Origin of the sequence: Chromobacterium subtsugae (genome assembly GCF_001676875.1) — a bacterium.
In the GTDB taxonomy this organism is placed as follows: Bacteria; Pseudomonadota; Gammaproteobacteria; order Burkholderiales; family Chromobacteriaceae; genus Chromobacterium; species Chromobacterium subtsugae.
The window spans coordinates 1-113500 of the sequence record NZ_JYKA01000011.1 but is presented as its reverse complement, the minus strand read 5'-3'; the positions used below and the strand labels follow the sequence as shown (position 1 = coordinate 113500).

The following is a 113500-nucleotide window of genomic DNA, read 5'->3' as shown; positions in this document are numbered from 1 at the left end:
CAATATTTCGCTGGTGGTGTGCCTGACCGGCTTGATCATTTTCATGGGCTTCATCATCTGGGACCTGGGCAAGAAGTCCAAGGCGGGCAAAACCGGCATGTTTGTGTTGTTCCTGGTGCTGGGCTTCGGCGTGTCAGGCTTCGTGTTCAAAAATATCCTGGCCGAATTCCTGCTGCGCAAGTAGGCCTGCAGGCAGTCAAGACAAAGCCCCGGCGCTGGCGTCCGGGGCTTTTTGCCGTTTGCCGCGCTTATTCGGCGAGGCTGGCGGGCGCGCCGCCCAGATAGTCGGGCTTGCCCAGCTCCAGGCCGTTGTGCCGCAAGATGGCGTAGGCGGTGGTCAGGTGGAAATAGAAATTGGGCAGCGCGAAATTGCGCAGATAGCCCAGGCCGCTGAATGTTATCTCTTCTCCCCGCACTTTCAGCGTCACCGCGCGGTCTTCGCTGCCTTCCAGCTGCGCCGGCGTCACGCCGGCCACCAGCGCCAGCGTCTTGGCGATGCGCGCCTGCAAATCGTCGAAGCCGATTTCGTCGTCGGCGTAGCTGGGCACCTCCTGGCCGGCCAGGCGGGCGGCGCAGCCCTTGGCCAGGTCGCAGGCGATCTGCGCCTGGCGCAGCAACGGGAACATGTCCGGCGCCAGCCGGGCTTGCAAAAACACCTGGGGGTCGATATTCCTGGCTTCGGCGTGGGCGGCGGCCTTGGCCAGAATGGCCGACAGGCTGTTGAGGCCGCGCGTCAGCGCGGGAATGGCGGCTTGATGCATGGTGAGGGACATGGCTGATTCCTTGTGGTGGGGAGACGCTGCGTTCGGGCAATGCTGATGGGATGATGTTGCGGCGGCAAGCCGCCGTCAACTGCGCGCGGCGCCGTGAAACACGCCCAGATTGTCGGCAGGCATGCGCGGCTGCTCCGCCAGCCGCGGGCTGATCACGATGAAAGGCACTTGTTTGCGGTTGGCCGGCAGCCCGAGGCTGCAGTCCGCGGCGTGGTATTCGCGCTCGGGCCGGCACCAGCCCTCGGTGCGCAAAGGGTGGTCGGATGTCACGATGACGGAGAAGTCGTCGCCGAAACGGCCGCGCATCTTGTCCAGCAGTTGGCCCAGCACCTGGCTGGCATCGGCCAGATTGGCCAGGTAGTGGCTGCGCAGGTTCTCGCGGGTTTCCATGCTGGGATGGGGCAGGGGCAGGTGCAGGTAGAGCATGCCGCCCTCGCGCCAGAACGGCGCGGCGTAAGCGGCCGCCAGCAGCCTGTCGACGGCGGCGTCGCGCGAGCCGGCGGCGGGCCGGCAGTTCAGCAGCGCCGGGAGGTAGGGCGGGCTGCACAGAAAGGATCGCGCCGGCGGCGGATAAAATACGCCGGCTATCCTGCGGCAATAGCGCAGGCCGCGGATGGCGCAGTACGGGTGCCAGAAACCCACGATGTCGAGGTCGGGCCGGCCGGCGTACAGTTGGCCGAAATCCAGCGAACGGGTGGGCGAGCACAGCCAGCTTGGGCCGCAGGGCGCCACGTTGTCGAAGCGCTTACCGGTGAGCATGGCGGGGATGGCGTTGACAGTATTGGCGCCGGCGGCGGGAACCACGACGCTGGCCCAGCGCAATTGGCGCTCCTGCGCGGCCTTGAGCAGCGGCGCGGTGAACTCGGGTCCGGTTTCGTCCAGCAGAATCGCCAGGGTGTTGCGGCTGGGCGAGGCCAGGGCGTACGGGCTGGCCAGCGAAAACACCGGGTAAGCGCCGGCCTGGTCGCTCATCAGCAGCGCATACGGAGTGAGCGCGAACAGGAGGGCGGCGGCGATGACGACGTGGCCCAGCTGCCGCCAGAACGCGTCGGCCAGCCGCGCCGCCGCCAGCCAACTGGCGGCGCAAAGCAGGAAAATGACCGTCCGGGCGGCAAGGCCGGGGCGGCGGGCAGCAGGCCGCGGACAAACTTGTGAAGCAGGTAGAGAGCGGTGAGCAGCAGCAGCGCGCACAGCAACTGGCGGCCGCGCGCGCCCAGCGCGGCTGCCATGCCGGCGAGCAGGACAGCCGCCAGCGCCGGCAGCAGCAGGTAAGCGGCGGTTTCGGCGACGCTGTAGCCGCCATGGTAGCGCGCTGCGGCCTGCCAGGCCGGCAGCCAGCAGACGGTGGCGCCCAGCGCGATGGCGAGCGCTAGGACCCAGCTGTCGGCGCGGCGGCTCATGCTTGCCGTTTTTCCAGCGCCAGCAGGTGGCGGCCGATGCCGGGCAATTGCTGCTCTCCCAGCAGGCGGAAGCGTTCCAGAAAGGCGGCGCGCTGCAGCGACAGCGGAAATTCGGCGGGATGGCGCTTGCGTTCGCGGCATAGCCGTTCCACCAGCGGATCGTTTTCTTCGATCAGTTCGACGATCAGCCATTTCCGGGTGGAGGCGGCGGCGAATTCGGCGATCTTGCGGTAGGGGATGGAAAGCGAAATCGCCAGGTGGTGAGTCAGCGCCAGCATCAGCGCCAATTCTGTCACCGCGGCCAGGCGCGCGGGCAGGCCGTTGAATTCGGCGCCGCCCCAGCCGCGGCCGCCGTCCAGATCGTCCAGATTGGCCACCAGCGGGTGCAGGCGGGCCTGTCCCGGATGCGTGTCGTAAAGCTGGCCGATGCAGCGGTGGTCGGCGTCCAGCGCGATGACTTCCGCGCCAGCGTCCGGCGCCAGTTGCGAATACTCGCCGGTATTGCAGCCGAAATCCGCCGCCCAGGCCGGTTTGAGCCGGTTCAGCCACTGGCTGACGAAGGCGCGCTTGGCCTCCTGGGCCGTCGGCGGGTAATGGGTATTGTTGGCGGCGTAGTCTATCCAGGCGCTACGGCCGCTCTGGCGCGCGGTAGCCGCCAGAAACCAGTCCAGCAGGCTGTACAGATTGCCGTGGTAGCCGGGCCGCTGCCGCGGCCCAGGGCCAGCGGCCAGAAGCGGGTGGCGAAGATGCGCGTGCCCATCAGCGCGCGGAAGCGCGCGGCGTCCAGCCCGTCGCGGCTGAGCAGGAAGCTGTCGCTGACCGGAAAGTCGCGATAACGGGCGACGCATAGCGGAAACACGAAATGCTGCAGATACTGGCCGAAGGCCCACCAGTGGCGGCTGGCGATGGGCTGGAACGACAGGTGGTCGCAGAAGATCGGCGCGCAGCCTTTGAACAGCACGTTCCAGGCCGAGGTGTCCTTCAGCTCCCAGCCCGATTCCAGCAAGTTGCGGGAGATGTCCAGCGTCAGCCGCGCCGCGTCGCGCAATTGCGGCGCCGACCATTCGTGCGGGTAGCTGACGAAGGGCAGCCGTTCGGAGACGATGCCGGAGCTGCCCAGAAAGTCGAAGTCCAGCAGCATGCCCTGGCCGACCAGCTGCTGCGACAGGGGGCTGTGCAAGTAGTGGCTTGGCTCCAGCGGGGCGTACAGCGAGCGGACGGCGGTGCGTTCCTTCAGTTCCAGGTGGCCTAGCGGGTCACGCATGATCGTCGTCTTTCCTCTTGAAGACTCGGCGCAACAAGCGCTTGAGCGAGGAGACGGGGGCTTTGACGAAAACCAGCAGTCCGCCCAGCAGGGCTAAAGCGCCTTGCCAGGCAAACAGGGTGGAGCTGGGGTCGATGTAGGCGTAGGCGGCAGGGCTGAGGGCAATAAGCATAAAGAAAGTCGCCAATATTCTCATTTTAATAATCCTATTGGGTATTTGAAACTTAATGCTGCTCATTCAGCTTAGCATCTGCCCCCGCCAATGTGTTTGCCAATCTGGAATAGTAATTAATTTCTATTGAGTTTTCAGCGCGCCAGGATCAGACGCAGCCCCAGCGCGATGAAGATGGCGCCGGCCGTCCGGTCCAGCCACTGTCCGGTCTTGCGGCTTCTGGCCAGCCATTGGCCGACATGGCCGGAGAAATAGCCCAGCGCGCCGAAGATCAGCGCGCCCTGGGCGGAGAACAGCGTGCCCAGGATGGCGGTTTGCAGCCCGGCCGGGCCTTGCGCCGGATTGACGAACTGCGGCAAAAAGGCCAGGAAAAACAGCACCACTTTGGGGTTGATGGCGTTGGCGATCAGGCCGCGGCGGAAGGTGGCGGCCAGCGAACCCTGCGGACCCGCGCCATCGCCGCCGGCATCGAAGCCGACGCCCGGGCTGCGGATGGCGCCCCAGCCCAGGTAAACCAGGTAGCCGCCGCCGGCGATCTTCAGCGCGGCGAAGGCGGCGGGCGAGGCGGCGATCAGCGCGCTGATGCCCAATGCGGCCAGCGCGGTGTGGTTGAGGCAGCCCAGCGCGCAACCCAGGCCGAAGGCCATGCCGTGGCGGCGGCCGCGCGAGATGCCCTGGCTGAGCACCATCAGGTTGTCGGGGCCGGGCGACAGCGTGATCAGCACGGCGGCGGCGAGAAAAGCGGCCAGTTGGGGCAGGGTGACGAGCATGGTTGGATGTCCTGATGCGGATGGTTGGTTTGGCTCCGATCACAGCATGCCGCGCCGGCTTTGGCAATGGGCGGGTGACAAGCCGCGGGGGCGCAACTAGAATTCGGCTGATTATTAGCGAGGATACGTTTTATGCCGTCTTTTGATGTCGTTTCCGAAGTAAACAAGGTGGAAGTGCGCAACGCGCTGGATCAGGCCAACAAAGAAGTGGGCAACCGATATGACTTCAAGGGCAGCGACGCCCGCATCGAGTTCAACGACAAGGAAGTCACCCTGTTCGGCGACACCGAGTTCCAGCTGGACCAGGTCAACGAGGTGATGGTGGGCAAGCTGGCCAAGCGCGGCGTCGATGTGCGCAGCCTGGACTACGGCAAGCTGGAGAAAGTGTCCGGCAACAAGGTGAAGAAGGTATTGAAGATCAAGGAAGGCCTGGATTCCGACCTGGCGAAGAAAATCGTCAAGCTGCTGAAGGATTCCAAGATGAAGGTGCAGGCCAGCATCCAGGGCGAGGCGGTTAGGGTGTCCGGCGCCAAGCGCGACGTGCTGCAGGAAGCCATCGCGCTGCTGCGCAAGGATATCGGCGACGACCTGGAAAACGGCTCGCCGCTGCAGTTCAACAACTTCCGCGACTGATCCCCGCCGCGCGGCGCGTCAACCGTGAAAAAGGAGACCCTCGGGTCTCCTTTTTTATTGCCGATGGCCGCTCAGCGTTGGCCGGCGCGCCAGGCTTCCAGCCGGCGCCAGACTTCGGCGGCCTGCCGTCCCACGTTTTCCGGCGCGGCCGGCAGCGGCAGCCGGCACTCGCCGACGGCCAGGCCCTGGCCGCGCAGCATCGCCTTCACCGACATCGAGTACACAGAGTCGTCGGTATTGGAGAAGGCGAACGACGGCTGCAGCGCCGCGTTGATGGCGCGCGCGCGGCGCACGTCGCCCTGCTCGAAGGCGGCGATCATCGCGGCGAACTCCGGGCCGGTCCAGTGGGTGGAGGTGCCCACCACGCCGACCGCGCCGATGGCCAGCAGGGGCAGGGTCAGCGCGTCGTCGCCGGAGTACAGCTCGAAACGGTCGCCGGCCTCGGCCACCAGGCTGGCGGCGGCGGCCGGATCGCCGGTGGCGTCCTTGAAGGCGACGATGTTGTCCACCTCGCCCAGCAGGCGCAGCAGCACGTCGCGGGCGATGCGGCGGCCGGTGCGGCCGGGCACGTCGTACAGCATCACCGGCAAGCGCGTGGCGGCGGCCAGCGCGCGAAAATGCGCCTCGATGCCGGCTTGCGGCGGGCGGTTGTAGTACGGCGACACCAGGAAGGCGCCGGCGGCGCCCAGCTCCTCGGCGCGGGCGGTGAGCGCCAGCGCGTGGCGGGTGTCGTTGCTGCCGGTGCCGGCCAGCACCGGGATGGTCACCGCCTCGCTGACCGCGCGGATCAGGTCGAAGCGTTCGGCGTCGGACAGGGTCGGCGCTTCGCCGGTGGTGGCCGCCACCACCAGGCCATCGCTGCCGTTGTCGGCCAGGCGCCGCGCCAGCGCGCGGGCCGCGTCAAGATTGAGCCGGCCGTCGGCGTCGAACGGCGTCACCATCGCCGTCAGCACCTTGCCCCAGTGTTTTGCCATGTCAGCCCCTTTTTATTTTTGCGTGAAGACAGGGCGGGATGATACTCCTCCGGCGCCGTTCGACCAATCATCCGAGCCGCCCGGCCGGATGGCGGCGGCGCGATTGGCTGCCTTGCCCCTGGCCGCCGGCTTCATTTGTAGTGGGAAATGATTTTTCCCAGGGTGACGATGGCGGATTCGATTTCTTTAGACCATGAATAACTGTAATTCAGGCGAATGCAGTTTCTGAATTTTCCGGTATTGGAAAAAATGGTGCCCGGGCCTATGGTGATTTTTCTCTCCAGCGCCTCGTTGTACAGCCGCATCGCGTCAATATGCGGCGGCAGCTGCACCCAGAGCAAATAGCCGCCGGCGGGCTCGGAAATGATGCACGCCTCGGGGAAAAACCGTCTCACCACATGGGTGATGATTTTTGCCTGCTGCTGATAGAATTTTCTTATTTTCCGCAGATGCTGATCATAGCCGCCTTGCGACAGATACTCGGCGATGGCCATTTGCGGAATGGCCGAGGTGCTGAGCGTATTGACGAATTTCAGGTTCTCGACCTTTTCCCGGTATCTGCCCGGCATGGCCCAGCCGATGCGGAATGCGGACGACAAGGTTTTGGAGAACGACGAGCAATGCAGCACATAGCCTTCGGTGTCGTATTGCTTGAGCGAGCTTGGCGGCGTGTCGGAGTAGTAAAGCTCGTTGTAGACCGCGTTTTCGATGATGGGCTTCTTGGCCCGGGTCATGATCTCCACCAGCTTTTTCTTGTTCGCTTCCGGCATGACGATGCCCAATGGATTGTGAAAATTCGGCATCACCATGCAGGCAGCGATATTGTCCGATTCCAGGATGCTTTCCAGGTAGTCCACATCCATGCCGCTTGTGCCGCTGGTGGGAATTTCTATCGCCCGCATTCCCATGCGCTCTATCGCATGCAGGATGGCGTAGTAGGTCGGCGATTCCACGGCGATGGTGTCGCCAGGCCGGGCGGCGGCCTGCAGGCAAAGATTCAGCGCCTCGGTGGCGCCGACGGTGATGATGACTTCGGCGGGATCCACCAGCAGGCCATTGAGGAAATAGCGTCCGGCGATCTGGCGGATGAGGTCTATGTTGCCCGGCGGCAAGTCATTTAGCACGCCCCAGCCGCTGCTCTTTTTGGCGATATTGTTGGCCAGATGGCTGAGCCTGACCAAGGGGAAGGGCGTGGGGTCGGGATAGGGCGATCCCAGCGGCACGGCGTCGTGCCGGCTGATGGTTTTCAAGGTGCGCAATACCAGCTGGCTGATCTCGACATTGCTGGCGACCGGATGGGGCCTGAGCGTGGGCGGCATTGGCGCCGGCATGGCGGCGGCATGGCCGGCGAGCGTGGCTTTGCGCACGAAATAGCCGGATTGCGGCCGGCTTTCGATGACGCCCCGGCTTTCCAGCAGCGAGTAGGCCTTCAATACGGTGGTGATGCTGATGTCGCGTTGCTGGCTCAATTGCCGGACTGACGGCACCTTGTCGCCGGCTTTCAACATGCCCGACATCACATGCTGCTCCAGTTCGCGGGCCAGCGTTTCATACATTTTCATGCGCTGCGTCCCTTGGGTTCTGCGGGTGGCCTGGCTTGGCCGCTACCATCATAGCAATGCCTGGGGCCTTGACGTGGGTCAAACTGTACTCTGCGATATCGTCGCGATGTGTACACTTCCGCCGCCGGACTTTGCTCTTAACCTCTCCTCCATGCAATACGGCGCAGAATGAGTCCCGATTTCCGGGCCTTGCGACTGCGCGGATCATGGAAGCCAGGTCATGGACAAGTCAAATCCACCGGGAAAGATCGAACCCTACCACCATCCCGCCGCGGGCTGGGGCGCGCTGAAATATGTGGCGATCAATCTGATCAAGGAACGGGTGTCGGGCGGGAATTACCGCATGCTGTTCAAACAGAATCAGCCGGATGGCTTCGATTGCCCCGGCTGCGCCTGGCCCGACCGCCAGCATGCCTCCACGTTTGAATTCTGCGAGAACGGCGTCAAGGCGGTGGCGGCGGAAGCCACCACCAAGCGCGTGACGCCGGCCTTCTTCGCCGAGAACACCGTCGAGTCTCTGATGCAGCAGACCGACTACGAGCTGGAGCAGCACGGCCGGCTGACCGAGCCGATGAGCTATGACGCCGCCAGCGACACATACGTCCCCATCTCCTGGCCGCAGGCGTTCGAATGCATCGCCGGGCATTTGAATCGCCTGCCCTCGGCGAACCAGGCGGCGTTCTACACCTCCGGCCGCGCCAGCAATGAGGCCGCCTTCCTCTACCAGCTGTTCGTGCGCATGCTGGGCACCAACAATTTTCCCGACTGTTCCAATATGTGCCACGAGGCCACCAGCCGCGGCCTGCCCGGTACGGTGGGGGTGGGCAAGGGAACGGTGACGCTGGACGATTTCGAGAAGGCCGACACCATCATCATCTTCGGCCAGAACCCGGCCACCAACCATCCGCGCATGCTGGGCGAATTGCGCGAGGCGGCGCGCCGCGGCGCGATCATCGTTTCGGTCAATCCGCTGCGCGAGCGCGGCCTGGAGCGCTTCGCCAGCCCGCAGCACCCGATCGAGATGATCACCATGGGCAGCACGCCGATTGCCTCCACCTTCATCCAGCCCAGGCTGGGCGGCGATTTCGCGCTGATCAAGGGCGTGGCCAAATATGTGCTGGCGCGCGACGACGAGGCCCGCGCCAAGGGCGAGCCGGGCATTCTGGATAGGGACTTCATCCAGCGCCACACGCTGGGGTTCGACGCCTTCGCCGACGACCTGCGCCGGGAAGACTGGGCGCTGCTGGAGGCCGAATCCGGCGTCGCGCGCGCCGACATCGAAAACCTGGGCCGCATCTACGCCGCGGGCGAGCGGGTGATCGCCACCTGGGGGATGGGCATCACCCAGCACAAGCATTCGCTGCAAACGGTGCAGCTGTTGTCCAATCTGCTGATGATGCGCGGCCATATCGGCCGCGAAGGCGCCGGCATCTGCCCGGTGCGCGGCCACTCCAATGTGCAGGGCAACCGCACGGTGGGCATCGAGGAAAAGCCGTCGATGGCTTTTCTCGACCGCCTGGGCGAGGTGTTCGGCTTCGAGCCGCCGCGCGAGCACGGCCTGGACGTGGTGGAAACCATCGAACACATGCTGCACGGCAAGGTGAAGGTATTCGTCGGCCTGGGCGGCAACTTCGCGATGGCAACGCCGGACACCCTGCGCACTTTCGAGGGCCTGCGCGCCTGCGATCTCACCGTGCACATCACCACCAAGCTCAACCGCAGCCACCTGGTGCACGGCAAGGCCGCGCTGATCCTGCCGACGCTGGGCCGCACCGAAATCGACGACCGCTCCGGCGTGGCGCAGGGCATCACGGTGGAGGACTCGATGAGCATGGTGCACATCTCCTATGGTATGAACACGCCGGCCTCGCCCGATCTGTTGTCCGAAACCGCCATCATCGCCCATATCGCCGATGCCACGCTGGGCGACGCCAAAGCGCCGTGGCTGGAATACGCGCGCGATTACGGCAAAATCCGCGACGCCATCGAGCGGGTGATACCCGGTTTCGAAGACTACAACGCGCGCATCCAGCAGCCGGGGGGCTTCCATCTGCGCGTGGCCTCGCGCGAGCGGGCGTGGGAAACCGCCAGCGGCAAGGCCAATTTCATCGCCCACCCGGTGCAGCGCGACACGCCGATCAGCCGCGCCCGCAAGCTGCATGGCGAACGGCTGATGACGCTGATGACCACCCGTTCCCACGACCAGTACAACACCACCATCTATGCGTTGGATGACCGCTATCGCGGCGTGTTCGGCCAGCGCCGGGTCATTTTCATCCATCCGGCCGACATCGCCATGCTGGGTTTCCAGGATGGCGACTGGGTGAACATTTCCACGGTGTGGGAGGACGGCATCGACCGCCACGCCAATTATTTCCGCCTGGTCAGCTACGACATTCCGCGCGGCTGCATCGCCGGCTATTACCCGGAAACCAACCCGCTGGTGCCGCTGGACAGCGTGGGCGATGTCTGCAACACGCCGACGTCCAAATCGATACCGGTGCTGTTGCACCTGTCCGCCGCGCCGCCGGTGATGCCGGCGTTTTGACGCGCTTTTCCTGAATTTCGGCAGCCCGGCAGGCAAGGCGGGCTGTGGCTTTCCCTATGGTGATTGATATGTCTGTCGAATCCCTGGATCTTGCGCGCGGCCAGTTCGCGCTGACCGCGATCTTCCACATCTTGTGGCCCATCCTCACCATCAGCCTGTCCGGCTTTCTGGTGATTGTCGAAACTCTGTGGGTGCGCACCAGCAATCTCGTCTGGTACCACCACGCCCGTTTCTGGAGCAAGCTGCTGCTGCTCAACTTCGCCGTCGGCGTCGCCACCGGCATCCCGATGGAGTTTCAGTTCGGCACCAACTGGGGGCCGTTCTCCGAATACACCGGGCAGTTCTTCGGCAACATCCTGGGCTTTGAAGGCGCGATGGCCTTCATGCTGGAGGCCGGCTTCGTCGGCATCATGATGTTCGGCTGGGACAAGGTGTCCCGCCAGATGCACTTGTTCGCCACGGCCATGGTGGCTTTCGGCTCCTCGCTGTCGGCGTTCTGGATCATGGTGGCCAATTCCTGGCTGCAAACCCCGGCCGGCGTCATCGTGGTGGGCGGCAAGCTGGTGGTGACCGACTATCTCGCCGCCATTTTCAACCCGGACATGGTGTGGGGCGTCAGCCATATGTGGTTCGCCGCGATGGAGACCGGGCTGGTGGTGGTGGCGGGCATTTCGGCCTGGTATCTGCTCAAGCGCCGCCATCCGGCGTTCTTCGCCCGGTCTTTTCGCCTGGCCTTGCTGTTGCTGGCGATCGCCGCGCCGCTGCAGATCTGGTTGGGGGATTCCAGCGGGGTGGATGTGTTTGAAACCCAGCCGGCCAAGGGCGCGGCCATCGAAGGCCATTGGGAAACCAATACGCCGGGCAGCGGCGCCAATTGGTCGCTGATCGCCTGGCCCAATGCCGAACGGCAGCGTAATGACTGGTCGCTGGAGGTGCCCGGCATGCTCAGCCTGCTGGCCACCCATACGCTGCATGGGCAGATCAAGGGCCTGCGCGACATTCCCAAGGCCGATCAGCCGCCGATGCTGCCCTTGCTGTACTACGCCTTCCGCGTGATGGCGGGCATCGGTTTCCTGTTCATGGCGCTGGCGTTCTGGAGCATGTACGCGATCCGCAAGGCGCGCGGCCGCCTGGACAGCCTGCTGGCGCAGCGCAAGCTGCTGTGGGCCTGGGTGCTGGCCATTCCCTTGCCCTACATCGCAGTGGAATGCGGCTGGATCGTGCGCGAGGTCGGGCGTCAGCCGTGGACCGTCTACGGCATGCTGCGCACCGAACACGCCGCATCGGCGATTCCTGCGGCTACGCTGAGCGGCAGCACCATGATGTTCGGCGTCTTCTTCGTCGTGATGCTGGCGTCTTTCTTCGTGTTCGCCCGCCGCTGGCTGCAAAAAGGCCCGGACCTGGCGCTGCGTCCCGCGGCCATGCCGGAGCGGCTGGATCAAGCGCGCGGCTTCGAACACTGACGCCCCTGCTGCCCCCACTGATTGTTATTAAGGAAAGACTGCCATGACACCTACTTCCACGCAGGAGCTGCTGAGCCATGCCTGGTTCGGCATCATCGGCCTGATGCTTTTGCTGTACGTCGTGACCGACGGTTTCGACCTGGGCGTCGGCATCCTGTCGCTGTTCCAGCGCAAGCAGCATGAACGGGATCTGATGATCCAGTCGATCGGCCATGTCTGGGACGCCAACGAAACCTGGCTGGTGGCGCTGGGCGGCGCGCTGTTCGGGGCTTTCCCCGCGGCTTACGCCATGCTGATGACCCAGCTGTATGTGCCGGTGATGGCGTTGATCGCCAGCTTCATGATGCGCGGCGCGTCCATCGAGTTCCGCCATCTCGCCCGCGGCAGCAAGGCGTTCTGGGACCGGGTGTTCGGCCTCGGCAGCCTGCTGGCGGCGCTGGCGCAAGGCCTGATTCTGGGCCGGGTGATCAGCGGCCTGGCGCCCGGCATCCAGGCGGACGCGTTCGTGGCGGTGACGGCCATAGGCGTGGCGTCCGGCTACAGCTTGCTGGGCGCGACCTGGTTGGTGAAGAAAACCACGGGGCAACTGCAAAACCGCGCCCGCCGCGGCGCGGTGGCGTCGGTGTGCGCCACGGTGCTGGCCGCCATCGTGGTGTCGCTGGGCACGCTGTATTTCAGCCCGGTCGGCCTGGGGCGGTGGCAGGATGGCGGCACCCTGCATGTGCTGATGGGGCTGGGCCTGCTGGCGGCGCTCGCCTTTGTCTATGTGCTGTACGCCGTCTACACCGGCGGCGAGCACAGCCCGTTTGTCGGCGCCTGCCTGCTGTTCACCGCGTCGTTTGCCGGGCTCGCCATCAGCCTATTCCCGTGGCTGGTGCCGGGCAAGTTGACGATTGCGGCGGCGGCCTCCAACAGCGCCTCGCTGGCCTTCATGCTGCTGGGCATAGGCACGGTGCTGCCGATCATGATCGGCTACAACCTGTACCAATACCATTTGTTCCGCGGCAAGGTGGCGTTGGCGCCGCATTGACGCGTTTCGCCGGCGGCTGGATGCGGGGGCCGGCGCAATGATAAGGAAAACGTGATGGACGAACCGAACGATCAGGTCTTGCTGGCGGTGCTGGCCCAGCTGTGGCAGGCCGCGCTGAAGGACCGCGAGCGGCCTTGGTCGCTGGCCCGGCTGTCCAAGCAGTCGGGCGTGCCGATGAGCTCGCTGCGGCGCTGGCTGAGCTATCTGCGCGCCAGCGCGCTGGTGGAGGTGGCGATGCGCGAAGACGGCTGCGTCGGCACCGCCTGGCTGACAGAGGAGGGGCTTTGTGCCTGCCGGGAACTGTTTGCGGCATGAGCCGGCGCTTTGGCCGCGCAACTGTATCTGTCAGTACGGCTGGCAACTGTACCGTTCGCGGCGGCGCTCAGCCGCTATAGTGGCGCACATGAAGCCGACTGGGCCGCATTTGCCGTCCATGGGGCAGGTCTGAGGCATGGCGGGGAGAGCGGACGTGATGAGCGAACAGTCAGCGCAAGACAAGAGCGGAATGGCGGTGTTGGACGCGCTGCGGCGCCCGTTGCTGGATCTGCGCCTGTCGGTAATCGACAAGTGCAATTTCCGCTGTCCGTACTGCATGCCGAAAGACGTGTTCGGCAAGGACTATGCGTTCCTGAAACATGCCCAGCTGCTGTCGTTCGACGAAATGCGCAAGATGGCGGGCGCCTTCGTCGCGCTGGGGGTGGAGAAAATACGCATCACCGGCGGCGAGCCCTTGCTGCGCAAGGACATCGAGCGCTTGATCGAATCGCTGGCGCGGCTGAGCACCCCGGCGGGAAAAAGCGTTTCCGTGTCGATGACCACCAATGGCGTGTTGTTGGGCGCCAAGGCGCAAAGCCTGAAAGACGCGGGGCTGGAACGGGTCACGGTAAGCCTGGACAGCCTGGACGACGGCATTTTCCGGCAGATGAACGATGTCGGCATCGGCGTCGGGCGGGTGTTGGACGGCATAGCGGCCGCCTGCCGGGTTGGGCTGGCGCCGGTCAAGATCAACACCGTGGTGCAGAACGGCTTGAATGACGGCCAGATCCTGCCCATCGCCGACTATTTCCGCCATAGCGGCGTCACCGTGCGCTTCATCGAATTCATGGACGTAGGCGGCGCAGCCAACTGGAGCGGCGCCAGCGTTTTGCGTTCGGAGCAGGTGCGGGAGCGGATCGAGCGGCGGCATGCGTTGATCGCGGCGCCGGTCGAGCGGGCCAGCGATACCGCCCGCTATTTCCAGTACGCCGATGGCGGCGGCGAGGTCGGCTTCATCTCCAGCATGTCCGCGCCGTTTTGCGGAGACTGCAGCCGCGCCCGGGTCTCCGCCGACGGCCAGCTGTTTACCTGCCTGTTCGCCAATCGCTCGCTCGATCTGCGCCCCTATCTTGGCGAGCAGGTTTCTCCCGCCGCCTTGCAGACCGTCATCGCGTCGGCCTGGCGCGCGCGGGACGACCGCTATTCCGAATGGCGCGGCGAGCAATATCGCGAGCACGGACGGAAAAAATACCCGACGGTGCGGATGTCCTTGGTCGGGGGCTGAGCGGCGTTTTTCCCCGCCATGCTTCGTTGGATGCGAGAGGCGGCATTGCCCTGCGGGTAGTGCCGTTTTTTATTGCAGCCGGTTTGTTTCAATCGAAACTGTATTGCGTTGGATGGGGGGAACTGTGCTCTTTCTTTGCCGGACGGCTGATTAAGATGGCGCTGTGGCCTGTGATGGGCGGCGGGCTGGCTTATTCGGCTGCCGCGGCTGTTTGACACTCGCTGCAAGATTTCAACGGGGAGAGGTTTTTGGGTTCAGGCCTTTCTGCCCGCATGGATTGGCGCGGCAGGCATGGCGGACGCCGTTTCGCGTCTTACGGGCGCTTGCCGGGCATGGTTTGATTAATGGATTCAGGAATGCAAGATGATTGTGCGCTCTGAAAGCAGCTGGCTGAAGCTGCTGTTCGTTTGGGAGGGGTCGGTTATTCGGCGGATCATCCCCCAGCTTTTGTTCATGGCCGGGATCAGCGGGGTGGCGCTGTTGACCGATGGGCATGTGTTCGGCGATAAAATCCCTCTGAATACCGTGCCGTTCACGCTGGTGGGCGTGGCGCTGACGATATTTCTGGCATTCCGCAACAATGCCAGTTACGACCGCTATTGGGAGGCGCGCAAGCTGTGGGGGCACTTTCTGATCGCCATCCGCAGCCTGGCGTCGATGGTGATTTCCATTCGGAGCGCCCAGCCGGCCATGGCGGCGGAGGGCGAGGCCATCATCCGCAAGCTGTTGCTGCTGCCTAGCCTGCTGAAAAGCCAGTTGCGCGGCGATGCGCTTGAAAATGCCAGCTGCGCGGGAAAAGCGTACAAACCGACCGTGCTGTGCCATGAAACACGCCGCGCCTTGTACGCGTTGAATCGGCAAGGCCTGGTGACGGACATGCAGTTATTGGCCTGCGATGGGCAGATGGGCGAGATCTTCAATGTGATAGGCGGCTGCGAGCGCATCAAATCGACGCCGATTCCGTTCGTGTATTCGGTATTGCTGCACCGGACCGTATATATCTACTGCCTGTTCTTGCCGTTCGGCCTGGTGGACATCATCAGTTACGCCACGCCTTTCATCACGGTGTTCCTGTCTTATACCTTGTTCGCGCTGGAGTCTATCGCCAGCGAGCTGGCCGAGCCGTTTTCCTGTTCGCCCAACGGCCTGCCGCTGGATGCGATGACGCGCACCATAGAACGCACCGTGCTGGAGTTGAATGATGAAGCCCTGCCGTCGGATTGGCGGGTGGGCAGCCATTACATCCTGACCTGAGCCGGCTGGGCGGCGCCGCTTTTGCGGGTTGGCGATGCGGCAAATATCAGCTGGGGAATCATGGACTGCGGCGCGGAGCCGTTCCACACGAACAGCATGCGGAACCAATTGGGCATCGGCCGGATGATCATCACGCGCGCCGGGCGGATTCCGCGGCGCCGTTCAATGATAACCGGCGTCGCCTTCGCGGACCTTTCCCCGGAATACGCGGTATTGCATGATGTTGTAGACAAAAATGATGGGCAGGATGATCACCGTGCCGACCAGCGCGAATAACTGGCTGGAGTGGCTGGACGATGCCTGCCATATGGTCAGCGATGGCGGAATGATGTTGGGCCAGATGCTGATGACCAGGCCGCTGTAGCCCAGAAAGCACAGCGCCAGCGTCAGGAGAAAAGGCAGGGAATCATTTTGCCGGCGGATCGCGCGGTAGACTCCCCAAACCGACGCCAGCACCAGGATGGGCACGGGCAGAAACCAGCCGAGATGGCCGCTGCCAAACCAGCGGTAGGCGACGGCGGGCAAGCCCAGCACCGTCCACAGGCTGATGATGGCGATGACGCCAAGCAAGGTGCCGGCCATTGGCCGCATCAAGGAAAACATCTTTCTCTGCAGTTCGCCGTCGGTTTTCAGGATCAACCAGGCGCAGCCCAGCGTCGCGTAGGTGATCAGCACGCCTATCCCGCAAAAGATGCTGAACGGCGAGAGCCAGTCGAACGGCCCGCCGACGAATTGCCCGTCGGCGATTTTGATCCCTTGCAGCAGCGAGCCCAGCACGATGCCCTGGCAGAACGCCGCCAGCGCCGAGCCGCAGATGAAGGCCAGGTCCCACAAGTGCTGTGTGCGCTTGGCCTTGGCGCGCAATTCGAAGGCGGCGCCGCGGAAGATCAGCCCGATCACCATCATGATCAGGGGCAGGTAGTTGGCCGGCAGCAGGGTGGAGTAAACCACCGGGAACGCGCCGTACAGGCCGGCGCCGCCCAGCACGAGAAAGGTCTCGTTGCCATCCCAGAATGGCGCGATGGTGTTCAGCATCACTTGCCGCTCGTTTTTCAGCTCGAAAAACGGAAACAGCAAGCCAATGCCGAGGTCGAACCCGTCCAGCACCACGTAGATGAAGACGCCCAGCCCGATGATCGCGGCCCACACGACGGGAAGATCGATCTGCATGGCATTACTCCTCTTCTTCCAGCATGTCCAGCGCGCGATTGTGCAAACCCGGGTGCGCCATCGGCTCGCCATGCGCGGCATGCGCGGCGGGGCCGTGCTTCATCAGTTTCAGCATGTAGTAGACTCCCACGCCGAAAACCAGGAAATACACGATCACGAAAATCAGCAGCGACACGCCGGCCTGCTGGGCGGTGATGGGAGATACCGAGTCTTCGGTTCTCAGCACGCCGTACACGGTCCAGGGCTGCCGGCCGACTTCGGTGGTGATCCATCCGGCCAGCAAGGCCACCAGGCCGGATGGCCCCATGCACAGCACCAGGCGTTGAAACCAGCGGGCATGGTAGAGGCGGCCGCCGCGGCGCAGCAGCAGGCCGAGCAGCGCCGTCAGCAGCATCAGCATGCCCAGGCCGGCCATGATGCGGAAAGTCCAGAACAGGATGGGCGAATAGGGGCGGTCCCGCGGCGGAAATTCCTTCAGGCCGCGGATCTCCCCGGTCCAGCTATGGGTGAGGATCAGGCTGCCAAGATGCGGCGCCTGGATCGCATAGCGCGTCGTTTCCGCCTGCATGTCCGGCAGCCCGATCAGGTTCAGCGCGGTGCCGCCTTTCTCGGTTTCCCACAACCCCTCGATGGCGGCGATCTTCGCGGGCTGGTATTGGCGCGTGTTGAGGCCATGGGCGTCGCCGACCAGAATCTGTATCGGCGTCAGCAGCAGCAAGATCCACAGCCCCATCGAGAAGCTGCGCTTGATCGGCGCGTCGTCGCGGCCGCGCAGCAGGTGCCAGGCGCCGCAGGCGGCGACGATGAAGCCCGCCACGATGAAGGCGGCGATGGTCATGTGGGCGAGCCGGTACGGGAACGAGGGATTGAAAATCACCTTCAGCCAGTCCACCGGGACGATGCGGCCGTTTTCGATGGCAAAGCCTTGCGGCGTCTGCATGAAGCTGTTGGAGGCGAGAATCCAGAACGTGGAAATCAGCGTGCCGATCGCGACCATCAGCGTGGCGAAGAAGTGCGCGCGCGGGCCGACCCGCTCCCAGCCGAACAGCATGATGCCGAGAAAGCCGGCTTCGAGAAAAAACGCGGTCAGCACCTCGTAGGTCAGCAGCGGGCCGGTGATATTCCCCGCCACGCGGGAGAAGCCGCTCCAGTTGGTGCCGAACTCATAAGCCATCACCACGCCGGAAACCACCCCCATCCCGAAGCCGATGGCGAAGATTTTCGACCAGAACAGGTACATGTCCTTGTAGGCGCGGTCGCCTGTCGCGATCCAGCGCCATTCCAGCACCGCCAGGAAGCTGGCCATCCCGATGCTGATCGCCGGAAAGATGATGTGCACGGAAACCGTGAAGGCGAACTGCAATCTGGCGAGGTGAATTGCGTCGAATAGATCCATGGCCATTTGCTCTTGTTTGGGAAACCATCTGCCGACCCGGGCCCGCGCCGGCCGCCCGGCCTTCGCGCGCGTCACGCGCAGGGGGGGCGGATTTGAAGACGGGCGGCATCAGCACATTCGCTTTCGGGGTGTCGGCGCCTCCCAGCCGCCGGCGGGCGCGTCATAGGCGTGGATGCCGGGGACGTCGCATCGTTTGGCCATGCGGATTGCCTCCTGCCGTGCCTGCCTGGATGCGGAGGCTGGCGGGCGAGGCCCGCGCAGGCTTATTCGTAACTCTAGTCCAAATGATTTTGATGGAAACTGTTCCAGAAAGTATCAAGGCGGCGGGCCTGGCCTAGCCGTCCCGGTAGATGACCGAGCGGTTGCGGCCGTATGCCTTGGCCTGGTACAGCGCCTGATCGGCAGCCTGAATCCAGTGGCGGCGGTCGAATCCGGGCGGAATGGACAACTCCGCCACGCCGGCGGAGAAAGTGTAGGAAAAGCCGGGCGCGACGAATTCCAGGCTGGCGTTCGCCAGCTCGGTCCGCACGCGCTCCAGCAGGCTCATCGCGCCGGCGGCGCTGGTTTCCGGCAGCAACAGGGCGAATTCTTCGCCGCCCAGCCGCCCCAGCGCATCCTGGTCGCGGGCATGGGCGGCCAGGGAGTCGGCGAAGTGTTTCAACACCAGGTCGCCGGCTGGGTGGCCGTAGCTGTCGTTGACGCGCTTGAAGTGGTCCAGGTCGAACATCACCAGGCTGGCGGGGTGCTGGTAGCGTTTGGCGCGTTCGTATTCCCGCTCCATCTGCGCGAGGAAGTGGCGGCGGTTCGAGATGCCGGTCAGTTCGTCTGTCATGGCCAGCCGCTCCAGCTCGGCATGGGCGGCGCGCAGCGCCAATTCGGTCTGCTTGTGCCGGGTGATGTCGGCGCAGACCATCACCATCATGCCCTGCTGGTATACCTGCTTGGTCAGCAGCAGCCAGCGCTTGTCCGTCCACTCCATCTCGTAGTTCCACACCTCCTGGGTGCGGTGGCGGGCGTGAACCACCTCCAGCCAGGCCTCCAGCGTGGTTTTGCCGCATTCCGCGATCAGCCGCAGATTGAAGGCGCGGGCCATCAAGTCGTCATAAGGCTTGCCGATCATGGAAATGCCTTCAAAGGCGAACATGGTGATGAAGGACTGGTTGTAGAAAAGAAAGCGATCCTCGGCGTCCAGCACGGCAATGCCGTTGGCGCTGCCGTTCAGATGCTGGACAAAGAGATCTTGTACTTGTTTTGAATGGTCTAAAGTCATGCCAGGCCTCCCCAATTAGTATGATTTTAGACTTTATCGATTGAATATTAACCGGGAGCCGGGCAAGGGATTGCGCGTCACGCGCTTGGCGTGGCAGGGAGGATCGGGCACAGGGGGCGAAAATGGGCCCTCTCTGCGGGCCGGACTGCGCGGCGGGCAGAAATGACTGGCGATGCCGGCCGCTCAAGGCGGCCGGCGGCGGGGTCAGGCTTGCAGCCAGCGGGGCAGCAGGCGCCGCGCCGGCAGCGTGCCCAGCGCGGCGCCGCCGACGATCATGGCGATGGCCAGCGCGGCGGAGCCGTTGAGCGCGGCCTGGCCGGATGCGACCAGCATCAGCGTGGACAGCAGCGGGGTGGCGTTGCCCAGCGCGCCTATCTGGCGCGGATCGCCCAGCTGCATCGCGCGGTTCCAGCACAGGAAGGCCGCGCCCATCGGCAGCAGGCCCACCACGGCGATCATCAGCCACTGGATGGCCGACGGGTGGGCGGCGGGCTCAGTGGCGAAGTGCAGCGCCAGCGCCAGCAGGCCGGAGGCGAGGCAGTAGCCGCCTACGGCGTTGTCGGAGGTGGCGGGCAGGCGGCGGGTGAACAGGCTGTAGGTGGCCCACACCACGGCGGCGCCCAGCGCCATCAGGTAGCCGGGCAGCGCGGACAGCGATAGCGACAGCTTGCCGCCGGTGACGATCAGCGCCGCGCCGGCGAAGCCGATCAGGCTGCCCAGGATGTGGTTGGCGCCCAGCCGGGTGCCCGGCAGCAGCAGCGGCGACAGCAGCACCATCAGCAGCGGCCAGATGTAGCTGAGCACGGTGGCATCCATCACCGGCGCCAGCCGGTAGGCGTTGAACAGGAAAAAGTAGAAGCCGAAGATGCCGTAAACCCCATTGGCGAAGCTTTTCAGCGGCACTTTCCATTCCGCGGCGCGGCGCGCGGTCAACAGGCTGCCCAAGATCAAGCCGACGCCGGCGACGAAGAAGGGCGGCAGGGCATGGGTGAGCGAACTGAGGGTGGCGACTGAGGCCCACATGGCGATGGCGGCGAGCGCGTAGCGCATCGGCTTGTTCATGAGTATTTTCCGTCTGCATTATTTTATCTGGAGATATTTTACGCGGAACGGCCAGTTGTAAACCAGCTGTTACATCAAGCTGGCAGCATGCTGCGCGACGGGTGTTATTCATGTTCATGCCATTGCGCTGCAGGGGCGGCCCTTAAACGGATCCAAAGACGAGGCGCGGCGTGAACTTTCATGGATTGGCGCAGGTAGCGGCGGCGCCACGGCCGGTTTGACTTGGGTCAGCCATAGGCCATTCGGTCGGGTGGCCGGCTTGCGTGCGGGGAATGGGTCTACTGTATTGAAGCATGGGCCGGGGCGCCATTTCGCGCCTCGGCCGCCATCGATGCGGGAGGCAGCCATGAACAGCATGAAAGCGACGGTCTTCGTCGCGCCGGGCCGGATAGAACTGCGCGAGAAGCCGATTCCGGCGGTGGGGCCGGGCGATGCGTTGGTGCGGGTCACCACCACCACCATTTGCGGCACCGACGTGCATATTCTGAAGGGCGAGTATCCGGTGGCGTCGGGTCTGACCATCGGCCACGAACCGGTGGGGGTGATCGAGAAGCTGGGCGCGGACGTCAAGGGCTATCGCGAAGGGCAGCGGGTGATCGCCGGCGCGATCTGTCCCAGCTTCACCTCCTACGGCTGTCAGGACGGCCATCCGGCGCAGGATGGCGGCTGCGAATGCCACGGCTACAAACCGATGGGCGGCTGGCGTTTCGGCAACACCATAGACGGCACCCAGGCCGAGTACGTGCTGGTGCCGGACGCCCAGGCCAATCTGGCGCCGATTCCGGACGGGCTCAGCGACGAGCAGGTGCTGATGTGTCCGGACATCATGTCCACCGGCTTCGCCGGCGCTGAGGCGGCCAATATCAAGATCGGCGACGTGGTGGCGGTGTTCGCCCAGGGGCCGATAGGTTTGTGCGCGGTGGCGGGCGCGCGCTTGCGCGGCGCGTCGTGCATCATCGCGGTGGACGGGATAGACGACAGGCTGGCGATTTCGCGGCGGCTGGGCGCCGACATCACGCTGAATTTCCGCCAGGTGGATGTGATCTCGGAAATTCTGAAGCTGACCGGCGGCCGCGGCGTCGATTCGGCCATTGAGGCGCTGGGCACCCAGGGCACGTTCGAGTCGGCGCTGCGGATATTGAAGCCGGGCGGCACCTTGTCCAGCCTGGGCGTGTACTCCACCGATCTGAGAATCCCGCTGGACGCGTTCCATGCCGGCCTGGGCGACAAGAGGATCGTGTCTTCGCTGTGCCCGGGCGGCAAGGAGCGGATGCGGCGGCTGATGAATGTGCTGGGGAGCGACCGGCTGGACTTGTCGCCATTGGTCACCCATCGCTACAAGCTGGACCAGATCGTCGAAGCTTACGACCTATTCTCGCACCAGCGCGACGGCGTGCTGAAGGTAGCGATCAAGCCGTTCTAGCCGGCTAGCCAGGCCGCCGGCTCAGCCAGCCTGGTCCGGCGGCAGCAATTCCACGCCGTCGTTTTCCGATACGGTGAGATAGACGGCGGATTGCAGCGCCTCTACCGAATGCGGGACATGGGCGTCGATGAACAGATGGTCGCCCTTGCCCAGCACGTGGGCGCCTATTTTCAGCCGGCCGGCGGTGACGAACACCTGCTCGGCGCCGGGATGGCGGTGCAGCGGCAGCTTCGCGCCCTTGGCCAGCTTGAGCAAGGCCGAGCCGCCGCCGTCCGGATTGCGGCGCAGCCAGGTGAAGTCCACGCCGGGATAGGGCGTGGGGCTCCAGTGCCAGTCGGTGGAGGCGGTCAGGATGGGGGCGGGGGTGCTCATGGCGGCGGGTTCCGGTTGAGATTCAGTCGGGCCGGCGCGGATGGCCATGCAGATGGAATTCATGTCTTTGTCGCGCCGGCTGGCCGTCATTATCTCACGAAATCTAGCAAGAAACTGCCGGCAATGGCGCTGTCGGAATGGAAAAACGGGGAGGCTTCGCAGCATCCCCGCTATTTTTGGGCGAATCCTGCCGGCTGCCTCAGAAGGCGTCGCCCGGCACTCGCACCCAGCCTTCCATCAGCACGCGGGCGCTGCGGCTCATGATCGCCTTGGTGACCACCCATTCGCCGCGTTCCTCGCGGGCCTGCGCGCCCACCCGCAGCGTGCCGGACGGATGGCCGAAACGCACCGCCTGGCGCTTGCCGCCGCCGGCGGCCAGGTTGACCAGCGTGCCGGGAATGGCCGCGGCGGTGCCGATGGCCACCGCCGCGGTGCCCATCATCGCGTGGTGCAGCTTGCCCATTGACATCGCCCGCGCCAGTACGTCGATATCGGAGGTTTTGACTGGCTTGCCGCTGGACGCGGTGTAGTCGGCCGGCGGCGCGACGAAGGCGATCTTGGGCGTGTGCTGGCGGCCGGCGATCTCGTCCAGGCTCTTGATCAGCCCCATTCTCAGCGCGCCGTGGGCGCGGATGGTTTCGAAACGCGCCAGCGCCGCCGGATCGGAATTGATCGCGTCCTGCAATTCCGTGCCGGTGTAGCCGATGTCGGCGGCGTTGACGAAGATGGTGGGGATGCCGGCATTGATCAGCGTGGCCGGGAAGGCGCCGACGCCCGGCACTTCCAGCGTGTCGACCAGCTTGCCGGTGGGAAACATCGCGCCGCCGTCGCCGTCTCCCTCATCTGCCGGGTCGAGGAATTCCAGCTGCACCTCGGCGGCGGGGAAGGTGACGCCGTCCAGCTCGAAATCGCCGGTTTCCTGCACTTGGCCGTCGCTGACGGGCACGTGGGCGATGATGGTCTTGCCGATATTGGCCTGCCAGATGCGCACGGTGCAGATGCCATGCTCCGGCACGCGCGCCGGGTCGATCAGGCGATTGGCGATGGCGAAAGGGCCGACGGCGGCTGACAGGTTGCCGCAGTTGCCGGTCCAGTCGACGAAGGCCTTGTCGATGGCGACCTGGCCGAACAGGTAGTCGACATCGTGATTCGGCCGGGTGGATTGGGACACGATGACGGTTTTACTGGTGCTGGACGTTGCGCCTCCCATGCCGTCTATCTGCTTGCCGTACGGGTCCGGGCTGCCGATGACGCGCAGCAGCAGTTTGTCCCGTGCCGCGCCGGGCTGGCGGGCGGCTTCCGGCAGGTCCTGCAGCCGGAAAAATACTCCCTTGCTGGTGCCGCCGCGCATATAGGTGGCGGGAATGCGAATCTGAGCCGGGTGAGTCATGTTTGCCGTCCTGTTTTTGTGTGGCGCGGCCGACATGAATCGGCCGCTGTGTGTGGGTCAGGCTTGCGCCGCCGCCAGGAAATCCTGAGCGAAGCGCTGCAATACGCCGCCAGCCTCGTAGATCGACACTTCTTCCGCGGTGTCCAGCCTACAGGTCACGGCGACTTGCACTGTTTCGCCGCTGCGGCGATGGATCACCAGGGCCAGGTCGGCGCGCGGCTGGCGCTGGCCGATCACGTCGTAGGTTTCGGTGCCATCCAGCTGCAAAGTCTTGCGGTTGACGCCGGGCTTGAACTCCAGCGGCAGCACGCCCATTCCAATCAAGTTAGTCCGGTGGATGCGCTCGAAGCCTTCGGCGGCGATGGCCTCCACGCCCGCCAACCGCACGCCCTTGGCCGCCCAGTCGCGCGAGCTGCCCTGGCCGTAGTCGGCGCCGGCGACGATGATCAGCGGCTGCTTGCGGTCCATATAGGTTTCGATGGCTTCCCACATCCGCATCACCTTGCCTTCCGGCTCCACTCGGGCCAGCGAGCCCTTTTGCACCTCGCCGTCCACCACGGCCATTTCATTGACCAACTGCGGGTTGGCGAAGGTGGCGCGCTGCGCGGTCAGGTGGTCGCCGCGGTGGGTGGCGTAGGAATTGAAATCCTCTTCCGGCAGGCCCATCTTCGCCAGGTACTCGCCGGCGGCGGAGCTGGCCAGGATGGCGTTGGACGGCGACAGGTGGTCGGTGGTGATGTTGTCCGGCAGCAAGGCGAGCGGGCGCATGCCCTTCAGCGTGCGCTCGCCGGCCAGCGCGCCCTCCCAGTACGGCGGGCGGCGGATATAGGTGCTCTGCGGCCGCCAGGCGTATAGCGGGCTGGCTTTGGCGGCGCTGTCGCGGTGGATGGCGAACATCGGCTCGTAGACTTGGCGGAACTGCTCCGGCTTCACCGATTGCTTCAGCACCGCGTCGATTTCGGCGTCGGACGGCCAGATGTCCCGCAGGCGGATTTCCTTGCCGTCGGCGATGCCCAAGACGTCTTTTTCGATGTCGAAGCGCATGGTGCCGGCGATGGCGTAGGCGATCACCAGCGGCGGCGAGGCCAGGAAAGCCTGCTTGGCGTAGGGGTGGATGCGGCCGTCGAAGTTGCGGTTGCCGGACAGCACCGCTGTCGCGTACAGGTCGCGGTCTAGGATTTCCTGCTGGATTTTCGGGTCGAGCGCGCCAGACATGCCGTTGCAGGTGGTGCAGGCGAAGGCGACGATGCCGAAGCCCAGCTGTTCCAGCTCGGACAGCAGGCCGGCTTCCTTCAAATACAGCTCCACCGCTTTGGAGCCCGGGGCCAGCGAGGATTTCACCCACGGCTTGCGAACCAGGCCCAGCTTGTTGGCGTTGCGCGCCAACAGGCCGGCGGCGATCACATTGCGCGGATTGCTGGTGTTGGTGCAGCTGGTGATGGCGGCGATGATCACCGCGCCGTCCGGCAGCAGGCCCTGCGCCTCTTGTTCGCGCGCCTGGGCCAGATTGACCGCGATGCCGCGTTCTGCCAGCGCCGACACCGGCAGCCGCTTGTGCGGGTTGGACGGGCCGGCCAGATTACGGACCACGCTGGAGAGGTCAAATGTGAGTAGGCGCTCGTATTCTGCCGTTTTCAGGCTGTCCGCCCACAGGCCGGCGGTCTTGGCGTAGGTTTCCACCAGCTTCACCTGCTCGTCGCTGCGGCCGGTCAGTTTCAGGTAATCGATAGTCTGCTGGTCGATGAAGAACAGCGCCGCCGTCGCGCCGTACTCCGGCGCCATATTGGAGATGGTGGCGCGGTCGCCCAGCGTCAGCGCCGCCGCGCCTTCGCCGTAAAATTCCAGATACGCGCCGACGACTTTTTGTTGGCGCAGGAATTCGGTCAGCGCCAGCACCATATCGGTGGCGGTGATGCCGGCGGCCGGTTTGCCGGCCAGCTCCACGCCGACGATGTCCGGCAGCCGCATCCACGAGGCGCGGCCCAGCATCACGTTTTCCGCCTCCAGGCCGCCCACGCCGACGGCGATCACACCCAGCGCGTCCACATGCGGGGTGTGGCTGTCGGTGCCGACGCAGGTGTCGGGATAGGCCACGCCCTTGTCGCTGTGAATTACCGGCGACATCTTTTCCAGGTTGATCTGGTGCATGATGCCGTTGCCGGCGGGGATCACGTCCACATTGTCGAAGGCGGACTTGGTCCAATCGATGAAGTGGAAGCGGTCCTCGTTGCGCCTGTCCTCTATCGCGCGGTTTTTTTCGAAGGCTCGCGGGTCGAAGCCGCCGCACTCCACCGCCAGCGAGTGGTCGACGATCAATTGCACCGGCACCACCGGGTTGACCTGGGCCGGGTCGCCGCCTTGGTCGGCGATGGCGTCGCGCAGGCCGGCCAGGTCCACCAACGCGGTCTGGCCCAGGATGTCGTGGCAGACCACGCGCGCGGGGAACCAGGGGAAATCGCGCTCGCGCTTGCGATAGACGATTTGTTCCAGGCATTCGGTCAGGGCTGCCGGCTCGCAACGGCGGACCAGGTTTTCGGCGTGGATGCGGCCGGTGTAGGGCAGCTTGTCCCAGGCGCCGGGCTGGATGGCCTCCACGGCGGCGCGGGCGTCGAAATAGTCGAGCCCGGTGCCGGGCAGGGCGGTGCGGTATTGGCGGTTCATGTCTGTCTTTCGCTCAGTCGCGGCCGCTGTCGGGCAGCCGTTGCAGAAAGTCGCTGTAATGAATGGTGAAGCCTTGCTCGTCGACGATGATGTCGGCGGCGAAGCCGGGCGATTGGTAGCGGTAGCAGGCCAGCCCGTCGCGGTCCGGCAGGCGGGTGTAGCGCTGCGGGCAGCGCGTCGGCTCCAGGCTGGGCAGGCGCACGAACAGCATGGAAAGTTCGACGCTGTCGCCGACGCCCAGTTTCAGGCGGCGGATCGGGAAGGCGTTGGTCAGGCCGCAGGCCTGCAGGTCCAGTTCCTGGCAGCCGTCCCAGGCCGGCTGGGCCTGGCCGTTGAGCAGCCAGCGGCCGCTTTCGGTGTGCTGCAGCGTCAGTTGCCTGGGTTCGGGGGCGGAAACGTCGATGTGGGCGTGGCTGAGCCGGCCGTGATGGTCCAGCTGCATCCGGTAGCGCAGGCTGGCGCCGCTGTCGGCGTGCAGCAGGCTGCCGCTGGCGGAAAGAGACAGGCCTGAGCCGGTTTCGAGCTGGACTTGCTCCAGCCCGGGACAATCCAGGCGCTGCCAGAACAACGATTGCTTCATTCACTGCTCCGAAATGGCCGGCGCGGCCGGAGGGCCGCGCCGCTTGCGTCAATGGCTCAACGCTGTTCCAGCGGGATGTAGGCCTGGTCTTCCGGGCCGATGTAGTTGGCCGACGGGCGGATGATTTTGCCGTCCTGGCGTTGCTCGATCACGTGCGCGCTCCAGCCGCTGGTGCGGGCGATCACGAACAGCGGGGTGAACATCGCGGTCGGCACGCCCATCGCGTAGTAGCTGACGGCGGAGAACCAGTCGAGATTCGGGAACATTTTCTTGACGTCCCACATCACGCTTTCCAGACGTTCGGCGATGTCGAACATCTTCATGTCCTGGTTTTGCCGGGACAGTTCGCGCGCCACTTCCTTGATCACCACGTTGCGCGGGTCGGACACGGTGTAGACCGGGTGGCCGAAGCCGATGACCACTTCCTTGCGCTCGACGCGGGCGCGGATGTCGGCCTCGGCTTCGTCCGGGCTTTCATAGCGCTGCTGGATTTCGAACGCCACTTCGTTGGCGCCGCCGTGCTTGGGGCCGCGCAGCGCGCCGATGGCGCCGGTGATGGCGCTGTGCATGTCGGAGCCGGTGCCGGCGATGACGCGGGCGGCGAAGGTGGAAGCGTTGAATTCGTGCTCGGCGTACAGGTTCAGCGAGGTGTGCATCGCCCGCACCCATTCCTGGGGCGGCTTGACTCCATGCAGCAGATGCAGGAAGTGGCCGCCTATGCTGTCGTCGTCGGTTTCGACGTCGATGCGCTTGCCGTTGTGGCTGTAGTGGTGCCAGTAGAGCAGGATGGAGCCGAATGAGGCCATCAGGCGGTCGGCGATGTCGCGCGCGCCGGCCAGGTTGTGGTCGTCCTTCTCCGGCAGCGCGCAACCCAAGGCGGACGCGCCGCTGCGCATCACGTCCATCGGGTGGGCGCTGGCCGGCAGCGCCTCCAGCACCGCTTTTACCGAAGCCGGCAGGCCGCGCAGCGATTTCAGCTTTTTCTTGTAGCCGGCCAGTTCCGCCTGGTTCGGCAGCTTGCCGTGCACCAGCAGGTAGGCCACTTCCTCGAATTCGGCCTTGTCGGCCAAATCGAGGATGTCGTAGCCGCGGTAGTGCAGGTCGTTGCCGCTGCGGCCGACGGTGCACAGCGCGGTGTTGCCGGCGGCGACGCCGGACAGGGCGACGGATTTTTTCGGTTTGCCGGAGAGAACCACTTCAGTCATGCCACTTCTCCTTAGTGTAGACAATGGGCAAAGCTGCTGCCGTTTTCTGCTGTTGTTGTCGCTTGCGCCTGGGGCCGGGCTTATTGCTTGCCGGCGGCGAACAGGGCGTCGAGCTTTTGTTCGTAATCGTGGTAGCCCAGGTGGTCGTACAGGTCCATCCGGGTCTGCATGGTGTCCAGCACCGCCCGCTGGGTGCCGTCGCGGCGGATGGCGCCGTACACGGCGAGCGCGGCCTGGCTCATCGCGCGGAAGGCCGACAGTGGATACAGCACCAGGCCGACGCCGTTGGCGCCCAATTCCGCGGTGGTGTAAAGCGGGGTCGAGCCGAATTCGGTGATATTGGCCAGTACCGGCACTTTCACCGCTTCGGCAAACTGCTGGTACATGGCGAGGTCGGTCATCGCTTCCGGGAAAATCATGTCGGCGCCGGCTTCCACGCAGGCGACTGCGCGTTCGATGGCGGCGTCCAGGCCTTCCACCGCCAGCGCGTCGGTGCGCGCCATGATGACGAAGCTGTCGTCGCGGCGGGCGTCGGTGGCGGCCTTGATGCGGTCCACCATCTCATCCTGCGATACGATGGCCTTGTTGGGGCGGTGGCCGCAACGTTTTTGCTGCACCTGGTCTTCGATATGGACGGCGGCGGCGCCGGCCTTTTCCAGGCTGCGCACCGCGCGGGCGATGTTGAAAGCGCCGCCCCAGCCGGTGTCGATGTCCACCAGCAGCGGCAGGTCGCTCGCGTCGGTGATGCGGCGCACGTCGATCAGCACGTCTTCCAGCGTGGTGATGCCGAGGTCGGGAATGCCGCAGGAGGCCGCGGCCACGCCGCCGCCCGACAAGTACAGGGCCTTGAAACCGGAGTGTTCGGCCAAACGTGCGGAATAGGCGTTGATCGCCCCTACCACCTGCAATGGTTTTTCTGCGGCCACGGCCTGGCGGAAACGCTGCCCGGGAGTGTTCATGGAGTGCTCCTGATGGTAGGGATGGGGTAGTTGCTTGTCATTCAAGCAAGTGCTTGGTTGGAGTGTAATTGCTCCACAAAATGCTGGCAATAGTTGTCAAACGGATATTCAAGTTTTGCCGCGACAGTGATATGTTTCGCTACGTCCTCGCCAGTGGGAACTCAAGGCAAAGCCTGTGGTCTAGATCACAGTCCACGTACACGACCACATAGAACAGTGGGCAAACCAGGGAGCATAACAACGACATGAGTGATCGGGACATCGATCAACAGTTGGTGGAACGTGCCCAGCGAGGTGAAAAAAGAGCTTTCGATCTGCTTGTTGCCAAGTATCAGCGACGTCTCGCCAGGCTGTTGTCGCGGTTTATCCGCGACGGTTCGGACATCGAGGATGTGACGCAGGAAGCGTTTATCAAAGCGTATCGTGCCTTGCCGTCTTTCCGGGGTGAGAGCGCGTTTTACACATGGCTGTACAGGATCGGCATCAATACTGCCAAGAATTTCCTCAGCGCCAGCGGGCGACGCCCGGTGGTGAACAGCGAGATCGAGGACGAGGATGGCGAGAGCTTCGACATGGCGTCGCAGATTCCCGACATGAACACGCCCGAAACCGAGCTGATGAACAAGGAGATTCTGGCGACGGTCAACGCCGCCGTGGAGGCTTTGCCGGAGGAACTGCGCACCGCCATTTCGCTCAGAGAAATGGAGGGCTTGTCCTACGATGAAATCGCCAGGGTGATGGACTGTCCGATAGGCACCGTGCGTTCGCGGATTTTCCGGGCGCGCGAGGCAATTGCTGCTGAGCTCAGGCCTCTGCTGGATACGGCCAAGAACAGAAGGTGGTAAGTATGAAAGAAACGATATCCGCGCTGATGGATGGCGAGCTGGACGGAACAGAAGCCGACAAGGCGCTTTCCGCCATCGCCGCTGACAAGGACCTGGATGCGGCCTGGGACCAATATCACCTGATCGGAGACGCGATGCGCTCCAATCGCATGGCGGGGCTGAATGTGCGCGCCAAGGTGGCCGAGCGCATGGTGGACGAGCCGACGGTGCTCGCGCCGCGCCGCTGGATGCGGCCGCGCCGCGCCCGGGCGGCCAGCGCGGTGGCCTTGGCCGCCAGCGTCAGCTTCGCGGCGGTGGTGGGCTGGCAGCAGCTCGCCCACCGCTCCGCGCCGGCTTCGGCCATCGCGGACCGGGGCGTGCCGGTGCAGATCGCCCAGCCGGCGATGGAGCAGGACGATCCCTATGTGCTGGCGCACCAGGAAGTGACCGCCGACCAGAGCGTGATGCGCGTGTCTTACGGAAACGGAGCTCGCCACTGATGCGTGTCGTTCCTCTGATTGGCGTGTTGATGTTCGGGGCCGCCTGCGCGGCCCATGCTGAGGATGACATGCAGCTGTTGCGCAACGTCGGCAATGCCGGACGGCAGCAGGCGCTGGATGGCACCTATCTGCATCAGATGAACGGCATGTTGGAAACCTTCCGCATCGTCCGCCAGGGGCAAGGCGACGGGGTGCGCGAGAAGCGCGTCTCGTTGGACGGCCCCTCGCGCGAGGTGGTGCGAAACGGCGGCGAACTGACCTGTTTCGCGCCCGACAAGCGCGCGCTGATGGCGTGCAAGATCAGCGCGATGCGGCTGTTCCCGGCCTTGCTGCCGGACGATCTGGAAGACATCACCCGTTCCTACGTGCTCAAGCGCACCGGTTCGGACCGGGTGGCGAAGCGCGATTGCCAGTGGCTGGATTTGCAGCCGCGCGATCCGCAGCGCTACTCGATGCGGATGTGCATCGAGCCCAGCACCTACCTGCCCTTGAAAGTGATCACCCTGTCGCCGCGCGGCGACTCGGTGGAGCAATTCACTTTCACCGAGGTGGAGCTGGCCGGCGCGAAGGACAAGAAGGCGTACAAGCCGCGGCTGGCGCAGAAGTTCCTGCTGCGGCCGGCCAAGGCGCCGGTGGGCGCTGATCCGTCGGTGTCGCAGAACGAGGTGAGCGGTCTGCCGCAAGGTTTCCGCTTGCTGCGTTCGGTGCAGCGCGTGCTGCCGGGGCAGGGCGGCAAGCCGGTGCGCCATCTGGTGCTGTCGGACGGCCTGGTGATGCTGTCGGTATTCGTCGAGCCGCCGCCGCCTGAGAACGCCAGGCTGGAGCGGGTGGGCAATCTGCACGGCGCCATCAATATGGCCACCAGCTATCAGGGCGACATGCAGCTGACTGCGGTGGGCGATATGCCGCAGACGGCGATGATGGCGCTGCTCAAAGGCCTGCACATCAATGGCAAGAACGATTGAGCCTGCGATGCGTGAAGCCTCGGTGGCTGCGGACGTAAGCGGCGCGGCTGCGCCGGGAGCGTCCTTCGGCTGAAGTGGTTCGGCTGGCCGTTTTCATTGCCGGGTGCGATGAGAGCGGCCAGTTTTGCGTGCCGCGCCTGTCGGCGCCGCGCTTGATGGGAAATGACCGGGCGTCCTGATGGGCGGCGGTCTGCTTGATTCTGGCTGCCGGCTATCGCCGGAAACTCAATCCACAACACATCCAAGATGGAGCGCACATGTCGGTTAAAAAACTGATCATTTCCGTAATGCTGTCGGCATCTTTCTTTGCCGCCCAGCTGCCTGCCGCCATGGCGGCTGAGCTGCCGGATTTCAGCGGTATCGTCGAAAGCGAGGGCAAGGCGGTGGTCAATATCAGCACCACCTCAATGGTGAAGGAGGCGACGGCGGATGTGCCGGAGGGAATGGAGGGCGATCCGTTCTTCGAATTCTTCCGCCGTTTCGCGCCGCCGCGTCAGCAGGAACGCCAAGAGAATTCGCTGGGCTCGGGCTTCATCATCTCTTCCGACGGTTATGTGCTGACCAATGCGCACGTGGTGGCGCGCGCGGAGAAGATCACGGTCAAGCTGACGGACAAGCGCGAATACCAGGCGCGGGTGATAGGCTCTGACGCCCGCTCCGACGTGGCCTTGATCAAGATTGACGCCAATAATCTGCCGGTGGTGCGCCGCGCCGACCCCAAGACGCTGAAAGTGGGCGAGTGGGTGCTGGCCATCGGCTCGCCTTTCGGTTTCGAGAACACCGCCACTTCCGGCATCGTGTCCGGCAAGAACCGCCAGCTGCCGGACGAGAGCTCGGTGCAGTTCATCCAGACCGACGCGGCGGTGAATCCCGGCAACTCCGGCGGACCGCTGTTCAATATGCGCGGCGAGGTGGTGGGCATCAACTCGCAGATCTATAGCCGCTCCGGCGGCTTCATGGGCATCTCCTTCGCCATCCCGATCGACACCGCGATGAATGTGGCGGACCAGCTGAAGGCCAAGGGCAAGGTGACCCGCAGCCGCATCGGCGTGGTGATCCAGGAGTTGAGCAAGGACCTGGCGGCTTCGTTCGGGCTGGCGAAGCCCAGCGGCGCGCTGGTGAACGCGCTGGACCCGAAAGGTCCGGCGCAGAAGGCGGGCCTGAAGGCGGGCGACATCATCGTCAAGGTCAACGGCCAGGATGTGAATTCCGGCGGCGATCTGCAGCGGCTGATCAGCGACATGCCGCCGGGCAAGGCCATCGCACTGGATATCTGGCGCAACCGCGCGCCGCTGAGCATCAAGGTGGTGCCGGAAGAGCTGAAGGCAGAAGACGCGCGGGTGGCGCAGCGCGAATACCGCAAGCCGGGTTCGGAAAACGAGCAGAGTCTGGCCCAGATCGGCCTGCGCCTGCAGGAGCTGAGCCCCGCCCAGCTGCAGCGCGCCGGCATTGCGTATGGCCTCTTGGTGCGCCAGGCCAACGGCGTGGCGCTGCGCGCCGGCATCCAGCCGGGCGACGTCATCGTCGGCATCGGCAGCGATCCGCTGCAAAGCTTCGCCCAACTGAAGAAGGCCTTGGAGCAGGCGAAGAACGGCGGCACGGTGGCCTTGCAGGTGATGCGCCAGGGCATGGTACAGTTCGTGCCTTTGACGATAGGCGAGGCCAAGTGAAGCTGACATTGTATTTTCGCGAGTACTGCAGCCTGTGCCACCAGATGCTGGCCGAGCTCGCGCCGTGGCGGCAACGCTACGGCTTCGAGCTGGAAGTGCTGGATGTGGATGCCGACCCGGCGCTGGAGGCCCGTTTCAACGAATTGGTGCCGGTGCTGATGGATGGCGAGGCCGAAATCTGCCATTGGCATCTGGATGCTGCGAGATTGGCTGCACACTTGGGCGAAATCGGCTAAAATCCGCGCCAGTGTGAGTTAAACCGGGGGCGCGCTGGCCGCGCCCCCGATTGCTGATCGGCTTCCGGCAGCCGTCGGACGCGCCAGGATCATGGCCCTCCGCCGGCGCGCCTCCGGAGCGGCCATCCGTCAGCAGCCTCGGGCACGCGCGCGTGCCCTTATCTTTTGCTGGAAACCGATGAAGAACATCCGAAATTTTTCGATCATTGCCCATATCGACCACGGTAAATCCACCCTGGCCGACCGCTTCATTCAATTCTGCGGGGGCCTGGAGCTGCGCGAAATGAGCGCCCAGGTGCTCGACTCGATGGACATCGAGAAAGAGCGCGGCATCACGATCAAGGCGCAGACCGCCGCGCTGACCTACAAGGCGCGCGACGGCCAGATCTACAATCTCAACCTGATCGACACCCCGGGGCACGTGGACTTCAGCTACGAAGTGTCGCGCTCGCTGTCCGCCTGCGAAGGCGCGCTGCTGGTGGTGGACGCGTCGCAAGGCGTGGAAGCCCAGACCGTGGCCAACTGCTACACCGCCATCGAGCTGGGCGTGGAAGTGGTGCCGGTGCTGAACAAGATCGACCTGCCGGCGGCCGACCCGGAGCGCATCTCGCAGGAAATCGAAGACATCATCGGCATCGAGGCGGTGGACGCGGTGCGCGCGTCGGCCAAGTCCGGCATCGGCATCGAAGACATCCTGGAAGAAGTGGTCAGCAAGATCCCGCCGCCGCAGGGCAATCCGGACGGCCCGCTGAAGGCGCTGATCGTCGACTCCTGGTTCGACAACTACGTCGGCGTGGTGATGCTGGTGCGGGTGATCGACGGCTCGCTGAAGCCGAAGGACAAGATCAAGTTCATGGCCACCGGCGCCGAGCACCTGTGCGAACAGGTGGGCGTGTTCACGCCGAAATCGGTGCAGAAACCCAGCCTGAGCGCCGGCGAAGTGGGCTTCGTCATCGCCGGCATCAAGGAATTGAAATCGGCCAAGGTCGGCGACACCATCACCCTGGTGAACAACCAGGCCGCCGAGGCGCTGCCGGGCTTCAAGGACGTGCAGTCGCAGGTATTCGCCGGCCTGTACCCGGTGGAAAGCCACGATTACGAAGCGCTGCGCGACGCGCTGGAAAAGCTGCAGCTGAACGACGCCTCGCTGAAGTACGAACCGGAAGTGTCGCAGGCGCTGGGTTTCGGCTTCCGTTGCGGCTTCCTCGGCCTCCTGCACCTGGAGATCGTCCAGGAGCGGCTGGAGCGCGAGTTCGACATGGACCTGATCACCACCGCGCCGACGGTGAACTACGAAGTGGTGATGAAGGACGGCACGGTGGAAGTGGTGTCCAACCCGTCGCGGATGCCGGATTCCGGCAAGTATGAAGATTTGCGCGAACCCATCATCACCTCCACCATTCTGGTGCCGCAGGACTATGTCGGCGCAGTGATGACGCTGTGCAACCAGAAGCGCGGCTCGCAGCGCAATATGCAGTACATGGGCCGCCAGGTGATGCTGACCTACGACCTGCCGATGAACGAAGTGGTGATGGACTTCTTCGACAAGCTCAAGTCCACCAGCCGAGGCTACGCCTCGCTCGACTACGAGTTCAAGGAATTCCAGAGCGCCGACCTGGTCAAGCTGGACGTGCTGGTCAACGGCGAGAAGGTGGATGCCTTGAGCCTGATTGTGCACCGCGCTTCCAGCGTGTACCGCGGCCGCGAGCTGGTGTCCAAGATGCGCGAATTGATCCCGCGCCAGATGTTCGACATCGCGGTGCAGGCGGCCATCGGCGGCCACATCATCGCCCGCGAAACGGTGAAGGCGCTGCGCAAGAACGTGTTGGCCAAGTGCTACGGCGGCGACATCACCCGTAAGAAAAAGCTGCTGGAAAAACAAAAGGCCGGCAAGAAGCGGATGAAGCAGGTCGGCAACGTGGAAATCCCGCAAGAGGCTTTCCTGGCGATTCTTCAAGTAGGGGACAAATAAGTGGGTGCAAACTTGTTCTGGGGGTTCGTGGCGGCGGCCGTGGTCGGCGCCATCCTGGTGGCGCTGGGCGGCAAGAAGCAGGACGGCGACAAGGACTGGCCGCAGTCCGTGCAGTGGGGCTATCTGGCCCTGGTGATCGGCGGCTTCGGCCTGCTGTCCAGCTATATGAGCTTTACCGCGGTCATGCTGGTGTTCGTGCTGATCACCGGCGTGGTCTGGGCCCTGGACAAGTGGCTGCTGGCGAAGAAGCGCGCCGCCAGCGGCGCCCAGCCGGGACATTTCGTCGATTACTCGCGCGGCTTCTTCCCGGTGATCCTGGTGGTGTTCGTGCTGCGCTCCTTCCTGGTGGAGCCGTTCCAGATTCCGTCCAGCTCGATGCGTCCGGGCCTGGTGGTCGGCGATTTCATCCTGGTGAACAAGTTCACTTACGGCATCCGCGTGCCGGTGCTGAACAATGTGCTGATCCCGGTGAACAAGGTGGAGCACGGCGACGTGGTGGTGTTCAACTACCCGCCGGAACCGAAGATCAACTACATCAAGCGCGTGATCGGCCTGCCGGGCGACACGGTGGAATACCGCAACAAGCGGCTCACCATCAACGGCAAGCCGCTGCAGGATGTGCCGGACGGCAGCTATGACTACCTGGAAAAGGACTTGGGCCTGCAGACCATCACGGCCAATCAATACCGCGAAAGTCAGGCCGGCAAGACCTACCATGTATTGAACAATGTCGGCACGCCGGTGGTGGCGCTTAGCCAGGTGCGAGATTTCGACTACCGCGACAACTGCCGCTATGACGAGGACGGCTTCGTCTGCAAGGTGCCGCAGGGCCACTACTTCATGATGGGCGACAACCGCGACAACAGCTCCGACGGCCGCTACTGGGGCTTCGTCGACGACAAGCTGATGGTGGGCAAGGCCTTCATGATCTGGATGAACTTCGGCAATCTGTCGCGTATCGGCACCCAGGTAAAATAACTCAAGGCCGCGCGGGCGGCCATGACCAGGAGAGGCGCATGAGGCAGCAGAAAGGTTTGTCGGTAATTGCGGTTTTGTTGGTTCTGGCCCTCGTCGGCTTCGCGCTGTTGCTGGTGTTCAAGGTGGTGCCGGTTTATTCCGAATACGGCGACGTCAAGTCGTCGCTGAGCGCGCTGTCCACCGAGACCAATGTCGGCGAGCATACGCTGCGCCAGGAGTTCGACGCCAAGGCCAGCGTGGCCGGAATCGTCTCGATCAAGGGCGACAACCTGATCGTGGTCGCCGGCGGCAACGGCAACTATCTGCGTGCCCAGTATCACCGCGAGGTGCCGCTGTTCGGCAACGTCAGCCTGCTTTTCAATTTCGACACCCAGGCAGGTCAACCGCCTGCCCAATAACAACATCGTGACCCAAATCGACAACCGTTTCCGGCGCCTGTCCCAGGCGCTGGATTATGCTTTCCAGAAACCGGAATTGCTGCGCCAGGCCCTGACGCACCGCAGCTACAGCAGCGCCAACAACGAGCGCTTCGAGTTCGTCGGCGACAGCATTCTCAATTACACCGTGGCGCGGATGCTGTTCGACCAGTTTCCGCAACTGACCGAAGGCGAACTGTCCCGGCTGCGCGCCAACCTGGTCAATCAAAACACCCTGGCCGAAATCGCCCATGAGCTGAAACTGGGCGACTACCTGTACCTGGGCGAGGGCGAGCTGAAAAGCGGCGGCTTCAACCGCCCGTCCATCCTCGCCGACGCGCTGGAGGCGACTTTCGCCGCCGTCAGCTTCGACGCCGACTTCGGCGCCGCCGAACAAGTGGTGCGCCGCCTGTACGACCAGCGGGTGTCGACCATAGACACCACCCGCCAGGCCAAGGACGCCAAGACCCGCTTGCAGGAAGCGCTGCAAGCGCGCAAGCTGCAGTTGCCGAAGTACCGCATCCTGTCGCAGAGCGGCGAGGCGCATGAGCAATGGTTCAAGGTGGAGTGCGACCTGGGCGAGCTGGCCCTGATATCCACCGGCGACGGCGGCAGCCGCCGCGCCGCCGAACAGCAGGCGGCCGAAGCGGCCCTGACCCTGCTGGAACAGAAATTCGCTGCGAGCAAGAAAAAATCATGACCGATACCCCTTTCCACTGCGGCTTTGTCGCCATCGTCGGCCGCCCCAACGTGGGCAAATCGACGCTGATGAACCACCTGATCGGCCAGAAGATCAGCATCACCTCGAAAAAGTCGCAAACCACGCGCCACCGCGTCACCGGCATCCATACCGAAGACGCGGCGCAGTTCGTGTTTGTCGACACCCCGGGCTTCCAGACCTACCACAAGGGCGCGCTGAACGAGGCGCTGAATAAGAGCGTCAAGGATTCGCTCGGCAGCGTCGACTGCGTGCTGTTCCTGCTGGAGGCGATGCGCTTCACCGCCGCCGACAAGGAAGTGATGGCGCTGCTGCCGAAGAAGACCCCGGTGATCCTGGTGGTGAACAAGCTGGACAAGGCCAAGGACAAGCTGACGCTGCAGGCCTTCATCAATGAGGTGACGGCCGAGTTCGAGTTCGCCGGCGTCGAAGTGGTCAGCGCCAAGCACGGCCAGCGCCTGGCCGAGCTGCTGGACCAGGTGCGCCCGCACCTGCCCGAATCCATGCCCTTGTATCCGGAGGACATGGTCACCGACAAGAACGAGCGCTTCCTCGCCGCCGAGATCGTCCGCGAAAAGCTGTTCCGCTATCTGGGCGAAGAGCTGCCGTACGAGATGAACGTCGAAGTGGAAATGTTCGAGATGGACGGCGCGCTGCGCCGCATCCATATCGCGGTGCTGGTGGACAAGGAGCATCAGAAGCCCATCGTCATCGGCAAGGCCGGCGAGAAGCTGAAGAAGATTTCCACCGAGGCCCGCCTCGACATGGAAAAGCTGTTCGACGGCAAGGTATTTCTGCAGGTGTGGGTGAAGGTGAAGTCCGGCTGGGCCGACGATGTCCGCTTCCTGCGCGAGTTCGGCCTGAACTGAGCGGCCGTGGCAGCTTCCATGACAACGCGGCCGCCGCAGGCCTGCTGGGCAGTCAGCCTGGCGGCGGAGGCGGCCCGCTCCGATCCGGCCCGCTGCGTGCTGCGGCTGGCGGCGGCGCAGCCGGGCTATCTGGGCGGCGAAGGCCGGGTCACGTATTGGGATTCGGTCGAGGCCATCGCGGCTTGGCGCGCCCGCGCCGAGCAATTGGCGCGGCAGGGCAGGGGCGCGGATGACGCGGCGCCGGAGCTGTCCTTCCTGGTGAGCCGGATCGATCCGCGGGAATCCAGCGCATGAGCCAGCCGGGCAGGGTGGACAAGCAGCCCGCTTACATTCTGCATACCCAGCCTTATCGCGAGACCAGCCTGCTGCTGGAAGTGCTGACTCGCGACCACGGCCGTTTCAGCCTGGTGGCGCGCGGCGCGCGGCGGCCGCGTTCCGACCTGCGCGGCGTGCTGTTGCCGTTCCAGCCGCTGACCCTGTCGTGGTTCGGCAAGGGAGAATTGCGCACGCTGCACGGCGCCGACTGGGACGGCGGGGTGCGGCCCTTGTCCGGCCTGCCGCTGGTCTGCGGCTTTTACCTGAATGAATTGATGATGAAGCTCACGGCGCGGGACGACCCCGAGCCGCGGGCTTTTTCCGTTTACGACGCCGCGGTGCGCGACCTGGCCGCGCGGCCGTCGCTGTCGCCGGTATTGCGCCGCTATGAGTTGCGGCTGAGCCAGGTGCTGGGCTACGCGCCGTCGCTGAAGCGCGACAGCCGCGGCGACGAGATAGACGCCGAGCGCCACTACCTGTGCCGCAACGCGGCCATGCCGGAGCTGGACGAGCAGCCGCATCTGGAGTTGGCCGGCAAGGCGGCGCGGCTGTCCGGCGCGGCGCTGCTGGCGATAGACGCCGACGACTATTCCGAACACGCCACCCGCCGCCAGGCGCGGCAGCTCAGCCGGGTCTGGCTGGACGCCCTGCTGGGCGACGAACCGCTGGCGGCGCGCGAATTATTGCAGGCCATCCAGTCCCTGTCGGACTGATGGCGTCAAGACAAGGGAGAAGCAAATGATATTGTTGGGCGTAAACATCGATCACGTCGCCACCCTGCGCCAGGCGCGCGGCACCCGCTACCCTAGTCCGGTGGAGGCCGCGCTGGTGGCCGAATCCAGCGGCGCCGACCTGATCACGCTGCATCTGCGCGAAGACCGCCGCCATATCCAGGACGCCGACGTGAAGGCGATGCGTCCGGTGCTGAAAACCCGGATGAACCTGGAAATGGCGATGACGGCGGAAATGCTGGCGCATGCGCTGGAAGTGGCGCCGGAAGACGTCTGCCTGGTGCCGGAAAAGCGCGAGGAGGTCACCACCGAAGGCGGCCTGGACGTGCGGGGCCACTTCGACGACGTCAAGCATTACACCGGCAAGCTGGCCGAAGCCGGCATCCGCGTCTCCATCTTCATCGACCCGGACCGCGCGCAGATCCAGAAGGCCCACGACGCCGGCGCGCGCGTGATCGAGCTGCACACCGGCGCCTACGCCGACGCGCCGCACGCCAAGGAACGCGAGGCCGAGCTGGCCCGCATCCGCGAGGCCGCCGCGTTCGGCGCGAGCCTCGGCATGGTGGTCAACGCCGGCCACGGCCTCAACTACCACAACGTCAAGCCCATCGCCGCCATCCCGCAGATCGCGGAACTGAACATCGGCCACGCCATCGTCGCCCACGCGCTGTTCGTCGGTTTCCCGCAGGCGGTGCGCGAGATGAAGGCGCTGATGGACAGCGCCCGCTGATGCCAACCGTCTTCACCCACGCGTTGGCCGGCGCCACGCTGGCCGGCCTGGCCAGCCGCAAGCCGGTCTCCACGCCGGGCATGCTGCCCTGGCTGGCGCTGTGCGGCGCGGCCGCCATGCTGCCGGACCTGGACGTGGTGACTTTCAAGCTGGGCATTCCCTACGAGAGTCCGTGGGGGCACCGCGGCTTTTCCCATTCGCTGGCGGCCGCGGCCTTGATCGCCGGCGTGCTGACCTGGCTGTGCCGCCCGCTCTGGCGGCGGATGGGGCTGAGCGCGGCGGCTGCGGCCACGCTGCTATTCCTGGCGGCGGCTTCGCACGCGGCGTTGGACATGATTTGCGACGCCAGCTTCGGTCCGGCCTTGTTCATGCCTTGGTCCGGCCACCGCTACCTGAGCGACTGGCGCTTGATCGAAGGCTCGCCGCTAGGCCTGAAACGCTGGTTCAGCGCCAAGGGCTGGCGCGTGGTGTATACCGAATTCGCCTACGTCTGGCTGCCGTGCCTGGCGCTGTGGACGGCGCGTTGGCTGTGGCTGCGCCGCGGTAGCGAGGCGCGGGCATGATTTACGGCATCGGCACCGATCTGGTGGAGATCGCCAGGATGGAGGCGTGGTGCCAGCGCTGGGGCGCCAAGGCGGGACGGAGGCTGTTGACGGCGGCGGAACAGGTTGAATTCGCCGCGCATGCCGAACCGGCGCGGTTCCTCTCCAAGCGTTTCGCCGCCAAGGAGGCCTTCGCCAAGGCGCTGGGCACCGGTGTGGTGGCGCCGGCACTGCTGACGGCGATAGGCGTCGGCCATGACGCGCTGGGCAAACCCTTGTTGATTTTGTCGGACGAGCTGGCGGCCTTCGCCGCGTCGCGCGGCGTCGCGCGCATGCATCTGTCCATCAGCGACGAACGCGGCCACGCGCTGGCCTTCGTCGTGCTGGAATCGTAGGGCGGGGGCCGCCGGCACGCGGCAGCCGCGGGAACGGATGGCCCGCCGCCCTTGTCTTTGCAATATCCGTGGCGGCGATGCCTGCCCCTATGGTCGAGGATGAACCATGACCCAAACGACTTTGAATCTGCCGCGCGGCCCGGTGATGGTGGACGTCGCCGGCTTCGCGCTGACCGAACAGGAACGCGCCCGGCTGTCCCATCCGCTGGTGGGGGGGTTGATCCTGTTCCGCCGGAATTTCCAGAACATCGAACAGCTGCGCGCGCTGACCACCGAGATCCGCGCCTTGCGCAGCCCGCACCTGTTGATCGCCGTCGACCACGAAGGCGGCCGCGTGCAGCGCTTCCTGGACGGCTTCACCCGGCTGCCGCCGATGAATGTGCTGGGCGAAGCCTGGGATGAAGACCGCGAACAGGCGCTGAAGCAGGCGGAAACCGTCGGCTACGTGCTGGCGGCCGAGCTGTCCGCCTGCGGCATCGATCTGTCTTTCACCCCGGTGCTGGACCTGAACTGGGAGCGCTGCGCGGTGATCGGCAACCGTTCCTTCCACCGCGATCCGCAAGCGGTGGCGGCGCTGGCCGAGGCGCTGCAGCAGGGGCTGGGCCGCGGCGGCATGATGAGCTGCGGCAAGCACTATCCCGGCCACGGCTATGTGGAAGGCGACAGCCACCACCTGATGCCGCGGGACGAGCGCAGCCTGGCCGAGATCGAACGCGACGACCTGGTGCCGTTCGCCCGCCTGGCTGATGCCGGCATGGGCGCGGTGATGCCGGCCCACGTGCTGTATCCGGCGGTGGATGGCCAACCGGCGGGCTTCTCCAAAGTGTGGCTGAGCGACATCCTGCGCGACAAGATAGGCTTTGACGGCGTGATCTTCTCCGACGCGCTGGACATGGCCGGCGCGGCCGGCGCGGGGACTTACGTGCAGCGCGCCGACGCGGCGCTGGCCGCCGGCTGCGACATGGTGCTGGTCTGCAATCAGCCAGAAGAGGCGGATACGATGCTGGCCGCCCTGGTTCCGCCGCCGCAGCCCAAGTTGGCGGAGCGGCTGGAGCGGATGGCGGCCAAGAGCGGCGCCGAAGATTGGCGGCGCGTGATCGCCACGACGGATTTCGCCGCCGCGCAGGCGGTGGTCAAGCAACTGGCGATGCCGAAGGACGCGTTGGCCGGTCCGCAAGTGGGCGAGGCGCACTGAAATGCTGCCGGCCAGCCTGGATGAACTGGACGCCATCCGCGACGAATGCCGGGCGCTGGTGAACGGGCGGGCGGCGCTATCGGCTGGTGCCTCGGCTTTGCCCGCGCCTGGGATGGATGTCGCCGCCGACGTGGCCATCCTGCTGCGGCTGATTCCGGCGATCAATCAGCGCTTCGGCGTGGCGCCGGCGCAGATCGCCGGCTACGACGCGGCGCGCAAGCAGCTGCTGTATCAGCTGATCCGCCGCGCCGGCAGCGCGCTGTTGGGCCTGGAAGTCAGCCGCGCGTTGCTGACCGCCATGGTTCGCCGCATCAGCGGGCGCTGGGCCGGCAAGCAGGCGTTGAAGCTGGTGCCGGTGCTGGGCTGGGCGGCCAATGCGGCGATAGGCTTCGCCGCGATGAAATACATCGGCAACAGCCATATCGACGATTGCTACGCCGTGTGCCGGCGCATGCTGGAAGAGGGCGGCGTTAAACCGTGAATAGCCGCTATTCTGAATGGGAAAAATGATTGGAAACAAGCCTTGGCTCAGCTCTTCGCCGCCACAGTGAATCAGCAGACGCTGGGAGAAGCGTCGGAGTCATGATTTCCGTTAGCAAGGCGGATCGGGCATCTCACGAGGAATGTCTCTCGGCATTTGATCAAGCTGCGCCAGCGAGTGAAACTGACGCTGATTTTGTGATCTCATGGATGAATACGAGCGGGTGCCTGGTTGGTTCCGCTCAGGAAACCAAGGATGGATTGCAGTAGTTCTGCAGCATTGATATCCGTGACTTCCGGAAAACGACCGGGAGTACTGAGCCACGCATCAACAATCACGGCGAGTTAACTCGCTCTGGTTGTGCCAAACAGGAGTAAAAGCATGCAAGTCGGCGCGCTGATTATCGGCGACGAGCTATTGTCCGGCAAACGCCAGGACAAGCATATGCAGGCCTTGATCCGCATCCTGGCCGCGCGCGGCATCAAGCTGGCCTGGGCGGAATATCTGGGCGACGATCCCGCCCGCATCGAAGCCGCCTTGCGCCGCGCTTTCGCCAGCGGCGACCTGGTGTTCAGCTTCGGCGGCATCGGCGCCACGCCGGACGACCATACCCGCGTCTGTGCCGCCCGCGCGCTGGGCCTGCCGCTGGAGCCGCACCCGGAAGCCAAGGCGCTGATCGAGGCGCGCTTCGGCGCCGACGCCTATCCGCACCGCATCCAGATGGGTCATTTCCCTCAAGGCGCGGCCATCATTCCCAACCCGGTCAACCAGATCGCCGGCTTTTCCCACGGCAGCGTCCATTTTGTGCCGGGCTTCCCCAGCATGGCCTGGCCGATGGCGGAGTGGGTGCTGGACACGCACTGCCGCCACTTGTTCAACGACCAGCCCGACATCGAAAAATCCTGCATCGCGATCCAGGCCCGCGAGGGCGATCTGATCGGCCTGATGCAGGAATTCAGCGCCCGCTATCCGGCGTTGAAACTGTCCAGCCTGCCCAGTTTCGGCAATGAGGCGATCCCAGAGATGCATATCGAGTTCGGCTTCGCCGGCCAGCCGGCACTGGTGGAAATCGCCATCGGCGAGTGGGTGAAAGCGATCCAGGCGCGGGGCTACGAAGTGCGCGCCAAAGATCCGGGCGCGGAGAGCTAACGCGGGAAAAAATCATTTCGAATGTGGGCGCAGGCATGCTGGCGGCCTCTGGCCTAAAACAGCCGCGGGAACTGGAAACGGATCTCGCGGCTTGTTTTTGCGACTGGCGGGGTCGATATTCGCCGCGGTTCGGGTATGTTATGGCGAACCTTCTTCAACGTGGCCGGGTCCGACCCCAGCATTCATCGTTCTTTCAAAGAGAAAAAATACATGAGTCCCATCCTTTATCGCGCCGCGCGTCCGGACGACGTGCCGGCCTGCGTCGTCATCCGCGGCCAGACCCGCGAAAACGCCATTTCGGAAGCCAGGCTGAACGAACTGGGCATCACGCGCGCGAGCTGGGCGCAAAGCGTGCGCGTCGGCGAGCTGCCCAGCGTGGTGGCCGAGGCTGGCGGCCGCATCATCGGCTACTGCTTTGGCGACGCGGCAAGCGGCGAAGTGGTGGTGCTGGCCCTGCTGCCCGATTACGAAGGCATGGGCGCGGGCAGGACGCTGCTGTCGCAGGTGATGGCCAGCCTGCGCGAGGCTGGCCACCAGCGGCTGTTCCTTGGCTGCAGCAGCGATCCGGCGGTGCGCTCCCACGGTTTTTACCGCCGCCTGGGCTGGACCGCCACCGGACGAGTCGACAAATACGGCGACGAGATGCTGGAGTACGCATTCCCGTCCTGACGCCTGGCCCTGGCCTCAATAATCGTACACATGCTCCAGGTCGACTCCGGCTTGCGCGGCGCTCAGGCGCAGCAGGCCGGCCAATTGTCCTACCGGCACGGCGACCAGCGCGCGCTTGCGGCCCGGCTGGGTCAATATCGGCTGCTCCAGCAATAGCCGCCCGTCGCCAGGCGCGCGCCAGGCGTCAGGCGCCAGCAGGCTGATCAGGATTTCGCCGCGGTTGCCGGCGATTTCCTGGAAGTCCGCGCCGTTTCGCGCTAGCCACAGGCTATAGTCTTGGAAGGCTTGATAGCGAGGCAGCAGGGCGGGCGTGAGGCCATCTTGAGCGGCTTGCGGGATATAGTTGCGGCGATCGGCTGAGGCCGGCGGCGCGTGGCGCAGGACGACGGCGGTTTGAGGTTTGGCCTCATCGTAAACCGTGCGGGTCGCCAACTTGATCAACTGGCCGTAATCCCTTTGGCCAGCAGCTCGCTGCTCAGCAGGTAACGCCGCTCCCAGCGGCGGAGCGGATGGTTTCCGTCCAGCGGCAGGGAACCTTGCCACAATTGGCGCAGCCGGGAAAAGAAATCGAACTGGTACCAGGGGTCAACGCGGATGAAGTCGACGTAGTCGCGGGCATAGCGCGCGGCGAAGCGCTCTTCGGGCAGCATCGGGCCGGTTCCGCGGCTGGCTTCCGCCAGCCGGCCCACGGTTTGTTCGTAAAGCCCCTTGATGCCGTATTCGATGGTGGTGCTGGCGCCGATGACCATCACCATCAGATGGTAGCCGCCGTTGAACGGATAGCGTTCCGTTTCGCGGGTCATGGCGGCATAGCCTTGCCAGAACTGGCCGATGTGGGCGAATAAGGGAAAGCCGCTGGGAGGCGCGCCGCTTTGCAGGTAGCCGGCATATTCGGCCGGGCTGTGCACCAGATACCATTCGGGAAAGGTGAGGTAGGTCTGCTCCGGCGGGCGGCGATATTCCGCCGGGGCGGCGGCGCTTCCTGCGGTGGGCAGGGCAAGGACGAGCGTCAACGCGGCGCGCGCCAGCCAGCGGCGCGGCGGCCTCACGATGCGCTCCTTGCCGCGGCGTCCGCCGCCGGGAGGCGGACAAAGCACAGCAGGGTATTGGCCGTCGGGTCGTTGGCTTGCAGCAGCCGCTGGCCGCTGTCCTCGAAGCCCGCTGTCCGCAGGCAGCGCGACCAGTGCGCGACCGGCGCGAAATACCGCAGCTCGCGTTGGTTGGTTTCCCAGCTTTCGCCCAGGCTGGCGTTGAAAACCGTGTGCGCCAGCGAAACCAGCGCCCGCATGCTGTCGTCGCAGACATCATGGTCGCGCACGATGAACAGCCCGTCGGGGCGCAACGCGCGCGCGGCAGAGGCCAGAAAGGCCGTCAGGGTGTCCGGCGTCATGTGATGCAAGCCGACATAGCAGACCAGCAGGTCCAGACTGGCGTCGGGGATGGCGTTTGGGCAGATGGGCGCGTAGTCGTTCAGCGGCAGGTGCCGGGGCAGGCGCTTGAATTGGCCGCGTTCCAGGATGTCGGCCGGCGAGAAGGTTTGCGCATGCTCATCGATGAAGAAGCGCGGTCCGCGGATGTCCAGCGCCGCGGCCAAGCCCCGGTAATAACGCCCTTTGGAGCCGATTTCGGCGTAGCCGTCGAAGCGGCGCCGGCCATTCAGCAAGGCCAGGGTCTGCCGGGTCATTTCCCGCTTTTGCCGCAACAGCGACGGCACGGCATAGCGCAGATCGGCCAGCGCGGGGCGAATGCCGGCGAAGCGTTGCTGGAGGTAGCGGTAAACGCTTTCTTCATCGCCGCAATGCCGGCAGGCCTCGCGGATCAGCTGGTGCAGTCTGTCCTCCGGGGCGATGCGGAACACCGTTTGCAGGAAGCGGTAGAACGCGTCGGAAAGGCCGACATCGTCAAACACCTGATGGAATTCGGACGCCGGGGCGGGAAGGGGCGCGGCTTGTCCGCGCGCGAGCCAGGCTTGGTAGTACTTGTCCCATAAGGCATTGGTGAAGCGGAAGTCCGGATCCAGGCGCTTTTTCAGCTCGAACAACTGCTCGGCACGCGGATAGGCGCGGTGGAATTGCGCGTGGGTGGCATGCGGCTGGTAGGGCAGATAGTACTTGCCGCCGACCGCGGTCACGGCGTCGATCAGCTCGCGGGTCCAGACGGCGACCCGGCTCCTGGCGTTTTCCCGCGTGCGCTGCTTGTAATACAGCACGAAGGCGAACGTCTCCACCGGCGCCCAGCCCAGCAATGTGTCAGGGTCCGGCATCGCATGCCGGATGGAGATGTTCAGCGCATTGACCCGATGGCGGCGCAAAATCTCCCCCATGCGCGCCACGAAAGCCTCAAGCTGCGCGACGGGCACGAAATACTCCTGCAGCACATAGGTGCGGTGCTGGCGGGATGGCGGCTCCAGCTCGGCCACATCGTAGCCGGCCTCGAAATTCCGCCAATGCACTTTTTTCCGCCAGTACAACAGTGGGTCCAGCAGCTTTTCGCGCCTTTCCTTGCCGAAGGGCGTTTCCGAGATGGCCCATAGCACGTACTGGTGCAGCGGGTAGGACTTCTTCAGCGGGGACAGCCGGTCGGGCGTGGTCGCCGGCTCGTCGGTTTCCATCCAGCTGGTCGCCCGAACCGTGCCGTAGCGCGGCGCGTAGAGGTCGGCATTGTGAAAGACGGCTTGAGGATTGTCGCGCACCGCATTCTTGAAATAAGTCCAGTAGTCGGCCAGCGGCATCACTTTGTGCTGGCGCTTCACCCGCTTGTTCGCGGTCAGGCTGAGCTCGATTTCCACGATCACGCCCAGGGCGCCATAGCTGCCTATGGCGCCGAAGAACAGCTCCGCGTTCTCGTCGCGGCTGGCGCGTACCGTTTCGCCGTCGCGCAGCACGATCAGCAGCGAGAGCACGGAGAGCACCAGCGGCCCCAGACCCACGTAACGGCCATGGCAGTTGACGCTGACCGAGCCGCCCACGGTGAAGTTGGCGTAGGTTTGCATGGTCTTGACCGCCAGATCATGCGGGTCGATGAAGCGCTGGATGTCGCACCAGCGGACGCCGGCCTGCACCCGTATCGTCTGCTCGTGCGGCGAGAACGACAGGATGCGGTTCAGCGAGCGCATGTCGAAGTGCAGGCTGCCCGGGCTGGCGCTTTGCCCGCCCATGCTGTAGCGGCCGCCGCCGATGGAAACCGGACCATTGGTGCGGCGCAGCGCCTGCTGCACGTCCGCGACGGACTCCGGGGCGATGATGGCCATGACGCGCACGGGATTCAGGCGCGTCACGTCGTTGACGATGTGGTGATGGCTCATGAGGCTTGAACGGTGGTGTAGTCTTCGCGCAATCCCGGGGCCGAACCGTAGCGGTTGGCGATGGCGCGCCCGGGACGCAGGCAGGTTGCGATCAGGATGATGGGGCCGAACAGGGGCAGCGCGGCCAACAGCAAGCGCCAGCCGGAGCGGTCCAGATCGTGCAGCCTTCTTGTCCAGGCGCTGATCAGGAATAACAGCAGCAGCGCCGAGGCCAGCGTACCGGCGGAGCAGGCCAGGCTATCCGCCTGGCGGGCCAGCCACAAGGCCGGCGGCAGAACGATGGCGTGCCGCCATAGAAAACCGGTGCGGTTTATGCGGCCGGCGGGAAGGAATTCGTTCAATAATCGTCGCATTGGAGCAATTGGGCTTTGGCCGCGCAGTTTCGGGCGGATGGGCCATCGCGTAAGTAAGCGCATGGCGCGTCGCAGGTTGAAGGAAGCCGAGCAGTCAGTCTGACATACACTTATGCTAACGCAATGGGGATTGTCGTCGTTGGGTAGAATTTGTATTGTTTATGTTGGCCATAAATGCCCGTTTGCGCCTGCGACAGGCCACGGGGGGCCTTGGGAGCGGAGCATGCGGATGGCGCGGTTGGCGTTGGTCTTGTGGATGGCGTGGCTTGGCGGGCCGGCTGCAGCCTGCACCCTGTGGGGAGCGGCGGGCGCGGCCAGCGCGGATGGGACGCTGCTGGCCAAGAACCGCGACTGGCGGCCGGACCATGTCCAGTCGCTGCGGCTGCATCATCCGGCGCATGGCCATGCCTACCTGGGCTTGTACGCCGATACGGGCAGCGAGCCGGGAATCAAGGCCGGGGTCAACGAGAAGGGGCTGGCGGTGGTCGGGGCCGAGGCCAGCAGCCTGCCGCGGGCGTTGCGGCAGGATAGCTCGCGCCATGGCGTTCTGACGCGGCTGCTGCGCGATTACGGCTCGCTGGACGAAGTGGCCGCCGCCGCCGATCAGCTGTTCTCCCAGGTTCGGCCGGTGTTCCTGTTGCTGGCCGACGCCGGCGGCCTGATGCAGGTGGAAATCGGCCAGCATGGCCGTTACCGCGTCACCCGGCAGCAAAACGGCACCCTGGCGCACACCAATCATTATTTCGACACGTCCTTGCTGGACGGGGAACAGAAGATCGGTCCCAGCAGCCAGGCGCGGTTGGCGCGCGTTCGACTATTGCTGGATCAGAATCCGGCGCACACGCTGGCTGAATTCGAACAGCTGAGCCGGGACCGCCATGACGGCCCGGACAACAGTCTGTGGCGCGCTGGCCGCGAACACACGCTGGCCGGATGGCAGCTGGCGTTGCCGGCGGCGGGCGCGCCCAGGCTGCACCTGGTGCTGGCTAATCCCGGCGAGCCGGAGCGCGAGCGGGACTATGCGCTGGATGCGGCATTCTGGTCGCAGCCGGCGCGCACGCTGCTGCCGTAGCCGGATGGCGAGGGTTGGCTTGCGAATGGCATGCCTCATTGGCATAATGCGCTTTCCCATCCGACAGCGTGAAGGAGATTCCAATGAGCCGCGATATTCAATTTCAAGGGCATGCCGGCTGAACCGTCGCCCCGGTCGTTTCATTTTTCGATAGTTTCTCTGTTTTAAGCGGCGCCGCTCGGCGGCCGTTCCCCGGCATTTCCCTAAACATCGACCCCGCGCGATGACTCTGCCTGTCCATCAGGCGCGATTCCCTATCCATTTTCGAATGCTTGACTGAGCCGCGGGCTGCGCATGCGGCATCGGCGGGAGAGCGTTCACTGGAGTTTTCATGCTGAATTTCGATTTTCCGCGTCTGGCCGCCATCGGCCTGACGCCGGCATTGCTGCAACAAGCGCTGGCCATGGCCGGCGATGACGACTGGCAACTGGTGCGCGTATGCCGGGTGCAGCGCGACTGCGCATGGGTGCACGATGGCGAAGAGGAACGGCAGGCGCATGCCTTGCCCGGCGTTCACGCCGAGTTGGCGGTGGGCGATTGGACGCTGTGCCAGCCGCGGGAGCATGAGCCCTGGCGCTTGCTTGAGCGCCTTGAACCGTTCAACCAGCTGGTCCGCGTCAACGACGAAGGCGCGCGCCAGGCCTACGCCAGCAATGTCGATACCGCCTTGCTGGTGATGGGGCTGGACGGCGATTACAACCCGCGTCGGCTGGAGCGCTACCTGGGGCTGGCCGCGGCGGCGGGCGTGGCGCCGGTGGTGGTATTGAGCAAGGCGGACTTGTGCCCGGACGCCGAAGCCAGGCTGGCCGAGCTGGAGCAGCGGCTGCGGCCGTTGCCGCCCATCCTGTTGTTGAACGGCACCGATCCGGCCTGCCGCGACGCTTTGCGGCCGTGGCTGGGCATGGGCCAGACGCTGGTGCTGCTGGGCTCGTCCGGCGCCGGCAAGTCCACGCTCAGCAATACGCTATTGGGCGAGGAGACGCAGGCGGTGGGCGGCGTGAGGGCGGATGACAGCCGCGGCCGCCATACCACCACGGCGCGCACGCTGCTGAAATGCCCGGACGGCGCTTGCATCATCGACACGCCTGGCGTGCGCACCCTGCAAGCGCCGCCCGACGCCGGCGCTTTGGCCGGCAGCTTCGCGGATATCGAGGAATTGGCCGGCCGCTGCCAGTTCCGCGATTGCACTCACCGCGAGGAGCCAGGCTGCGCGGTGAGGGAGGGCGTAGCGGGAGACCGGCTGCGCAACTACCACAAGCTGAGGCGCGAGCTGGAGCGTCACGAGCAGACCGCGCTGCAGCGCCAGCAGCAGCGGCGGGAGTGGAAGGTGCGCAACAAGGCGGCGCGGCGGGGCTGAGGCGAGTATTGCAAACGCCGGAGGGAGTCTTGAAAATGGCCGTTTCTCTTTGAGACGGGTAGCTGGTTGGCCGCTGCCCCGGCGTGAAAGGCGGAGTGAATGCGGGTAGAAGCGGCGGGGCGGCGTCATTTGCGAGACTTGGACGCGTATTTGTTGTCGCGCGGCGGCGGCGGATTGGGTGGTTGGCGGCTGTCGGTCCGCGAGTTCTGGTTTTTCGGACTGAAGGAAATGCGGGCCTGCCTATTCGCCGGCCTGTTTTTCGCCGCGATATTCCTGACGCCGCGCGGCGGCTGGTTGGGCGTGCCGCGTTATGACCTGCTGTTGTTGATCGCGCTGGCGATCCAGGGGTGGATGTTGTGGACCGGACTGGAGAGCCTGGACGAACTGAAGGCGATCACCTTGTTCCATCTGCTGGGCTTCGCGCTGGAGGCGTTCAAGACCTCAAGCGGCATTCAGTCCTGGAGTTATCCGGATTTAGCCTACAGCAAGTTGTTCGGCGTGCCGCTGTTTTCCGGTTTCATGTACGCGGCGGTCGGCAGCTACATCATCCAGGCTTGGCGCTTGTTGAAATTGCGGGTGGAGCACCACCCCCCGTACTGGATGGCGGCGATGGTGGCGGCGCTGATCTACGCCAATTTCTTCTCCCACCACTATATCGGCGACTATCGCTGGTATATCGCCGCCTGCGCCTTGGGTTTATACGCGCGCGCCACCGTGATTTTCCAGCCGCTGGATCGGGAGCGCCGCATGCCGCTGCTGCTGGCTTTCGTGCTGATCGGCTTTTTCATCTGGCTGGCGGAAAACATCGGCACCTTCTACGGCGTGTGGCGTTACCCTCATCAGCTGGGCGCCTGGTCGATCGTCCACGTCGGCAAGTGGAGCGCTTGGTCGCTGCTGGTGATCATGAGCTTCACCATCATCGCCCATCTGCAGCATGTCCGGCGCCGCATCAACGTGCCGGCTTGACCCCGGATGCGAAAACGCCCCGCATTGCGGGGCGTTTGCTTTGCTGGACCGGCGCGCTTACGGCTGGGCCGGCGCCGGCTGGCTTTGCGCGGTTTTGGCCGCGCGCGGCGGCGCGTTCTTCACGTACTTGTCGAACCAGCTCAGCATCTCGTACACCAGTTGCTCGTTCGATTCGCGCGCCGCGTACCAATGCGGCTCGTGCGGCAGCATCACCAGGCGGGCGGTGCCGCCGTTGCCGCGGATCGCCTCGTAGAACTTGCTGGCCTGCAGCGGCGTGGTGCCGGGGTTGGCGTCATCGCTGCCGTGCACGATCAGGATCGGCGTTTTCAGCTTGTCGGCGTAGAAGAAGGTGGACACCTTGCGGTAGACCTCCGGCGCCTCCCATACCGAGCGGCGCTCGCTCTGGAAGCCGAACGGCGTCAGCGTCTTGTTGTAAGAGCCGCTGGTGGCCGCGCCGGCGCGGAACAGATCGGTGTGCGCCAGCAGGTTGGCTGTCATCAGCGCGCCGTGGCTGTGGCCGGTGACGGCGACGCGGTCCGGGTCCACTACGCCCAGTTTCACCGCTTCGCCCACCGCAGCTTCCGCGTCCATCTTCAACTGATCGAGATACGTGTCGTAGGCGGCTTTCGGGTCGCCCACCACCGGGAACGAGGCCTGGTCGATGATGGCGTAGCCGGCCAGCAGCAGGTATTTGTACTGGTAGAGGCGGGTGAAGGTCTGCTGCGAGCCGCTGACCTGGCCGGCGCTGGCTGCGTCGGCGTAATCCAGCGGATAGGCGTTGAGAATGGCGGGGAGGCGGGTGCCTTCCTTGTAGCCCGGCGGCGTGTACAGCGTGAACGACAGGTCCAGGCCATCGGCGCGCTTGTATTTCACCAGCCGCTTCTTGATCTGGCGCAGTTCCGGCGTCGGATCGACGATATGGGTGACAGCGGTTTCGCTCGATGCGAACGCGGCTTCGCCCTTGTCGGCGCTGACCGGCGCGCCCAGCTTGCGCAGGAAGGCGTTGGGCGCCTCGGTCGGCGTCTGGCGCCAGGTGAGGAAGCTGCCGGCGTCCTTGCCGGACAGCGCGATGAAGCGCTCGAATGCGGACTTGTCGCTGCGGAACAGGCGCTGGCTGACGCCGGTTTTCAGGTTCAATTTGTCGAGGAAGGGGCGGTTGCCCTGCGGCGAAGCGCCGGCGCCGGCCAGGTAGATGGCGTCGCCGTCCAGCTGGATCACCCGCTCGCCGTTGGCCAGCGTGCGGTGCACCGGGCTGCCCGGATCGGCGTAGCGGTTGTCGTAAGCCATGTCCCACAGCAGCTTGGCCGGCTGCTTGGGATCGTCCAGGTTGACGACGCGGGTCTGGCGCCAGTGCTTGTTGAGGTCGACTTCGCTCACCAGCGCGGTATCGGCGCGTTCGGTCCAGCCTATGCCGGCGAAGCGTTGCGTGGTGCGCAGCACTTCCGCCGGTTTGGCGGTGAACGGCGCTTTCAGCTGCATGACCTTGTCGCGCGCCGGCGCAGTGTTCTGCCAGTCGCCGCCGTCCAGCGCTTCCGCCCACAGCAGCGTGGCCGGGTCGGTGGCGCGCCAGAAGAAGTCGCGCGGGCCCAGCGGCTCGCCGTGCACCGGCACGCGGTCGGCCAGCGGCTGCGAGGCGATGTGATGGGTGGCGATGCGCGCGGGGCTGGTGATGTCCCACACCTCCACCTCATGCGGGAAGCGCTCGTAGGTGGTGACGTAGGAGTAGGGCTTGGCGATGCGGCTGATCAGCACATGCTTGCCGTCCGGCGCGGGGTCGACGGCATCGTAGATGGCCGGCTTGCCCAGCAAGGCGGTTTTGCCGCTGGCGGCGTCCACCAGCGTCAGCTGCGAGGCGCCGTAGTAGTCGAACAGCGCCTCGTCGTGCGGGCTGGACAGGGTGTCGCGGGTTTCATAGGTGCTGCTTTGACCGGTTTCGCCATCGGCTTCCTGCACGTTCGGGCCATCCGGCGCCGCCTGTTTGGCGGGCGCGGCGCCCAGTTTGGCCGGCACGGCCTTGACCAGCAGGGTTTTCTGGTCCGGCATCCATTGCAGTTCGTCGTTCAGCATCGGGTTGAGGCGGATGCCGGGAATCTTGCGGATCTTGCCGCTGGCGGCGTCGCCCACCCATACCTCGACCGCGTCGCGGGTGGCGTTGGCGAAGGCGAAGCGCTTGCCGTCGGCCGACCAGATCGGCGCGTCCGGGCAGGCGCCGGCCGGCAGGGCGATGGCGGTTTCCTTGCCGCCGGGAATCGTCACCAGTTTGAAGCTTTCGGCGCAGGGGGCGATGCCGTAGCCGCCAGGGGTGTCGTGTTTGCTGCGGTTGGCTGTTTCCACGCGGGTGCCGGCCAGTTTCAGATACGGAGCGGCCACGCGTTCGATGGATGGGTATTCCTGCCAGGCGACCAGCAGCATTTTGTCTTTGGCCGGGCTGAGGCTGGGGCCGGGCAGCGATGGCGCGCGCATCGCTTTGAGGATATTGGCCGGAGGTTGCTGATAACCTGCGGCGGCGGGCAGGGCGCAGGCCAGCAGCGTGGCGGCGGCGATGCTCTTCAGGGCGTGCAGTTGAGGCATGTTCATCCTTGCAGACTTTGCTTTTGTTGATACTTTATCGCGTCTTCATGCAAAACGGGAGGCCGCCCTGGGCCTCCCGTCCGCAGACGCGGGATTCAATCTATCACACGTCATATTTTATGTGGCAGATATCTAGACCTGTTATCCGTCCAGCCGGTGGAAGTGCTTGACGATGCTGGAGAAGTCCAGCTTGCCGTTGCCCAGGTGCACGTGCTCTTCATACAGATTGCGCGCCAGCGCGCCCAGCGGATTGGCGGAGTGGCTTTGCAGCGCGGTCTCTTCGGCCAGGCCCAGGTCCTTCAACATCAGTTCTGACATGAAGCCGCCGGTGTAGTTGCGGCTGGCCGGCGCATTTTCCATCACGCCGGGCCAGGGGTTGTACAGCTCGGTGGCCCAATTGCGGCCGGAGCTTTTGCTGATGATCTCCGACAGCACTTTCGGGTCCAGGCCGTTCTTCACGCCCAGGGCCAGCGCTTCGGCGGTGCCGGCCATCAGGATGCCCAGCAGCATATTGTTGCAGATCTTGGCGGTTTGGCCGGCGCCGGGGCCGCCGGCGTGGAAGATGTTCTTGCCCATCGCTTCCAGCATCGGGCGGGCGCGTTCCAGATCGTCCGCCGCGCCGCCGACGATGAAGGTGAGGGTGCCGGCCGCCGCGCCGGCGGTGCCGCCGGATACCGGCGCGTCCAGCATCGAGAGTCCGCGGGCGGCCGCTTCCTCGGCCACCTTGCGCGCGGTGCCGGCATCTATGGTGCTGCAATCGATGACCAGCGCGCCCTTGGGCAGCTTGGCGAACAGGCCGTCGTCGCTCTGGTACAGCCCAGCCACGTGCTTGCCGGCCGGCAGCATGGAAATCACCACGCTAGCGCCCTCCGCCGCGTCGGCGGCGCTGGACGCGGCCCGGCCGCCGGCGGCGGCCACGCGGGCCAGCGCGTCGGCCGACAGATCGAAAGCGCTGACTTTGAAGCCCTTGTTCAGCAGATTGACGGCCATCGGCCCGCCCATATTGCCCAGGCCGATGAAGGCGATGTTTTCCATGCGGTTCTCCTCTTTATGCTTGTCGTTGTTATTTCAAGCCAGCCAACGGGTGGTCGGCTTCGCGCCACGGCGAATCGAAGTGGCCGTCCACCCAGGCCTGGTCGATGTCGGCCAACTGCCGGCTCCAATGCGGATTGCGGTCCTTGTCCACCAGCAGCGCGCGCACGCCTTCCGGGAAGTCGGAGCGGGCGCAGAAGTTGACCGACAGCGCCAGTTCCATCCGCAGCGCCTCGGCCAGCGACATGTGTTTGGAGCGGTTGAGGATTTCCCAGCTGACGGCGGCGGAAGTGGGGCAGCCGTGGCGGAAGTTCTTGGCGGCGTCAGCGAGCCATGGGTCTTCGAACGCCGTTTCGCTCAGCGCGGCGCTGACGGCGGCCAGGTCGCCCTTGTTCATCAGCCGGTGCACCGCCAGCAGATTGCGCTCGACATTGGACGCCGGCAGCGCGTCGCCCAGCTGGCCCTCCAACTGGTTCAGCAGCGCGCTGACCAAGGCCGGGCGAGCATGGGCGTCGTCGCCCCAGTTTGCCGCTTGCAAGGCCTCCAGCAGCGCCGGATAGGCGTCCGCTGCCAGCACATGGTCGGCCAGGTTGGCGATCAGCGCGTCGTGCGCGTTCAGCGGCGCGCCGGTCAGCGCCAGGAACAGGCCCAGGTGCGCCGGCATCCGTTGCAGGAACCAGCTGCCGCCGACATCCGGGTACAGGCCGATGGTGATTTCCGGCATGGCGATGCGGGTGGCCGGCGTGACCACGCGGTGGCCGGCGCCGGCCATCAGGCCCAGGCCGCCGCCCATCACGATGCCGCCGCCCCATACAATCAAGGGTTTCCTGTAGCGATGGATGCGGTAGTCCAGCGTGTATTCTTCGGTGAAGAAGGCCACCGCGTGCGGATTGGGATAGTGCGGTTCGCTGATCAGCTTGTCGCGCAGGCTGCGCACGTCGCCGCCGGCGCAGAAGGCGCGTTCGCCGGCGCCGCGCAGCACCACGGCGACGATGCCTGCGTCGCGCTCCCAGATGGTGAGGCGGGCGTCCAGCAGCCGGATCATGTCCAGCGTCAGCGCGTTCAGCGATTTCTCGGCATTCAGGGTGGCGATGGCGATGCGATGGCCGTCGCCGGTAGTCAGTTCGTCAAACAGCACCACGTCTTGCATGGCGGCTCCTTGTTCGAGTAGTGGGCGGGGGCTAGGCGTTCTTCCAGTTCGGCGCGCGCTTTTCCAGGAAGGCGCGGGTGCCTTCGCCCTGGTCGTGGGTGTCGAACAGCTTGATGAAGGCTTCGCGTTCCTTGATCAGGTTCCAGGCGGGGGGCTGCAGACGGGCGGCCTGCACCAGCTGTTTGCACACGCCGACCGACGACGGCGACTGCTTGGCCACGCCCTCGGCCAGCTTGAGCGCGGTTTCCAGCGCCTCGCCCTTGGCCACCACCTGTTCCACCAAGCCGATGCGCTCGGCGGTGGCGGCGTTGACGCGCTCGCCGCACAGAATCATCCGTTTGGCCCAGCCTTCGCCCACCAGCCACGCCAGGTTCTGGGTGCCGCCGGCGCAGGGCAAGAGGCCGACGCCGGCTTCCGGCAGCGCCATCTGCGCCTGCTCTTCGGCGATGCGGATGTCGCAGGCCAGCGCGCACTCCAGGCCGCCGCCCATCGCGTAGCCATTGACGGCGGCGATGCTGACGCCGCGGAAAGCCGACAGCGCCTCGAAAGCCTCGCCGAACAGCATGGTCATCTCGGTGGCGATTTTCTTGTCGCCGTCGGCGAACATATTCAGGTCGGCGCCGGCGGAGAAGAACTTCTCGCCCTGGCCGGTGATCACCAGCGCGTAGATGTCGCGGTCGGCGTTGAGGTCGGCAATCAGCTGTTTCAGCGCGGTGAGGCTGGCGCGGTTCCAGGTGTTGGCCGGCGGGTTGTCGATGGTGACTACGGCTGTGTGGCCGCGTTTTTCCACGTTCAGGTGGGCGTAGTTTTGCACGGAGATTCCTCGAGTATTTATTCTTGGCGAGAGCAGGCGGCGCCTGCCCTCGCGCTGGCTGATATTGGGCTTAGCGCAGCGTTTCCAGCGCGCCGTCTTGCAGCAGCTTGCGGCCGACTATCATCCGCATCACTTCGTTGGTGCCTTCCAGGATCTGGTGCACGCGCAGGTCGCGCACATGGCGCTCCAGCGGGAAGTCCTGCAGATAGCCGTAGCCGCCGAACAGCTGCAGCGCGTTGTTGGCGATATTGAAACTCAAATCGGTGGCCAGGCGCTTTGCCATCGCGCAATAAGCGGTGGCGTCGGCGCTGCCGCTGTCCAGCTTCCAGGCGGCCAGGCGCACCATCTGGCGCGCGGCCACCAGTTCGGTCAGCATGTCGGCCAGGCGGAATTGCACGGTTTGCAGCTCGGCCAGCGGCTGGCCGAACTGTTGGCGTTCCTGCACATAGCGCTGGGCGGCGTTCAACGCGGCTTGAGCGGTGCCGACGGCGCAGGTGGCGATATTGATGCGGCCGCCGTCCAGGCCTTTCATCGCGAAGGCGAAGCCCTGGCCTTCCTCCCCCAGACGATTCTCCACCGGGATTTCGACGTTGTCGAAGGTGATGGCGCGGGTGGGCTGGCTGTTCCAGCCCATTTTCTTTTCCTTCTTGCCGTAGCTGATCCCCGGCGCGTCGGCGGGCACCACGAAGGCGGAGATGCCCTTGGGGCCGGGGCCGCCGGTGCGGGCCATCACCACCAGCACCTGGGTGCTGCCGGCGCCGGAGATGAACATCTTGCCGCCGTTGAGCACGTAAACTTCGCCCTTTTTCTCGGCGCGGGTTTTCAAGGAGGCGGCGTCGGAGCCGGCGCCCGGCTCGGTCAGACAGTAGCTGCCCAGCACTTCGCCGGTCACCATTTTCGGCACCCATTGTTCGGCCAGCTGCTTGCCGCCGAAGCTGGCTATCATCCAGCTGACCATATTGTGGATGGTCAGGTAGGCGGCGGTGGAGGTGCAGCCGGCGGCGAGCTCCTCGAATATGATGGCGGAGTCCAGCCGCGGCAGGCCCAAGCCGCCGTAGGTTTCCGGCGTGTACAGGCCCAGAAAGCCCATGTCGCCGCTCTGGCGGATCACGTCCAGCGGGAAGTGGGATTCGGCGTCCCATTCGGCGGCGTGCGGGGCCAGCTCGCGCTCGGCGAAGTCGCGGGCGCTTTGCTGGAAGGCGATCTGGTCTTCGTTCAGTTCGAAATTCATATTCCATTCCCAATCGGTGGCAGGGCGGACGCGCGTGTCCGCCCTGCGGAAAATCAACGCAGCGAGATGGTGGTGTGGACCTTGCCCATGCTGGCTTCGTCATCGAACCAGCGGCTGGTGACGGTTTTAGTCTGGGTGTAGAAAGCCACCACCTGCTTGCCGTAGGGGCCGAGGTCGCCCAGCTTGGACGCGCGGCTGCCGGTAAAGCTGAACAGCGGCACCGGCACAGGAATCGGCACGTTGATGCCCACCTGGCCGACGTCGATGTCTTCCTGGAACTTGCGCGCCGCCGCGCCGCTTTGGGTGAAGATGGCGGTGCCGTTGCCGTTGGGATTGGCATTGATGATGGCGATGGCTTCGTCCAAGGTGTCCGCCGCCGCCAGGCACAGCACCGGGCCGAACACTTCCTGGTCGTAGATGGCCATGCCCGGCTTCACGCCGGAGAAGATGGTCGGGCCGACGAAGTTGCCGCGCTCGAAGCCGGCCACCTGCACGCCGCGGCCATCCAGCTCCAGCTTGGCGCCTTGTTCCACGCCCTTGGCGATCAGGCCTTCCACCCGGTCGCGGGCGGCGCGGGAAATCAGCGGGCCCAGGTCCAGGTTGTCCTTGCCGGCGCCCACCTTCAGGCCGCGCGCCTTGGCCGCCAGCTCCGGAATCCAGCTTTGCGCCTCGCCGACCAGCACCGCCACGGTCAGCGCCATGCAACGCTGGCCGGCGGCGCCGAAGGCCGCGCCCACCAATTGGTTGAGCGCCTGTTCCTTATTGGCGTCGGGCAGCACGATAGCGTGGTTCTTGGCGCCCATCATGCATTGCGCGCGCTTGCCGGACAGGGTGGCGCGCTGGTAGACGTGGGTGCCCACCTTGGTGGAGCCGACGAAGGACACCGCCTTGATGTCGGGGTGGTCGCAGATGGCGTCGACGACCGATGCCGCGCCGTGCACCACGTTCAGCACGCCTTTGGGAATGCCGGCTTCCAGCGCCAGCTCCGCCAGCCGCATCGTCACCATCGGGTCCTGCTCGGACGGCTTCAGCACGAAGGTGTTGCCGGTGGCGATGGCCATCGGGAACATCCACAGCGGAATCATCGCCGGGAAGTTGAACGGGGTGATGCCGGCGCACACGCCCAGCGGCTGCAGCACCGAGTAGGTATCGACGCCGCCGGCGACGTTCTCGGCGTATTCGCCCATTTGCAGCGTGCCGATATTGGCGGCGTGCTCCACCACTTCCAGGCCGCGGAAGATGTCTCCTTCCGCGTCGGCCAGAGTCTTGCCCTGCTCGGCGGTGAGGATGGCGGCCAGCTCCTTCATGTGCTCGCGGATCAGTTGCTGGTATTTCAGGAAAACGCGGGCGCGGGCGCCGATAGGCGTTTTCTTCCAGGTCTTGAACGCTTCCTTGGCGGCGGCGACGGCGGCGTTGACTTCGTCCGCGGTGGCCAGCGGCACGCGCGCCAGCACTTCCTGGGTGGCCGGATTGACGATGTCGCGCCATTCCGTGGTGCGGGATTCGACGAACTCGCCGCCGATCAACAGTTTGACGCTGGGTACTGACTGGCTCATGGCACTGCCTCCTCTATAGTGTTCGGGCTGATGGCGCTGCTCAGTTGTAGCTATAGAAACCCTTGCCGCTCTTGCGGCCCAGGTGTCCGGCCTGCACCAGCTGCGCCAGCAGCGGGCAGGCGCGGTATTTGCTGTCGCGGAATTCGCGGTGCAGGATGTCCATGATGGACAGGCAGGTATCCAGGCCGATCAGATCGGCCAGCGCCAGCGGGCCGATCGGGTGGTTCATGCCCAGCTTCATCACGGTGTCGATGTCTTCGGCGGTGGCCAGGTTTTCATACAGCGCGAAGGCGGCTTCGTTGATCATCGGCATCAGCACGCGGTTGGAGACGAAGCCGGCGCCGTCCTTCACCGTCACCGGGGTCTTGTCCAGCGCCTGGGACAGATGGAACACGGTGTTGTAGGCCTCGTCGCCGGTTTGCAGCGCGCGGATGATTTCCACCAGCTGCATCAGCGGCACCGGGTTCATGAAGTGCATGCCGACCACCCGTTCCGGATGGCTGACCCAGCTGGCGATGCGGGTGAGTGAGATGGACGAGGTGTTGGAGGCCAGCACGCACTTTTCGCCGACGGCGGCGTCCAGATCGCGGAAGATCTGCTCCTTGATGGCGGCGTTCTCGGTGGCGGCTTCTATCACCACGTCGCAGCCGGCCAGATCGGCCAGCTGGGTGGTGGCGCGGATGTGGGCGACGATGCCGGGGATGTTGGCCTCGGCGATCAGTTCTTTCTTGGCCATCCGCTGCAGGCTGATATTGATGTTGGCCATGCCTTTCACCAGCGCGGCGTCGCTGACGTCGGCCAGCAGCACCTCGAAGCCCTTCATCGCGAAGACCTGGGCAATGCCGTTGCCCATGGTGCCCGCGCCCACCACACCGATTTTCTTGCTCATCTGGCTCTCCTGGATTATTTGCTCTATTGTGGTCACGATAACTTGACGTTTACGTCAACGTCAACAGACAATGAGCATAAACCAGCCAACTGTGGCGCCCATGGCCGCAGAGCGACAGCAGGGAGCGGCATTCATGGCGGAGCAGGTTTTCAACATCACCGAACTGGCGCAGGAGTTCGACATCACCACCCGCGCGATACGCTTTTACGAGGACCAGGGCCTGTTGGTGCCGGAGCGGGCTGGGCAGCGCCGCATCTACAACCGCCGCGACCGCGTGCGGTTGATGCTGATTTTGCGCGGCAAGCGCATCGGCTTGTCCCTGCAGGAAATCCGCGAGCTGTTCGCGCTGTACGACGCGGCGCGCGACGACGCGCCGCAGCTGCAGGAATTCATCCGCATCCTGGCGCGCAAGGAGCAGCAGCTCTTGGCGCAGATGGAAGACATCAAGGTGGTGCTGACAGAAATCGGCCAATTGCGCGGCCAGTGCGAAAAATCGCTGGGCAAGCGCGCCAACGGCCACAACCAAGCATAAGGAGCTGTGATGCAACAACAGGAAATCGTGATCGTCGGCATGGCGCGCACCGCCATGGGAGGCTTCCAGGGCGCCTTGTCCGGTTTGACCGCCGGCCAGCTGGGCGCGGCGGCGATCCGCGCCGCGGTGGAACGCGCCGGCGTCGCCGCCGGCGAGGTGGACGAGGTGATCATGGGCTGCGTGCTGCCGGCAGGCCAGGGCCAGGCGCCGGCGCGCCAGGCGGCGCTGGGCGGCGGCCTGCCGCAGGCTACGCCGTGCACCACCATCAACAAGATGTGCGGTTCCGGCATGAAGGCCGTGATGATGGCGCATGACCAGTTGCTGGCCGGCAACGGCCAGGTGGTGGTGGCCGGCGGCATGGAAAGCATGAGCAACGCGCCCTATCTGATGCCCAAGGCGCGCGGCGGTCTGCGCCTGGGCCACGGCGAGATCAAGGACCACATGTTCCTCGATGGCCTGGAAGACGCTTACCAGAAGGGCACGCTGATGGGCGTGTTCGCCGAGCAGTGCGCCGAGAAGTACGGCTTCAGCCGCCAGGACCAGGACGAATTCGCCATCGCCTCGCTGACCCGCGCGCAGCAGGCGATCAAGGGCGGCCAGTTCAAGGACGAAATCGCCGCGGTCACCGTGCCGGGCCGCGGCGGCGATACCGTGGTGGATACCGACGAGCAGCCGCTGAAGGCCAATCTGGACAAGATCCCGACGCTGAAGCCGGCATTCAAGAAGGACGGCACCGTCACCCCGGCCAATTCCAGCTCCATCTCCGACGGCGGCGCCGCGCTGGTGCTGATGACGGCGGCCGAGGCGGCCAAGCGCAGCTTGCAGCCCATCGCCCGCATCGTCGGCCACAGCAGCTATGCCCACGAGCCGGGCTGGTTCACCACCGCCCCGGTGCACGCCATCGAAAAGCTGCTGGCCAAGACCGGCTGGAAGGCCGGCGAGGTAGACCTGTATGAGATCAACGAAGCCTTCGCCGTGGTGACGATGGCGGCGATGCACGACCTGAAGCTGCCGCACGACAAGGTGAACGTGCATGGCGGCGCCTGCGCGCTGGGCCACCCGATCGGCGCGTCCGGCGCCCGCATCGTGATCTCGCTGCTGTCGGCTCTGAAACAGCGCGGCGGCAAGCGCGGCGTGGCCAGCTTGTGCATAGGCGGCGGCGAGGCCACCGCGCTGGCAGTGGAATTGATCTAAGCCGTTTCTCTGTCCCGCAGGCCGCCGCGCATCGGCGGCCTGTTTTGTTTGTGGCGCTTGCCTTGTCGGCGGCGATGGCGGATTTTGATAGGAGGCGCGGCTGGCGCATCGCCGCCGGCTGTTCTATCATCGCCCCCCTTCAGCCCTGAACAAGAAAGCCGCCATGACCGATCTCCACGAAGCGTTGCCGCCCGAAATCCTGCTGGACGACTACCTGGCGGCGCATAACGCCACCATCGTCACCACCGAGGGCAGCCACGCGGTGTCGGTGCATGGCGAGCTGGCGCTGAACGGTCACGCCATTCCCTACCACCTGGTGCCGGACGAAGGCTTCCTGGGCAAGAGCGCCAAGTGGCGCAAGCTGGACGCGGAAGCGCGGCTGGCGCTGGTGCGGGAACGTTGGAACGATGCCGCGCGGCAAAAGCTGGAAGAGCAGCTGTTGGCTTGCGCGCGCGAAGTGTTCGCGGTGGACGGCATCGAACCGTTGCGCGCGCTCAGCGCCTTCATGGCGAAGTACGAGCGCGCCAAGGTGCGCTGCACCCTGGCGCTGGATCGGGTGGCCGCCGCGCGCAGCCGGCAGAGCGCCGACAAGGCCGCCGCCAAAACCCGCGACGCGGTCAACCTGTCGCGCTACCCGGAATCTTTCGCCACCGCCTACGCGATGCAGCGACATTTCATCGCGGTGCTGGGGCCGACCAATTCCGGCAAAACCCACGCGGCGATGGAGCATCTGCAAAAAGCCAAGAGCGGGGTTTACCTGGCGCCGCTGCGCCTTTTGGCGCTGGAAAACTACACCCGTTTGCAGCAAGCCGGCGTGGCGGTAAGCCTGATCACCGGCGAGCAGCGCAAGCTGCATCCGGAGGCCACCCACGTCGCCAGCACGGTGGAAATGCTGAATCCGGAGCGGCAGGTGGAAGTGGCGGTGATCGACGAAATCCAGCTCTTGGACGACCCGGACCGCGGCGCGGCCTGGACCGCCGCCGTCTGCGGCGTGCCGGCGCAGACCATCTACCTGGTGGGCGCGCCGGAATCGCGCGAGGCGATCGAGTCACTGGTGGCGCGCGTCGGCGGCACGCTGGAAGTGCGGACGCTGGAGCGCAAGACCGCGCTGCAGATGGACAAGGCGCCGCTGTTGTCGTTGAAGAACCTGCGGCCCGGCGACGTGCTGATCGCCTTTTCCCGCCGCGAGGTGCTGAACTGGCGCGACAAGGTGATCGAGCAGGGGCTATCGGTGTCGGCCATCTACGGCAACCTGTCGCCGGAGGTGAGGCAATCGCAGGCCGAGCGCTTCGTCAGCGGCGAAACCCAGGTGGTGGTGGCAACCGACGCCATCGGTATGGGGTTGAACACGCCGGCGCGGCGCATCATCTTCACCACCGCCAGCAAGTGGGACGGCTACGCCGAAGGCGTGGTCGCCGCGCCTCTGGCCAAGCAGATCGCCGGCCGCGCCGGGCGTTTCGGCAAGCATGAAACCGGCTACGTCGCCGGCTTCGACGGCCAGACTCACAAGACCATCGCCGCGTTGCTGCGCCAGAAGCCGGAGCCCTTGCCCGAGAGCGGCTTTTTCGTGGCGCCGGGCCTGAAGTATCTGGAGGCGATCTCCGAGGCCACTGGCGAGGGCAAGCTCAAGGCGCTGCTGGGTTTGTTCGCCCGCCATATCAATGTGCATGATGAATTCTTCCTGCCCGCCAATCTGTCCGAGCAGATGGCGAAGGCCGAATGGCTGGACGCCTTGCCGTTGAGCCTGGCCGACCGCTTCACCTTCAGCCTGTGCCCGGTCTCCACCAAGATCGCGATGCTGGAGACGGCGCTGCATGACTGGGCGCAGCACCGCGCCCGCGGCAAGGCCGCGCCGCTGTTGCGGATGCTGGGCGGCGGCGGCCGGCACGAGTTGCAGTATCTGGAGGACAGCTGCAAGCTGTACGCCGCTTATGCCTGGCTGTCTTACCGGATGCCGGACACCTTCCCGGACGGCGAAATGGCGCAGCTGTTGATGCAGAGCACCTCGGAGCGCATCGACGCGCTGCTGCAGGTGCAGAATTCGCAGAAGCGCAAGGGCAGGGGCGGCGGCGAGCCGATGCGGCGCAAGCCAGGCGGCAAGCGGCGCTGAGCGCAGCCGGCGGCAAGGAAAAAGCCCCGCGTCCGCGGGGCTTTCGCTTGTCCGGTGCGTCCGGATCAGGCGGTGGTGGAGATGCTGGTGCTGGAAACGCTGGGCTCCAGCAGCGATTGAGTGGCTTGGTATTGCGACAACTCCTGCCGGCCGCTGCTGGTGAGCTGCTGCGCGCGGTTCACCGCCTGGGTCGCCAGGGTTGAGGGCGCGGTGGCGCTTTGCGCCGGCGTGGCCGGTTGCGGCGGCGTGGCCGCCTGTTGCGCGGGAGCGGCCTGGGAGGGGGCTTGCGCGGTTTGCGTCGGGGTGGCCTGCGCCGCAGCGTTGTTGTTGCCGGCCTGCTGCGGGGGCGCGGCGGCAGGCGCCGTGTTGCCGTTGACTGCGGGGGCGACGGCGGCCGCGGCGGCCGGTTGCGGGTTGGTGGCGAGCACCGCCGCGGAGTTGTTGATCTGGGCCGGGTTCGCCTGGGGGGCGGCCGGCGCGGCGTTGGCGGCGGCGTTCTGGGCCTGGGCGTTTTGCAGGGCCTGCTGGCTGCGGCTATTGCTCAATTGCTGCTGCAGCTGTTGCTCGACCCGGGCGGTGTCCGGATTCTGCCGGACGGCTACCTGGGTCTGCGGCGGGCTGGAGGCCTGCTGAACGGCGGGCTGGGCATTGTCCAGCGACGACTGCACCTGCCGGGGCGTTTGCCCGGCATAGAGCGGTTGCGTCGCGGGGTTGCCTACGCTGGCGATGTTTGCCATGGCTACAGTCCCAATGTTCCTATATCGCTGATATTAGATCACTTTTTATCTTTCGGTGGAAGTTTTTGCGTCCGCTTCCAGCAAGACCAGCTGCAACATGTGTTGCGCGAGCGCATCCACGCTCAGTTCGCCGTCGCGGCGGTACCACTGCACGGTCCAGTGCAGGCTGCCCAGCAGGGTGCGGCGCAGCAGGCGGGTGTCCTGCTTCACCAACCCAGCCTGCGCGGCTTCGTCCAGCACCTGCTGCCACAGCGCCTCGTAGCGGTCGCGCAGCACCACCAGGGCGGGTTTGGCCGCCGGCGACACGCTGCGCCATTCGTACAGCATCACTTCCAGCGCGGCTTGGTTGTCGCCCAGCAAGGAGTTGAGGTGGACCTGGAACAACGCCGCCAGGCGCTGGCGCGGGCTGTCTGCCTGCGAGATGGCGGCGGCCAGTTGCTCGGTGGTGCTGCTGATGCCCAGCGCCATCACCGCCACCAGGATCTCTTCCTTGGTGCGGAAGTGATAGAACAGGCTGCCCGACTGCAGGCCGACGGCGTTGCCTAGGTCGCGCACCGTGGTGCGCTCATAGCCCTGGTCGCGGAACAGCACAGCGGCCGCGCGCACCAGCTCCATGCGGCGGGTGTTCTCTTCGGGTTGCTTCGGGGTTTCCGCGGCGCTCATTTCAGTCCCGGGTCTGGTTGGAGGGCGGGGCAAGCAGGGTTTGCGCGGCCTGCCATACCATGTCCGGCTGCATGTTTTTCAGGCAGTCGGTGTGGCCATAGGGGCAGCTGCGCTCGAAACAGGGGCTGCAGTCCAGGTTCAGCGACACGATGGCCGCCTTGTCGGACAGCGGCGGGGTGAAGTCCGGGCTGGACGAGCCGTACAGCGCCACCAGCGGTTTGTCGAGCGCGGCGGCGACGTGCATCAGGCCGGAGTCGTTGCAGACCGCCAGCTGGCACAGGCCGATCAGGTCTATCGCTTCTTCCAGGCCGGTGGCGCCGCACAGATTGACGGCGCTGCCTTGCGACAGCCCGGCGATCTCGTCGCCGATATCCTTGTCCTTGCCGGAGCCGAACAGCCATACCGCGTAACCGGCGGCGTCGAAGCGGCGCGCCAGTTCGGCGAAGTGCCGCGCCGGCCAGCGCTTGGCCGGGCCGTATTCCGCGCCGGGGCAGAAGGCGACCACCGGGCGGCCGGTGTCCAGGCCCAAGCGCTGCGCGGCCTGCTGTTGCGAGGCGGCATCGGCGCTGAGCAGCGGGTTGGGAATGGGGCGGGCCAGCGGGCGCTTCTTGTCTTCGGCCAGCGCGCAGAAGCGCTCCACCATCATCGGCAGTTCCTGTTCGTCCAGTTCGCGGGCGTCGTTGAGCAGGCCGTAGCGCGATTCGCCGAGAAAGCCGGTGCGCAGCGGAATGCCGGCGAACAGCGGGATCAGCGCGGATTTCAGCGAGTTGGGCAGCACGATGACTTGGTCGAAGCCTTCCTTCGCCAGCTGGCGCGCCACTTTCCAGCGCTCCATCAGCCGCAGCGCGCCGTGGCCGAAGGGGTTGAGGTGGGATTGGGCCACTTCCGGCATCCGCGCCAAGAGCGGCAGGGTCCAGGCTGGGGCGAACACGTGCAGCTCCAGCTCGGGGTGGCGCTGGTGCAGGCGTCGGTACAGCGGCTGGGCCATTACGCTGTCGCCGACCCAGGACGGGCCGATGACCAGGATTTTTTTCTTCATGGGGTGTTTCCGGTTCCAAACGCAAGCCGGCTGCGGGCATACCGGCTTGCGTTTGGCGTCGGCAAGCAAAAAAGGTGTGGCCGGCGCCACACCCTTGTGTCCCGGCGAAGCGGGGCGCTTCAGTGGTGGTGGCCGACCGGGCCGACCAGCTTGTACTGGGTGCCGCAGTAGGGGCACAGGGCTTCGCCGGTTTTGTGCACCGGCAGGTAGACGCGCGGATGGGAGTTCCAGGCTTTCATGTCCGGCATCGGGCAGTGCAGCGGCAGGTCGTGCTGGGTGACTTCAATATAGCGTGCGGTGTTTTCTTTGAGTTCTGCCATGGTCATTCCTTGTTGCGGCAAGCGGGGCGTCCGAAAAACGTGTGCCAGCAGGGCGGCCGGGGCCGCACGCTGCTGGCGCGCGTGGTGCGGATTCTACCGCTTATTTTACGTAAGTGAGCCAGTGTTCGTGTTCGGCGTCGTGGCCCTTGACGATGTTGAAGTAGCGCTTCTGGATTTCGGCGGTGATCGCGCCGCGGGCGCCGTTGCCGATCGGGCGGCGATCCAGCTCGCGGATCGGCGTCACTTCGGCGGCGGTGCCGGTGAAGAAGGCTTCGTCGGCGCTGTACACTTCGTCGCGGGTGATACGCTTTTCCACCAGTTGCAGGCCCATTTCCTGGGAGATCTGCACCACGGTGTCGCGGGTGATGCCTTCCAGCGCGCTGGTCAGGTCGGGAGTATATAGCTTGCCCTTGCGGACGATGAAGATGTTTTCGCCGGAGCCTTCGGCGACGAAGCCGTCCACGTCCAGCAGCAGCGCCTCGTCGTAGCCGTCGGCGGTGGCCTCGTTATTGGCCAGGATGGAGTTCATGTAGTTGCCGTTGGCCTTGGCCTTGCACATGGTGATGTTGACGTGATGGCGGGTGAAGGAGCTGGTCTTCACGCGGATGCCTTTCTCCAGGCCTTCCTCGCCCAGGTAGGCGCCCCACGGCCAGGCGGCCACGATCACCTGCACGTCGTTCTTCAGCGGCGCCACGCCCAGCTTGCCGGAGCCGTAGAAGGCCATCGGGCGGAAATAGCAGGACTTCAGGCCATTGGCCTTGACCACGTCCAGATGCGCCTGGTTGATCTGTTCCGGCGAGAACGGCAGCGCCATGCCCAGGATCTTGGCGGAGCGGAACAGGCGCTCGGTGTGGTCCTGCAGGCGGAAAATGGCCGGACCCTTGGGGGTTTCGTAGGCGCGCACGCCTTCGAACACGCCCATGCCGTAGTGCAGGGTGTGGGTCAGGACGTGGGTGGTGGCGTCGCGCCAGTCCACCAATTTGCCGTCAAACCAGATATATCCGTCACGATCAGCCATCGACATCTCGGTACTCTCCTGTGTTGTGCTTTATCCGGGCGCGCTGTCCAGGCAACTCCGCCGGCCGCGCCTTTAGCCTTGCTTGATGGGGCAGTGTATACCGCCGCCGCCGGACTTGTGAACCCGGCGTCAGGAAAAATCGAGCGCTTGCTCGAAAACCTGTTGCCACAACAGGCAACCCTTGCGATAGGCGGCCAGCAGGGTATTGTCCACTTCCACTTTCTGCCGCTCGTTGAGCCGGGCCGCGTGCTGAAGCCGGCGGTATAGCCGGTAGGCGGCGCGGGCGCCGTCGGCCAGGTCGCGGTCTATCAGGCCGGCGTCGGCCGCCACCGCCAGCAGCGCGATGTTGCCGGTGTTGCCGGTGAAAGCCGGCAGCCGGCTGGCGTGGGCCAGGATCAGGTACTGGACGATGAACTCGATGTCTATGATGCCGCCGCGGGCGTTTTTCACGTCGTCTGGCCGCGCCGGGTGGCTGTCCAGCATGCGCTGGCGCATGTCCAGCACCTCCTGGCGCAGCTTGGCCGGCTCGCGCGCCAGCGTCAGGATTTCATGGCGTTCGGCTTCGAATTGCTCGCCGATGGCTTCGTCGCCGGCGACGAAGCGGGCGCGGGTCAGCGCCTGGTGTTCCCATGCCCAGGCCTGGTTTTCCTGGTATTGGCGGAAGGCGGAGATCGAGCTGACCAAGAGGCCGCTGGCGCCGTTGGGGCGCAGCCGCAGGTCGATGTCGTACAGCACGCCGGCGGCGGTGGCGCTGGTCAGCCAGGTGGACAGCTTGCGCGCCAGCCGCGAGTACAGTTCGGCCGCGTCCGGGTGGGGGTCGTCGTAGAGAAAGATGATGTCGAGGTCGGACGCGTAGCCCAGTTCCTTGCCGCCCAGCTTGCCGTAGCCTATCACCGCGAAGCTCGGCGTCTGCTGGTGGCGGCTGGAGATGTCCAGCCAGGCGTGGCGCACGGCCGCGTCCAGCACGTGGTCGGCCAGCAGCGACAGCTGGTCGGACAGCGCTTCCACCGTCCACATGCCGGCCAAGTCCTGCGCCACCAGGCGGAAGGTCTGCGCGTGCTGGAAATGGCGCAGCGCGTCCATCTTGGCCTCCACGTCGCCGTCGGCCTGCGTCAGCTGAGCTTCCAGCTGGCTGGCCAGCAGCGGCCAGTCCGGCGCGGCGTACAGCACCCGCACATCCAGCAGTTCGTCCAGCAGGATGGGGTGGCGGCTGAGGTAGGCGGACACCCAGGCGCTGGACGAGTAAAGGGATGCCAGCCGCTGCAACGTTTGCGGGTATTCGGTCAGCAGAGCCAGGTAGGAGGCGCGGCGGCTGATGGCTTCCATCAGGCCGATGATGCGCGACAGCGTGTCGTCGGCATTGGGGAAGCGCGACGCCACCTCGATCAGCGCCGGCATCAGCGCGTCCAGCTTCTTGCGGCCGGACAGCGGCATCTGCAGGTAGCGCTGGCTTTGCGCCAGGCCCTTGAGCTGGCGGGCCACGGCGGCGGGGTCGGCGTAGCCCAGCTCCGCCAGCCGCAGCGAGGGGTCCTGGTCGGCCACGTCCAGCCACAATTCCGATAGCGGGTGGTCCGGGCTGTCCTCGCTGGGCAGGATGAACACTTGCTCGAAGTGGCGGCTGACCTTGCGGCGCACCTCGGCCAGCGCGGGCTGGAAGGCGTCCCAGTCGGCGTAGCCCATGCTGGCGGCGATTTTTTGCCGGGTTTCCGGCGCGGCCGGCAGGGTTTGGGTCTGCTGGTCGTCCAGGTATTGCAGCCGGTGTTCCAGCTTGCGCAGGAAGGCGTAGGCATCTTGCAGCTCTTCCACCGCCGACGGCTCCAGCAGCCGCAGGTCGGCCAGCCGGGATAGGGTGGCGCGGGTGCCGCGCAATTGCAGCGTCTTGTCGCGGCCGCCGCGGATCAGCTGGAATACCTGGGCGATGAATTCGGCCTCGCGGATGCCGCCCGGCCCCAGCTTGATGTTGTCGGCCATGTCGCGCCGCGCCACTTCGCGGCGGATCTGCGCGTGCAGTTCGCGCATCGCGCCGTAGGCGTTGTAGTCCAGGTATTTGCGGTAGACGAAGGGGCGGACCATCTGATTCAACCCTTCGGCGTCGCCGGTGATGGCCTTGGCCTTGATCCAGGCGTAGCGCTCCCATTCGCGGCCCTGGCTGAGCAGGTAGTTCTCCAGCGCGGCGAAGCTCATCACCAGCGGGCCGGAGTCGCCGTAGGGGCGCAGGCGCATGTCCACCCGGAACACCTGGCCGTCGGCGGAGAGGTCGTGGATCAGCGCGATCAGCCGCTTGCCCACCTGGGTGAAATATTCGTGATTGCTGATCTTGCGCGCGCCGTCGGTTTCGCCGCTTTCAGGGTAGATGAAGATCAGGTCGATGTCGGAGCTGACGTTCAGCTCGCCGCCGCCCAGCTTGCCCATGCCGATCACGATCAGCTGCTGCTCCTCGCCGCTGTCCTCGCCTATCGGCTTGCCGTATTGGGGCAGCGAGGCGCAGGCGCAGCGCAAGGCCTGGCGCACGGCGAATTCGGCCAGCTGGCTGATGGTGGCGACCACCTCGTCCAGCGGCGCCAGGTCGTTGAGGTCGCGGCAGATGAGGCGGGCCATCACCGCCTGGCGCAGCCGGCGCAGCGCAGGCGCCAGCTGTTCCGGCGCCTGCAGGGCTGGCCAGTCGGCGAAGTCCTGCATATCCTCAACGGTGAAGGGCTGGCTCAACTGCCGCTCCAGCCGCTCGCCTTCTTCCGGCCGGGCCGCCAGAAGGCGGGTCAGATAGTGGGAAAACTCGCAGCTGCGGGCAATGGCAGCGGCCGTGTTTGCTGGCATAATGGCTCCGGACGGTTTAGCGCGGCAGAATAACGGCCGCGCGGAGGGCGGGCTGTGGCCGGTTTTCGTCGCCGTATCTTTCACCGCGTCATTGTAACGGTTTGCCATAGTTGAAAAAGCCCTTGTTGCCGTTGTCCCGCATTCACGTCTTGCGCGTGCTCAAGCGCAGCCTGCTCGTTCTGGCGCTGCTGCTGTCGACTGTCTGCGTCCTGTTGACCGCCGCTTTCTGCGCGTTCACCTTCTGGCTGCTGCCGAATCTCGATCAATACCGCCCCAGGCTGGAGCAAAGCCTGTCCGGCGCGCTGGGGCACGATGTCCGCATCGCCAAGCTGTCCGGCCATTGGGAAGGCGTGGCGCCGTTGTTCGAACTGAGCGGGGTGGCGATCGCCAACCCGGTGTCCGGCCAGGCGCTGACGCTGAGCCTGGTCACGGTGCAGCCGTCGTGGACGTCGATGCTGGCCTGGGAGCCGCGCCTGTCGGTGCTGGTGAACGGCCCGGCGGTGGAGCTGCGCCGCACCGCCGCCGGGGTGATCTATCTGAATGGTTTTGATCTGAGCAGCGGGCCGTCGTCGGACAACGCGCTGGGCAACTGGCTGCTGCGCCAGCTTTCGCTGGACATCCGCAACGCGCGGCTGAGCTGGCAGGACGACAGGCTGGGCCTGCCCCGGCTGGACCTGAAGCAGGGACAGTTGCTGCTGGAACGCACCTTGCTGGGCCATCGGCTGCATCTGGCCGGCCTGCCGGCCGCCACGCTGGGCAAGGGCTTCGAGCTGGACGCCAGCTGGCGCGGCGACGACATCAACAGCTGGCTGCAGTGGTCGGGATCGCTGCGGGTGGCGCTCAACGGCGCGCGCGCCGACGTGTGGTCGCGCTATATGCGCGAGATGGGGGTGCTGCGCAGCGGCGAGGGCGACGGCACGCTGGAAATGTCGTTCGCCGACGGCAGCATCGGCAGCCTGCGGGCGGACGTCAACGTGCGCAACGCCGCCTATACCCCGCCCAGCGCGCGCGAGCTGGTGTTGCCGCAGCTGCAGGGCAAGCTGCAGTTGGACCGCCAGGGCGACGGCAGCTACAAGATCCTGGCCAGCGACCTGACCCTGGCCAGCGCCACCGGCCTCGCCTTCGACAAGTCTTCGATCAAGGGCCAGTGGCGTCCCGGCGCCCAAGGCGGCGGCGAGCTGACGCTGGACAATGTCGACGTCGGCCATCTGAACCCGTTCATCCGCGCCCTCGGCGTGGACGCCAACCCGCTGTTCGCCCGATTTTCGCCGCGCGGCGCGCTGCATGGCTTGACCCTGGGCTGGCAGGGGCCGGCGGAGGCACCGCGCAGCTTCCAGCTGAAAACCCGTTTCGAAGCGTTGGGCTGGCAGCCGTTCGCCGACTTGCCGGGCGTGGCCGGCGTCACCGGCAGCATAGATTTCAACGAGCAGGGCGGCCGCTTGCAACTGGACACCGGCAAGTCCGAAGTGATCTACCCGGCCTTGTACGCGCAGAGTCTGCCTTTCGACAGCCTGGCGGCCGACATTTCCTGGCGCCAGCGCGGCGCGGCGCTGGACATCGACTTCGACAAGCTGGCCTTCGCCAACGCCGATCTCGCCGGCAGGCTGCAGGGCAGCTACCACCATGGCGGCGGCGGCGCCGGCCATATCGACCTGACCGCCTCGGTCGACGAAGTCAAGGCGACGCGCATACCCGCCTATCTGCCGCACCAAGTAGGCGAACATACCAGCGCCTGGCTGCGCAAGGCGCTGCTGGACGGGATGGCGAAAAATGTCCGCTTGACGCTCAAGGGCGATCTGGATCAATTCCCCTTCCCGGCAGGCAAGGGCGGGGAATTCCTGGTGGAGGCCGACGTTGAAAAAGCCAAGCTGCTGTATCAGCCGGGCTGGCCCGCCATTGACGATATCGACGCCAAGCTGACTTTCCATAACGAGGCGATGCGGGTGGAAAGCACGCGCGCCAGCACGGTCGGCGTGCCTTTGCGCCAGGTGAGGGTGGGAATCGACCAGCTGGGCGCGACGGCGCCGTGGCTGAAGATAGAGGGAGAGATCGACGACAAGCTGGACCGGATGCTGGCCTTCACCACCAAGAGCCCGGTGGATGGCTGGCTGGGCGGCTTCACCGGCAAGATCCGCGCCGCCGGCCCGGCCGCGCTGAAGCTGCAACTGGCGGTGCCGCTGGCCGGCGAGGACAGCACCAAGGTGCGCGGCGATATCGATTTCAAGCATAACCGGCTGTTGTTCACCCAACTGCCGCTGCCTGAGTTGACGGCGGTGCAGGGCCGGCTGACCTTCACCGAGCGCGGCATAGACAGCAAGGGCGTGGCCATGGAAGCCTTCGGCGGCGCTTTCCGCCTGAGCGCCCATACCGGCGCGGACAAGCGCATGCGCTTCGAGGTGGGGGGCGAGGCGGACGGCAAACGAGTCTTGCAGCAATATTTGGCGCCGTTGGCGCCGCTGGCCGAGGGACGCAGCCGCTTCGACAGCCAGTTCGTGGTGCGCGACGGCCTGGAGAGCCTGCAGCTGTCGTCCAGCCTGCAGGGGCTGGCGCTGGATGCGCCGCCGCCGCTGGGCAAGGCCGCCGCGGCGGCGCAGGCCTTGCAGTTGCAGCTGCATCCGGCCCCGGCGCGCTTCGGCCAGGCGATGCGGCTGGAATTCGCGCTGGGCACCGCGCTGAACGGCAAGCTGCGGCTGGATGAGCATGGCAATCTGCAAGCCGGCGCGCTGGGGCTGGAGCGCGATGCCGGCGAATGGCCGGCGACGGGCCTGGCGTTGCGCGCGCAGCAGGCGCGGGTGGATCTGGACGACTGGTGGCAGCGGCTGTCGCGGCTGGGCGGCGCCGATGGGCTGTCAAACGGAAATATGATATTGTCCTTTGATCTGGACGCGCCCGAGCTGTCGGCTCAAGGCTTCACGCTGCATCAGGTGAATGCCCACGTTTTCAACCGGCCCGGAACGGAGCTGTGGTCGGTGAAGCTGCGCTCGCGCGAGGCCACCGGGCTGGTCAGCTACCAACCGGGCGGGGGCGGCGCGCTGGAGGCCAATCTGGACCGGCTGGCCTTGAACTGGCCGCTGCGCCCCGACGCGGCGCCGACGCCTGGCGCGGCGGCGAAGCCGCAGCTGCCGGCGATGAAGATCCATATCGCCGAGCTATCGCTGCAGGGGCGGGAAATCGGCAAGCTGGACATGACGGCGCGGCGCGACGGCGCAGTCTGGATCATGGACCCGCTGAAGCTGACCACGCCGGAGGGCAGCCTGTCCGGCAGCGCCGAGGTCAACGAACAGGGCGCGGGCAGCGTGGATAGCCGTTTCGCGCTGGAAACCGCCAACGCCGGCAAGCTGCTGGCCCGCTTCGGCCAGGGAGACGTGTTCCGCAACGGCCAGGGCAAGCTGTCTGGCCAGCTGAACTGGCCCGGCGGCCTCAGCGACCTGGACGCGGCCCACTTGTCAGGCCAGCTGAGCCTGGATTTCAAGAATGGCCGCTTCGCCAAGGTGGATCCCGGCGTGGCGCGGCTGTTGGGGGTGCTCAGCCTGCAATCGCTGCCGCGCCGGATCCGGCTGGATTTCACCGACGTCTTCAGCGAAGGCTTCGCGTTCGATACGCTGCAAGGCGCGGCCGGCGTGCGCAATGGCCTGTTCACCTCCAGCAAGGTGGAGATGAGAAGCCCGGCGGCGGAGGTGACCATCTCCGGCGAAGTGGACCTGGGCAAGGAAACCCAGGCGCTGAAAGTGCATGTGGTGCCGCATGTGGCGGAAAGCGTGGCGCTGGCGGCCGGCGCGGCCTTGCTCAATCCGGTGGTGGGCATCGCCACCCTGGCGGCGCAAAAGGTGTTGCAAGACCCGGTGGGAAAAATCCTGTCGCTCGATTACGCAGTCAGCGGTTCGCTGAAGGACCCGCAGGTGGTGAGGGTGAACGTCGGCGATCCGGTCAACATCAAGGGGAAAAAACCATGAAGCAGAAGTTCGTCGCCGCTGCTGTGCAGATGGTGTCCGGTTGCAATCCTTCGGCCAATCTGGCCCGCGCCGCCGAACTGGTGGCGGAAGCCGCTGGCAAAGGCGCCCGCCTGGTGGTGCTGCCCGAGTATTTTTGCCTGATGGGCGCGCATGAGACCGACAAGGTGGCGCTGCGCGAAGCCTATGGCGAGGGGCCGATCCAGCAGGCGCTGTCCGACATGGCCCGCGCCAACGGCGTGTGGCTGCTGGGCGGCACGGTGCCGCTGGCCGCCGATAATCCGGAGAAGGTGCTCAACACCAGTCTGCTCTACAATCCACAGGGCGAGGTGGTGTCGCGCTACGACAAGATCCACCTGTTCGGCTTCACCGGCCAGGGCGAGAGCTACCGCGAATCCAACACCATCAGCGCGGGCTGCGTGCCGGTGAAGGCGGAAACGCCGCTGGCCGACATCGCGCTGAGCATATGCTACGACTTGCGCTTCCCCGAGCTGTACCGGCTGCTGGCGCCGTTCGACTTGCTGATCATGTCGGCGGCGTTCACCGCCACCACCGGCGAGGCGCACTGGGAGCCGCTATTGAGGGCGAGGGCGATAGAAAACCAATGCTACCTGCTGGCCTCGGCCCAGGGCGGCGTGCATGAAAACGGCCGCAAGACCCATGGCCATTCGATGATCATCGACCCCTGGGGCCGCATTCTGGCCGAACTGCCGCAGGGCGAGGGCGTGATCGTCGCCGAGATCGACCCCGATTTGATCCAATCGGTGCGCAGCAGCCTGCCGGCGCTGGAGCACCGAGTCATACGTTGAAAGAATACCGATGCAAGATGCCTTCACCGCCGCAGATGAATTGCTGCTCAAGCCTTACGGCCTGGACGAGTCCGCCATCGAGCAGACCCTGGCGCATATGCGCCGCCACGATATCGACTACGCCGACCTGTATTTCCAGTACACCCGCAACGAGGGTTGGCACCTGGAGGAGGGCATCGTCAAGTCGGGCAGCTTCAGCATCGACCAGGGCGTGGGCGTGCGGGCGGTGTCCGGCGAGAAGACGGCTTTCGCCTACTCCGACGCCATCAGCCAGGACGCGCTGACCCGCGCCGCCGAGGCGGTGCGCGCCATCGGCCGGACCGGCGGCGACGGCAGCGCCGGCGCGGTGGAGAAGCGCAAGCCGCAATCGCTGTATCCATCGATCGACCCTTGCCACAGCATGGAGGCCGCCGGCAAGGTGGCCTTGCTGGAAAAGGTGGAACGCCTGGCCAAGGCGATGGACCCGCGCGTGATCCAGGTGATGGCCGGCCTCGCCACCGAATACGACGTGGTCTACGTCGCCCGCCATGACGGCGTGCGCGCCGCCGACGTGCGTCCGCTGGTGCGGGTGTCGGTGATGGTGATCGCCGAACAGAACGGCCGGCGCGAACAGGGCTCGTCCGGCGGCGGCGGCCGCTTCGACCTCAACTATTTCGACGACGCGGTGGTGGAGCGCTATGTGCGCGAAGCGGTGAAGCAGGCGTTGGTCAACCTGGAATCGCGCCCGGCGCCTGCAGGCCAGATGACCGTGGTGCTGGGGCCGGGCTGGCCCGGCGTGCTGCTGCACGAGGCCATCGGCCATGGCCTGGAGGGCGACTTCAACCGCAAGGGCACGTCGGCCTTCAGCGGCATGGTGGGGCAGCGCGTCGCCGCCTCCGGCGTCACCGTGGTGGACGACGGCGTGATGGGCGGCCGCCGCGGCGCGCTGGCCATCGACGATGAGGGCAACCCCACCCAGCGCACGGTGTTGATCGAGGACGGCATCCTCAAGGGCTATATGCAGGACGCGCTCAATTCGCGGTTGATGGGCGAGGCCTCCACCGGCAACGGCCGGCGCGAGTCCTACGCCAGCATTCCGATGCCGCGGATGACCAACACTTATATGCTGGCCGGCGAGCGCGATCCGCAGGAAATCATCTCTTCAGTCAAGGATGGCCTGTACGCGGTGAATTTCGGCGGCGGCCAGGTGGACATCACCAGCGGCAAGTTCGTGTTCTCGGCGTCGGAAGCCTGGCGCATCGAAAACGGCAAGCTCACCTATCCGGTCAAGGGCGCCACGCTGATCGGCAGCGGCCCGGAAGTGCTGAACTACGTGTCGATGATAGGCAATGACCTGGCCTTGGACCAGGGTGTGGGCGTGTGCGGCAAGGAAGGCCAGAGCGTGCCGGTGGGCGTGGGCCAGCCGACGCTGCGCATCGACGGCGGCCTGACGGTCGGCGGCACCGGCGTCTGAGCCTGAGCAGGCATCGCAAGGCCGGGCAGACGCCCGGCCTTTTTTACGCCGTCACGGCTGGATGTCTGCGCCGCCAGCGCGAGCGCCAGCCGCTCCAGCCCTATGCCGAAGCCGGCGCCTTCGCGGTACGCGCCGCCGCCGACTACCTGTTTTTGCGCCCCCAACTCCGGCACGCGCATTTCGAAGCCTTCCCCGCCCAGGTAGTAGCTAAGCCCGCGTCGCGCCGAAGCGTCCAGCTGATAGCGCAGCCCCAGTCCATCCAGAAAGCAGCGGCATAGCGCCAGGCTGCGCTCCCGCGCGGCGGCCGGGTCCGGCCCCAGGCATTCGAAGCCCAGTTGGGTGAATTCGCGGTAGCGCCCGGCTTGCGGCCTTTCATAGCGATAGCAGCGCGCGACGTAGAAGAAACTGGCCTCGCGCCGGCCGTTGAGAAATTCCCGGTTTTTCTCCTGAAACAGCGCGGTGGCTTCCGGGATCAGGCAGCAGGCGCGGCCCTTGCGGTCGGGGAATGCCCACATCTGTTCGAGAATTTCGCTGCCGCCGGCCTTTGCGACAAAGGTGTCCTGTCCCCACAGCGCGGGCAGGATGGCTTCGTCGGCGCCGGCGTCAATGAAGCCAGCCCCGGAAGCGGTTTTCCAATTGGCGCAGAAGGGCGGCCTCGCGGCCGGCGACGATGCGGGTGCCTCGGATCATGGTCATGGTGTTTCCTTTCAGCGCGTCTTGCGCGCGGGCGATAAAAAAGGCGCCTTGCGGCGCCTGTGCGGTTTGCGGCTGACGGATGGGTCAGCTCGCGCTTTCCTCCCGACGACCGCGCGCCGCCCCGGCGCCCCGGCGCCCTGGGGCAGGCCGTGATGGTGGTGGCGGTGGAATCGGCAGGTTTTCATGTCTTCATCATGTCTGGTGTCCAGCCGTAATGTCAAGCCGGCGGCGCCAACTGGCCCAACAGGCAGGCGCGAACTAGCGGCGCAGGCGCTGCTGATCTGGGTCAAATCTACCATGTTGTTGGCATTTTAATCTTTCGCCCGCGGCCTGGCGCTCCGGGCCGCATTCCAAACCAAACAAGACGGAAAATTTCGATGAACACAATGAACAAGCTTGCGATGGCCGGCGCGTGCGCGCTGGCGTGGATGATGTCTTCGGCGGCGGGCGCGGCGACGATCACGCCGCCGGGCGCGGGCGGGGCAGCCATTCCGTTTTCCGCGGTGGGGCCGGCCACGGTTAGCAAGGGCGAGGTGGATGTCGACTGCAGCGCCGTGTTCAGCGGCACGGTGGACGGCGCCGGCAATATCCTGATCACCAGCGCCGCCTTCAAGGGCATTCCGGTGTGCCGGATGATCAAGGCCAGCGCCACCGCGTCCGCGCCCTGGGTGGGCCGAGTGACGGCGCAGAACCAGTTGGCCATAGACGGGGTGATGGTGAACGTGAACACGCCGATCCTGGGCGGACAATGCGGGCCCAGCCGGATAGCCGGGACGATAACTGACAGCGGCAGCGACACCACGATAGGCCTGGCGGCGGCGCCGCTGACTGGCGGCTGCGCGATTTCCGCCACCTTGACCACTACGCCTTATATGCGCGTCACGCCGTGAGCGGGCCCGGCGCGGCGGCGGGAATGTCGTCTCCCGCCCGCCACCAGCGCCGGGAGGCGCGCAAAGAATGGGCGCGGCGGTAGGCGGTGGGGGTAAGGCCGGTCTGGCGGCGGAACAGCCGGCGGAAGGAGGCGGCGTCCTCGTAGCCGCACTGCTCGACGATGCCGGACAAATCGACGGTGGTGACTTCCAGCAGCAGCTTGGCCCTTTCCACCCGCAATTGCTGCAGGTATTGCAGCGGCGTCATGTCGGCCACTTCGCGGAAGTGGCGCAGCAGGGTGCGGCTGCTCACCGCGGCGGCTTCGGCCACCTGGTCCAGCCGGTAGGGCTCGGTCACGTGCTGCTCCAGCCAGCGGCGCGCTTTGAATACCGCGCTGTCGCGGGTAGGTGTATTGAGCAGGGGCAGGGTCTGGCCGGACTGCTCGAAACGGGCCGCCTGGTACAGCAGGCCATTGCCGCAGCTTTGCGCCAGCTCGTCGCCGGCGAAATGGCGCACCAGCGCCAGCGCCAGATCGGTGGCCGACGCCGGCGCGCCGCTGCACAAGATGTTGCCGTCCACGCTGACCGGCCGGTCCATCAGCAACCGCACCCGCGGATGCTGGCCGGAGAACCAGCCGGCGATCAGCCAGGTGATGGTGGCGTTGCGCTCGTCCAGAATGCCGGCGCGGGCCAGCATGGCGGCGCCGTTGTAATTGGCGGCGATGACATCGCCGGCGGCGTGGCGGCGGGCGATCAGCCGCAGCGCCGGGCCGCATTGCTCCAGCTGCTGTTTCAGATGGGGGACGCTGTCCATGTCGAGGCCCGGCACCAGCAGCGCCGATTGTCCGCTGGCCGGCGCGGCGGGCGTCGGCGCGTTGAGCCAGGGCGGCGGCGGCAGCGGATCGCCGCTTGCGTCCAGCAACCGCCATTGGAAGCGCGGCGATTTCTGCCGCGGGTGGCGCAGATGCCACAGTTTATTGGCCGCCTGCAGCGCGTCGATGGCGGAAAACAAGGTTCCGCTCAGGCAGTTGGGCAGGCAAAGCAGGTCTATGCAGGTGTTCATCCGGGGCAACCTTGGCGATATCCGCTTTAACCTTGGCGAAAGCGGCGCGCAAATTCAAGCCTGTTGGCATGTTGATTCTGATTTATTTATTCTTTATGCAGATTTGAGGCGGCGCCCGCCGTCAAGCTCCGCAGTTCGGCAGGCTGGCGATATCAGCCCGCTGAATGGCCATTTTCCCCCCTTCCTCATGCTTGCTCCGTTCATAGACTGGTGTCGGAGCGGCGCCGCGCGTGGCCGGCATCTTCTTCTGCCGGCGCCGCCTTTCCCACCTGATGGAAACGGAGAGAAGACATGTCCAAACTGCCGGGGGTCATTCCCGCCATCGTGCAGCACGAAGAACAGTTCATCGCCATCCGCCGCAGCATCCATGCCCATCCGGAGCTGGGCTTCGAGGAGGAGGCCACCAGCAAGCTGGTGGCGGAATCGCTGAAAGCCTGGGGCTACCGGGTGACCGCCGGCCTGGGCGGCACCGGCGTGGTGGGACAGCTGCGCTGCGGCAGCGGCGCGCGCAGCCTGGGCATCCGCGCCGACATGGACGCCTTGCCCATACACGAGGAAACCGGCCTGCCTTACGCCAGCAAGCTGCCGGGCAAGATGCACGCCTGCGGCCACGACGGCCACACCGCGATGTTGCTGGCGGCGGCGCGCCATCTGGCCGAGAGCCGCGGTTTCGACGGCACGCTCAACCTGATTTTCCAGCCGGCCGAAGAGGGGCAGGGCGGCGCGGCGCGGATGATGGCGGAAGGCTTGTTCGAACGCTTCCCCTGCGACGCGGTGTTCGCCATGCATAACGGCCCCACTTTGCCGGTGGGCAGCTTCATCGTGCAACCGGGCGTGCTGGCCGCGTCCGCCGACATCGTGTCCATCACCCTCACCGGCAAGGGCGGACACGGCGGCATGCCGCACACCTGCGTCGATCCCATCGTGGCGATGGCATCCATCATCCTGTCCTTGCAAACCATAGTCTCGCGCAATCTGGCGCCGGACCAGCCGGCGGTGGTGACGGTCGGTTCGGCGCATGCCGGCAGCGCCAGCAATGTGATTCCCGATTGCGCGCAACTGGAGTTGACGGTGCGCGCCTACAGCTCCGCCATCCAGCGCCAGATCGAGGGCAGGCTGCGCGAACTGGTGACGCTGCAGGCGCAAAGCTATGGAGTGGAGGCGCGCATCGAGTGGAAACCGGTGACGCGGGTGCTGGTGAACACGCCGGAGGAAACCCGCATCGCGCGCGAGGTGGCGGAGGGCATGGTGGGGCCGCAGGGCATCGTGCCGCTGCCGGCCGGCGCGATGGGCGGCGACGACTTTTCCTGGATGCTGGAAAAGGTGCCGGGCTGCTACGTGGTGCTGGGCAACGGCGTCGGCAGCAAGGGCGGCTGCATGATCCACAACCCGGGTTACGACTTCAACGACGACATCCTCAGCCTGGGCGCCAGCTATTGGGTGAAGCTGGCCGAGGCCTACCTGAAATAGCCGGCTGACGCGCGGCGCCGGCGTCCGGCGCCGCCAGAACGATAATAAGCGAGGAGCGATGCGGATGATGAGGATGCGCGCATGCTGTCCCATGGCGGCAGCGTTGCTGGCGGGCGCTGTCCACGCCGGTGAGATCACGATGAGCACTTTACCGTCAGGGCTGGGGGAAGGCAGCCGCTTTGATTGGGGGGCGGCCAGCCTGGAAGTGAAGGGGGCGATGTCGGCCGGCAGCGTCTACCGGACGGGCAATCCCGATCCGGCCTATGTCAGCCACGCCAATATGATGGATACCCTGAACGACGGCGACCTCAACTACCGCCGCGGCGGCCTGGTGTCCGAATCCTGGCAGGGCTATCTGCAAGGCGACCTGCGCTACCGCGACGCCGGCCTGTTTGTCAGCGCCAAGGCCTGGTACGACTACGGCCTGAGTCATGGCGCGGTTCCGCACGGCCATTCTCCCAACGGCTATGCGCCCGGCGCGCCGCTGGACGATAGCCGCTTCACCGCATTGGGCCGTTTCAGCGGCGTGGTGCTGGACGATGCCTATGTTTACGGCCGCTACCCTCTGGGGCAGTCGACGTTGTCGGTGCGCTTGGGGCAACAGGTGATTCCGTGGATCACGCCCACCACCTTCCTCGGCGGCATCCAGCAGGTGAACGCGCTGGATTTCAACGCGCTGGGCCGCGCCGGCACCATCCCGGAAATGGCCAATGTGCCGGCGCCGGCGCTGTACGCCAAGCTGGAGGCCACCCCGCGTCTGACGCTGGACGGCTACTACCAGTTCAAATTCGAACCCAACGCCTATCCGGCCTGCGGCACATTCTATTCCGGCAGCGACTACGCGCAGCCCGGCTGCGACAAGCTGACCTTGAACGGCAGCCTGCTGAGCATCCTGTCGCATAGCAATATCGCCACCAGCGACCAGCAGTCGGCCGCCAATCCGCTCGACTACATCCAGCGCGCGCCGGACGACAAGCCCTATGGCGGCGAATTCGGCGCCAGCCTCAACTATCTGTTCGAAGGCGTGGGCTTGCTGGGGCTGTTCTATTCCAATCAGACCAGCCCGATGAGCTTCAACCAGATGCTGCGCACCGGCCCCGGCGTGTTGCTGCCGGCGGCGGCCAATCAGGGGCGGGCCGCGCCGGTCGGCATCGCCGGGCAATTCCGCCGCAGCTATCCGGACAACATCCATATGTTCGGCGTCAATTTCAAGACGCGGCTGCCGGGCGGAACCGGCATCTACGGCGAGCTAAGCTACCGGCCGAACCAGCCAGTGGCATGGAACGGCGCCGACTTCCTGTACGGCGTGCAGACCGGCGCCGGGCCGCTGGGCTATCTGGCGCACACGCCCACCGGCTATCTGGCGCGCGGCTACGACACTTTCCGCAGCAGCCAGTTGTCGCTGGGCGTCCAGCAGCCGTTGGGCAGATGGTTGGGGGGCGAAGCCCGCCTGTCGGGCGAGGCTGGCGTCAAATACCTGGCCGGCCTGCCGGACCCGTACACGATGCGCTACGGCCGGGTGGGTTTCGGTCCGGCGCCCAGCGCCGCCAGCCCGTTCTGCGGCGGCGGCGGGCCAAGCTGCGCGCTGGATGGCTTCGTCACCTCGGTGGCCTGGGGCCTGCGCGCCAAGCTGGCAGAGCGTTATGCCGGCGTCGCGCCGGGGCTGGACCTGACGCCGTCGCTGGTGTTGGGCTACGACCCGAAAGGCTATTCGCAGGACGGTCAGTTCATGGAGGGGCGGCGCAGCGCGTTGTGGCGGCTGCAGGGCGAATACCGCAAACGTTATGTTTTCGAGTTGCTGTACCTGGCTACCGGGGGCGGCAGCTACAACGTCTTGTCCGACCGCAGCCTGGCGATGCTCAGCGCCGGCGTCCGCTTTTGAGCCGGCAGAGGCGGCGCGGCGAGGGTGTGCAAGATAAGCCATTTGAATGAGCGGTTCATCTTCAATATGCTCTTAATGATCCGTACAAATACTGTCCCTGTTCTTTTGGTCAGTTCTAACCAGTTATTTCGCACTATTACCAAACTATCTAGTGCGTGATTGCTGCAAAGCGCTTGTCCTTCCCGGCTGGCTGCATTCAATCACGGGAAGGACATGCCGATGGACACCGCGCCCACGCAAACCGGGCTTCCCGCCAATATTTTCAAAACCGGCGGCCGCATCAGGCTGGTAGACCGCCAGCAGCTGTTCGGCCACCGCGCGCTCACCATCTGGCTTACCGGCCTGAGCGGCGCCGGCAAGTCCACCATCGCTTACGAACTGGAAGCCCGGCTGGTCCGCGGCGGGTATTCCGCGGTGGTGCTGGATGGCGACAACCTGCGCCACGGCCTCAACCGCAACCTGGGTTTCAGCGCGGAGGACCGGCAGGAAAACATCCGCCGGGTGGCTGAAGTGGCGCGGCTGATGAACGACGCCGGGCTGATCGTGGTATGCGCCTGCATTTCGCCGCTGCTGCGCGACCGCGAAACGGCGCGGGGCATCATCGGCGAAGGCAAGTTCGCCGAGGTTTACGTCAGCACCTCGCTGGCTGTGTGCGAGCAGCGGGATTGCAAGGGCCTGTACGCCAAGGCCAGGGCAGGCGAGATCCACCACTTCACCGGCATTTCCGCTCCGTACGAAGCGCCGCCCAGGCCGGCGCTGGCGCTGGATACCGGCGCGCTGCGGCTGGATGAGTCGGTCGACATGCTGTTCCGCATGGTTCTGCACTGTTGCAGCCCGCTGGCGGCCGAGGAAAGGCACGATCATGAATATCACATCTGACGCCGGCCGGCCTCTGCCGGTCCTGATGATTCCGTTGCGCCGCTGCGGCAGCCACGCGCTGCGGCTGCGGCTTAACTTCAGCCGGGAATTCTATTCGCCCTACCCGCTGCACATCGTCGATTTCATGCCGCTGCTGCCTTTGTACGGTGACCTGGCGGACGACAGGGCTTATTTCCAGCTGATCGTCGATGTGGTGGGCCTGCAGGCGGCGAGCATGGTCAAATGGCCGGGCATGGCTTTCGACCCGGTGGAGATCTTCGAAGCGATAGGCGACAGGCCGCGCAGCGTGCACCAGGTGGTGTGGGAGCTGCTGCTGCGGGCGGGGGAGCACAATCAGGCGCGGGTGGTGATGGACAAATCGCTGGACAGCGTCCGCTACGCCGACGAATTATTGGCGCTGTTTCCTAACATGCGCTTCCTCAACGTGGTGCGCGACCCGCGCGCCCAGGTGGCTTCGGTCAACCGCGCCATCATCCACGATTTCGACACCGCGCTGAATGTGCGCACCTGGCTGGCCGCCTACCAGGCGGCGGACCGCCTGCTGGCCAACCACCCGGACAAGGTGCTGACGATACGCTACGAGGACTTCCTGGCCGACCAGCAGACCATCCTGCGCCAGGTGTGCGACTTCTTCGGCATCGCCTTTTTGCCGCAGATGCTGGACATCCGCAGCTCGGCCGAGGCGGCGCAGATTTCTCAGCTGTCGGCGCTGTGGTCGTCGAACCACTTCCCTCCCATCGTCGCGCATGCCGACAAGTTCCGGCAGCAGCTGTCGCTGCGCGAGATCGAGATCATAGAAACCGCCTGCCGCGACTATATGGAACGCTACGGCTACCCGATGCTGACGCCGGCCCAGCTGCCGATCACCGATGAGCTGGCCGCCGCGGCCGAAACGCATTCCCGCCGCGCGAGAGAGCAAGCCTGGGAAGACCTCAAGCGCGACAACTACCGCGACTACATCCTGCGCCAAGGGCGGGCGGACTATCTGGCAAACTTGAAACAGCGCCTGTTGCGGACCGCCGCGGTGTCGGTCACCGGGCTGGCTGAGCCGCCGGCGGCGAGGACGGCGGACACGCATTGACGCGATGGAGCCGGCCGATGGGCCGGCTCCTCACACTCAATTCATTTCTCTTTCGACAGAAATTTCAGAGCCGCTGGGGTTGGGAAATCAAGGGAAACCGGCGTCATGAACAGCTTTTGATCGTCACAACCTCGCACTGTCCGCCACGCTGATGGCGGGCACCGGTTTCGGCATGGCCTGCCGCGTGTTTTTCGCCAAGCGCGGCGGCCGGGACGAGCCGCTGTTGGCGCGGTATTTCCTGATGGCGCTCAAGCCGCAGCGGTGACGGCCGGGCTGCTACAATGCCTGCCATCCGTTTTCCTCTTTCCCCGCCATGCGCATCCTCCACACTTCCGACTGGCACCTGGGCCAGCATTTCATCGGCAAAACCCGCCAGGCGGAGCACCAGGCCTTCATCGCCTGGCTGGTCGAACAGATCGGCCGGCATCAGGCGGACGCGCTGATCGTCGCCGGCGACATCTTCGACACCGGCGCGCCGCCCAGCTACGCGCGCGAACTTTACAACCAGCTGGTGGTGGCGTTGCATGATGCCGGCGTCCAGCTGCTGCTGCTTGGCGGCAACCATGACTCGGCGGCGACGCTGGGTGAAAGCCGGCCCTTGCTGTCCTATCTGTCCGCCACGGTGGTGCCCGCGGTGGAGGACGATCCCGCCGATCAGGTGCGGCTGCTGCGCCGGCGCGACGGCCAGCCCGGGGCCATTGTCTGCGCGGTGCCCTTCATCCGCCCGCGCGATGTGCTGCAAAGCCAGGCCGGACAAAGCGCCGAGGAAAAGCAGCTATCGCTGCGGCAAGCCATTCATGATCATTACCAGCGGCTATACCGGCTGGCCTGCGCCCGGCGCGAAGAGCTGGGGCTGGCGCTGCCCATCGTGGCCACCGGCCACCTGACCACCGTCGGCGCCAGCGCCAGCGAATCGGTGCGCGAAATCTACGTCGGCGCGCTGGAAGCCTTTCCCACCAGCGCGTTTCCGCCGGCCGACTACATCGCGCTGGGCCATATCCACCGGCCGCAAAAGGTGGGCGGGCTGGAGCACATCCGCTATTGCGGCTCGCCGATCGCGCTGAGCTTCGACGAAGCCGGCCAGCAAAAGGAAGTACTGCTGGTGGAGCTGGACGACGCCGGCCTGCGCAGCGTCACGCCGCTGCCGGTGCCGATCTTCCAGCCGCTGCTGTCGCTGAAGGGCGACCTGGCGCGCTTGGCCGAAGCCATCCCGGCGGCCGCGCGCCAGGCAGACGCCGGCCTGCCGCTGTGGCTGGAAGTGGTGGTGCGGGGCGACGACTACGTGGCCGATCTGCCGGCGCGCATCCAGCAGATGACGGAGGGCCTGCCGCTGGAGGTGCTGCGCATCCGTCGCGAGCGCGGCGACGCGGCGGCGGCGCTGCAGGCTCAGGCCAGCGAAACGCTGGATGAGTTGACGCCGTTCGAGGTGTTCGCCAGGCGGCTGGCGCTGGAGGATATCGACGATGAGCTGCAGCGGGGCCTGGAGACGCGCTACCGCAGCGTCGTCGAGAGCCTGCGCGAGGGCGAAGCATGAAAATCCTGACCCTGCGGCTGAAGAACCTCAATTCATTGAAAGGCGAGTGGAAGCTCGACTTCACCCGCGCGCCGTTCAAGGACAACGGCCTGTTCGCCATCACCGGCCCCACCGGCGCCGGCAAGTCCACATTGCTGGACGCCATCTGCCTGGCGCTGTACCACAAGACGCCGCGGCTGGACGCCATTTCCGCCTCGTCCAACGAAATCATGACCCGCCACACCGCCGATTGCCTGGCGGAAGTGGAGTTCGAGGTGAAGGGCCGCGCCTACCGGGCCTTCTGGAGCCAGCGCCGGGCGCGCGACAAGGCCGACGGGGCCTTGCAGGCGCCCAAGGTGGAGCTGGCCGACGGCGACGGCGCCATCTTGGCCAGTCAGAGCCATGAAAAGCTCAGGCGGGTGGAGGAAATCACCGGTCTGGATTTCGCCCGTTTCACCAAGTCGATGATGCTGGCGCAAGGCGGATTCGCCGCCTTTCTCAACGCCAGCGCCAACGAAAGGGCGGAGTTGCTGGAGGAGCTGACCGGCACCGACATCTACGGCCAGATCTCGCAGCGGGTGTTCGAACGCGCGCGCGATGTCCGTCAGGAGCTGGCCCAGCTCAAGGCCCGCGCCGACGGCGTGGAGCTGCTGGGCGACGAGCAGGCGGCGCGGATGCGGGACGAGCAGGCCGCACTGGCGGCGCAGGCGTCGGCATTGCTGGCCGAGCTGGAAACTTTGCGGCGCCAGCGCCAGTGGCGGCACGAACTGCGGCAAGCTGAACATGAGGAGGCCGCCGCCGCGCAGGCGGCGCAAGCCGCGATGGAAGCCATCCGCCTGGCCGAGCCGGAGCTGGAGGCGCTGCGCGCGGGCGAACCGGCCGCGGCGATCGCGCCGGTTTATCAGGCGCGACTGCGGGCGGATGAGCTGCTGGGCGGCGCGAGACAGGCATTGAATGAGGCTGGGGAACGATTGGACGCGTGCCGAGCGGAGCAGGCGGCCGAGCATTGGCGGGCCCAGGCGACAGCGGCCGCGCTGGCGGCCGAAGAGGCGCGCCGCGGCCGGGAATTGAGCGAGCGCAAGCGGCAGCTGGATGACTGGAGCGGGCAACATGGCCGTTATGCCCGCTTGGGCGAGCGGCTGGCCGGCTGGCGCAGCCAGTTCGCCCAGCTGGCGCAACTGAGGCGGCAGCGGCAGGAAGAGGAGCGGGGATGGGCCGCGCTGATGAGCGGCCTGGCGCAAAGAGACGGCGAGATCGAGCGGCAACGGACGGCGCTGGACGAGGCGGAGCAGGCGCTGCGCCAGGCGCGGCAAGCGCAGGAAGCCGGCGGCCGCGAGCGCGATGCCTTGTTGGCGGGGAACTCGCTGGACCGATTGCGCGGCGATTGGCAGCGCAGCCAGCGCGAGGCCTTGGCATGGCGGCAACTGGATGGCCAGGCGGCGGGGCTGCGGCAGGCCGCCGCCGCCGCGCGCGATCTGGAAGCCGAGTTGGCCGAAGCCGCGCGCCGGCTGGAGAGGCAAGGCGGACTGGTGGAGGCGCTGCGCCGCGATTATCGCCAGCTGAAGGAGCGGGTGGACGACAAGCGCCGGCTGCTGGCGCAGGAGCAGCGCATCCGCAGTTTGGAGACGCATCGGGCCGCTTTGCGGCCGGGCGAAGCCTGCCCGCTGTGCGGCGCGCTGGAGCATCCGGCGGTGGCGGCTTACCAGGCGCTGGACGTTTCCGCCGGCGAAGCGGCCTTGCAGGCGCTGGAGGCGGAACTGGAGACGTTGGCGGAAAACGGCCAGCGGGCGGCGGCCGAACTGGCGGCGTTGCAAGCCGGCCGGGAGCGGCTGCGGCAGTCCGCCGCGCAGTCCGCCGCCGCCATGGAGGAGGCGCGGCAGGCGTGGCGCGCCGGCCTGGCCGAATGCGGGGCGGGCGAGGCGGATTGGGCGGATCCGGAGGCGCCGCGCCGCCGCCGCGCGGACGCGGAGCAGGCCGAAGCTCGGCTGCGCCAGGCCTTGCAAGCCGCTGAAGCCGCGGAGGCCAGCCATGCCCAGGCGAGCGCCGCCGTCAGCCGGCAGGATTTGCAAAAGCAAGCGGCGGACTCGGCGCTGGCCTTGCTGCTGCAAGCGCGGGAAGGCGCCCGGCGCGAGGCGGAGCAGGCGCAGGCGCGCGACAAGGCACTGCAAAGCCAATGCGCGGGGTTGGCCGCCAGCCTGCATGCCGACATCGCCGCCGCCGGCTTTGACGGAGAGGAGGCGGATGCCGGCTGGCTGGAGCGGCGGCAGGCCGATTGGCAAAGCTGGCAGGATGCGCAGCAAAGCCTGCGGCAGCTGGCGGAAAGCCTGAGCCGGCAGCAGGCGGTGCGCGAGCAGGCGGAGGTTCAGGCCGCCGACTGGCGCGCGCGCTGGCAGGCGCTGGGCGCGGCCGAGCCGGCCGGGGCGGAAGCCGCATTGGCCGATGCCGACGCGCTGGCGCGTTGCGGCGCCAGGGCGGAGGAGTGGGATCGGGAACTGGCCAGCTTGCAGGGCGGCAAGGCGCAGCTGGAAGCGGACCTTGCCAGGCAGGGAGAGCTGCGGCAGCGGGTGGACGCCGAATGGCAGGCGGCGCTGGCGGCCAGCCCGTTCGCCGATTCGGCGGCCTTTTTGGCGGCCTTGCTGCCGGAGGGCGAGCGCGAACGCCTGCAGGCGCGCAGGAGCCGGTTGGAGGGCGAGTCGGCGCAGGCGGCGGCGGTGCGGCAAGCGGCGGCCGGCCGGCTGGCGTCGCTGCGGGAGCAGGATTTGGGCGGGGCCGATCTGGAGGCGCTGGAGAGCGGTTGGCAGGCGCTGGACGGTCAGCGCCAGGCCTTGACGCAAAAACAGGGCGCGCTGGAGGCGCTGCTGCGCGACGATGCGCAGCGCAGGCAAGGGCAGCGGGCCTTGCTCGAGCGGATAGCCGAGCAGGCGGCCGAGGCCGATCTGTGGCAGCGGCTGGACGGGCTGATAGGCTCGGCCAAGGGCGACAAATACCGCAAGTTCGCCCAGGGGCTGACGCTGGACCACTTGATGGGTCTGGCCAACCGCCACCTGGCCAGGCTGCACGGCCGCTATCTGCTGCGGCGCCGGCCGGGAGGCGAGCTGGAGCTGGAGATCGTCGACGCCTGGCAGGGCGACGCCGCGCGCGACACCCGCACCCTGTCCGGCGGCGAGAGTTTCCTGGTGAGCCTGGCGCTGGCGCTGGCCTTGTCCGACCTGGTCAGCCACCGCACCTCGATAGACTCGTTGTTCCTGGACGAGGGCTTCGGCACGCTGGACGGCGAAACCCTGGAGGTGGCGCTGGACGCGCTGGACGCGCTCAACGCCGGCGGCAAGATGATAGGGGTGATCAGCCATGTCGAAGGGCTGAAGGAACGCATCGCGACGCAGGTGCGGGTGGGCGGCCGCGCCGGACTTGGCGTGTCGGGGCTGGAGGTGGCGGTTTGAGTTTGCCTGGACGGGCCGGCGCGCCGTCTGCATGACGCGCCGGCATGCCGGTTGAACCGATGGCCGCGGCGAGCGGCCATAATTTTTGTTGGCATTCTGCTGGCGTCATGGTTAAAATGTTTGATAAGATAGATATTGTATCGAACCATATTTGGAAAAATTCGATGTCGATGATGAATTTGAATGATCAAGAGGTGGACCGGGCGCTGAGGGACACCATGGGTGAGTCGGGAAATCTGCGCCATGATTCGCGCCGCAAAACCCTGATCATTCTGGCCCTGGGCGCGGCCTGCCTGCTGGAGGCGGTGGCGCTGGCGGCGCTGGCGCGCAAGGAAGCGCCGTTGCCGCAGTTCACCGCGGTGACGCCGGATGGCCGCCAGTACCAGCTGCTGACCAGCAACACCCCGGTGTTGAATGAAGGCCAGGCCGGGCAGTGGATAGCCTATGCCTTGCCCCAGGTGCTGAATTACAACTGGACCGAACTGGAGCCGCATTTCGCCGATGCGTCGCGCAAGTATTTCACCGAAGACTCCTGGCTGACTTTCAAGAGCCAGCTGGAGGCGGCGGGAACCTTCAAGTCGGTGCTGGATAACGAGCTGATCAGCAATATGAAGTTCACCAGCTCGCCCATTCTGGTGGGCAAAGGCCAGCAGGCCGGGGTGGAGGCCTGGGAGTTCGAAGCCAATGGCACGCTCAGTTATCTGAACCGCACCAAGCGTACGGACAATTCGATGAAATTCAGGGTGGTGGTGGGGCTGGTGACGGTGGGCGGGACGAAGGACTACCGGATTCTCGCTCTTTACATGGCCAAGGACAGAGGGTAAGGGCGTGAGAAGCCAGATTAAGAGGGGCATGCGCCTGATGGCGGCCTGCCTGCTTTCCCAGGCCGCCGCGGCGGCCCAGCCGGGCGACGCGGCGGGCGGGCAGTTTTATACCGGCAGCGCCAACGATCCCCGGCTGGCGATGCAGGCGTCGGCGGCGGCCGCGCCGCAAGCGGCGAGGCCGCAGGCGCGCGATCCGCTGCAAAGGGCGATGGAGGCCGATCCGGTATTCGGCTCGGTGATGAAAGAGGCGGTGCCATTCGATCCGGGCCAGATCCGCATGTACCGCCGCCAAGTGGAAAAAGTGGAAAAGCTGAAGGATTCGCCGCCGGTGGCCGGCGAGCAGCGGACCATCCCGGTGCGCCCGGGGCGGACGGTGGATCTGACGGTGGCGGTGGGCTATCCGGTGACGGTCCGCCTGACCGACGTCGCCGGCCAACCCTTGAAGATTTCCGGCAGCGTGCCGGGCATGGCCTTTCTCGCGATCCACCCGATTCCCGGCGACGCGCAGGCGTCTGTGGCAACCCAGGCGGCGTCGCTGGCCGGCGCGGCGGCAGGCCTGCCGCCGGCTCCGGCAGGCTCCGGCGGCGAGGCCAAGGACGCGATCGTGATCGATTCCTCGGGCTCGGGCTCGACTTCGCTGACGGTGTTCGCCGCCGGTTCGTTCCGGCCGGTGGTGATCAAGGTGCGCTCGCTGTATCCGAGAGGCGGCGAGCGGGTGGATTTCGCCGCAGACCTGCGGCTGACCTGGATGGGCGGCGACGCGCTCAATCGCGGCGACGAGTACCAATCGCCGTTGTCCGGCGCGCTGATGGCGGTGCTGAAGGAAACCGTCGGCGAGGAAATGCAGACGGTGCCGCATAACGGCGGCGACGCGGTGAAGATCTGGAAACGGCAGTCGGACAACCGGGTTTTCGTCAAGGTTCGCCCCGGCGTCACGCTGCTGTCGCCCCGCAATTTCCGCACCAGCACGCGCGACGACGATGGCGGCTCGGCCTATGAATTCGATTACCGGCCATCTTCGATGGTGGCGGGCATGGGCGGCACCTCCCGCGCCATCGTGATCCGCTGGGGCAGCTATGAGCAATAAACCCGATATGGTCGATTTCAATAACCAACCCAAGGGCGCCGGCAAAGACCCCAGCAAGATGAAGCTGATCCTGTTCGGCGGCGTGGCGATCGCCTTCTTCGCGGCGATGCTGGTTTACAAGAAGGTCAGCGCGCCGAAGACGGAAGGGCAGGATCAGACCGCGATGGCCAGCACGCCCGGCAAGATGGCCGATACCGGCGCGGCCGACGCCGGCAATCTGGCCCAGGCCGACGACCACAGCCAGCCGGCTCTGTACGGCACCGCGGACGCCCTGCTCAATGGCCAGCGGGATGACAGGCAGAAGGCGGCCATCGCCAGCGGCGGCGCTTACGTGGCCGAAGTGGGCGCGCTGAACGACAGGGGAGATCCCGGCGCGGCGCCGTCGGGCGGCGGCGGCATGCCGCCGGTGCCGCAGATGCCGTCCATGCAGCCGCTGCTGGACGCCGCCGGCATGCAGAAGCAGAGCGCGTGGCTGCAGAAGTTCCAGAACAACCGGAGCCGCGGCGACGCGCCGCAGCAGGAGCGCAAGCTGGTCAACTGGTACGGCGGCGCGGCGGCCGCGGCGGGCCGCTTCGATGGCGGCGCGTCGGATGGCGCGCGGCCGCAGCGGGGCTGGAAGGTGGCGTCCATCGGCGAGCGGGTGGCGGCGGTGACGCTGAATGAAACCTCGTCCTACCAGACCGGCACCACGGTGATGGTGCGGATCGTGGAGGACGGCGGCAAGCGCGACGCGCAGCTGTTCGGTTCTTACACCGAGGGCTATGACGCGCTGGTGGTGAAGCTGAACAAGATGCGGCTGGCGGATGGCCGGGTAGTGCCGGTGGACGCGGTGCTGGTGGACAAGGAAACCAATTCCCAGGCGGTGGCCAGCGCGGTCAAGGGGCACTATATCGACCGCTTCGGCATGATCGCCGCCGGCGCCTTCCTGGGCAACTACGCCACGGCGATGACCAGCGGCGGCGAGACCTCGGTGGTGAACGGCGCGGCGGTGACGACGGTGCCCAAGATCGATCAGCCGGCCAAGTACGCGGTCGGGAAAACGGTGGAGGCGGTGGCGCAGGTGGCGACCGCCGCGGCGGCGAGATTCAACAAGTCGGAGGTGATCCTGAGCAGAAGCGAACTGGTGGGCGTGCTGTTTCTTGATGATGCATTTGCCGGGGGACAATGATGTTTGATCAAACCTTGCTGGCGGGAGACGCGCTGGCGGCGGGCAACGCGATACGCCAGGTGGTGTACGCGCTCAGCCAGCTGCTGGGCTTGGCGGCGATGGGCAGGGCCGGCTGGGCGATGTACAAGAGCGGCGATGCCCGCTTTGCCCAGGCGGGAGACGGCTGGAAGATTTTCATACTGTTTCTGTCCGGCATATTTCTTTACTACATGGAGGACGCTTGGGCGCTGGTGCGCAACACCTTCCCCAATCTGTCCTGATAACGCAGCCGATGAGGCTTAAGGAGTGGAACAATGTTGAAGTTCAAAAAAGGAAATCTGATTCTGATGGTTGCGGTGCTGGCCTTGCTGGCGACGGAAACCTCGCTGGCGGACACGGTGGCCACCACGGCCGGCAGCTCCGGCAAGAGCCTGATGGATACCGCCAAGCAGACCAAGGATCTGATCTCCTCGTTCAAGGAAGTGATGGGCATGGGCCTGCAGCTGGTGGGCGTGATGTGCATGGGCTTCTCCGGCTGGAACATCTACGTGTCCGGCAAGCCGGGCCGCGAAGACCGCGGCCATATGAAGACGGCGCTGTTCGCCGGCCTGGGCGGCGTGATCGCCTATTTCGCGCCGGACTGGATCGGCATGGGCGGCCACACCCTGATGTAAACCCTGGCTTGCGCCGCGACCCGCCTCTGGCGGGTTTTTTATTGCCATGACATGGCGCGGTATGTGTATAATGTTTGTTATAGTATATATTTTATAAAACATTTAAATATGCTGAGCGTGCAAATATACCGCAATCGGAACTATCCCGGCGTCGACGACGGCGTGTATGCCGTTTCCGGCCGCCCAGCCGCCGGTTTCCTTGCTTCGCTGTTTGAATACCGCCGGCACGCCTGCCAGTTTTGCGGCTACCGCAGCCGCGAATTCCTGGAAGGCGAACCGCTGGACGATGACTACGGCAATGAGAGTCCGGATAACTGGTTGGTGCTGTGCCATTACTGCCGCGCCACCCAGCATGTGGGCGCGGCGCTGCGGGCCGGCGCGTTCTGGGGCGTGGAGAAGGGCCGTTCGCAAGAGGCGATCAACCGGATTTGCCGCGCGATGCCGCGGCTGGCGCGGGGCGGCCTGGGGCATAACCTGGAGCTGCACCTGGAGCAGTCGGTCAAGCTGGTGGAAAGCTATATGGGCGGGCGCGGCACGGTGGACAATCTGGCCACCTTTTTCAAGGTGCTGATGAAGAACCGGGAAGACTCCTACGAGGAAACGGTCAAGCTTCTCACCCGCAACGGCCTGAGATTGATTTTCCCCTTGTCGTACCGGCCGGACGGGGTGGAGGCGCTGCGGCGCCATGATGCGGCGCAGAGCGAGGGCTGAGGCGAGATGCCGCGGCCTGGAAGAGTGGAGAGGTGAGCAGTGACGACAATATTTGACGCGTTTGACAACTTCATGAAGCGCATACCCAAGATCCGCGGGGCCGCGCTATGGGACAAGTGCGCGTGGACCACCGGCTCGGGCAATGTCATCTCTTTGCGCGGCGGCAGCCTGATGACCATCTACAAGCTGGACGGCGCGCTGCAATCGTTCGACGGCGAGGCCTACCAGGAGCGGCTGGGCAAGCTGTCGGCGATGCTGGCCAGCCTGCCGCGGCGCTCCGGCATCGTGGTGGACATCATTTTCCAGCGCGACAAGGAAACCTCGCGCAAGGAGGTCAGGAAGCAGGCCAACAGCATACGCTCGGCCACCGCCCGGATCGGCATGGACGTCAACTTCATCCTGGACGAGCGCGAGGAGATTCTGTCGCGCACCGTGACGTCGGAGATCGCGCTGATCGTGGTCACCACCTCGCCTTCCATCCTGCCCAAGGAAATGCGCAAGGTGGCTGCCAACTGGTCCGGCGGCGAGATGGCGCAAAGCGAAAGCTTCGTGCCAGCGATGCGCAACCGCCACCTGGGGGTGTGCAAGGAATACGTGGAAGGGTTGGTCAGCATTTTCAGCCTCAAGGCGCAGCCCTTGACGCTGGAGCAGGCCATCGTGCTGGACGCCGACTTGTGGGACGGCTCCGGAGAGGGCCTCAGCCCGATCACCCCCGATTCGGTGAAGAAGACCGGCGTGTTGCCGGCGCGGGCGAAATCGACCATCGCCGGCCAGCGCGACGACATCATTCCGCCGCTGCCCGGTTTGCAGATTTTCCGCCGCCAACTGGAAAACATCCCGGAAGAAGGCGTGGCCAGGGTGGGCAACCGCTTCTATTCCAGCGGCTATTTCGAATTTCCGATTTCCCAGCCCGAGGTGTTCAACAACCTGCTGCGCATCCTGCCCACCGCGCGCATCCATGGCGAAATTCCGTTCCGGGTGGCGTTCCAGCTATTGTCCGGCAGCGCTTCCGGGCGCTTTTCCGCCAAGAAGTCGGTGGCGCAATTCCTCAAGTTTTCCACCTTCGGCGGGCAGAACTCCAAGATCGTCGACGCCATCAACGAGGTGAAGGAGCTGGAGCGCATCGGCGCCACCACCTTTGTCGGCGTGAAGATTTCGGTGGTGACCTGGGGCGGCAGCAAGCAGGAGGCGACCGACCGCTTCACCGAGCTGGCGGCGGCGCTGAACGGCTGGGGCGGCGGCCAGGTGATACAGGAATTCGGCAACCCTTGCGAGGTGGCGATGGGCACCTTGCCGGGTTTCCGCAATCTGGCGCCCGAATTGATCATGCCGTCGCAGATGCTGGCGGCCATCCTGCCGATCGAGCGGCCGGCCTCGCCATGGGGCTACGGCAATATGATGATGCTGACCGAGGACGGCAAGCTGTTCGTCTACCAGGTGGGCTCGCAGCTGCAGCAGGCCTGGGTGGATGTGATGTTCGCCACCATGGGTTCCGGCAAATCGGTGTTGCTGCAGGCGCTCAACCTGGGCTCCATTCTGCAGCCGGGCAAGGACGACATCCCGCGCATGGCCATCCTGGACGTCGGCTATTCGTCCAAGGGGCTGATCGACACCGTCAAGGCCTCGTTGCCGGTGGACAAGCAATACCTGGCGCAGCATTACCGGCTGTCGATCGACAAGCGCAACGCGATGAATCCGTTCGACACCATGCTGGGTTGCCGCGCGGCGGTGCCGGACGAAAAGGCGTTTCTCGTGGACTTCGTCACCTTGCTGCTGACGCCGGTGGGGCAGCAGCAGCCGGTGCCGGAAATCGCCGAGCTGGTGGATACGCTGGTGACCGCCGCCTATCGCTATTTCTCGATCGAAAAACCCAAGAAATACCAGCCGCGGCGCAATCCGGAGGTGGATGAGGCGCTGCAGCGCAACAATCTGCATCCGGAGGAGGAGGCGTCGTGGTGGAGCGTGGTGGACATGTTGTTCGATCGCAACGAGATCCGCGCCGCCACGGTGGCGCAGCGTTACGCGGTGCCCATCATTCCCGACCTCAGCCAGGTGATGCAGGCCACGCCCAGCATCAAGGACAACTACACCGACGCGGTGATTCCCGGCGGCTCGTCGATGCTGGATTTCTGCAACCGCATGCTGGGTTCGATCAGCAGCCGCTTCCCGCTGCTGGCCTACGAAACCGCGCTGGACTTCTCCAACGCCAAGATCGTCGCGGTGGACTTGGCCGACGTCACCGGCGGTCAGGGCGCGGCGTCGCAGAAGCAGGGCGAGGTGATGTATCTGGCGACCAGCGCCTTCCTGGCGCGCGGTTTCTATATGGATGACGAGGTGGTGCCGACCATGGATTGCCCGGGGCAATACATGGAGTACCATCGCCGCGAATTGCGCAAGAACCGCAACGAGGTGAAGCGCATCGTCTACGACGAGTTGCACAACATCAGCTCGCCGATGGTGCTGGGGCTGATCGAAACGCTGGTGCGGGTGGGACGTAAGTACAAGGTGCATATCGCGCTGGCCTCGCAGGAACATACCGACTTTCCCAAGTCCATCATGAACCTGGCCACCAATATCTGGGTGCTGCGCGCCGACTCCAAGGAAGTGCGCGATGACCTGAAAAAAACCATGGACTTGAGCGAGTACGCCGACGAGGCGCTGGCCAACCGCATCCAGGGCCTGACGCCGCTGGGCGCGCCGATGCTGCTGTACAGCCGCATCAAGGGCGCGGTGGTGGAGCGGGTGCTGTACTTCAAGCCGGGCGGGGTGGAGTTGTGGGCCTACGCCACCACGCCGGCCAATGTGGAAATCCGCAGCCAGGTGGCGCGCTTCGTCGGCTATCGCGAGGCGCTGAGCCGGCTGGCCCGGCGCTTCCCCGGCGGCGACGCGGTCAGCGAGCTGGACAAGCGCATCGACGCCTGGGGCGGCGCCAAGCGCGAGGCGGACATCATAAAAGAAATCGTAGCCGAGATTGCGGGGGGGCATTGATGGACAACGGAGTATGGCAGGACATGCTGGCCTACTGGTTCGCCGACGAGGAGGGCGATGTGTCGGTGCCGGAAGACTGGGCGCGCGAGCATGGCGGCCGGATAGGGCGGGACGCGCCGGCGGTCGGTTTTCAGGACGGGGTTTGGTATCGGCTGCACGGGTTTCTGCCTTCGCATCTGCTGCTGGCGCGGCTGATCGACATGCCGCACGAATCGTTGCTGAGCCTGTGCGAGTGGGCGGGCGCGCATCCGCGCACCATGCTGTTCCGCAAGCTGGAGCGGGTGCCGGAGCAGATCGGGCGCTGGAAGTCGGATTTCGACTATCGCCGCGGCGAGCTGGAACAGGTGTTGGGCGATGCGGATCTGGCGGCGCAGGTACTGCCGCCGGCCACGCTTCAATAAAACCGGCATGCTTTTAAAATGTTTGATATGATTACTACCAAAGTAAATATATGGAGCGCGATTTGATGAGAGCTGCTACGCCATTCCTGATCGCCGGCCTTGCTTGCGCCCTGGCCGGCTGCGCCGCGCCCGCCGCGCGGCAAGCGGCCGCCAGCCCGGAGCTGGCGATGCTGGCCAAGGCTGCCGAGGATGCCGCGCGCAGCCAGCAGCTGCTGGCGCGCATGACGGTGGTCAACAGCGGCGACAAGGCCATGCAGGACCTGAAGGCCAGCCTGGCCTCCACGCCCAGCAATGACCTGAACCGCCTGTATTCCACCGAATACGTCGGCGTGCCGCACGGCATCGTGCAGGACATCGCGCAAAGCATAGGCTGGCGCTTCGAGGAGCGCGGCTCGGCCGACGTGGACAGCATCGTCCGCATCAAGAGCGCGTCGCAGCCGGTGATCGCGGTGCTGCGCTCCATCGGCGACCAGTTCCCCTTCGTGCTGGCGGTGGATGAGAAGTCGCGCACCATCGTGCTGGACTACACGCGCTCCATCAACGATACCCGCGAGCCGAAAACCGCCTTCCAGGCTTCGGCTTCCAAGCCGCTGATCCAGAAGTATTCTATGGACGGCGGGATCTTCGCCGACCGCAAGCTGGCGGCGCGAGTGGCGGATGGCTACAAGAACCAGGGCTTCGCCGCCCAGGTCCGGCCGGCGGGCCGCAAGTTCCAGATCGCGGTGGGCCCCTATGTCGACGACGGCGCGGGCGAGCGCAAGGTGCGCGAAACGCTGGGACTGCACCAGCGGGTAGAGTGAGGCGGGCATGAGGCGCTTGTGTTGGTGGGTGTTGTCCATCGGTCTGGCGGGCGGAGCCTGGGCGGCCGACTCCATTCCGCAGGAGGATGGCGGCGCGTTGCAAAGCGCTCTGAACTGGCAGCCGAAAAGCTATCTGTCGCAAGAAGCGGCGCTCAAGGTGCGCGCGGTCTACAACGCCGGCCTGTCCTACGGCGCGCAGCTGGGCCAGGCGCGGGAGTGCGAGCGGCTGAACGCGATGCTGCAGTCGCAGGACGCGACGTTGTCGCAGGTATTCGACTTCTCCCGGCTGTTGTTGCCCGATTCGCTGCTGCCGCCGGTGCTGTCGTCATCCAAGAATACCGTGCGGCTGGAGAGCCCCACCAGCATGGTGTCTGTGGAAGCTTCGTACCGGGTGCGCGAGGATGCGCGCTTTGTCACCACCGCGCCCAGCTGGTGGGATTACATGCAGCAGCCGGTGCCGGAAGTGCGCGAGCCGGACGCGGCGCTGAAACCGGCCACGCCGGAGGAAAAGGCCGCCTGGGACGACGGCGTGCGCCAGGGCTGGGCCAGCGGCGTGGCGGCGGCCAAGGGCGCGTATGAGAGCAAGCTCGCGCAGCTGAAGGAAACCTTCAACGGCATGCTGCTGTACAAGATGCTGTGGCTCAAGCAGATGGTGGACGCGCCCAAGGTGGTCCGCCAGGAGCAGAAGGTGGTGGACGCCGACGGCGGCATCGATGTGAGGGTGTCGCGCAAGGTGGTGTCGCAGCCGGTGGTGTTCGTCAAGGACCTGCCGCGCTGGAAGGCGATCAACGATCTGGGCGCCGGCGAATTTTTCGAAGGAGGCCGCTGATGTCCGGGCATGACGACGATTTCGACAATAGCTCGAAAGTCAGCCGCGCCGATCTGGAAAGCCTGCTCAACCGCTTCTCCGACGCCAGCGACGTCTTCCTCAAGCAAGACACCTACCCGGTGGCCAAGGTGTTCGGCCGCAACCGGCTGGTGATGCAGCGGCGCCTGCAGCAGAACGAAATGCGCCAGCTGCTGACCGCGGCCTACAAGGACAACGTCAACGGTTACGACATGGTGATGGGCAAGGCGCGCTCGCTGGACTTCGTTTACGAGGGCGTGGACGGCCAGCGCTACCGGGTGGCCGTGGCGCGCGACATGCAGAGCGAAACCTCTGGCCCGTCGGCCACCTTCCGCCGCATCAAGCCGGAGCCGTGGACGCTGAAAGAGGCCGACACGCCGGAAGACCTGATCTACGTCAGCCGCACCCAGCGTTCCGGCTTGATTCTGGTGACCGGCCCCACTGGTTCGGGCAAGTCGGCGACGCTGTCGTCGCTGCTGCGCGACCACGTGGAGCGGCCGGATTCGTCCTGCATTCTGCGCACCATCGAAGACCCGGTGGAATTCGTTTACGGCAAAGTGGCGGCGCCGACGGCGGTGATAGACCAGATGCAGGTGGGCACGTCGGTGGAGAGCTTTTCCGACGGCATCCGCGCGCATTTGCGGATGGCGCCCACCCACATGCTGGTGGGCGAGGTGCGGGACGCGGAAACCGCGCAGGCGGCGATCTGGGCGGCGCAATCCGGCCACCTGGTGTACGCCACCATGCACCCGAACACCATCCCGGAGCTGTTCGACTACTGGTCCAAGTTTTTCCCGCAGGCGATGCGCGCGGTGATGATCTACAACCTGGCCACCACGCTGAAATACGTGGTGTGCCAGCACTTGGTGCCGACCACCGACGGCAAGCGCGTGCCGGTGCGCGAATGCCTGGATTTCACCAAGCTGGGCAGCGCGGGCACGGTGGCGCAGGAGATCGCCGCCAATTCGGAACGGGTATTCCAGCTGATGCGGGAGAAGGTGAACCTGTACGGCCAGCCGATGCGGCAAAGCGCGCTGGACCTGATCGAGCAGGGCCGCGTCCGGCAGGAAGACGTGATTACATACCTGATGAGCGGTTGAGCGGATGATGACACAACACAAGACTTCGACAAAGTTCGCCGAGCTGGCGAAGGCGGCTTTCGACCGCTTGCCCTACGAGGCGCTGCTGGCGGCGGTGGGCATCCTGATTTTCCTGGCCGGCGTCACGGTCGGCGCTTCTTGGGGCGGCGGCAGCGGGACGAGCGCGGCGGCGCCGGCGGACGCCAGCATCCGCTACAAGGGCAAGGATGAACAAGGCCGCCCCCATTATGTCGTGACAAAAGATTCTCTCTGGTGAGGTAGGCATGGAAGGACAATTGTGGGTGTTTGCCGCCCAGTCGCCGCGATTCACCCCCTGGCTGGATTCCAAGGCGTTTTACATACTTCCGGTGCTGATCCTGAAGTTCAACTGGTTTACGGTGCTGACGATGCTGGCCATCTTCGGCGCGCTGATCCTGTTTGAATACAAAGGCGTGCCGATCGAGCAGGCCTTCCGTTACGTCAAGGCCAAGTTCAGCGGCCGCCTGTACCGCGCGCGGCCCGCCTACCGGAGTCCGGACTGATGGCGGCGCGCAATGGAGGCGGCGGGGGCGGCGGCGACGACAAGGTGTTCGTCATCATCGCGGCGCTGGCCTTGGCTGGCCTGGCGATATATTTCGCGCCGCATTTGTGGCTGAAGTGGATGCAGAGCACCTACAGCCGCTACCTGTTTCTGGCCAAGATTCCGGTGCTGGGCGCGCCGTTCGCCCACGGCGCGGAATGGCTGCGCGAGCAGCCCACGCTGGCGCGCGCCATCGCGCTCGACTACGCGCTGGGCTGGCTGATCGCCTTGCCGATCGCGCCCTTGCTGCTCAAGCACATCCGCAAGGAGCATGCGGTGCGGCGGGTATGGTCCGGCCGCCCGGCCAACCGCCAGACCTTCAACAAGGTGATCCGCGCCCGCGGCCTGGATCCGAAGGAGCGACAGCTCTACCAGGTGGCGGAATGGATGCGCCTCAACGGCCTGGATCACGAGGCGGCGGATTTCGACGAGAAATTCCTGGCGGCGCTGGAGAAGCAGGTGGGCGAGCCGTCGAACCCGAACGATCCGCTGCTGGTGGGCTTCGCGCGCAAGCTGGGCGTCAGCCCCAAGCTGGTCAAGCTGGCCTGCGACAAGCATGCCTACCGCTCCACCGCCATGGTCAGGCTGCTGCATCACCATCGCGAGAAGAACGGCGTGGTGCGCTGCGACTGGGCGCGGCCCATCCTGTTTCGCCATGACCACCCCGAGCTGTGGGCGGCGCTGGCCAGCGTGGGGCGCAAAACGGTGTTCATGGAGGGTGTCGGGGTGATGGCGCACTATTACATGGAGCTGGCCGAGCGCAAGCCTTTGCGGGATGTGCGCCTGTATGGTTGCCTGGTGATCATGCGGCGTTATCTCAATCTGACCATCCAGCAGATTCTGCAACAAAGAGGCATGCCGGTGCCGGGTGGCTGAGCGGGTTGCGTTTTATTTGACTGGTATCATAAAAAGTTTGATATCATACCTATTAAAGTGAATCAATAAGGTTCGGGTCATGAAGCAAAAGACATTGATCGCGGCGTCGTTGCTGATGTGCGCGCTGCATGCCGAGGCGGGTTTTCTCTATCTGGACAACGACTCGGCCAAGGATGGCGGGGCCAGCGAGACTGCCGGCCCCGCCGCGGATGGGCGCGCCATCGAGTTCGGCCAGGGGCGCGGCGTGCTGAAGCTGGTGCCGGGCAAGGGGCGCATTTCGGCGGCCCTGCGCGATTACGCCAGGGCCAATGGCTGGGAACTGGCCTGGGAGATGGAGCGCGATTTCCCCATCGACTACCCGGCGACGTTCAGCGGGACATTCCTAGAGGTGATGGAGCAGGTGGCCAAATCGCTGCAGAACAGCGATACGCCGATCCGCATCAAGGTTTACGAGGCCAACAAGGTCATTCGCGTGATCCACGCGACACGCTAAGGAAACAGGCATGAAGAAGATTGTCGCCGCGTTTTGCGGAACCACGTTGCTGGCCGGTTGCGGCACGCCCGGCATGTTGCAGAAGACCGACGACCGCGTGACGGAAACGCAGCAGGTGATGCGCAGCGCCGAATCCAATCTGACCTACCCTTCGCTGCCGCTGGTGGAGCGCGATGCCGGCGCCTGGTTCGCCCAGCGCTCGGTGGTGATGGATGACATAGACAGCCTGCCGCCACGCTTCGATCAGCGCGCCAGTTTCAGCTCCGGCCGCCAGCTGCCGTTGTCGCTGATGACCGAGCAGATCGGCAGGGAACAGGGCGTCACCATCCGGCTGGCGCGCGATATCTTCGGCATCACGCCCAGCAAGAACAACGCCAATGGCGGCAGCCCGCAAGCGGGCATGCCCACGCCGCCGGCCGGCATGCCGCCGCTGCCGGGCGGAATGGGAATGGGTGGCTCGGGTGTGATGGGAGGCATGGGAGGCATGGGCGCTGCCACGTATCCCGGCGCGCAGACCCAGGACGCCGAGCCGCGGGCGCAGCTGAACTACTCCGGCACCTTGCGCGGCCTGCTGGACGCGGTGGCGAACAAAACCGGCACCAACTGGAGCTACCGCAACGGCGTGGTGGAATTCTCTCGCCTGGTGACCCGCACCTTCCAGATCAAGACCATGCCCGGCGTATCCACCTATTCGGCCAAGGTCGGCAAGAGCTCGCAAACCACGTCCGGCGGCAGCGGCGGCAGCAGTAGCGGCAGCGGCAGCGGCGGCGGCGGCGGTTCGTCGATCAACTTCGGTTCGGACTCTTCGGTCAGCATGACCTCCGAACTGCGCTACTGGGACAAGCTGAGCGACACCGTCAATAGCATGCTGTCGCCTATGGGTAAGGCGATGCCGTCGGAAATGACCAGCTCCATCACCGTCACCGACTCCGCCGACGTGGTGGAGCGGGTGCGGCAGTACATCGATGGCGAAAACGCGGTGCTGGGCCGCCAGGTGAGCTTGTCGGTGCAGGTGTTCACGGTCAGCCTCAGCGAGAAGAGCGCGGCCGGCATCGATTGGAAGCTTGTGTACCAATCGGCCAACAGCGGTTGGGGCAGCACATTCAGCTCGGCGTTCGGCAAGCCGATGGAAGGCGCCGGCCAGTTCGGCGTCACCATGAATTCCGGGCAGTTCAACGGTTCCAAGATTTTGCTGCAGGCATTGAGCCAGCAGGGGCGGGTCAGCACGGTGGTGAACACCAATGTGGTGACGCTGAACAACCAGCCGGCGCCGGTGGCCGTCACCAACAACCAGGGCTATCTGGCCAGCATCACCTCGACGCCGGGCTCCAATGGCTCGGCGCCCAGCGTCGGCCTGACGCCGGGCGTGGTGACCACCGGTTTCGTGATGAACCTGCTGCCCACCTTGCTGGACAACCGCAGCGTGATGCTGCAAGTGCAGATCGACCTGTCCGAGCTGATCGAAATCAAGGAAGCCTCGTCGGGCGGCGACAGCAGCAATAGCAGCAGCATCCAGACGCCGATCACCTCGGCGGTGCAGACCATGCAGCGCGCGTCGCTGAAGTCGGGGCAGACGCTGATTCTGAGCGGTTTCCGCCGCGCCAAGAACAACACTACCCGCAAGGGCGCGTTCAATTACGAGGGCGGCACCAAAACGGCGGAACAGGGCGACGACGAAACCATCATCGTGATCACGCCGCAGCTCACCGAGGGAGTGTGACATGGCCAGAGTGCTTTTCGGCAACCTGGCGGTCGAGGTCCAGTGGGAACCGCTGCTGGGGCTGAGCAAGGAGTCCGAAGAGGTTCGCGAACTGGCTTCGCGCCGCGGCGCCAAGCAATGCCTGGTGTTGCAGAACGCGCTGGGCGTCCGGGTGGCTGGCCTGGCGAATCTGCCGGCCAAGGGGCGCAAGAGCGAGCTTTTCGCGCTGGCCGGCTTGCTGCGGGAGGTGTCGGACGATCCGAACATCCTGTTCCTGCATCAGGATCCGGAGGACCCGTCCCGGCTGGTGCTGGTGGCGATCCACGACGGCAAGCCGATGCAGGACCGGGTCATCGCCCGCGAGGCGGCGCTGGACGCCGCGCGCCAGTTCATCCAGGAGGTCGGCACCGGCGTCACCATCCTGGGCGATATCGACGACGACATGCTGCAGGTCACTCGGCACGTCAACCTGGAAGACATCGTCACCTCGCTGACCGACGAGGAAAAGGCGGCCTACCGGCTGCAGCCGCTGCCGGGGACGCGGCTGTTGGGCGTCGCCTTGTTGTTCGTGGCGCTGGGCGTGGCGGCTGGTGGCGGCTGGTGGTGGATGCAGCAGCAGGAAAAAGACAGGCTGGCCGCGCTGGACGCGGCGGCCAGCCAGCAGCCGGACCCGATGACGACTTACCGCAACCAGATGCAGAGCGCGCTGAAGCAGGCGCCGCTCAATCATGGCGCGGCATACGCCAGGACGGTGCTGGCGGTGGTGCAGCAGTTGCCGTTCGAGGTGGGCGGCTGGCGGGTGGGCAATATTTCCTGCAAGGAAAAGGGATGCACGATCAACTGGAAGCGCCAGGACGGCGGCAACTTCCAGACCTTGCTGGAGCAACGCAAGACGGTGCAGTTCCTGGACATGGGCAGCGCGACGGAAGTCGTGCCCCTGCCGGAGGCGCAGGCCGCGCTGCAGTCCGCTCCGGTGGACGTATCAAAGTTCTACATGACGGCCGGCGTGCGGATGCAGGCGCTGGATGATATGGGGAAAACAGGCAAGAACGAGGACAAGCTGATGGCCGTGGTATTGGGCAAGGTTGACCCCTTGGTGCCGTTGCCCCAAGAGCTGAAGGGGCGGGTGGGCAAGCTGCCCGCGCTGGCCAAGGGCAGCTGGAGCATGCAGGGCCATCTGGCGTTCCTGGATTCGGTGCCGGGTTTGATGGAGCGGGCCGGCAATATGACGCTCGATGCCGTCGAGGTGACGCTCAACGATAAAAAGCCGGAATTCACGGCGAAGGGTACTTTTTATGTTCAATAAATTGCTTGTCTTGCTGTTGCTGCTGCCTGCGCTGGCCTGCGCGGAAACCATTGATTCCTTTGCCAAGAACGCGCTGGCGCCGGCTCCCGCGGCGATACCTGGCGGTTTGCCGCCCTTGCCGTCGCAGGCGCCGCCTCCGCCGGTGGTGAACAGCGGCACGGCGCTTCCGGGCAAGAACGGCTCCTCCCAGGTGTTCGACGTGGTGTTCATCCAGGGCAATGGCAAGGTGCGCAAGGCCTATCTGGTGGTGGATGGCCGCTACGGCAAGATGGTGCGCGAGGGGGATGTGGTGCAGTCGTGGAAAGTGGTGGCGGTCGGCGACGACTACGTGGACGTCGCCCATGCGGGCAAGCGTAAACGTCTGCTGATGGATGCCGGCGCGGCCAGCGGGCCTGAACAGCGTTGAACGGGAAGTGGAGAGGCAGGTCTCGCCATGTGCAGTTGGTTTTCTGAGGTAATGGGGCGCGGGGACGCCAAATCGGCCGCTTCGCCGGAGTCCCGGCAGGATGGCCGCAGCCGGCAGCCGGCATCCCAGGGTTTGGCGGTGCGCCGGATCGGCGGGCTGAAATCGGAGTCCATCCGTCACCTTGGCTGGCGGCAGGAGGGCGACCTGGTGTTGCCCGGCTATGAGAACAGCGCCTTATTGCTGGGGTCCGCCAAATCCAAGCAGTACATCCTGCTGTTGGAGGACGTGGCTTATCTGCAGCTGCGCGGCGGCGATCTGCTGCAGCGCTTCGACGCCGGCGTGCGCTCGCGCACCAAGTGGAGCTGCCTGGGCATTTACGTGGGGTCGATGGAAGAGATCCTGCTGGTGCACTCGCAGCTGCAGCAGCACAGCGTGGAATCCAGCCACCGCGACGGCGACGCCAAGACCGGCGGCTATCGCAACTTCGACCTGGTGATCGAAAAGGCGATCGATCTGCGGGCCACCGACATCCACTTCGAATTCCGCGACGGCAACCAGGTGCTGGTGCGCTACCGCGTTCACGGCAAGCTGCGCGACAGCGATCCCAAAGACCGGCTGCTGCGCGATTTCAACGCGATGATGGATGCGATCTCCACCGCCTACAACTCGCGCGCCGACTCCAGCAGCCGCAGCCACAACCACTTCGACGAAAACAAGCATCAAAGCTGCTCGATCAACATGGCTGTCCAAGGGCGCAGCTACCAGCTGCGCTTCCAGAGCGTGAAGGAAAACCGCGGGGTGGACGTGATCCTGCGGGTGCTGCTGAACGAGGCGGTGGAGAAGGACATCCTCACCCTGTCGCAGCTGGGATATTCCGACGACCAGGTGGAGGCTCTGGAAGATGCGGTGTACCGCTCGCCGGGCCTGACCATCATCGCCGGCGAAACCGGTTCGGGCAAGACCACCACCCTGCGCACGCTGATGACCTACGAGCGCGAGTCCGGCAAGAAATTCTTCTCGATCGAAGACCCGGTGGAATACATCCAGCCGCATGTCACGCAGATTCCGATTCAGCGCAAGGCGGAAGACGGCAAGAAAGAGGGTGGCGAAACGCCGTTCGGCGCGGCGGCCAAGGTGCTGCTGCGCGGGGACCCGGACAAGGTGATGGGCGGCGAAATCCGCGACGCCGAAACCGGCTCCTTCGCCAAGGCGATGACGCAGACCGGCCACCAGGTGCTGTCCACCGTCCACGCCTCCAGCGGCTTCGGCATCATCCCGCGGCTGACCGACGACGAAATCGGCATTCCGGTGCAGGCGCTGGCGGCGCCGGATTTCCTCACCGCGCTGGTCTACCAGAAGCTGGTGCCGGTGCTGTGCCCGGAGTGCAGCCTGCTGGCCGCGGAAGTGCTGGATGATGAGTACCTGATGGTGATCGCCTCGCTGGGCATAGACGTGGGCATGGTGCGGGTGATGGGGCCGGGCTGCCCGGCCTGCCGCAACCTGGGCACCAAGGGCCAGACCGTGGTGGCCGAAGTGTGCGAGGTGACGGAAGACATGCTGCCGCTGATACGCGAGGGGCGCTTCTGGGAGGCGGAGAAGGATTGGCGCGCCAAGAGCAACGGCAAGCTGTACGACCCCAGGATGCTGGGCAAGACCGCGATGGAGCATGCTCTCTACAAGATGTCGCTGGGATTGCTGGACCCGCGGGACGTGGAGTCGGCGTTCCGCAAGCTGAAAAAATACCGGCCGTTGAGTCTGGCCAATTGATTGAAGGAGCAGGGATGGCCAATGGTGATGACGCCTTCAAGAGTCTGCTGGGCAGATTCGGGTATGGCAAAGGCCCGGCCGGCAGGGCCATGGACGCCGCGCCGGCGGAGCATGGCGCGGAGGATGACGAAGCGGAGGAAGTGTTGCCGCTGGCGGTGGAGCCCGATTTGTTGCTGGACGCGCCATTGCAGCACTTTCCTGACAGCGGTTTCGGCATAAGCCTGGACAGCGTGCGGGAAGCGGTTTCCGCCGCCGGCCAGCCAGAAGCGCCGGCGATAGCGCCTGCCGAGGCCGCCGAGGAGCGAGCGCCTTTCGCGCCGCTGCGGATGGAAGAGCTGCTGGCGCCGCTGGAGCCGGTGCCGTCCAGTCCGCCCCCGGCTAGGCGCGCCGCCAGTCTCAGCGAGGAGAGGCTGGCCTTGCTGCATCGCGTGGCGCAGGAAGCGCGCGGCGAGGGCGTGCATAGCAGCGAAGAGTTCGACATGGGATACCGCGAACCGCTGGTGGATGCGGTGCGGCAACCGGTGGCGCTGGCTCAGGAACATGAAGTGAGCGAGGCGCTGCCGGTGCCATCCTGGGCGCGGATCGCGGCGGAGCGCGGCCTGTTGGGGCATGAGGCCGGCCAGGTGTTCGACAGCCTGGACGCCTTGGGCCTGGTCAATGACGACCGCTACGCCGAGCAGGCGGCTGCGTATTGGCCGGTGGAGGCGCAGCCGCAGGCGTTTGCCGATCTGGCGGCCATCGCGCTGACCGCGCGCAGCGAATTGCCGGCGGCCACCCGCAACGGCGACGGGCTTGGCCGGCACGGCTACTTCTACCTGAAGGGCGCCGCTTACGGCGTGCCGGCATTGATCGTGGCGGATGGCTCCAGCCGCGAGGCCAGAGGCCGCGTGGCGGAAATCTGCGGCGAATTGGACCAGGCCGGAAAACGCTGGCGAGTGGTTTTGCTGACCTCTTATTCCTACCGTTGGGCGCTGCGCCGCTTCCTGTGGCCGGAGATCGTCGCGGCGGGAGATGTCGGCTATGCGATGGCGGTGGCTGACGCCGCCCGCGTCTACGCCGCGCCGGCTGCGGACGGCCGGCGGCTGTTGCTGCTGGAGACGGCGCAAGGCATGGAAGCGGTAGCCATGATGGATGCCGGCGAGGCGGCGCAATGGCTGGGCGCTTTGGGCGCCGAGCCGGACCCGGCCGATGCCGGCATCTGGTGCGCGGCCGGCAAAGTCGGCGGGGAGCGCGGCAAGGCGGCGGCGCTTGCGGCGTTCGGACTTGACGACAAGATGGTGGTCAACCGCCTGGTGAAAGAGTTGTCGCGCCCCGGCGCGATTGTCTTCGTGGCGGGCGAGATGGCCGAGGCGATGGCCGCGGCGCTGATGGCGGAGGCCTGGAGCCAGGGAGTGGCTGGCGCCGCCGCCGGTTCGGCCGCCGCGTCGGGCCTGCCGTCGGTGTGGCTGAACCCGGACGCGCAAAAGCTGCGCGCCCATCACGGCCCGGCGCTGGCGGTGTTTCCGGGCCGCAACAGCACGGCTGAGTCGGCGTTGATGCTGCTTCTGGGCGAGCAGCCAGGCTGGGCCAAGGGGCGTGTCTCCATGGGCGTCAATACGGTGCGCCTGCCGGGGCTGTGTCCGATTTGCGCGTTGTCGGTGGATGCCGACCTGGCGGCGCGCGAGCTGACCGAAGTGGTCAGCAACTTCCGCAGCGCCGATTTCGGCAATGTCAAAACCCGCAATCTGCGCGAGCCCTGCTGCGGCAGCGGCTACGCCGGCGAGGTATGGCTTAGCGAGGTGTGGGACGGCAAGCTGTGCCAGCGCGATTTCGGCGTCAGCATGCTGGCCGACCTGGTGGACAAGGGCTTGCGGCCGGATCAGCGCATCAGTTCGCTGCTGTTCCAGGCGATTCAGGCCGGGCGGGTGGATTACCGTAGCGCGGGGAGCTTGTGATGCTGAACCTGATCAAGCGGTTTTTCGGCATCGCCCCGGCGCATGAGCAGAAATACGCCGGCCTGGCCAAAGCCAAGCGCAAGTTCATGAAGCTGCGCACCAAGTTCTACGGCGACCTGGCCGACTCCATCGAGGATGGCGCCAACCCATACGAGCTGTTTTCCCACAAATACATGCTGGCGCGCGAGCGCGGCAATGTGATGGCGCCATTGTTCGCCTATTGGCGCGACCGCGCGGCGTCGATGAACCTGCGCGGCGCCTGGGAGGGCACCATCCCGGCCGACGACCTGATGGTGATCGGCTCCGGCGAGCGCGGCGACCTGCCGGAAGCGCTGCGCTTTCTGGCCAAGGTGGTGAAAATCCGCGAGGGCAACGCCGAGGCGATCAAGATGGCGATCGCGCTGCCGGTATTCCTGCTGCTGCTGATGACCGGCGTCCAGCTGGGCGTGGCGTTGGGCATGATGCCCATCATGGAGCAGATCATGCCGGCGGACCACTTTCCGCTGGTGGGCAAGGTGCTGTACTACCTGTCGCAGGCCATCCGCAATTACTGGTATCTGATTTACGGCTTGCCGGGCTTGCTGGCCGTGGCTTACTTCTGGTCGCTGCCGCGCTGGGCCAGTCCGCTGCGCAATCGGCTGGATCGCCATCTGCCGTATTCGGTATACCGCGACCTGAAAGCCAGCGAGTTTCTGGTTTCGCTGGCGGCGTTGTCGCAAGCCAATACCGCGGTGTACGACGCCGTGCTGCTGCTGGAGCAGGGCGCCACGCCGTGGATGCGCTGGCACCTGGCGCGCATCCGCCTGGCGCTGACCAGCAACCGCAGCATTCTGAAGGCGATGGATACCGGCCTGTTCTCCGAGGAGATTTTCGACCGGATTTCGGAATATTCCGAACGCAGCAACTTCGAAAACGGCATCCGCAAGATAGGCCTGACCACCATCGAGGAAATCTCCGAGGTGATCAGCGCCCGCTCCGCCGTGATGCGTAACGTTTTGATCGTAGTGGTGGGTCTTTTCATCTTGCTTACTATCGCCGGGATGATGATGACGGCATTGGAGGCCGGCAACCAGATTCAGCAGATGACCGGTGGCGGCAGCATGTGATTTAGCCTTTGCCAATCGTTTTCAAAGTTTGATATAGTATATATTCCATTTAACAACTAACAAGCAAATTGGAGATCCCATGAATGCTTCGAAATGGCGTTCGGCTTCTGGCAGAAGCGGCTCGCTCAAACGCCAGGCGGGTATTGACCTGATTCAGCTGTCGGTGGCGGTGGGCATCATCGCCTTCATCCTGTCGATCGGCTTTCTCGTGGTGCCGTCAATCATGACCAACATCAAGTCGAACTCCGAGACTTCCGACTTGCAGCAGGAGGTTTCGCAAGCGCAGCGGGTGTTCGGTTCCGGCGTGCCGGCGGCCGGCTTGACTAACCAGTTGGCTATCAGCCTGAAACTGATGGCGGCGGACCGTGTGTCTGGCACCACCATCCTCAACCGTTTCGGCGGCACCGTGACCTGGTCCGCTATCGATTACTACGCCTCCAAGGACGCGGTGCAGTTGGTATCGACCGGTTATTCGTCCGAGGCCTGCTTGCGTCTGGTTCCTAATATCCAGTCGCTGTTTGTCCAGATCCAGGTCGGCACCACCACGGTGAAAGATCTGAAGGCTGGTGTTGCTTTGAATGCGGCTGCATTGGCTACCGCCTGCAATGCCTCGACGTCCAATACCCTTACCTATGCATTTTCCTTGTAATCGACAGCCCTGCGTGAACGCGCGCAGGCATGAGGGCGTGTAAAGTCCATGGCGCAACAGATCATTACCGATGTCCAGCTGCACGTGCGCGACTGGAAATCCAGCGTGCTTTTCCCCGGGCAGATCAAGCCCGGCGAGGAGTACAAGAATTTCCTGATGAAGCTGACCGAAGTGGTGCTCACCGAACAGCAGGAAGTGGGCCGGCGCACCGGCTTCACCATCACCATCGGCGGGCTGCGCTGGCGGGTGCAGCGCATGCAGCAGTACCGCTACGCCTGCCGGCTGGTGATGAACAAGGCGCCGCGCCTGAATGATCTGCGCCTGCTGGACTTTCACACCACCATGATGCAGTCGGACGAGCTGAAGAAAAGCGGCGGCCTGGTGCTGTTTTCCGGGCTGACCGGCTCCGGCAAGACCACCACCATGAATGCCATGGTGGTGAGCCGGCTGGAGAAGTTCGGCGGTTTCGCCCAGACGGTTGAAGACCCGGTGGAAATTGTTATCGAGGGCTGGCATGGCGACGGTTACTGCACGCAGATAGACGTGGCCGACTCGCCATCCGGGCAGGAATTCAATTTCGACCGCCGCTACGCGGAGGCCATCACCACCGCTCTGCGCTCCTTCCCGGCGCGGGACCGCTCCATGCTAATGATAGGCGAGGTGCGCGACGCGCATAGCGCGGCGGAGCTGTTGCGCATCGCGGTGGATGGCCACTTGGTGCTGTCTACCATCCATTCCCGAGACATCCCGTCGGCGCTGCGCCGCCTGGCGTCGCTGGCCAGAGCCGGCGGCGAGGCGCAGGCCGACGAATTCATCGCCGACTCCCTGCGCATGGTGTTTCACCAGCGCCTGGACAACGGCATTCCGCAGGTCACTTCGCTTGATCTGCGCGATCGCAAAGACCTCTCCCAATTCATCAACAAGGGCGAATACGCGCGCCTGGAGGGAGAGATAGACATACAAAGACGCAAAAACATTCAGGGCAGGGGGGCGTAATGCGCAGGAAGCAAGCGGGGGAAATGCTGATAGGCCTGGCCATTGCCGTGGCGCTGATAGGCATGGGGCTGGCGTATCTGGGCGTGCGCCAGGTCGGCGAATGGCGGGCCAGCCGCGGCCAACTGTTGGGCGGCGCGCTGGCGGACCTGGGCAAGGGCGTACAGAGCTACGTGGTGCAGCACCATGACCAGCTGGTGCTGGCCGTGCTCAATCAAACCGTGATTCCCCCGCTGAATGGGGTGGCAAACCCGTTGAGCCCGACCCCAGCTGAAATCGCCAGCGTGGTGGGCTTGCCCTCGCTTGGCACCAAGCCGCCGCTGGCTGGCGCGTCATATCAAATCGTGATCAGCGGCGACGACCCGACGCAAGGTAATAGGCAATGCGTCGCTAGTAGTCCTGGCACCTGCAATATCAACGCCTTGACCTATGTCGACAAGCCGCTGCGCCTGCCTTATCCATCGGCGAGCGACGACGTCGACTATGTCGCCGTGGCTTCCGCGGTGCAGCAGATTGGCCCGGACGGCGGCGCCGCCATGCCTCCCGACTTCAGCAAGCTGACTTTCAGAACCGCCGCCAATAGTAACTCGATACCGATTGCCAACCCCATGACTAACGTGGCGGGCATCGTGGCGGTGCGTGGCGGCTACAACCGCTCTGACCTGAATGTTTTCCTGCGGTTGGATGGCAGCAAAAAGATGCTGGGCAATCTGGATATGGGGGCGAAAAGCATTGTCAATGCCAAGGATATCAATGGTGCGGGGGCGCTGGTGATGAACGGCGACATCACCAGCAACTTCGGCAACATGAACGTGAATAGCGGCAGTGTGACCGCGGCGCTGGACGTGACCGCCAAGAGGAACTTGATTGCCAATGGCAATTTGTCCGTAGGCCAGAATGGCAATATCAACGGAAGTCTGGGGGTTAACGGAAACGCGACGGTGGGCGGTAGTGTGAATGCAGGGGGGCGCATTCAGACTGGTGAGTATTTGCTAGCTGGGCAGGTTAGCGAGGGGGACACGCAGGGGTGCAACACCCCCGGGTTGATTGCGCGTGATGCCAATGGCTTGATACTTTCTT

The 113500-nt window shown here is 65.4% G+C and carries 104 protein-coding genes and 1 pseudogene (1 of these 105 cut by a window edge); 68 read left to right on the top strand and 37 right to left on the bottom strand.

Features of this window, described 5'->3' with window-relative positions; all coding sequences use genetic code 11:
- Nucleotides 1-184, top strand: partial view of a DUF2788 domain-containing protein gene (locus MY55_RS14685; RefSeq protein WP_043573169.1) — the 3' portion only. Its footprint begins 20 nt before the window's first position; the window shows 184 of its 204 coding nt (coding positions 21-204); its start codon lies off the left edge, out of view; its stop codon occupies nt 182-184.
- 64 nt (nt 185-248) lie between these two features.
- Here the strand turns inward: MY55_RS14685 and MY55_RS14680 are convergent, their stop codons facing one another.
- From MY55_RS14680 to MY55_RS14650, 6 genes are all read right to left on the bottom strand, one after another.
- The gene (locus MY55_RS14680) at nt 249-773 is read right to left on the bottom strand and encodes a DUF1993 domain-containing protein (protein WP_043573165.1); all 525 of its coding nucleotides are present in this window, start codon (nt 771-773) and stop codon (nt 249-251) included.
- A 75-nt stretch (nt 774-848) separates the two neighbouring features.
- Nucleotides 849-1745 (bottom strand): alkaline phosphatase family protein, encoded by an 897-nt coding sequence (locus MY55_RS14675; protein WP_065202607.1) that lies wholly within the window; start codon nt 1743-1745, stop codon nt 849-851.
- Nucleotides 1745-2173, bottom strand: a complete 429-nt coding sequence (locus MY55_RS14670) for a hypothetical protein (protein ID WP_065202606.1) — start codon at nt 2171-2173, stop codon at nt 1745-1747. The genes MY55_RS14675 and MY55_RS14670 overlap by 1 nt, the downstream gene beginning before the upstream one ends.
- A complete protein-coding gene (locus MY55_RS23590) occupies nt 2170-3021 on the bottom strand; it encodes a class I SAM-dependent methyltransferase (RefSeq protein ID WP_157889329.1) in 852 nt (283 codons plus the stop codon). The genes MY55_RS14670 and MY55_RS23590 overlap by 4 nt, the downstream gene beginning before the upstream one ends.
- 408 nt (nt 3022-3429) lie before the next feature.
- Nucleotides 3430-3675, bottom strand: coding sequence for a hypothetical protein (locus MY55_RS14655; RefSeq protein WP_043580020.1), 246 nt, complete (start codon nt 3673-3675; stop codon nt 3430-3432).
- 68 nt (nt 3676-3743) lie between these two features.
- Nucleotides 3744-4379 (bottom strand): LysE family translocator, encoded by a 636-nt coding sequence (locus tag MY55_RS14650; RefSeq protein ID WP_065202603.1) that lies wholly within the window; start codon nt 4377-4379, stop codon nt 3744-3746.
- Nucleotides 4380-4511: 132 nt separating this feature from the next.
- Between MY55_RS14650 and MY55_RS14645 the strand changes: the two genes are divergently transcribed.
- A complete protein-coding gene (locus MY55_RS14645; RefSeq protein ID WP_043580022.1) occupies nt 4512-5012 on the top strand; it encodes a YajQ family cyclic di-GMP-binding protein in 501 nt (166 codons plus the stop codon).
- Nucleotides 5013-5083: 71 nt separating this feature from the next.
- On the opposite strand, the gene dapA is transcribed toward MY55_RS14645, so the two are convergent.
- A complete protein-coding gene (gene dapA / locus MY55_RS14640) occupies nt 5084-5986 on the bottom strand; it encodes a 4-hydroxy-tetrahydrodipicolinate synthase (protein ID WP_065202602.1) in 903 nt (300 codons plus the stop codon).
- A 131-nt stretch (nt 5987-6117) separates the two neighbouring features.
- Nucleotides 6118-7548, bottom strand: coding sequence for an aminotransferase-like domain-containing protein (locus MY55_RS14635; protein ID WP_065202601.1), 1431 nt, complete (start codon nt 7546-7548; stop codon nt 6118-6120).
- A 220-nt stretch (nt 7549-7768) separates the two neighbouring features.
- Here MY55_RS14635 and MY55_RS14630 point away from each other — a divergent pair, with 220 nt between their 5' ends.
- The 6 genes from MY55_RS14630 to MY55_RS14605 all read left to right on the top strand — a co-directional run bounded on the left by MY55_RS14630 (nt 7769) and on the right by MY55_RS14605 (nt 15383).
- Nucleotides 7769-10096, top strand: a complete 2328-nt coding sequence (locus tag MY55_RS14630) for an FdhF/YdeP family oxidoreductase (protein WP_065202600.1) — start codon at nt 7769-7771, stop codon at nt 10094-10096.
- 68 nt (nt 10097-10164) lie between these two features.
- Entirely contained in the window at nt 10165-11559 is a 1395-nt protein-coding gene (locus MY55_RS14625; RefSeq protein WP_047237531.1) for a cytochrome ubiquinol oxidase subunit I, read from the top strand.
- A 43-nt stretch (nt 11560-11602) separates the two neighbouring features.
- Nucleotides 11603-12589, top strand: a complete 987-nt coding sequence (locus MY55_RS14620) for a cytochrome d ubiquinol oxidase subunit II (protein WP_047237521.1) — start codon at nt 11603-11605, stop codon at nt 12587-12589.
- Between the two features lie 54 nt (nt 12590-12643).
- Entirely contained in the window at nt 12644-12904 is a 261-nt protein-coding gene (locus MY55_RS14615; protein ID WP_099049654.1) for a transcriptional regulator, read from the top strand.
- 157 nt (nt 12905-13061) lie between these two features.
- Nucleotides 13062-14129 (top strand): GTP 3',8-cyclase MoaA, encoded by a 1068-nt coding sequence (moaA, locus tag MY55_RS14610; RefSeq protein ID WP_065202599.1) that lies wholly within the window; start codon nt 13062-13064, stop codon nt 14127-14129.
- Nucleotides 14130-14492: 363 nt separating this feature from the next.
- Complete coding sequence (locus tag MY55_RS14605) at nt 14493-15383, top strand: bestrophin family protein (RefSeq protein ID WP_065202598.1); 891 nt, start codon at nt 14493-14495, stop codon at nt 15381-15383.
- A 162-nt stretch (nt 15384-15545) separates the two neighbouring features.
- Here the strand turns inward: MY55_RS14605 and cydB are convergent, their stop codons facing one another.
- From cydB to MY55_RS14585, 4 genes are all read right to left on the bottom strand, one after another.
- Nucleotides 15546-16553, bottom strand: a complete 1008-nt coding sequence (gene cydB / locus MY55_RS14600; RefSeq protein WP_065202597.1) for a cytochrome d ubiquinol oxidase subunit II — start codon at nt 16551-16553, stop codon at nt 15546-15548.
- A gap of 4 nt (nt 16554-16557) precedes the next feature.
- Nucleotides 16558-17949 carry a cytochrome ubiquinol oxidase subunit I gene (locus MY55_RS14595; protein ID WP_065202596.1) on the bottom strand — a complete coding sequence of 464 codons (1392 nt, stop codon included), beginning with the start codon at nt 17947-17949 and terminating at the stop codon, nt 16558-16560.
- A 334-nt stretch (nt 17950-18283) separates the two neighbouring features.
- The gene (locus tag MY55_RS14590) at nt 18284-19219 is read right to left on the bottom strand and encodes a GGDEF domain-containing protein (RefSeq protein WP_047237034.1); all 936 of its coding nucleotides are present in this window, start codon (nt 19217-19219) and stop codon (nt 18284-18286) included.
- Between the two features lie 204 nt (nt 19220-19423).
- Nucleotides 19424-20281, bottom strand: coding sequence for a DMT family transporter (locus MY55_RS14585; RefSeq protein WP_065202595.1), 858 nt, complete (start codon nt 20279-20281; stop codon nt 19424-19426).
- A gap of 346 nt (nt 20282-20627) precedes the next feature.
- Here MY55_RS14585 and MY55_RS14580 point away from each other — a divergent pair, with 346 nt between their 5' ends.
- Nucleotides 20628-21704, top strand: coding sequence for an NAD(P)-dependent alcohol dehydrogenase (locus tag MY55_RS14580; protein ID WP_065202594.1), 1077 nt, complete (start codon nt 20628-20630; stop codon nt 21702-21704).
- 21 nt (nt 21705-21725) lie between these two features.
- Here MY55_RS14580 and MY55_RS14575 read toward each other — a convergent pair whose 3' ends face one another.
- The 6 genes from MY55_RS14575 to prpB all read right to left on the bottom strand — a co-directional run bounded on the left by MY55_RS14575 (nt 21726) and on the right by prpB (nt 28871).
- Nucleotides 21726-22076 (bottom strand): cupin domain-containing protein, encoded by a 351-nt coding sequence (locus tag MY55_RS14575; RefSeq protein WP_047237036.1) that lies wholly within the window; start codon nt 22074-22076, stop codon nt 21726-21728.
- Between the two features lie 199 nt (nt 22077-22275).
- Entirely contained in the window at nt 22276-23466 is a 1191-nt protein-coding gene (prpF, locus tag MY55_RS14570; RefSeq protein ID WP_065202593.1) for a 2-methylaconitate cis-trans isomerase PrpF, read from the bottom strand.
- Nucleotides 23467-23523: 57 nt separating this feature from the next.
- Nucleotides 23524-26127, bottom strand: a complete 2604-nt coding sequence (gene acnD, locus MY55_RS14565) for a Fe/S-dependent 2-methylisocitrate dehydratase AcnD (protein WP_047237031.1) — start codon at nt 26125-26127, stop codon at nt 23524-23526.
- Between the two features lie 13 nt (nt 26128-26140).
- The gene (locus MY55_RS14560; RefSeq protein WP_065202592.1) at nt 26141-26707 is read right to left on the bottom strand and encodes a putative glycolipid-binding domain-containing protein; all 567 of its coding nucleotides are present in this window, start codon (nt 26705-26707) and stop codon (nt 26141-26143) included.
- A 56-nt stretch (nt 26708-26763) separates the two neighbouring features.
- The gene (gene prpC / locus MY55_RS14555; protein ID WP_065202591.1) at nt 26764-27912 is read right to left on the bottom strand and encodes a bifunctional 2-methylcitrate synthase/citrate synthase; all 1149 of its coding nucleotides are present in this window, start codon (nt 27910-27912) and stop codon (nt 26764-26766) included.
- A gap of 80 nt (nt 27913-27992) precedes the next feature.
- Nucleotides 27993-28871, bottom strand: coding sequence for a methylisocitrate lyase (gene prpB / locus MY55_RS14550; RefSeq protein ID WP_043580037.1), 879 nt, complete (start codon nt 28869-28871; stop codon nt 27993-27995).
- Nucleotides 28872-29116: 245 nt separating this feature from the next.
- Between prpB and rpoE the strand changes: the two genes are divergently transcribed.
- The 19 genes from rpoE (at nt 29117) to MY55_RS14455 (ending at nt 44226) form a co-directional block, all read left to right on the top strand.
- Complete coding sequence (rpoE, locus tag MY55_RS14545; RefSeq protein ID WP_043580038.1) at nt 29117-29716, top strand: RNA polymerase sigma factor RpoE; 600 nt, start codon at nt 29117-29119, stop codon at nt 29714-29716.
- A 2-nt stretch (nt 29717-29718) separates the two neighbouring features.
- Entirely contained in the window at nt 29719-30195 is a 477-nt protein-coding gene (locus MY55_RS14540; protein ID WP_043580039.1) for a sigma-E factor negative regulatory protein, read from the top strand.
- A gap of 68 nt (nt 30196-30263) precedes the next feature.
- Nucleotides 30264-31160 carry a MucB/RseB C-terminal domain-containing protein gene (locus MY55_RS14535; protein WP_230623440.1) on the top strand — a complete coding sequence of 299 codons (897 nt, stop codon included), beginning with the start codon at nt 30264-30266 and terminating at the stop codon, nt 31158-31160.
- Nucleotides 31161-31417: 257 nt separating this feature from the next.
- Nucleotides 31418-32830: a DegQ family serine endoprotease gene (locus MY55_RS14530; protein WP_043580041.1), complete on the top strand. Its 1413-nt coding sequence runs from the start codon at nt 31418-31420 to the stop codon at nt 32828-32830.
- Nucleotides 32827-33066: a glutaredoxin family protein gene (locus tag MY55_RS14525; RefSeq protein WP_043580042.1), complete on the top strand. Its 240-nt coding sequence runs from the start codon at nt 32827-32829 to the stop codon at nt 33064-33066. Before MY55_RS14530 ends, MY55_RS14525 begins: the two co-directional genes overlap by 4 nt.
- A 178-nt stretch (nt 33067-33244) precedes the next feature.
- Complete coding sequence (lepA, locus tag MY55_RS14520) at nt 33245-35038, top strand: translation elongation factor 4 (protein WP_043580043.1); 1794 nt, start codon at nt 33245-33247, stop codon at nt 35036-35038.
- Nucleotides 35039-36016, top strand: coding sequence for a signal peptidase I (lepB, locus tag MY55_RS14515; RefSeq protein ID WP_043580044.1), 978 nt, complete (start codon nt 35039-35041; stop codon nt 36014-36016).
- 38 nt (nt 36017-36054) lie between these two features.
- The gene (locus MY55_RS14510) at nt 36055-36414 is read left to right on the top strand and encodes a DUF4845 domain-containing protein (protein ID WP_043580045.1); all 360 of its coding nucleotides are present in this window, start codon (nt 36055-36057) and stop codon (nt 36412-36414) included.
- A gap of 7 nt (nt 36415-36421) precedes the next feature.
- Complete coding sequence (gene rnc / locus MY55_RS14505; RefSeq protein WP_043580049.1) at nt 36422-37132, top strand: ribonuclease III; 711 nt, start codon at nt 36422-36424, stop codon at nt 37130-37132.
- Nucleotides 37129-38019 carry a GTPase Era gene (era, locus tag MY55_RS14500; RefSeq protein ID WP_043580050.1) on the top strand — a complete coding sequence of 297 codons (891 nt, stop codon included), beginning with the start codon at nt 37129-37131 and terminating at the stop codon, nt 38017-38019. Before rnc ends, era begins: the two co-directional genes overlap by 4 nt.
- 18 nt (nt 38020-38037) lie before the next feature.
- Nucleotides 38038-38313: an antibiotic biosynthesis monooxygenase family protein gene (locus MY55_RS14495; protein ID WP_052258367.1), complete on the top strand. Its 276-nt coding sequence runs from the start codon at nt 38038-38040 to the stop codon at nt 38311-38313.
- Entirely contained in the window at nt 38310-39047 is a 738-nt protein-coding gene (gene recO / locus MY55_RS14490; protein WP_043580055.1) for a DNA repair protein RecO, read from the top strand. The genes MY55_RS14495 and recO overlap by 4 nt, the downstream gene beginning before the upstream one ends.
- Before the next feature lie 25 nt (nt 39048-39072).
- Nucleotides 39073-39795, top strand: a complete 723-nt coding sequence (gene pdxJ / locus MY55_RS14485) for a pyridoxine 5'-phosphate synthase (protein WP_043580056.1) — start codon at nt 39073-39075, stop codon at nt 39793-39795.
- The gene (locus tag MY55_RS14480; protein WP_043580057.1) at nt 39795-40358 is read left to right on the top strand and encodes a metal-dependent hydrolase; all 564 of its coding nucleotides are present in this window, start codon (nt 39795-39797) and stop codon (nt 40356-40358) included. The genes pdxJ and MY55_RS14480 overlap by 1 nt, the downstream gene beginning before the upstream one ends.
- Nucleotides 40355-40732, top strand: a complete 378-nt coding sequence (acpS, locus tag MY55_RS14475; protein WP_065202590.1) for a holo-ACP synthase — start codon at nt 40355-40357, stop codon at nt 40730-40732. Before MY55_RS14480 ends, acpS begins: the two co-directional genes overlap by 4 nt.
- Nucleotides 40733-40838: 106 nt before the next feature.
- Nucleotides 40839-41927: a beta-N-acetylhexosaminidase gene (nagZ, locus tag MY55_RS14470; RefSeq protein ID WP_065202589.1), complete on the top strand. Its 1089-nt coding sequence runs from the start codon at nt 40839-40841 to the stop codon at nt 41925-41927.
- Between the two features lies 1 nt (nt 41928).
- Nucleotides 41929-42408, top strand: coding sequence for a hypothetical protein (locus MY55_RS14465; RefSeq protein WP_043580063.1), 480 nt, complete (start codon nt 41929-41931; stop codon nt 42406-42408).
- A 381-nt stretch (nt 42409-42789) separates the two neighbouring features.
- Nucleotides 42790-43557 (top strand): competence/damage-inducible protein A, encoded by a 768-nt coding sequence (locus MY55_RS14460; protein ID WP_043580069.1) that lies wholly within the window; start codon nt 42790-42792, stop codon nt 43555-43557.
- Nucleotides 43558-43767: 210 nt separating this feature from the next.
- Complete coding sequence (locus tag MY55_RS14455) at nt 43768-44226, top strand: GNAT family N-acetyltransferase (protein ID WP_047244038.1); 459 nt, start codon at nt 43768-43770, stop codon at nt 44224-44226.
- Between the two features lie 15 nt (nt 44227-44241).
- On the opposite strand, the gene MY55_RS14450 is transcribed toward MY55_RS14455, so the two are convergent.
- From MY55_RS14450 to MY55_RS14435, 4 genes are read right to left on the bottom strand one after another with little or no spacing between them, the layout of a single operon-like run.
- On the bottom strand, nt 44242-44667 hold the full coding sequence (locus MY55_RS14450; RefSeq protein ID WP_065202588.1) for a hypothetical protein: 426 nt from the start codon (nt 44665-44667) through the stop codon (nt 44242-44244).
- Nucleotides 44664-45275 (bottom strand): hypothetical protein, encoded by a 612-nt coding sequence (locus tag MY55_RS14445; RefSeq protein ID WP_065202587.1) that lies wholly within the window; start codon nt 45273-45275, stop codon nt 44664-44666. Before MY55_RS14445 ends, MY55_RS14450 begins: the two co-directional genes overlap by 4 nt.
- Nucleotides 45272-47530: an FAD-binding protein gene (locus MY55_RS14440; protein ID WP_065202586.1), complete on the bottom strand. Its 2259-nt coding sequence runs from the start codon at nt 47528-47530 to the stop codon at nt 45272-45274. Before MY55_RS14440 ends, MY55_RS14445 begins: the two co-directional genes overlap by 4 nt.
- Nucleotides 47527-47871 carry a DUF805 domain-containing protein gene (locus MY55_RS14435; RefSeq protein WP_047237022.1) on the bottom strand — a complete coding sequence of 115 codons (345 nt, stop codon included), beginning with the start codon at nt 47869-47871 and terminating at the stop codon, nt 47527-47529. The genes MY55_RS14440 and MY55_RS14435 overlap by 4 nt, the downstream gene beginning before the upstream one ends.
- A gap of 241 nt (nt 47872-48112) precedes the next feature.
- On the opposite strand from MY55_RS14435, the gene MY55_RS14430 reads away from it, so the two are divergent.
- The 3 genes from MY55_RS14430 (at nt 48113) to MY55_RS14420 (ending at nt 51278) form a co-directional block, all read left to right on the top strand.
- Nucleotides 48113-48955, top strand: a complete 843-nt coding sequence (locus MY55_RS14430; protein WP_047258385.1) for a carcinine hydrolase/isopenicillin-N N-acyltransferase family protein — start codon at nt 48113-48115, stop codon at nt 48953-48955.
- A gap of 331 nt (nt 48956-49286) precedes the next feature.
- The gene (gene rsgA / locus MY55_RS14425; RefSeq protein WP_043580076.1) at nt 49287-50312 is read left to right on the top strand and encodes a ribosome small subunit-dependent GTPase A; all 1026 of its coding nucleotides are present in this window, start codon (nt 49287-49289) and stop codon (nt 50310-50312) included.
- A 99-nt stretch (nt 50313-50411) separates the two neighbouring features.
- On the top strand, nt 50412-51278 hold the full coding sequence (locus MY55_RS14420; protein WP_065202585.1) for a DUF817 domain-containing protein: 867 nt from the start codon (nt 50412-50414) through the stop codon (nt 51276-51278).
- A 57-nt stretch (nt 51279-51335) separates the two neighbouring features.
- Here MY55_RS14420 and MY55_RS14415 read toward each other — a convergent pair whose 3' ends face one another.
- The 7 genes from MY55_RS14415 to MY55_RS14385 all read right to left on the bottom strand — a co-directional run bounded on the left by MY55_RS14415 (nt 51336) and on the right by MY55_RS14385 (nt 60521).
- Nucleotides 51336-53849, bottom strand: a complete 2514-nt coding sequence (locus MY55_RS14415; RefSeq protein ID WP_244270686.1) for an alpha/beta hydrolase family protein — start codon at nt 53847-53849, stop codon at nt 51336-51338.
- Between the two features lie 141 nt (nt 53850-53990).
- Nucleotides 53991-54884: a 3-hydroxyisobutyrate dehydrogenase gene (mmsB, locus tag MY55_RS14410; protein WP_043580085.1), complete on the bottom strand. Its 894-nt coding sequence runs from the start codon at nt 54882-54884 to the stop codon at nt 53991-53993.
- 28 nt (nt 54885-54912) lie between these two features.
- On the bottom strand, nt 54913-56031 hold the full coding sequence (locus tag MY55_RS14405; protein WP_047237319.1) for an enoyl-CoA hydratase/isomerase family protein: 1119 nt from the start codon (nt 56029-56031) through the stop codon (nt 54913-54915).
- 31 nt (nt 56032-56062) lie between these two features.
- Nucleotides 56063-56845, bottom strand: coding sequence for an enoyl-CoA hydratase (locus MY55_RS14400; RefSeq protein WP_043580090.1), 783 nt, complete (start codon nt 56843-56845; stop codon nt 56063-56065).
- A 70-nt stretch (nt 56846-56915) separates the two neighbouring features.
- The gene (locus tag MY55_RS14395) at nt 56916-58076 is read right to left on the bottom strand and encodes an acyl-CoA dehydrogenase family protein (protein ID WP_047237318.1); all 1161 of its coding nucleotides are present in this window, start codon (nt 58074-58076) and stop codon (nt 56916-56918) included.
- 53 nt (nt 58077-58129) lie between these two features.
- The gene (locus MY55_RS14390) at nt 58130-59632 is read right to left on the bottom strand and encodes a CoA-acylating methylmalonate-semialdehyde dehydrogenase (RefSeq protein WP_043580092.1); all 1503 of its coding nucleotides are present in this window, start codon (nt 59630-59632) and stop codon (nt 58130-58132) included.
- A gap of 40 nt (nt 59633-59672) precedes the next feature.
- Entirely contained in the window at nt 59673-60521 is an 849-nt protein-coding gene (locus tag MY55_RS14385) for a 3-hydroxybutyryl-CoA dehydrogenase (protein WP_043580094.1), read from the bottom strand.
- Between the two features lie 133 nt (nt 60522-60654).
- Here MY55_RS14385 and MY55_RS14380 point away from each other — a divergent pair, with 133 nt between their 5' ends.
- From MY55_RS14380 to MY55_RS14370, 3 genes are all read left to right on the top strand, one after another.
- Nucleotides 60655-61053: a MerR family transcriptional regulator gene (locus MY55_RS14380; RefSeq protein WP_043580095.1), complete on the top strand. Its 399-nt coding sequence runs from the start codon at nt 60655-60657 to the stop codon at nt 61051-61053.
- 9 nt (nt 61054-61062) lie between these two features.
- Complete coding sequence (locus tag MY55_RS14375) at nt 61063-62247, top strand: acetyl-CoA C-acyltransferase (protein ID WP_043580099.1); 1185 nt, start codon at nt 61063-61065, stop codon at nt 62245-62247.
- A 163-nt stretch (nt 62248-62410) separates the two neighbouring features.
- Nucleotides 62411-64357 (top strand): helicase-related protein, encoded by a 1947-nt coding sequence (locus MY55_RS14370; protein WP_043580102.1) that lies wholly within the window; start codon nt 62411-62413, stop codon nt 64355-64357.
- A 65-nt stretch (nt 64358-64422) separates the two neighbouring features.
- Here MY55_RS14370 and MY55_RS14365 read toward each other — a convergent pair whose 3' ends face one another.
- From MY55_RS14365 to glnE, 6 genes are all read right to left on the bottom strand, one after another.
- A complete protein-coding gene (locus MY55_RS14365; RefSeq protein ID WP_047237315.1) occupies nt 64423-65094 on the bottom strand; it encodes a hypothetical protein in 672 nt (223 codons plus the stop codon).
- 45 nt (nt 65095-65139) lie between these two features.
- Nucleotides 65140-65757 carry a TetR/AcrR family transcriptional regulator gene (locus MY55_RS14360; protein ID WP_043580105.1) on the bottom strand — a complete coding sequence of 206 codons (618 nt, stop codon included), beginning with the start codon at nt 65755-65757 and terminating at the stop codon, nt 65140-65142.
- A 1-nt stretch (nt 65758) separates the two neighbouring features.
- Nucleotides 65759-66796, bottom strand: a complete 1038-nt coding sequence (gene waaF / locus MY55_RS14355; protein WP_047237314.1) for a lipopolysaccharide heptosyltransferase II — start codon at nt 66794-66796, stop codon at nt 65759-65761.
- Between the two features lie 119 nt (nt 66797-66915).
- Nucleotides 66916-67116, bottom strand: a complete 201-nt coding sequence (locus tag MY55_RS14350; RefSeq protein ID WP_043580109.1) for a zinc-finger domain-containing protein — start codon at nt 67114-67116, stop codon at nt 66916-66918.
- 100 nt (nt 67117-67216) lie between these two features.
- Entirely contained in the window at nt 67217-68140 is a 924-nt protein-coding gene (locus tag MY55_RS14345; RefSeq protein WP_043580114.1) for a branched-chain amino acid transaminase, read from the bottom strand.
- Between the two features lie 123 nt (nt 68141-68263).
- The gene (gene glnE / locus MY55_RS14340; protein WP_065202583.1) at nt 68264-70948 is read right to left on the bottom strand and encodes a bifunctional [glutamate--ammonia ligase]-adenylyl-L-tyrosine phosphorylase/[glutamate--ammonia-ligase] adenylyltransferase; all 2685 of its coding nucleotides are present in this window, start codon (nt 70946-70948) and stop codon (nt 68264-68266) included.
- A gap of 122 nt (nt 70949-71070) precedes the next feature.
- Between glnE and MY55_RS14335 the strand changes: the two genes are divergently transcribed.
- The 3 genes from MY55_RS14335 to tldD are packed head-to-tail and all read left to right on the top strand — an operon-like array spanning nt 71071 to nt 77160.
- Nucleotides 71071-74901 (top strand): YhdP family protein, encoded by a 3831-nt coding sequence (locus tag MY55_RS14335; RefSeq protein WP_157889328.1) that lies wholly within the window; start codon nt 71071-71073, stop codon nt 74899-74901.
- A complete protein-coding gene (locus tag MY55_RS14330) occupies nt 74898-75707 on the top strand; it encodes a carbon-nitrogen hydrolase family protein (RefSeq protein WP_043580116.1) in 810 nt (269 codons plus the stop codon). The genes MY55_RS14335 and MY55_RS14330 overlap by 4 nt, the downstream gene beginning before the upstream one ends.
- Before the next feature lie 10 nt (nt 75708-75717).
- A complete protein-coding gene (tldD, locus tag MY55_RS14325) occupies nt 75718-77160 on the top strand; it encodes a metalloprotease TldD (RefSeq protein WP_047237312.1) in 1443 nt (480 codons plus the stop codon).
- Between the two features lie 272 nt (nt 77161-77432).
- On the opposite strand, the pseudogene MY55_RS24275 reads toward tldD, so the two are convergent.
- Nucleotides 77433-77732: pseudogene (locus MY55_RS24275) on the bottom strand (ATP phosphoribosyltransferase regulatory subunit); the annotation flags it as partial.
- A 501-nt stretch (nt 77733-78233) separates the two neighbouring features.
- Between MY55_RS24275 and MY55_RS14320 the strand changes: the two are divergent.
- On the top strand, nt 78234-78746 hold the full coding sequence (locus MY55_RS14320; RefSeq protein ID WP_157889327.1) for an activator protein: 513 nt from the start codon (nt 78234-78236) through the stop codon (nt 78744-78746).
- Here MY55_RS14320 and MY55_RS14315 read toward each other — a convergent pair.
- Nucleotides 78736-79788 (bottom strand): GlxA family transcriptional regulator, encoded by a 1053-nt coding sequence (locus tag MY55_RS14315; RefSeq protein WP_065202581.1) that lies wholly within the window; start codon nt 79786-79788, stop codon nt 78736-78738. The genes MY55_RS14320 and MY55_RS14315 overlap by 11 nt on opposite strands.
- Nucleotides 79789-80079: 291 nt before the next feature.
- Here MY55_RS14315 and MY55_RS14310 point away from each other — a divergent pair, with 291 nt between their 5' ends.
- From MY55_RS14310 to MY55_RS14165, 30 genes are all read left to right on the top strand, one after another.
- The gene (locus tag MY55_RS14310) at nt 80080-81258 is read left to right on the top strand and encodes a M20 aminoacylase family protein (RefSeq protein WP_047237308.1); all 1179 of its coding nucleotides are present in this window, start codon (nt 80080-80082) and stop codon (nt 81256-81258) included.
- Nucleotides 81259-81316: 58 nt separating this feature from the next.
- Complete coding sequence (locus tag MY55_RS14305; RefSeq protein ID WP_341864709.1) at nt 81317-83140, top strand: DUF1302 domain-containing protein; 1824 nt, start codon at nt 81317-81319, stop codon at nt 83138-83140.
- 219 nt (nt 83141-83359) lie between these two features.
- Nucleotides 83360-84019, top strand: coding sequence for an adenylyl-sulfate kinase (gene cysC / locus MY55_RS14300; RefSeq protein WP_047237768.1), 660 nt, complete (start codon nt 83360-83362; stop codon nt 84017-84019).
- Nucleotides 84003-85100 (top strand): sulfotransferase family protein, encoded by a 1098-nt coding sequence (locus MY55_RS14295; protein WP_047237766.1) that lies wholly within the window; start codon nt 84003-84005, stop codon nt 85098-85100. The genes cysC and MY55_RS14295 overlap by 17 nt, the downstream gene beginning before the upstream one ends.
- A gap of 313 nt (nt 85101-85413) precedes the next feature.
- Nucleotides 85414-86634 (top strand): exonuclease subunit SbcD, encoded by a 1221-nt coding sequence (sbcD, locus tag MY55_RS14290; protein WP_065202580.1) that lies wholly within the window; start codon nt 85414-85416, stop codon nt 86632-86634.
- Nucleotides 86631-90053 carry an AAA family ATPase gene (locus tag MY55_RS14285; protein WP_065202579.1) on the top strand — a complete coding sequence of 1141 codons (3423 nt, stop codon included), beginning with the start codon at nt 86631-86633 and terminating at the stop codon, nt 90051-90053. Before sbcD ends, MY55_RS14285 begins: the two co-directional genes overlap by 4 nt.
- A 164-nt stretch (nt 90054-90217) precedes the next feature.
- A complete protein-coding gene (locus tag MY55_RS14280) occupies nt 90218-90877 on the top strand; it encodes a DotI/IcmL family type IV secretion protein (RefSeq protein WP_043580126.1) in 660 nt (219 codons plus the stop codon).
- A 4-nt stretch (nt 90878-90881) separates the two neighbouring features.
- A complete protein-coding gene (locus tag MY55_RS14275) occupies nt 90882-91964 on the top strand; it encodes a DotH/IcmK family type IV secretion protein (RefSeq protein WP_155419371.1) in 1083 nt (360 codons plus the stop codon).
- The gene (locus MY55_RS14270) at nt 91954-93132 is read left to right on the top strand and encodes a TraB/TrbI/VirB10 family type IV secretion system protein (RefSeq protein WP_157889326.1); all 1179 of its coding nucleotides are present in this window, start codon (nt 91954-91956) and stop codon (nt 93130-93132) included. Before MY55_RS14275 ends, MY55_RS14270 begins: the two co-directional genes overlap by 11 nt.
- Nucleotides 93132-93392, top strand: a complete 261-nt coding sequence (locus MY55_RS14265; RefSeq protein WP_146008482.1) for a hypothetical protein — start codon at nt 93132-93134, stop codon at nt 93390-93392. The genes MY55_RS14270 and MY55_RS14265 overlap by 1 nt, the downstream gene beginning before the upstream one ends.
- 33 nt (nt 93393-93425) lie before the next feature.
- Complete coding sequence (locus tag MY55_RS14260) at nt 93426-93785, top strand: hypothetical protein (protein ID WP_043580133.1); 360 nt, start codon at nt 93426-93428, stop codon at nt 93783-93785.
- Nucleotides 93786-93893: 108 nt separating this feature from the next.
- Nucleotides 93894-94496 carry a hypothetical protein gene (locus tag MY55_RS14255; protein WP_047258377.1) on the top strand — a complete coding sequence of 201 codons (603 nt, stop codon included), beginning with the start codon at nt 93894-93896 and terminating at the stop codon, nt 94494-94496.
- A gap of 39 nt (nt 94497-94535) precedes the next feature.
- A complete protein-coding gene (locus MY55_RS14250; RefSeq protein WP_152681649.1) occupies nt 94536-97484 on the top strand; it encodes a hypothetical protein in 2949 nt (982 codons plus the stop codon).
- Nucleotides 97484-97885, top strand: a complete 402-nt coding sequence (locus MY55_RS14245) for a hypothetical protein (RefSeq protein WP_065202577.1) — start codon at nt 97484-97486, stop codon at nt 97883-97885. The genes MY55_RS14250 and MY55_RS14245 overlap by 1 nt, the downstream gene beginning before the upstream one ends.
- Before the next feature lie 65 nt (nt 97886-97950).
- Nucleotides 97951-98685, top strand: coding sequence for a DotD/TraH family lipoprotein (locus MY55_RS14240; RefSeq protein ID WP_157889325.1), 735 nt, complete (start codon nt 97951-97953; stop codon nt 98683-98685).
- A 7-nt stretch (nt 98686-98692) separates the two neighbouring features.
- Nucleotides 98693-99514, top strand: coding sequence for a type IV secretory system conjugative DNA transfer family protein (locus MY55_RS14235; RefSeq protein ID WP_080509395.1), 822 nt, complete (start codon nt 98693-98695; stop codon nt 99512-99514).
- A complete protein-coding gene (locus MY55_RS14230; protein ID WP_043580155.1) occupies nt 99514-100632 on the top strand; it encodes a type IV pilus twitching motility protein PilT in 1119 nt (372 codons plus the stop codon). Before MY55_RS14235 ends, MY55_RS14230 begins: the two co-directional genes overlap by 1 nt.
- 4 nt (nt 100633-100636) lie before the next feature.
- Nucleotides 100637-100888, top strand: a complete 252-nt coding sequence (locus MY55_RS14225) for a hypothetical protein (protein WP_043580156.1) — start codon at nt 100637-100639, stop codon at nt 100886-100888.
- 7 nt (nt 100889-100895) lie between these two features.
- Nucleotides 100896-101153 carry a hypothetical protein gene (locus MY55_RS14220; protein WP_152681648.1) on the top strand — a complete coding sequence of 86 codons (258 nt, stop codon included), beginning with the start codon at nt 100896-100898 and terminating at the stop codon, nt 101151-101153.
- Nucleotides 101153-102067: a secretion/conjugation apparatus DotM-related subunit gene (locus tag MY55_RS14215; RefSeq protein WP_043580163.1), complete on the top strand. Its 915-nt coding sequence runs from the start codon at nt 101153-101155 to the stop codon at nt 102065-102067. The genes MY55_RS14220 and MY55_RS14215 overlap by 1 nt, the downstream gene beginning before the upstream one ends.
- A 79-nt stretch (nt 102068-102146) precedes the next feature.
- Complete coding sequence (locus tag MY55_RS14210; protein ID WP_052258376.1) at nt 102147-102560, top strand: toxin co-regulated pilus biosynthesis Q family protein; 414 nt, start codon at nt 102147-102149, stop codon at nt 102558-102560.
- Between the two features lie 10 nt (nt 102561-102570).
- Nucleotides 102571-104280 (top strand): PilN family type IVB pilus formation outer membrane protein, encoded by a 1710-nt coding sequence (gene pilN, locus MY55_RS14205; protein WP_065202576.1) that lies wholly within the window; start codon nt 102571-102573, stop codon nt 104278-104280.
- Nucleotide 104281: 1 nt separating this feature from the next.
- Entirely contained in the window at nt 104282-105565 is a 1284-nt protein-coding gene (pilO2, locus tag MY55_RS14200) for a type 4b pilus protein PilO2 (RefSeq protein ID WP_043580165.1), read from the top strand.
- A complete protein-coding gene (locus MY55_RS14195) occupies nt 105555-105971 on the top strand; it encodes a hypothetical protein (protein ID WP_043580167.1) in 417 nt (138 codons plus the stop codon). Before pilO2 ends, MY55_RS14195 begins: the two co-directional genes overlap by 11 nt.
- A 51-nt stretch (nt 105972-106022) precedes the next feature.
- Nucleotides 106023-107738, top strand: a complete 1716-nt coding sequence (locus MY55_RS14190) for a GspE/PulE family protein (protein ID WP_047238455.1) — start codon at nt 106023-106025, stop codon at nt 107736-107738.
- 14 nt (nt 107739-107752) lie between these two features.
- Nucleotides 107753-109672, top strand: coding sequence for a hypothetical protein (locus tag MY55_RS14185; protein WP_047238456.1), 1920 nt, complete (start codon nt 107753-107755; stop codon nt 109670-109672).
- Complete coding sequence (locus MY55_RS14180) at nt 109672-110778, top strand: type II secretion system F family protein (protein WP_047238457.1); 1107 nt, start codon at nt 109672-109674, stop codon at nt 110776-110778. Before MY55_RS14185 ends, MY55_RS14180 begins: the two co-directional genes overlap by 1 nt.
- Before the next feature lie 79 nt (nt 110779-110857).
- Nucleotides 110858-111427, top strand: a complete 570-nt coding sequence (locus MY55_RS14175) for a type 4 pilus major pilin (RefSeq protein WP_043580174.1) — start codon at nt 110858-110860, stop codon at nt 111425-111427.
- A gap of 48 nt (nt 111428-111475) precedes the next feature.
- Complete coding sequence (locus tag MY55_RS14170) at nt 111476-112423, top strand: ATPase, T2SS/T4P/T4SS family (protein ID WP_043580176.1); 948 nt, start codon at nt 111476-111478, stop codon at nt 112421-112423.
- Nucleotides 112423-113500, top strand: a 1078-nt coding sequence (locus MY55_RS14165; protein WP_167595300.1) for a hypothetical protein, incomplete at its 3' end; no start/stop codon positions are given. The genes MY55_RS14170 and MY55_RS14165, both read left to right, overlap by 1 nt.

What these genes read in the sequence shown, in the direction of transcription:
- MY55_RS14455 (WP_047244038.1), top strand. Translation starts at nt 43,768, where the DNA reads ATGAGTCCCATCCTTTATCGCGCCGCGCGTCCGGACGACGTGCCGGCC.
- MY55_RS14230 (WP_043580155.1), top strand. Translation starts at nt 99,514, where the DNA reads ATGTCCGGGCATGACGACGATTTCGACAATAGCTCGAAAGTCAGCCGC.
- MY55_RS14245 (WP_065202577.1), top strand. Translation starts at nt 97,484, where the DNA reads ATGGACAACGGAGTATGGCAGGACATGCTGGCCTACTGGTTCGCCGAC.
- MY55_RS14585 (WP_065202595.1), bottom strand. Translation starts at nt 20,281, where the DNA reads ATGAACAAGCCGATGCGCTACGCGCTCGCCGCCATCGCCATGTGGGCC.
- MY55_RS14535 (WP_230623440.1), top strand. Translation starts at nt 30,264, where the DNA reads ATGCAGCTGTTGCGCAACGTCGGCAATGCCGGACGGCAGCAGGCGCTG.
- sbcD (WP_065202580.1), top strand. Translation starts at nt 85,414, where the DNA reads ATGCGCATCCTCCACACTTCCGACTGGCACCTGGGCCAGCATTTCATC.
- MY55_RS23590 (WP_157889329.1), bottom strand. Translation starts at nt 3,021, where the DNA reads ATGCGTCGCCCGTTATCGCGACTTTCCGGTCAGCGACAGCTTCCTGCT.
- MY55_RS14330 (WP_043580116.1), top strand. Translation starts at nt 74,898, where the DNA reads ATGAAGCAGAAGTTCGTCGCCGCTGCTGTGCAGATGGTGTCCGGTTGC.
- cydB (WP_065202597.1), bottom strand. Translation starts at nt 16,553, where the DNA reads ATGCAGATCGATCTTCCCGTCGTGTGGGCCGCGATCATCGGGCTGGGC.
- MY55_RS14175 (WP_043580174.1), top strand. Translation starts at nt 110,858, where the DNA reads ATGAATGCTTCGAAATGGCGTTCGGCTTCTGGCAGAAGCGGCTCGCTC.
- MY55_RS14645 (WP_043580022.1), top strand. Translation starts at nt 4,512, where the DNA reads ATGCCGTCTTTTGATGTCGTTTCCGAAGTAAACAAGGTGGAAGTGCGC.
- recO (WP_043580055.1), top strand. Translation starts at nt 38,310, where the DNA reads ATGAGCCAGCCGGGCAGGGTGGACAAGCAGCCCGCTTACATTCTGCAT.
- MY55_RS14510 (WP_043580045.1), top strand. Translation starts at nt 36,055, where the DNA reads ATGAGGCAGCAGAAAGGTTTGTCGGTAATTGCGGTTTTGTTGGTTCTG.
- MY55_RS14260 (WP_043580133.1), top strand. Translation starts at nt 93,426, where the DNA reads ATGTTGAAGTTCAAAAAAGGAAATCTGATTCTGATGGTTGCGGTGCTG.
- acpS (WP_065202590.1), top strand. Translation starts at nt 40,355, where the DNA reads ATGATTTACGGCATCGGCACCGATCTGGTGGAGATCGCCAGGATGGAG.
- MY55_RS14670 (WP_065202606.1), bottom strand. Translation starts at nt 2,173, where the DNA reads ATGAGCCGCCGCGCCGACAGCTGGGTCCTAGCGCTCGCCATCGCGCTG.
- MY55_RS14310 (WP_047237308.1), top strand. Translation starts at nt 80,080, where the DNA reads ATGTCCAAACTGCCGGGGGTCATTCCCGCCATCGTGCAGCACGAAGAA.
- MY55_RS14180 (WP_047238457.1), top strand. Translation starts at nt 109,672, where the DNA reads ATGCTGAACCTGATCAAGCGGTTTTTCGGCATCGCCCCGGCGCATGAG.
- lepA (WP_043580043.1), top strand. Translation starts at nt 33,245, where the DNA reads ATGAAGAACATCCGAAATTTTTCGATCATTGCCCATATCGACCACGGT.
- MY55_RS14380 (WP_043580095.1), top strand. Translation starts at nt 60,655, where the DNA reads ATGGCGGAGCAGGTTTTCAACATCACCGAACTGGCGCAGGAGTTCGAC.
- MY55_RS14195 (WP_043580167.1), top strand. Translation starts at nt 105,555, where the DNA reads ATGTTCAATAAATTGCTTGTCTTGCTGTTGCTGCTGCCTGCGCTGGCC.
- MY55_RS14265 (WP_146008482.1), top strand. Translation starts at nt 93,132, where the DNA reads ATGTTTGATCAAACCTTGCTGGCGGGAGACGCGCTGGCGGCGGGCAAC.
- MY55_RS14655 (WP_043580020.1), bottom strand. Translation starts at nt 3,675, where the DNA reads ATGAGCAGCATTAAGTTTCAAATACCCAATAGGATTATTAAAATGAGA.
- MY55_RS14650 (WP_065202603.1), bottom strand. Translation starts at nt 4,379, where the DNA reads ATGCTCGTCACCCTGCCCCAACTGGCCGCTTTTCTCGCCGCCGCCGTG.
- dapA (WP_065202602.1), bottom strand. Translation starts at nt 5,986, where the DNA reads ATGGCAAAACACTGGGGCAAGGTGCTGACGGCGATGGTGACGCCGTTC.
- MY55_RS14365 (WP_047237315.1), bottom strand. Translation starts at nt 65,094, where the DNA reads ATGGCAAACATCGCCAGCGTAGGCAACCCCGCGACGCAACCGCTCTAT.
- MY55_RS14575 (WP_047237036.1), bottom strand. Translation starts at nt 22,076, where the DNA reads ATGAGCACCCCCGCCCCCATCCTGACCGCCTCCACCGACTGGCACTGG.
- MY55_RS14235 (WP_080509395.1), top strand. Translation starts at nt 98,693, where the DNA reads ATGAGGCGCTTGTGTTGGTGGGTGTTGTCCATCGGTCTGGCGGGCGGA.
- MY55_RS14220 (WP_152681648.1), top strand. Translation starts at nt 100,896, where the DNA reads ATGGAAGGACAATTGTGGGTGTTTGCCGCCCAGTCGCCGCGATTCACC.
- MY55_RS14495 (WP_052258367.1), top strand. Translation starts at nt 38,038, where the DNA reads ATGACAACGCGGCCGCCGCAGGCCTGCTGGGCAGTCAGCCTGGCGGCG.
- MY55_RS14285 (WP_065202579.1), top strand. Translation starts at nt 86,631, where the DNA reads ATGAAAATCCTGACCCTGCGGCTGAAGAACCTCAATTCATTGAAAGGC.
- prpB (WP_043580037.1), bottom strand. Translation starts at nt 28,871, where the DNA reads ATGAACACTCCCGGGCAGCGTTTCCGCCAGGCCGTGGCCGCAGAAAAA.
- pilO2 (WP_043580165.1), top strand. Translation starts at nt 104,282, where the DNA reads ATGGCCAGAGTGCTTTTCGGCAACCTGGCGGTCGAGGTCCAGTGGGAA.
- MY55_RS14430 (WP_047258385.1), top strand. Translation starts at nt 48,113, where the DNA reads ATGGCGCGGTTGGCGTTGGTCTTGTGGATGGCGTGGCTTGGCGGGCCG.
- MY55_RS14305 (WP_341864709.1), top strand. Translation starts at nt 81,317, where the DNA reads ATGCGGATGATGAGGATGCGCGCATGCTGTCCCATGGCGGCAGCGTTG.
- MY55_RS14460 (WP_043580069.1), top strand. Translation starts at nt 42,790, where the DNA reads ATGCAAGTCGGCGCGCTGATTATCGGCGACGAGCTATTGTCCGGCAAA.
- MY55_RS14405 (WP_047237319.1), bottom strand. Translation starts at nt 56,031, where the DNA reads ATGCAAGACGTGGTGCTGTTTGACGAACTGACTACCGGCGACGGCCAT.
- MY55_RS14385 (WP_043580094.1), bottom strand. Translation starts at nt 60,521, where the DNA reads ATGAGCAAGAAAATCGGTGTGGTGGGCGCGGGCACCATGGGCAACGGC.
- pdxJ (WP_043580056.1), top strand. Translation starts at nt 39,073, where the DNA reads ATGATATTGTTGGGCGTAAACATCGATCACGTCGCCACCCTGCGCCAG.
- MY55_RS14315 (WP_065202581.1), bottom strand. Translation starts at nt 79,788, where the DNA reads ATGAACACCTGCATAGACCTGCTTTGCCTGCCCAACTGCCTGAGCGGA.
- MY55_RS14625 (WP_047237531.1), top strand. Translation starts at nt 10,165, where the DNA reads ATGTCTGTCGAATCCCTGGATCTTGCGCGCGGCCAGTTCGCGCTGACC.
- rpoE (WP_043580038.1), top strand. Translation starts at nt 29,117, where the DNA reads ATGAGTGATCGGGACATCGATCAACAGTTGGTGGAACGTGCCCAGCGA.
- MY55_RS14590 (WP_047237034.1), bottom strand. Translation starts at nt 19,219, where the DNA reads ATGACTTTAGACCATTCAAAACAAGTACAAGATCTCTTTGTCCAGCAT.
- MY55_RS14215 (WP_043580163.1), top strand. Translation starts at nt 101,153, where the DNA reads ATGGCGGCGCGCAATGGAGGCGGCGGGGGCGGCGGCGACGACAAGGTG.
- MY55_RS14375 (WP_043580099.1), top strand. Translation starts at nt 61,063, where the DNA reads ATGCAACAACAGGAAATCGTGATCGTCGGCATGGCGCGCACCGCCATG.
- MY55_RS14170 (WP_043580176.1), top strand. Translation starts at nt 111,476, where the DNA reads ATGGCGCAACAGATCATTACCGATGTCCAGCTGCACGTGCGCGACTGG.
- pilN (WP_065202576.1), top strand. Translation starts at nt 102,571, where the DNA reads ATGAAGAAGATTGTCGCCGCGTTTTGCGGAACCACGTTGCTGGCCGGT.
- MY55_RS14225 (WP_043580156.1), top strand. Translation starts at nt 100,637, where the DNA reads ATGATGACACAACACAAGACTTCGACAAAGTTCGCCGAGCTGGCGAAG.
- MY55_RS14415 (WP_244270686.1), bottom strand. Translation starts at nt 53,849, where the DNA reads ATGCCTCAACTGCACGCCCTGAAGAGCATCGCCGCCGCCACGCTGCTG.
- MY55_RS14540 (WP_043580039.1), top strand. Translation starts at nt 29,719, where the DNA reads ATGAAAGAAACGATATCCGCGCTGATGGATGGCGAGCTGGACGGAACA.
- MY55_RS14350 (WP_043580109.1), bottom strand. Translation starts at nt 67,116, where the DNA reads ATGGCAGAACTCAAAGAAAACACCGCACGCTATATTGAAGTCACCCAG.
- MY55_RS14480 (WP_043580057.1), top strand. Translation starts at nt 39,795, where the DNA reads ATGCCAACCGTCTTCACCCACGCGTTGGCCGGCGCCACGCTGGCCGGC.
- MY55_RS14675 (WP_065202607.1), bottom strand. Translation starts at nt 1,745, where the DNA reads ATGAGCGACCAGGCCGGCGCTTACCCGGTGTTTTCGCTGGCCAGCCCG.
- nagZ (WP_065202589.1), top strand. Translation starts at nt 40,839, where the DNA reads ATGACCCAAACGACTTTGAATCTGCCGCGCGGCCCGGTGATGGTGGAC.
- acnD (WP_047237031.1), bottom strand. Translation starts at nt 26,127, where the DNA reads ATGAACCGCCAATACCGCACCGCCCTGCCCGGCACCGGGCTCGACTAT.
- MY55_RS14605 (WP_065202598.1), top strand. Translation starts at nt 14,493, where the DNA reads ATGATTGTGCGCTCTGAAAGCAGCTGGCTGAAGCTGCTGTTCGTTTGG.
- MY55_RS14190 (WP_047238455.1), top strand. Translation starts at nt 106,023, where the DNA reads ATGGGGCGCGGGGACGCCAAATCGGCCGCTTCGCCGGAGTCCCGGCAG.
- MY55_RS14280 (WP_043580126.1), top strand. Translation starts at nt 90,218, where the DNA reads ATGTCGATGATGAATTTGAATGATCAAGAGGTGGACCGGGCGCTGAGG.
- MY55_RS14580 (WP_065202594.1), top strand. Translation starts at nt 20,628, where the DNA reads ATGAACAGCATGAAAGCGACGGTCTTCGTCGCGCCGGGCCGGATAGAA.
- MY55_RS14345 (WP_043580114.1), bottom strand. Translation starts at nt 68,140, where the DNA reads ATGTCGATGGCTGATCGTGACGGATATATCTGGTTTGACGGCAAATTG.
- MY55_RS14620 (WP_047237521.1), top strand. Translation starts at nt 11,603, where the DNA reads ATGACACCTACTTCCACGCAGGAGCTGCTGAGCCATGCCTGGTTCGGC.
- MY55_RS14465 (WP_043580063.1), top strand. Translation starts at nt 41,929, where the DNA reads ATGCTGCCGGCCAGCCTGGATGAACTGGACGCCATCCGCGACGAATGC.
- MY55_RS14680 (WP_043573165.1), bottom strand. Translation starts at nt 773, where the DNA reads ATGTCCCTCACCATGCATCAAGCCGCCATTCCCGCGCTGACGCGCGGC.
- MY55_RS14595 (WP_065202596.1), bottom strand. Translation starts at nt 17,949, where the DNA reads ATGGATCTATTCGACGCAATTCACCTCGCCAGATTGCAGTTCGCCTTC.
- moaA (WP_065202599.1), top strand. Translation starts at nt 13,062, where the DNA reads ATGAGCGAACAGTCAGCGCAAGACAAGAGCGGAATGGCGGTGTTGGAC.
- cysC (WP_047237768.1), top strand. Translation starts at nt 83,360, where the DNA reads ATGGACACCGCGCCCACGCAAACCGGGCTTCCCGCCAATATTTTCAAA.
- MY55_RS14440 (WP_065202586.1), bottom strand. Translation starts at nt 47,530, where the DNA reads ATGAGCCATCACCACATCGTCAACGACGTGACGCGCCTGAATCCCGTG.
- MY55_RS14320 (WP_157889327.1), top strand. Translation starts at nt 78,234, where the DNA reads ATGAACACAATGAACAAGCTTGCGATGGCCGGCGCGTGCGCGCTGGCG.
- MY55_RS14210 (WP_052258376.1), top strand. Translation starts at nt 102,147, where the DNA reads ATGAAGCAAAAGACATTGATCGCGGCGTCGTTGCTGATGTGCGCGCTG.
- rsgA (WP_043580076.1), top strand. Translation starts at nt 49,287, where the DNA reads ATGCTGAATTTCGATTTTCCGCGTCTGGCCGCCATCGGCCTGACGCCG.
- MY55_RS14270 (WP_157889326.1), top strand. Translation starts at nt 91,954, where the DNA reads ATGAGCAATAAACCCGATATGGTCGATTTCAATAACCAACCCAAGGGC.
- MY55_RS14185 (WP_047238456.1), top strand. Translation starts at nt 107,753, where the DNA reads ATGGCCAATGGTGATGACGCCTTCAAGAGTCTGCTGGGCAGATTCGGG.
- MY55_RS14255 (WP_047258377.1), top strand. Translation starts at nt 93,894, where the DNA reads ATGCTGAGCGTGCAAATATACCGCAATCGGAACTATCCCGGCGTCGAC.
- MY55_RS14635 (WP_065202601.1), bottom strand. Translation starts at nt 7,548, where the DNA reads ATGAAAATGTATGAAACGCTGGCCCGCGAACTGGAGCAGCATGTGATG.
- prpF (WP_065202593.1), bottom strand. Translation starts at nt 23,466, where the DNA reads ATGACTCACCCGGCTCAGATTCGCATTCCCGCCACCTATATGCGCGGC.
- MY55_RS14630 (WP_065202600.1), top strand. Translation starts at nt 7,769, where the DNA reads ATGGACAAGTCAAATCCACCGGGAAAGATCGAACCCTACCACCATCCC.
- MY55_RS14390 (WP_043580092.1), bottom strand. Translation starts at nt 59,632, where the DNA reads ATGAGCCAGTCAGTACCCAGCGTCAAACTGTTGATCGGCGGCGAGTTC.
- prpC (WP_065202591.1), bottom strand. Translation starts at nt 27,912, where the DNA reads ATGACTGAAGTGGTTCTCTCCGGCAAACCGAAAAAATCCGTCGCCCTG.
- MY55_RS14420 (WP_065202585.1), top strand. Translation starts at nt 50,412, where the DNA reads ATGCGGGTAGAAGCGGCGGGGCGGCGTCATTTGCGAGACTTGGACGCG.
- MY55_RS14560 (WP_065202592.1), bottom strand. Translation starts at nt 26,707, where the DNA reads ATGAAGCAATCGTTGTTCTGGCAGCGCCTGGATTGTCCCGGGCTGGAG.
- glnE (WP_065202583.1), bottom strand. Translation starts at nt 70,948, where the DNA reads ATGCCAGCAAACACGGCCGCTGCCATTGCCCGCAGCTGCGAGTTTTCC.
- MY55_RS14240 (WP_157889325.1), top strand. Translation starts at nt 97,951, where the DNA reads ATGAGAGCTGCTACGCCATTCCTGATCGCCGGCCTTGCTTGCGCCCTG.
- MY55_RS14395 (WP_047237318.1), bottom strand. Translation starts at nt 58,076, where the DNA reads ATGAATTTCGAACTGAACGAAGACCAGATCGCCTTCCAGCAAAGCGCC.
- MY55_RS14360 (WP_043580105.1), bottom strand. Translation starts at nt 65,757, where the DNA reads ATGAGCGCCGCGGAAACCCCGAAGCAACCCGAAGAGAACACCCGCCGC.
- MY55_RS14615 (WP_099049654.1), top strand. Translation starts at nt 12,644, where the DNA reads ATGGACGAACCGAACGATCAGGTCTTGCTGGCGGTGCTGGCCCAGCTG.
- MY55_RS14370 (WP_043580102.1), top strand. Translation starts at nt 62,411, where the DNA reads ATGACCGATCTCCACGAAGCGTTGCCGCCCGAAATCCTGCTGGACGAC.
- waaF (WP_047237314.1), bottom strand. Translation starts at nt 66,796, where the DNA reads ATGAAGAAAAAAATCCTGGTCATCGGCCCGTCCTGGGTCGGCGACAGC.
- mmsB (WP_043580085.1), bottom strand. Translation starts at nt 54,884, where the DNA reads ATGGAAAACATCGCCTTCATCGGCCTGGGCAATATGGGCGGGCCGATG.
- era (WP_043580050.1), top strand. Translation starts at nt 37,129, where the DNA reads ATGACCGATACCCCTTTCCACTGCGGCTTTGTCGCCATCGTCGGCCGC.
- tldD (WP_047237312.1), top strand. Translation starts at nt 75,718, where the DNA reads ATGCAAGATGCCTTCACCGCCGCAGATGAATTGCTGCTCAAGCCTTAC.
- MY55_RS14530 (WP_043580041.1), top strand. Translation starts at nt 31,418, where the DNA reads ATGTCGGTTAAAAAACTGATCATTTCCGTAATGCTGTCGGCATCTTTC.
- MY55_RS14295 (WP_047237766.1), top strand. Translation starts at nt 84,003, where the DNA reads ATGAATATCACATCTGACGCCGGCCGGCCTCTGCCGGTCCTGATGATT.